Annotated in this window: 110 protein-coding genes and 2 tRNA genes (1 of these 112 running past the window's edge); 55 read left to right on the forward strand and 57 right to left on the reverse strand. The window is 38.3% G+C overall.

Features of this window, described 5'->3' with window-relative positions; genetic code table 11:
• Nucleotides 1-840 precede the first annotated feature (840 nt).
• The 3 genes from DHU68_RS08515 to DHU68_RS08525 all read left to right on the forward strand — a co-directional run bounded on the left by DHU68_RS08515 (nucleotide 841) and on the right by DHU68_RS08525 (nucleotide 6,675).
• Nucleotides 841-3,834, forward strand: coding sequence for a SusC/RagA family TonB-linked outer membrane protein (locus tag DHU68_RS08515; protein WP_221405557.1), 2,994 nt, complete (start codon nucleotides 841-843; stop codon nucleotides 3,832-3,834).
• Between the two features lie 11 nt (nucleotides 3,835-3,845).
• The gene (locus DHU68_RS08520) at nucleotides 3,846-5,456 is read left to right on the forward strand and encodes a RagB/SusD family nutrient uptake outer membrane protein (RefSeq protein WP_108822565.1); all 1,611 of its coding nucleotides are present in this window, start codon (nucleotides 3,846-3,848) and stop codon (nucleotides 5,454-5,456) included.
• Nucleotides 5,457-5,907: 451 nt separating this feature from the next.
• The gene (locus DHU68_RS08525) at nucleotides 5,908-6,675 is read left to right on the forward strand and encodes a dienelactone hydrolase family protein (RefSeq protein ID WP_108822566.1); all 768 of its coding nucleotides are present in this window, start codon (nucleotides 5,908-5,910) and stop codon (nucleotides 6,673-6,675) included.
• A 223-nt stretch (nucleotides 6,676-6,898) separates the two neighbouring features.
• On the opposite strand, the gene DHU68_RS08530 is transcribed toward DHU68_RS08525, so the two are convergent.
• Complete coding sequence (locus DHU68_RS08530; RefSeq protein WP_108822567.1) at nucleotides 6,899-7,276, reverse strand: group III truncated hemoglobin; 378 nt, start codon at nucleotides 7,274-7,276, stop codon at nucleotides 6,899-6,901.
• A gap of 227 nt (nucleotides 7,277-7,503) precedes the next feature.
• Between DHU68_RS08530 and DHU68_RS08535 the strand changes: the two genes are divergently transcribed.
• On the forward strand, nucleotides 7,504-8,037 hold the full coding sequence (locus DHU68_RS08535) for a hypothetical protein (RefSeq protein ID WP_160111109.1): 534 nt from the start codon (nucleotides 7,504-7,506) through the stop codon (nucleotides 8,035-8,037).
• Nucleotides 8,038-8,056: 19 nt separating this feature from the next.
• Here the strand turns inward: DHU68_RS08535 and DHU68_RS08540 are convergent, their stop codons facing one another.
• The 4 genes from DHU68_RS08540 to DHU68_RS08560 form a co-directional block, all read right to left on the reverse strand.
• The gene (locus DHU68_RS08540; protein ID WP_108822569.1) at nucleotides 8,057-9,211 is read right to left on the reverse strand and encodes a TlpA disulfide reductase family protein; all 1,155 of its coding nucleotides are present in this window, start codon (nucleotides 9,209-9,211) and stop codon (nucleotides 8,057-8,059) included.
• Nucleotides 9,212-9,428: 217 nt separating this feature from the next.
• A complete protein-coding gene (locus DHU68_RS08545; RefSeq protein ID WP_108822570.1) occupies nucleotides 9,429-9,983 on the reverse strand; it encodes a hypothetical protein in 555 nt (184 codons plus the stop codon).
• 720 nt (nucleotides 9,984-10,703) lie between these two features.
• The gene (locus DHU68_RS08555) at nucleotides 10,704-11,909 is read right to left on the reverse strand and encodes a hypothetical protein (protein WP_160111110.1); all 1,206 of its coding nucleotides are present in this window, start codon (nucleotides 11,907-11,909) and stop codon (nucleotides 10,704-10,706) included.
• 164 nt (nucleotides 11,910-12,073) lie between these two features.
• Nucleotides 12,074-14,413, reverse strand: a complete 2,340-nt coding sequence (locus tag DHU68_RS08560; RefSeq protein ID WP_108822573.1) for a GH92 family glycosyl hydrolase — start codon at nucleotides 14,411-14,413, stop codon at nucleotides 12,074-12,076.
• A 246-nt stretch (nucleotides 14,414-14,659) separates the two neighbouring features.
• On the opposite strand from DHU68_RS08560, the gene DHU68_RS08565 reads away from it, so the two are divergent.
• Together DHU68_RS08565 and DHU68_RS08570 are read left to right on the forward strand one after the other, a co-directional pair.
• Nucleotides 14,660-14,854, forward strand: a complete 195-nt coding sequence (locus tag DHU68_RS08565) for a hypothetical protein (RefSeq protein ID WP_108822574.1) — start codon at nucleotides 14,660-14,662, stop codon at nucleotides 14,852-14,854.
• A gap of 111 nt (nucleotides 14,855-14,965) precedes the next feature.
• Complete coding sequence (locus DHU68_RS08570; protein WP_108822575.1) at nucleotides 14,966-15,958, forward strand: metallophosphoesterase; 993 nt, start codon at nucleotides 14,966-14,968, stop codon at nucleotides 15,956-15,958.
• Between the two features lie 62 nt (nucleotides 15,959-16,020).
• Here DHU68_RS08570 and DHU68_RS08575 read toward each other — a convergent pair whose 3' ends face one another.
• The 6 genes from DHU68_RS08575 to ppk1 form a co-directional block, all read right to left on the reverse strand.
• Nucleotides 16,021-18,006, reverse strand: coding sequence for a hypothetical protein (locus DHU68_RS08575; protein WP_108822576.1), 1,986 nt, complete (start codon nucleotides 18,004-18,006; stop codon nucleotides 16,021-16,023).
• 171 nt (nucleotides 18,007-18,177) lie between these two features.
• Nucleotides 18,178-18,669, reverse strand: coding sequence for a TlpA family protein disulfide reductase (locus DHU68_RS08580; protein ID WP_108822577.1), 492 nt, complete (start codon nucleotides 18,667-18,669; stop codon nucleotides 18,178-18,180).
• 167 nt (nucleotides 18,670-18,836) lie between these two features.
• Nucleotides 18,837-19,448: a hypothetical protein gene (locus tag DHU68_RS08585; protein WP_160111111.1), complete on the reverse strand. Its 612-nt coding sequence runs from the start codon at nucleotides 19,446-19,448 to the stop codon at nucleotides 18,837-18,839.
• A 366-nt stretch (nucleotides 19,449-19,814) separates the two neighbouring features.
• Nucleotides 19,815-20,084, reverse strand: a complete 270-nt coding sequence (locus DHU68_RS08590) for a hypothetical protein (protein WP_108822579.1) — start codon at nucleotides 20,082-20,084, stop codon at nucleotides 19,815-19,817.
• Between the two features lie 8 nt (nucleotides 20,085-20,092).
• Nucleotides 20,093-20,986: a hypothetical protein gene (locus DHU68_RS08595; protein ID WP_108822580.1), complete on the reverse strand. Its 894-nt coding sequence runs from the start codon at nucleotides 20,984-20,986 to the stop codon at nucleotides 20,093-20,095.
• A gap of 21 nt (nucleotides 20,987-21,007) precedes the next feature.
• Entirely contained in the window at nucleotides 21,008-23,038 is a 2,031-nt protein-coding gene (ppk1, locus tag DHU68_RS08600) for a polyphosphate kinase 1 (protein WP_108822581.1), read from the reverse strand.
• 290 nt (nucleotides 23,039-23,328) lie between these two features.
• Here ppk1 and DHU68_RS14255 point away from each other — a divergent pair, with 290 nt between their 5' ends.
• The gene (locus DHU68_RS14255; protein WP_185117501.1) at nucleotides 23,329-24,000 is read left to right on the forward strand and encodes a hypothetical protein; all 672 of its coding nucleotides are present in this window, start codon (nucleotides 23,329-23,331) and stop codon (nucleotides 23,998-24,000) included.
• Nucleotides 24,001-24,037: 37 nt separating this feature from the next.
• Here DHU68_RS14255 and DHU68_RS08610 read toward each other — a convergent pair whose 3' ends face one another.
• Nucleotides 24,038-25,240 carry a DUF418 domain-containing protein gene (locus DHU68_RS08610; protein WP_108822582.1) on the reverse strand — a complete coding sequence of 401 codons (1,203 nt, stop codon included), beginning with the start codon at nucleotides 25,238-25,240 and terminating at the stop codon, nucleotides 24,038-24,040.
• A 271-nt stretch (nucleotides 25,241-25,511) separates the two neighbouring features.
• Between DHU68_RS08610 and DHU68_RS08615 the strand changes: the two genes are divergently transcribed.
• Both DHU68_RS08615 and DHU68_RS08620 read left to right on the forward strand, forming a co-directional pair.
• A complete protein-coding gene (locus DHU68_RS08615) occupies nucleotides 25,512-26,378 on the forward strand; it encodes a hypothetical protein (RefSeq protein ID WP_108822583.1) in 867 nt (288 codons plus the stop codon).
• Nucleotides 26,379-26,793: 415 nt separating this feature from the next.
• Nucleotides 26,794-28,755 carry a hypothetical protein gene (locus DHU68_RS08620; protein WP_108822584.1) on the forward strand — a complete coding sequence of 654 codons (1,962 nt, stop codon included), beginning with the start codon at nucleotides 26,794-26,796 and terminating at the stop codon, nucleotides 28,753-28,755.
• 94 nt (nucleotides 28,756-28,849) lie between these two features.
• Here the strand turns inward: DHU68_RS08620 and DHU68_RS08625 are convergent, their stop codons facing one another.
• Nucleotides 28,850-29,266: a hypothetical protein gene (locus DHU68_RS08625; protein WP_108822585.1), complete on the reverse strand. Its 417-nt coding sequence runs from the start codon at nucleotides 29,264-29,266 to the stop codon at nucleotides 28,850-28,852.
• Nucleotides 29,267-29,888: 622 nt separating this feature from the next.
• Between DHU68_RS08625 and DHU68_RS08630 the strand changes: the two genes are divergently transcribed.
• On the forward strand, nucleotides 29,889-31,337 hold the full coding sequence (locus DHU68_RS08630) for a hypothetical protein (RefSeq protein ID WP_108822586.1): 1,449 nt from the start codon (nucleotides 29,889-29,891) through the stop codon (nucleotides 31,335-31,337).
• A 16-nt stretch (nucleotides 31,338-31,353) separates the two neighbouring features.
• Here the strand turns inward: DHU68_RS08630 and DHU68_RS08635 are convergent, their stop codons facing one another.
• The 11 genes from DHU68_RS08635 to DHU68_RS08685 all read right to left on the reverse strand — a co-directional run bounded on the left by DHU68_RS08635 (nucleotide 31,354) and on the right by DHU68_RS08685 (nucleotide 41,778).
• Nucleotides 31,354-31,743, reverse strand: coding sequence for a hypothetical protein (locus tag DHU68_RS08635; RefSeq protein ID WP_108822587.1), 390 nt, complete (start codon nucleotides 31,741-31,743; stop codon nucleotides 31,354-31,356).
• An 8-nt stretch (nucleotides 31,744-31,751) separates the two neighbouring features.
• Nucleotides 31,752-32,342, reverse strand: a complete 591-nt coding sequence (locus DHU68_RS08640; RefSeq protein ID WP_160111112.1) for a hypothetical protein — start codon at nucleotides 32,340-32,342, stop codon at nucleotides 31,752-31,754.
• Between the two features lie 35 nt (nucleotides 32,343-32,377).
• Complete coding sequence (locus DHU68_RS08645) at nucleotides 32,378-33,457, reverse strand: hypothetical protein (protein WP_108822589.1); 1,080 nt, start codon at nucleotides 33,455-33,457, stop codon at nucleotides 32,378-32,380.
• Nucleotides 33,458-33,485: 28 nt separating this feature from the next.
• Nucleotides 33,486-34,430, reverse strand: coding sequence for a hypothetical protein (locus tag DHU68_RS08650; protein ID WP_108822590.1), 945 nt, complete (start codon nucleotides 34,428-34,430; stop codon nucleotides 33,486-33,488).
• 27 nt (nucleotides 34,431-34,457) lie between these two features.
• Nucleotides 34,458-35,354 (reverse strand): hypothetical protein, encoded by an 897-nt coding sequence (locus tag DHU68_RS08655; protein ID WP_160111113.1) that lies wholly within the window; start codon nucleotides 35,352-35,354, stop codon nucleotides 34,458-34,460.
• Between the two features lie 131 nt (nucleotides 35,355-35,485).
• Nucleotides 35,486-37,120, reverse strand: coding sequence for a chaperonin GroEL (gene groL, locus DHU68_RS08660; RefSeq protein ID WP_108822592.1), 1,635 nt, complete (start codon nucleotides 37,118-37,120; stop codon nucleotides 35,486-35,488).
• A 78-nt stretch (nucleotides 37,121-37,198) separates the two neighbouring features.
• Nucleotides 37,199-37,468: a co-chaperone GroES gene (locus DHU68_RS08665; protein WP_108822593.1), complete on the reverse strand. Its 270-nt coding sequence runs from the start codon at nucleotides 37,466-37,468 to the stop codon at nucleotides 37,199-37,201.
• Nucleotides 37,469-37,660: 192 nt separating this feature from the next.
• The gene (locus DHU68_RS08670) at nucleotides 37,661-38,335 is read right to left on the reverse strand and encodes a hypothetical protein (protein ID WP_108822594.1); all 675 of its coding nucleotides are present in this window, start codon (nucleotides 38,333-38,335) and stop codon (nucleotides 37,661-37,663) included.
• A 78-nt stretch (nucleotides 38,336-38,413) separates the two neighbouring features.
• Entirely contained in the window at nucleotides 38,414-39,664 is a 1,251-nt protein-coding gene (locus DHU68_RS08675) for a S9 family peptidase (RefSeq protein ID WP_108822595.1), read from the reverse strand.
• A gap of 163 nt (nucleotides 39,665-39,827) precedes the next feature.
• On the reverse strand, nucleotides 39,828-40,715 hold the full coding sequence (locus tag DHU68_RS08680; protein ID WP_108822596.1) for an ROK family protein: 888 nt from the start codon (nucleotides 40,713-40,715) through the stop codon (nucleotides 39,828-39,830).
• A gap of 88 nt (nucleotides 40,716-40,803) precedes the next feature.
• Nucleotides 40,804-41,778: an adenosine kinase gene (locus DHU68_RS08685; protein WP_108822597.1), complete on the reverse strand. Its 975-nt coding sequence runs from the start codon at nucleotides 41,776-41,778 to the stop codon at nucleotides 40,804-40,806.
• Nucleotides 41,779-41,860: 82 nt separating this feature from the next.
• Here DHU68_RS08685 and DHU68_RS08690 point away from each other — a divergent pair.
• From DHU68_RS08690 to DHU68_RS08705, 4 genes are all read left to right on the forward strand, one after another.
• A tRNA-Asn gene (locus DHU68_RS08690) sits at nucleotides 41,861-41,934 on the forward strand.
• Between the two features lie 171 nt (nucleotides 41,935-42,105).
• A tRNA-Asn gene (locus tag DHU68_RS08695) sits at nucleotides 42,106-42,179 on the forward strand.
• Between the two features lie 78 nt (nucleotides 42,180-42,257).
• Nucleotides 42,258-42,881, forward strand: coding sequence for a pentapeptide repeat-containing protein (locus tag DHU68_RS08700; protein WP_108822598.1), 624 nt, complete (start codon nucleotides 42,258-42,260; stop codon nucleotides 42,879-42,881).
• A 78-nt stretch (nucleotides 42,882-42,959) separates the two neighbouring features.
• Nucleotides 42,960-44,816: a mechanosensitive ion channel family protein gene (locus DHU68_RS08705; RefSeq protein ID WP_108822599.1), complete on the forward strand. Its 1,857-nt coding sequence runs from the start codon at nucleotides 42,960-42,962 to the stop codon at nucleotides 44,814-44,816.
• Between the two features lie 76 nt (nucleotides 44,817-44,892).
• Here DHU68_RS08705 and DHU68_RS08710 read toward each other — a convergent pair whose 3' ends face one another.
• Entirely contained in the window at nucleotides 44,893-45,504 is a 612-nt protein-coding gene (locus DHU68_RS08710; protein ID WP_108822600.1) for a polysaccharide deacetylase family protein, read from the reverse strand.
• A gap of 60 nt (nucleotides 45,505-45,564) precedes the next feature.
• Complete coding sequence (locus DHU68_RS08715) at nucleotides 45,565-49,047, reverse strand: DUF2723 domain-containing protein (protein ID WP_108822601.1); 3,483 nt, start codon at nucleotides 49,045-49,047, stop codon at nucleotides 45,565-45,567.
• A gap of 439 nt (nucleotides 49,048-49,486) precedes the next feature.
• On the opposite strand from DHU68_RS08715, the gene DHU68_RS08720 reads away from it, so the two are divergent.
• The gene (locus tag DHU68_RS08720; RefSeq protein WP_108822602.1) at nucleotides 49,487-51,316 is read left to right on the forward strand and encodes a DUF4139 domain-containing protein; all 1,830 of its coding nucleotides are present in this window, start codon (nucleotides 49,487-49,489) and stop codon (nucleotides 51,314-51,316) included.
• A gap of 79 nt (nucleotides 51,317-51,395) precedes the next feature.
• Here the strand turns inward: DHU68_RS08720 and DHU68_RS08725 are convergent, their stop codons facing one another.
• The 4 genes from DHU68_RS08725 to DHU68_RS08740 form a co-directional block, all read right to left on the reverse strand.
• Complete coding sequence (locus DHU68_RS08725) at nucleotides 51,396-52,721, reverse strand: ABC transporter permease (RefSeq protein WP_108822603.1); 1,326 nt, start codon at nucleotides 52,719-52,721, stop codon at nucleotides 51,396-51,398.
• On the reverse strand, nucleotides 52,721-53,629 hold the full coding sequence (locus DHU68_RS08730; protein ID WP_108822604.1) for an ABC transporter ATP-binding protein: 909 nt from the start codon (nucleotides 53,627-53,629) through the stop codon (nucleotides 52,721-52,723). Before DHU68_RS08730 ends, DHU68_RS08725 begins: the two co-directional genes overlap by 1 nt.
• 125 nt (nucleotides 53,630-53,754) lie before the next feature.
• Nucleotides 53,755-54,393, reverse strand: coding sequence for a hypothetical protein (locus tag DHU68_RS08735; RefSeq protein ID WP_160111114.1), 639 nt, complete (start codon nucleotides 54,391-54,393; stop codon nucleotides 53,755-53,757).
• Nucleotides 54,394-54,609: 216 nt separating this feature from the next.
• Entirely contained in the window at nucleotides 54,610-55,479 is an 870-nt protein-coding gene (locus tag DHU68_RS08740) for an NAD kinase (protein ID WP_108822606.1), read from the reverse strand.
• A 207-nt stretch (nucleotides 55,480-55,686) separates the two neighbouring features.
• Here DHU68_RS08740 and DHU68_RS08745 point away from each other — a divergent pair, with 207 nt between their 5' ends.
• The 6 genes from DHU68_RS08745 (at nucleotide 55,687) to DHU68_RS08770 (ending at nucleotide 60,649) form a co-directional block, all read left to right on the forward strand.
• On the forward strand, nucleotides 55,687-56,421 hold the full coding sequence (locus tag DHU68_RS08745; RefSeq protein WP_108822607.1) for a pyridoxine 5'-phosphate synthase: 735 nt from the start codon (nucleotides 55,687-55,689) through the stop codon (nucleotides 56,419-56,421).
• Nucleotides 56,422-56,428: 7 nt separating this feature from the next.
• Complete coding sequence (locus tag DHU68_RS08750; RefSeq protein ID WP_108822608.1) at nucleotides 56,429-57,292, forward strand: energy transducer TonB; 864 nt, start codon at nucleotides 56,429-56,431, stop codon at nucleotides 57,290-57,292.
• 157 nt (nucleotides 57,293-57,449) lie between these two features.
• Nucleotides 57,450-57,893, forward strand: coding sequence for a hypothetical protein (locus tag DHU68_RS08755; RefSeq protein ID WP_108822609.1), 444 nt, complete (start codon nucleotides 57,450-57,452; stop codon nucleotides 57,891-57,893).
• A 40-nt stretch (nucleotides 57,894-57,933) separates the two neighbouring features.
• Nucleotides 57,934-58,476, forward strand: a complete 543-nt coding sequence (locus tag DHU68_RS08760; RefSeq protein WP_108822610.1) for a DJ-1 family glyoxalase III — start codon at nucleotides 57,934-57,936, stop codon at nucleotides 58,474-58,476.
• Nucleotides 58,477-58,549: 73 nt separating this feature from the next.
• Nucleotides 58,550-59,221: a DedA family protein gene (locus DHU68_RS08765; RefSeq protein ID WP_108822611.1), complete on the forward strand. Its 672-nt coding sequence runs from the start codon at nucleotides 58,550-58,552 to the stop codon at nucleotides 59,219-59,221.
• 120 nt (nucleotides 59,222-59,341) lie between these two features.
• Nucleotides 59,342-60,649: an NAD(P)/FAD-dependent oxidoreductase gene (locus DHU68_RS08770; protein ID WP_108822612.1), complete on the forward strand. Its 1,308-nt coding sequence runs from the start codon at nucleotides 59,342-59,344 to the stop codon at nucleotides 60,647-60,649.
• Nucleotides 60,650-60,772: 123 nt separating this feature from the next.
• On the opposite strand, the gene DHU68_RS08775 is transcribed toward DHU68_RS08770, so the two are convergent.
• From DHU68_RS08775 to DHU68_RS08800, 6 genes are all read right to left on the reverse strand, one after another.
• On the reverse strand, nucleotides 60,773-61,678 hold the full coding sequence (locus tag DHU68_RS08775) for a hypothetical protein (RefSeq protein ID WP_108822613.1): 906 nt from the start codon (nucleotides 61,676-61,678) through the stop codon (nucleotides 60,773-60,775).
• A 32-nt stretch (nucleotides 61,679-61,710) separates the two neighbouring features.
• Nucleotides 61,711-62,418 (reverse strand): DNA alkylation repair protein, encoded by a 708-nt coding sequence (locus tag DHU68_RS08780; RefSeq protein WP_108822614.1) that lies wholly within the window; start codon nucleotides 62,416-62,418, stop codon nucleotides 61,711-61,713.
• Nucleotides 62,419-62,440: 22 nt separating this feature from the next.
• The gene (locus tag DHU68_RS08785; RefSeq protein ID WP_108822615.1) at nucleotides 62,441-63,694 is read right to left on the reverse strand and encodes an ABC transporter permease; all 1,254 of its coding nucleotides are present in this window, start codon (nucleotides 63,692-63,694) and stop codon (nucleotides 62,441-62,443) included.
• A 37-nt stretch (nucleotides 63,695-63,731) separates the two neighbouring features.
• On the reverse strand, nucleotides 63,732-64,754 hold the full coding sequence (gene ruvB / locus DHU68_RS08790; protein ID WP_108822616.1) for a Holliday junction branch migration DNA helicase RuvB: 1,023 nt from the start codon (nucleotides 64,752-64,754) through the stop codon (nucleotides 63,732-63,734).
• Nucleotides 64,755-64,881: 127 nt separating this feature from the next.
• A complete protein-coding gene (locus tag DHU68_RS08795; protein ID WP_108822617.1) occupies nucleotides 64,882-65,316 on the reverse strand; it encodes a putative signal transducing protein in 435 nt (144 codons plus the stop codon).
• Nucleotides 65,317-65,383: 67 nt separating this feature from the next.
• Nucleotides 65,384-66,169, reverse strand: a complete 786-nt coding sequence (locus DHU68_RS08800; RefSeq protein WP_108822618.1) for a hypothetical protein — start codon at nucleotides 66,167-66,169, stop codon at nucleotides 65,384-65,386.
• Between the two features lie 319 nt (nucleotides 66,170-66,488).
• Between DHU68_RS08800 and DHU68_RS08805 the strand changes: the two genes are divergently transcribed.
• A complete protein-coding gene (locus tag DHU68_RS08805) occupies nucleotides 66,489-67,058 on the forward strand; it encodes a phosphatase PAP2 family protein (protein ID WP_108822619.1) in 570 nt (189 codons plus the stop codon).
• Here DHU68_RS08805 and DHU68_RS08810 read toward each other — a convergent pair.
• A complete protein-coding gene (locus DHU68_RS08810) occupies nucleotides 67,047-67,820 on the reverse strand; it encodes an SDR family oxidoreductase (RefSeq protein ID WP_108822620.1) in 774 nt (257 codons plus the stop codon). The genes DHU68_RS08805 and DHU68_RS08810 overlap by 12 nt on opposite strands.
• Nucleotides 67,821-68,113: 293 nt before the next feature.
• On the opposite strand from DHU68_RS08810, the gene DHU68_RS08815 reads away from it, so the two are divergent.
• From DHU68_RS08815 to DHU68_RS08835, 5 genes are all read left to right on the forward strand, one after another.
• Nucleotides 68,114-68,650, forward strand: coding sequence for a PepSY-like domain-containing protein (locus DHU68_RS08815; RefSeq protein ID WP_108822621.1), 537 nt, complete (start codon nucleotides 68,114-68,116; stop codon nucleotides 68,648-68,650).
• 31 nt (nucleotides 68,651-68,681) lie between these two features.
• Nucleotides 68,682-69,587, forward strand: a complete 906-nt coding sequence (locus DHU68_RS08820; RefSeq protein WP_108822622.1) for a PepSY-like domain-containing protein — start codon at nucleotides 68,682-68,684, stop codon at nucleotides 69,585-69,587.
• 37 nt (nucleotides 69,588-69,624) lie between these two features.
• Complete coding sequence (locus DHU68_RS08825; RefSeq protein ID WP_108822623.1) at nucleotides 69,625-70,401, forward strand: SDR family NAD(P)-dependent oxidoreductase; 777 nt, start codon at nucleotides 69,625-69,627, stop codon at nucleotides 70,399-70,401.
• Between the two features lie 189 nt (nucleotides 70,402-70,590).
• A complete protein-coding gene (locus DHU68_RS08830; RefSeq protein WP_108822624.1) occupies nucleotides 70,591-71,745 on the forward strand; it encodes a metallophosphoesterase in 1,155 nt (384 codons plus the stop codon).
• 42 nt (nucleotides 71,746-71,787) lie between these two features.
• Nucleotides 71,788-72,408, forward strand: coding sequence for a hypothetical protein (locus DHU68_RS08835; RefSeq protein WP_108822625.1), 621 nt, complete (start codon nucleotides 71,788-71,790; stop codon nucleotides 72,406-72,408).
• 48 nt (nucleotides 72,409-72,456) lie between these two features.
• On the opposite strand, the gene DHU68_RS08840 is transcribed toward DHU68_RS08835, so the two are convergent.
• The 7 genes from DHU68_RS08840 to proS all read right to left on the reverse strand — a co-directional run bounded on the left by DHU68_RS08840 (nucleotide 72,457) and on the right by proS (nucleotide 78,820).
• Nucleotides 72,457-73,638, reverse strand: coding sequence for a transglutaminase domain-containing protein (locus tag DHU68_RS08840; protein ID WP_108822880.1), 1,182 nt, complete (start codon nucleotides 73,636-73,638; stop codon nucleotides 72,457-72,459).
• Nucleotides 73,639-73,762: 124 nt separating this feature from the next.
• Nucleotides 73,763-74,611 carry a patatin family protein gene (locus DHU68_RS08845; RefSeq protein WP_108822626.1) on the reverse strand — a complete coding sequence of 283 codons (849 nt, stop codon included), beginning with the start codon at nucleotides 74,609-74,611 and terminating at the stop codon, nucleotides 73,763-73,765.
• Between the two features lie 52 nt (nucleotides 74,612-74,663).
• A complete protein-coding gene (locus DHU68_RS08850) occupies nucleotides 74,664-75,029 on the reverse strand; it encodes a DUF4405 domain-containing protein (RefSeq protein ID WP_108822627.1) in 366 nt (121 codons plus the stop codon).
• 10 nt (nucleotides 75,030-75,039) lie between these two features.
• Nucleotides 75,040-76,011: a hypothetical protein gene (locus DHU68_RS08855; protein ID WP_108822628.1), complete on the reverse strand. Its 972-nt coding sequence runs from the start codon at nucleotides 76,009-76,011 to the stop codon at nucleotides 75,040-75,042.
• A 179-nt stretch (nucleotides 76,012-76,190) separates the two neighbouring features.
• Nucleotides 76,191-76,646 carry a DUF3836 domain-containing protein gene (locus tag DHU68_RS08860; RefSeq protein ID WP_108822629.1) on the reverse strand — a complete coding sequence of 152 codons (456 nt, stop codon included), beginning with the start codon at nucleotides 76,644-76,646 and terminating at the stop codon, nucleotides 76,191-76,193.
• A 108-nt stretch (nucleotides 76,647-76,754) separates the two neighbouring features.
• Nucleotides 76,755-77,159: a DUF3836 domain-containing protein gene (locus DHU68_RS08865; protein ID WP_108822630.1), complete on the reverse strand. Its 405-nt coding sequence runs from the start codon at nucleotides 77,157-77,159 to the stop codon at nucleotides 76,755-76,757.
• 179 nt (nucleotides 77,160-77,338) lie between these two features.
• Nucleotides 77,339-78,820, reverse strand: coding sequence for a proline--tRNA ligase (gene proS / locus DHU68_RS08870; protein WP_108822631.1), 1,482 nt, complete (start codon nucleotides 78,818-78,820; stop codon nucleotides 77,339-77,341).
• Between the two features lie 120 nt (nucleotides 78,821-78,940).
• On the opposite strand from proS, the gene DHU68_RS08875 reads away from it, so the two are divergent.
• The gene (locus DHU68_RS08875; protein ID WP_108822632.1) at nucleotides 78,941-79,636 is read left to right on the forward strand and encodes a YjjG family noncanonical pyrimidine nucleotidase; all 696 of its coding nucleotides are present in this window, start codon (nucleotides 78,941-78,943) and stop codon (nucleotides 79,634-79,636) included.
• Between the two features lie 57 nt (nucleotides 79,637-79,693).
• Here DHU68_RS08875 and DHU68_RS08880 read toward each other — a convergent pair whose 3' ends face one another.
• Both DHU68_RS08880 and DHU68_RS08885 read right to left on the reverse strand, forming a co-directional pair.
• The gene (locus DHU68_RS08880; RefSeq protein ID WP_108822633.1) at nucleotides 79,694-80,809 is read right to left on the reverse strand and encodes a TlpA disulfide reductase family protein; all 1,116 of its coding nucleotides are present in this window, start codon (nucleotides 80,807-80,809) and stop codon (nucleotides 79,694-79,696) included.
• Nucleotides 80,810-80,895: 86 nt separating this feature from the next.
• On the reverse strand, nucleotides 80,896-82,011 hold the full coding sequence (locus tag DHU68_RS08885; RefSeq protein WP_108822634.1) for a TlpA disulfide reductase family protein: 1,116 nt from the start codon (nucleotides 82,009-82,011) through the stop codon (nucleotides 80,896-80,898).
• Between the two features lie 216 nt (nucleotides 82,012-82,227).
• Between DHU68_RS08885 and DHU68_RS08890 the strand changes: the two genes are divergently transcribed.
• The 4 genes from DHU68_RS08890 to DHU68_RS08905 all read left to right on the forward strand — a co-directional run bounded on the left by DHU68_RS08890 (nucleotide 82,228) and on the right by DHU68_RS08905 (nucleotide 84,707).
• Nucleotides 82,228-82,770: a DUF4251 domain-containing protein gene (locus DHU68_RS08890; RefSeq protein ID WP_108822635.1), complete on the forward strand. Its 543-nt coding sequence runs from the start codon at nucleotides 82,228-82,230 to the stop codon at nucleotides 82,768-82,770.
• Between the two features lie 96 nt (nucleotides 82,771-82,866).
• The gene (locus tag DHU68_RS08895) at nucleotides 82,867-83,973 is read left to right on the forward strand and encodes a DNA replication/repair protein RecF (protein ID WP_108822636.1); all 1,107 of its coding nucleotides are present in this window, start codon (nucleotides 82,867-82,869) and stop codon (nucleotides 83,971-83,973) included.
• Entirely contained in the window at nucleotides 83,970-84,263 is a 294-nt protein-coding gene (locus DHU68_RS08900) for a DUF721 domain-containing protein (RefSeq protein ID WP_108822637.1), read from the forward strand. Before DHU68_RS08895 ends, DHU68_RS08900 begins: the two co-directional genes overlap by 4 nt.
• A gap of 12 nt (nucleotides 84,264-84,275) precedes the next feature.
• Complete coding sequence (locus tag DHU68_RS08905) at nucleotides 84,276-84,707, forward strand: thioesterase family protein (protein WP_108822638.1); 432 nt, start codon at nucleotides 84,276-84,278, stop codon at nucleotides 84,705-84,707.
• A 28-nt stretch (nucleotides 84,708-84,735) separates the two neighbouring features.
• Here DHU68_RS08905 and DHU68_RS08910 read toward each other — a convergent pair whose 3' ends face one another.
• Nucleotides 84,736-85,851 (reverse strand): lipopolysaccharide assembly protein LapB, encoded by a 1,116-nt coding sequence (locus DHU68_RS08910; RefSeq protein ID WP_108822639.1) that lies wholly within the window; start codon nucleotides 85,849-85,851, stop codon nucleotides 84,736-84,738.
• A gap of 327 nt (nucleotides 85,852-86,178) precedes the next feature.
• Here DHU68_RS08910 and trpB point away from each other — a divergent pair, with 327 nt between their 5' ends.
• The 20 genes from trpB (at nucleotide 86,179) to DHU68_RS09010 (ending at nucleotide 105,776) form a co-directional block, all read left to right on the forward strand.
• A complete protein-coding gene (trpB, locus tag DHU68_RS08915) occupies nucleotides 86,179-87,366 on the forward strand; it encodes a tryptophan synthase subunit beta (RefSeq protein WP_108822640.1) in 1,188 nt (395 codons plus the stop codon).
• Nucleotides 87,367-87,379: 13 nt separating this feature from the next.
• The gene (locus DHU68_RS08920; protein WP_108822641.1) at nucleotides 87,380-88,789 is read left to right on the forward strand and encodes an anthranilate synthase component I family protein; all 1,410 of its coding nucleotides are present in this window, start codon (nucleotides 87,380-87,382) and stop codon (nucleotides 88,787-88,789) included.
• A 3-nt stretch (nucleotides 88,790-88,792) separates the two neighbouring features.
• Nucleotides 88,793-89,158, forward strand: coding sequence for a hypothetical protein (locus DHU68_RS08925; RefSeq protein ID WP_108822642.1), 366 nt, complete (start codon nucleotides 88,793-88,795; stop codon nucleotides 89,156-89,158).
• A complete protein-coding gene (locus DHU68_RS08930; RefSeq protein WP_108822643.1) occupies nucleotides 89,155-89,721 on the forward strand; it encodes an aminodeoxychorismate/anthranilate synthase component II in 567 nt (188 codons plus the stop codon). The genes DHU68_RS08925 and DHU68_RS08930 overlap by 4 nt, the downstream gene beginning before the upstream one ends.
• A gap of 19 nt (nucleotides 89,722-89,740) precedes the next feature.
• Nucleotides 89,741-91,102 (forward strand): TrpB-like pyridoxal phosphate-dependent enzyme, encoded by a 1,362-nt coding sequence (locus tag DHU68_RS08935; protein WP_185117504.1) that lies wholly within the window; start codon nucleotides 89,741-89,743, stop codon nucleotides 91,100-91,102.
• 72 nt (nucleotides 91,103-91,174) lie between these two features.
• A complete protein-coding gene (gene trpD / locus DHU68_RS08940) occupies nucleotides 91,175-92,173 on the forward strand; it encodes an anthranilate phosphoribosyltransferase (RefSeq protein WP_108822881.1) in 999 nt (332 codons plus the stop codon).
• Nucleotides 92,174-92,178: 5 nt separating this feature from the next.
• Nucleotides 92,179-93,120, forward strand: coding sequence for a hypothetical protein (locus DHU68_RS08945; RefSeq protein ID WP_108822645.1), 942 nt, complete (start codon nucleotides 92,179-92,181; stop codon nucleotides 93,118-93,120).
• 79 nt (nucleotides 93,121-93,199) lie between these two features.
• Nucleotides 93,200-94,249, forward strand: a complete 1,050-nt coding sequence (locus DHU68_RS08950) for a hypothetical protein (protein WP_108822646.1) — start codon at nucleotides 93,200-93,202, stop codon at nucleotides 94,247-94,249.
• Nucleotides 94,246-94,824: an NAD(P)H-dependent oxidoreductase gene (locus DHU68_RS08955; protein ID WP_108822647.1), complete on the forward strand. Its 579-nt coding sequence runs from the start codon at nucleotides 94,246-94,248 to the stop codon at nucleotides 94,822-94,824. The genes DHU68_RS08950 and DHU68_RS08955 overlap by 4 nt, the downstream gene beginning before the upstream one ends.
• Nucleotides 94,821-95,999, forward strand: coding sequence for an MFS transporter (locus DHU68_RS08960; RefSeq protein ID WP_108822648.1), 1,179 nt, complete (start codon nucleotides 94,821-94,823; stop codon nucleotides 95,997-95,999). Before DHU68_RS08955 ends, DHU68_RS08960 begins: the two co-directional genes overlap by 4 nt.
• Before the next feature lie 6 nt (nucleotides 96,000-96,005).
• The gene (gene trpC / locus DHU68_RS08965) at nucleotides 96,006-96,791 is read left to right on the forward strand and encodes an indole-3-glycerol phosphate synthase TrpC (RefSeq protein ID WP_108822649.1); all 786 of its coding nucleotides are present in this window, start codon (nucleotides 96,006-96,008) and stop codon (nucleotides 96,789-96,791) included.
• Nucleotides 96,788-97,447 carry a phosphoribosylanthranilate isomerase gene (locus DHU68_RS08970; protein ID WP_108822650.1) on the forward strand — a complete coding sequence of 220 codons (660 nt, stop codon included), beginning with the start codon at nucleotides 96,788-96,790 and terminating at the stop codon, nucleotides 97,445-97,447. The genes trpC and DHU68_RS08970 overlap by 4 nt, the downstream gene beginning before the upstream one ends.
• The gene (gene trpA / locus DHU68_RS08975; protein WP_108822651.1) at nucleotides 97,434-98,207 is read left to right on the forward strand and encodes a tryptophan synthase subunit alpha; all 774 of its coding nucleotides are present in this window, start codon (nucleotides 97,434-97,436) and stop codon (nucleotides 98,205-98,207) included. The genes DHU68_RS08970 and trpA overlap by 14 nt, the downstream gene beginning before the upstream one ends.
• Before the next feature lie 69 nt (nucleotides 98,208-98,276).
• Nucleotides 98,277-99,899 (forward strand): sulfatase-like hydrolase/transferase, encoded by a 1,623-nt coding sequence (locus tag DHU68_RS08980; protein ID WP_108822652.1) that lies wholly within the window; start codon nucleotides 98,277-98,279, stop codon nucleotides 99,897-99,899.
• A gap of 104 nt (nucleotides 99,900-100,003) precedes the next feature.
• Complete coding sequence (locus DHU68_RS08985; RefSeq protein ID WP_108822653.1) at nucleotides 100,004-100,675, forward strand: FkbM family methyltransferase; 672 nt, start codon at nucleotides 100,004-100,006, stop codon at nucleotides 100,673-100,675.
• A 6-nt stretch (nucleotides 100,676-100,681) separates the two neighbouring features.
• The gene (locus DHU68_RS08990) at nucleotides 100,682-102,130 is read left to right on the forward strand and encodes a lipopolysaccharide biosynthesis protein (RefSeq protein WP_108822654.1); all 1,449 of its coding nucleotides are present in this window, start codon (nucleotides 100,682-100,684) and stop codon (nucleotides 102,128-102,130) included.
• A gap of 53 nt (nucleotides 102,131-102,183) precedes the next feature.
• A complete protein-coding gene (locus DHU68_RS08995) occupies nucleotides 102,184-103,059 on the forward strand; it encodes an alpha-1,2-fucosyltransferase (protein WP_108822655.1) in 876 nt (291 codons plus the stop codon).
• A gap of 7 nt (nucleotides 103,060-103,066) precedes the next feature.
• A complete protein-coding gene (locus DHU68_RS09000) occupies nucleotides 103,067-104,071 on the forward strand; it encodes a glycosyltransferase (RefSeq protein ID WP_108822656.1) in 1,005 nt (334 codons plus the stop codon).
• Nucleotides 104,068-104,877, forward strand: coding sequence for a phosphorylcholine transferase LicD (locus DHU68_RS09005; protein ID WP_108822657.1), 810 nt, complete (start codon nucleotides 104,068-104,070; stop codon nucleotides 104,875-104,877). Before DHU68_RS09000 ends, DHU68_RS09005 begins: the two co-directional genes overlap by 4 nt.
• A gap of 98 nt (nucleotides 104,878-104,975) precedes the next feature.
• Complete coding sequence (locus tag DHU68_RS09010) at nucleotides 104,976-105,776, forward strand: hypothetical protein (RefSeq protein WP_108822658.1); 801 nt, start codon at nucleotides 104,976-104,978, stop codon at nucleotides 105,774-105,776.
• A gap of 68 nt (nucleotides 105,777-105,844) precedes the next feature.
• Here the strand turns inward: DHU68_RS09010 and DHU68_RS09015 are convergent, their stop codons facing one another.
• The 10 genes from DHU68_RS09015 to rpmB all read right to left on the reverse strand — a co-directional run bounded on the left by DHU68_RS09015 (nucleotide 105,845) and on the right by rpmB (nucleotide 112,382).
• Entirely contained in the window at nucleotides 105,845-107,221 is a 1,377-nt protein-coding gene (locus DHU68_RS09015; protein ID WP_108822659.1) for an HU family DNA-binding protein, read from the reverse strand.
• Nucleotides 107,214-107,504: an HU family DNA-binding protein gene (locus DHU68_RS09020; RefSeq protein ID WP_108822660.1), complete on the reverse strand. Its 291-nt coding sequence runs from the start codon at nucleotides 107,502-107,504 to the stop codon at nucleotides 107,214-107,216. The genes DHU68_RS09015 and DHU68_RS09020 overlap by 8 nt, the downstream gene beginning before the upstream one ends.
• Before the next feature lie 16 nt (nucleotides 107,505-107,520).
• Nucleotides 107,521-108,819 (reverse strand): 30S ribosomal protein S12 methylthiotransferase RimO, encoded by a 1,299-nt coding sequence (rimO, locus tag DHU68_RS09025; RefSeq protein WP_108822661.1) that lies wholly within the window; start codon nucleotides 108,817-108,819, stop codon nucleotides 107,521-107,523.
• A gap of 35 nt (nucleotides 108,820-108,854) precedes the next feature.
• Nucleotides 108,855-109,727 carry a ComEC/Rec2 family competence protein gene (locus tag DHU68_RS09030; protein ID WP_108822662.1) on the reverse strand — a complete coding sequence of 291 codons (873 nt, stop codon included), beginning with the start codon at nucleotides 109,725-109,727 and terminating at the stop codon, nucleotides 108,855-108,857.
• Nucleotides 109,728-109,741: 14 nt separating this feature from the next.
• Complete coding sequence (gene ftsY, locus DHU68_RS09035) at nucleotides 109,742-110,695, reverse strand: signal recognition particle-docking protein FtsY (RefSeq protein ID WP_108822663.1); 954 nt, start codon at nucleotides 110,693-110,695, stop codon at nucleotides 109,742-109,744.
• A gap of 143 nt (nucleotides 110,696-110,838) precedes the next feature.
• Nucleotides 110,839-111,216, reverse strand: coding sequence for a hypothetical protein (locus DHU68_RS09040; RefSeq protein WP_108822664.1), 378 nt, complete (start codon nucleotides 111,214-111,216; stop codon nucleotides 110,839-110,841).
• A 42-nt stretch (nucleotides 111,217-111,258) separates the two neighbouring features.
• Entirely contained in the window at nucleotides 111,259-111,636 is a 378-nt protein-coding gene (locus DHU68_RS09045; protein WP_108822665.1) for a hypothetical protein, read from the reverse strand.
• 123 nt (nucleotides 111,637-111,759) lie between these two features.
• The gene (locus DHU68_RS09050) at nucleotides 111,760-111,921 is read right to left on the reverse strand and encodes a DUF4295 domain-containing protein (RefSeq protein ID WP_108822666.1); all 162 of its coding nucleotides are present in this window, start codon (nucleotides 111,919-111,921) and stop codon (nucleotides 111,760-111,762) included.
• Nucleotides 111,922-111,934: 13 nt separating this feature from the next.
• Entirely contained in the window at nucleotides 111,935-112,123 is a 189-nt protein-coding gene (rpmG, locus tag DHU68_RS09055) for a 50S ribosomal protein L33 (protein WP_108822667.1), read from the reverse strand.
• A gap of 19 nt (nucleotides 112,124-112,142) precedes the next feature.
• Nucleotides 112,143-112,382 (reverse strand): 50S ribosomal protein L28, encoded by a 240-nt coding sequence (gene rpmB / locus DHU68_RS09060; RefSeq protein WP_108822668.1) that lies wholly within the window; start codon nucleotides 112,380-112,382, stop codon nucleotides 112,143-112,145.
• A gap of 255 nt (nucleotides 112,383-112,637) precedes the next feature.
• Between rpmB and DHU68_RS09065 the strand changes: the two genes are divergently transcribed.
• The 3 genes from DHU68_RS09065 to gap all read left to right on the forward strand — a co-directional run.
• Nucleotides 112,638-113,648 carry an NAD(P)-dependent oxidoreductase gene (locus tag DHU68_RS09065; RefSeq protein WP_108822669.1) on the forward strand — a complete coding sequence of 337 codons (1,011 nt, stop codon included), beginning with the start codon at nucleotides 112,638-112,640 and terminating at the stop codon, nucleotides 113,646-113,648.
• Nucleotides 113,649-113,710: 62 nt separating this feature from the next.
• Nucleotides 113,711-114,691 carry a 23S rRNA pseudouridine(2604) synthase RluF gene (gene rluF, locus DHU68_RS09070; protein ID WP_108822670.1) on the forward strand — a complete coding sequence of 327 codons (981 nt, stop codon included), beginning with the start codon at nucleotides 113,711-113,713 and terminating at the stop codon, nucleotides 114,689-114,691.
• 283 nt (nucleotides 114,692-114,974) lie between these two features.
• Nucleotides 114,975-115,343 carry the 5' end (the start) of a type I glyceraldehyde-3-phosphate dehydrogenase gene (gene gap, locus DHU68_RS09075; RefSeq protein WP_108822671.1) on the forward strand. 636 nt of this gene lie beyond the right edge of the window, so only the first 369 of its 1,005 coding nucleotides appear in the window; the start codon lies at nucleotides 114,975-114,977; its stop codon lies beyond the right edge, outside the window.

A 115,343-nucleotide genomic window follows, 5' to 3' on the forward strand; every position in this document is an offset into this window, starting at 1 on the left:
CATTCCTGTTTCAACAAAAGTCATGGGAGATAGCCTTCTATTCCTAAATAGAAGATAATAAAAGAGATCTATTATAACCTATCCTATTATAAGTAATAAAAAACGAAAATTTGGAAGTAAATCAAAGAATTTCCCTTGATTCTAGAATAAACAGCATCACTTACTAAGTGATGTTTAAAAAAAAGACAAGTTGAGTCTTAGTTATTTACAAAATTATAGCTTATCAAATGTTAAATTGAAGTACTGTGTTTACTATTCTTTTTTCAACTTGTTGATAATGGCATCTTTAATGGATTGGATGATGTTACAAAATCATCTTTCGTGCGAAGTATACATCTTATTGATTATGAGGTTATTGATATTGTGGTATGTGATAATAGAAAAAAAGTAAACCACTCAAATCTTAGTTTATTTGAAACTTGACCAATTATAAAGTGTTCAAAAACAATCATTAATTTTTGGTAATTTATAAAAAAAGATATTATTTTTAGCAGCAAACAACATCACTTAGTAAGTGAGCCCTAAAATCTGATCTAGTGAAATACATATAGAAAAAAATAGTGTTCTTCTATATTATTGTTGGTTAGCATTTTCTTTCACAAATGGGTGCGCTAACAGCATTTGACTAATAGTAATAATAGCCTAAGATTCTAATTTGATGAAAACGTTTTACTTCTTGCTACCGCAAATTAGCTATATGTCCTGAAGATACAATAAGGACTAAAAGAATTATTGATAGGTAGACTAACTAGAAAGAATATTCAAGTATCACTGTATTGTGAATTTGCATTATAAAAATCACCTTTCTCTTATTATGAATGAATTTTAAAAAATGAAACTATGAAAAATGACCAGATGAAGAATAAGAAGAAAAATCATCGACTTCTTAGCTTATTGTTATTTCTTGGTATTTCCTTTTTGGTAGCCGTACCAAATGTGGTGTGTGCAGGTCCTTTAGATGTCCAGCAAGAGATACGAAAGCAAATTTCAGGAACTATCAAAGACCGTCAAGGCAATCCCATTATTGGAGCATATGTACTCGTAAAAGGACAAACAGGAGGGACAACAAGTGATGAAGATGGAAAATATTCTATAGATGTTACAGGAGATGTAACCTTAGTATATAGTTATATTGGATTTCATACTATTGAAAGATCAACAAAAGGAGAAAATACAATAAATATCGTTTTAGTTGAAGATGATCAAGACTTGAATGAGGTTGTAATAACAGGTTATAACACAGTTGAAAGAAAGCACTTAGCCTCTTCTATCGAATCTGTAGATATAGACAAAGTACAGAGAAGACCAGTCTTCAAATTACAAGAGGCTTTTGCCGGATCTGTATCCGGAGTAGTATTAAATCAGGGGAGCAATGCTCCTGGCGATGCAGGAACAATTTCAATTAGAGGCGTTGGAACCCTTAAAGGATCTACTCCTTTAGTGGTTATTGATGGAATGGAACAAAGCATGAGTGATATTGATTTGAACCAAATAAAGTCAATCACTGTATTGAAAGATGCTTCTGCGGCATCAATGTATGGATCAAGGGGGGCAAATGGAGTTATCATTATTGAAACATTAAGGGGTAATACTGGTGAATTTAAAGTTAGTTTACACTCTTGGGCTGCAGTACAATCCCAAACGGATAAACCAGATTTTGTGGGAGCTGCAGACTATATGATGCTAAACAATGAGGCAAAAAGACTACAAAATCAAACATTGCTATATACTCAAGATCAGATTGATGCTGCATCAAGAGGTGAGGGTCCAAATGTAGACTGGTGGGATGCTATAATGCAACGAAGAGCAAGTGCTTATAACTTTAATGCCAATATTTCAGGTGGTGGTGGAGTTGGTACATTTAACCTGATGTTGGGTTATCTGACAGAAAATGGGTTAAATAAAAAGGATGGGACTGATAAATTTAGTGCTCGTTTTAACACCAATATCAATATTGACGAACGTTTCATTATTATGGCAGACTTCTACGCTCATCGTTTAGCTGTAAATCGCTTGATGGCGAACGAGGGAAGAACAAATTACCTCTATAATCAAGCCTATAAGATGAATCCTACCCAGGAGATTTTCTATCCGGATTCGGATTTTGGTATTGCCAAGCATTATATGTTGCACAATGGTAATATCAATCCTGTAGCCACAATGAATGAGAGTGGACAGAGAAATAATTTACATGATAGAATAACACTGAATATCAGACCTAGATATTATATTCTTCCCGAGTTTCATATTGCGGCAGACCTGTCTTATATGATGAATAAATCTTCAAGTAAATGGGAAAGACAAACATTTCGTTTTTATGATGGAAATGGAGCTCCTGTTGATATGTGGGGACACTCTGTTAGCTCTTCTCAAGGAGTTAGTGAAAGCCAAATTACCGGAAGATTTCAAGCCAACTACGAGAAAGATCTTAGAGATAAAAAAGATAAACTATATATAGTTGCAGGGTCTGAAATAATGGACTATACATTTACTGATTTTAGACAAGTATCAAAGGCTTCATTCTTCGGAAAAGTGAACTATTCTTTTGATAACCGTTATCTACTAGAAGCAACAGTAAGGTCTGATGGAAGTAGCAAATTTGCTCCAGGACATCAATGGGGCATATTTCCCTCTATGTCAGTAGGATGGAACGTGCATAATGAGAGTTTCTTTAAGAATAACATAGATGAAAATATAATAAGCAACTTGAAATTTAGGTTTAGCTACGGTAAAATAGGAAATGAAGATGTAGATCCGTATCTGTGGCAGGAAAAAGTAAATACATGGGGATGGACAATGCGAATTCCTAACCCTAACTTTACTTGGGAAAAACAAAAACAATGGAATCTCGGTTTAGATTTTGCTGCCTTAAGAAACAGACTAAATATAACAGCAGATATATATGGAAAACAATCATATGATCTGATTTATGCCAAATTCCCTGCTCCTCCATTGACTGGAGCTAATGTCCTTGAGACAGCGATGAATATAGGCGAAGTTGAGAATAAAGGATGGGAACTAAGCCTGAAGTGGACGGACAAAGTAGGAGATAATTTCAGATATCAATTAGGAGCAATGTTGTTTGATAACAAGAATGAAGTAAAAAAAGCAGGGTACACTGCTGAAGATGAGCTTGTATTTAAGGATAATCCCGATAAAATATGGTATAGAGGTGTACCGGTAGAGAATTACTATGGCTACACAACAGATGGCTATTTCCAATCTCAAGAAGAAATCAGTAATACCAAAGCAAAAATGCCAAATACACGTGTTGGGGATGTAAAATATGTAGATAGGAATGATGATGGTATTATCAATGATGATGATAAGGTAATATTAGGATCTCCTCTTCCTCGTTATAACTATGCTGTTAGCATCGACTTAGGCTATAAAGATTGGGACTTTTCTGTTTTAGGAACCGGTGTCGGTAAAAGAAATGGTAAACTTGGAGGACTGGAAGGAATGCCTGTTATTGTAGATGGAAGCACAAATGCTCTTGGCACTCCTAGAGAATACTACATGAAAAATAGATGGACGCCTGAAAACCCAAACAGTAGATTCCCCAGAGTTTGGACAGGAGCCAGTACAAATCAATACCTCAGTGATGTTTGGATTAGCGATGCTTCTTATTTTAGAATAAAGAGCTTACAGCTAGGTTACACTTTTAAGAAAGTAACAAAAGATATAAGCAATCTTAGACTATATTTTAATGCTCAAGACTTTTTGACCGTAACCAACTGGGAAGGATTAGAGCCGGAAAGATATGATGGCGGTAATGGGGTTTATCCTAAAATGGCTACATATAGTGTTGGATTACAAGTGACATTCTTTTAAAAAATAATATTATGAAAAAACATATTTTATATATCATACTGTCAATAGCATTGATTACTACCGGATGTGATGGCTTCTTGGATAAACGAGATCCGGAGGCAACTACTTTCGTAGAGTTTTTTAATACCGAAGAGGATTTACGAAGGGTAGTATATAGTAGTTACCTAGACGTATTTACACATGGAAATATTCATCAAACGCTGTTCTATATGCAAGAAGGACGTAGTGATAATGCTTACTCAAGGGTTGACGGTCATCACCAACAACGTTTGGCAAATGGCGATTACAATAGTTCCTCTAGTTTATTTTTATGGCACTGGGAAAATCATGGTAAACATACAGGTCGTCTAAATACATTTATAGCAAATATAAATGCTCCTTATGTAGAAGATGAATCTATTCGTGATAAATATAAAGGCATATTAGAAGGGTTGAGAGTGTGGCATTATTTTATGATGACTGCACAATGGGGAGATGTCCCATTTCATCTAGAGCCGGCCGATATGGTTAGTGCTCAACAACCGGTAACACCTAAAGAAGTTATACTCGATAGTCTGTTTAATATTGTAGATAGAATAACACCTAAAATGTCTCCAGATCAGTATAAGTCTGATAAATATATGTTTAATGCAAATTCATTAAAGGCTTTATCTGCACGTTATGCGTTGTTTAATAACCGTTACGAATTGGCTGCTAAATATGCTAAAGATGTTATAAACTCGGGAAAATACAGTCTACATCCCAATTACAGAGATCTATTCCAGTATGAAGCGGCTTCCAACAACAAAGAGTTTATCATGCATATGGATAAAGATTGTTCTTCGACAAGATATGCTTTTAGAGATTTAGGCCCTCATTTCAGAACTGGAGGAGGTCAATCTTATGTTGTTCCTTTAAAATCGTTGGTTGACTCCTATTGGACATTGCAAGGTAACACTATTGACAAATGCCCACAACACACCAAAGAGGAATACGAATTAAATCCTAAATTAAACAGAGATCCTCGATACGAAGCTTCTATCATGGGACATGGAGATCTGTTTTATGGAGAAAAAATAGATATATATGATCAGAATGCTCCTATGTTTCATGAGAAGGAAAGAGCGAGTAGATCAGGCTACTGGTTCAAAAAATACATGTCAGAGAATGATGCTTTTAGAGATAATGGAGAAACAACATTAGAATATTCATTGTTAAGATATGCTGAAATTTTGTTAACCTATGCAGAAGCGAAGATCATGCTGAATCAAATTGATGATGAAGTAAAAGGCTATATCAATGCGATCAGAAAAAGAGCCGGTTTAGATATGACAGAAGCTGATGTTACTCTTCCTAAATATGCAGCTTATACTCAAGAGCAATGGATTGAACTTATCCGTAACGAAAGAAGAATAGAACTTGCAGGGGAAGGAATTAGATATCTTGATATTATAAGATGGGGACTTGCCGAAAAAGTATTGAATCAACCGGCGTTAGGTCATACTATAAAAGGTGCGGATGGTAAGCTTATTTCTTTGAAAATTGAAGATAGAAGCTTTACTGCTCCAACCAATTATTTGTGGCCATTCCACGAAACAAGCTTGAGAGTTGAGCCAGGTCTTGTTCAAAACACAGGATATTAAACTATTTCGTTGTCAAATAATTTATTTATAGTTAAAATTCACAAAGGCCGCTTTCAATAGCGGCTTTTGTTATCCATAAGTACTAGATTTAACAGTTTTTGTCAAGCAAAGGATAAACAAGTAAAGCGACACTAAAGAGCTAATCTTTTTCCGTTGTACATTACTGTATTAAACATACAAATTTAATATCTTAGAAGAAGGTACTAAAATATAAATTGGTTAGTGGATCAATTTATTTTTTATATAAAAATTGCTAATCAAAGATTTCTCATTTGATATTTAATTCAAAAAAACTATCTTTGAGCATCTTTTTCGGAAGTGGAGAATTCATCAAACAGACTTACTTGAGCGAAAACACATAGGGATCAATGGTTTCTATCCCATCTTCGGCGAAACAGACGACTGATACAAACATCTAATATTAATAGGCTTAAATTAACAACATATCGACATGAAAAGGTTTTTGATCACAGCAACACTATTTATACTCTTCATCAACAGCATGATGGGACAGTTCGTATCAGCAAGTTTCCAACAGATAGGAAAAAGACTTCCCTATCAGGTTATGTTTCCCGAAAATTATGACGAAACCAAGCAATACCCTTTGCTCGTATTCTTGCATGGTGCGGGCGAACGTGGCAACGATAACGAAAAGCAACTGACACATGGCAAAGATTTTCTGATAGACAACTTCAGAGCAAATTATCCTGCCATTGTCATTGTAGCTCAATGTCCTGCCGACGACTATTGGGGCAATGTACAACGCCACGAGATAGATGGTAAGAGTGAATTTGCTTTTGGGTTGAGCGATCAGCCAACAGAGTCGATGCAACTGCTTACTTCGCTTGTAGAATGGTGGTTGACTTCGGGCAAAGTGGATACCAAGCGCGTGTATGCAGGAGGTCTGTCGATGGGCGGAATGGGTACATTCGAACTACTGTGGAGAATGCCAACCGTATTTGCTGCTGCTTTCCCTATATGCGGAGGATCGGCTCTGGATAGGATGGAGAAATATGCTCAAACAACGGCTGTCTGGATTTTTCATGGAGAGAAAGATGATGTAGTATCTCCCGAACTTTCGAGAAAAGCTTACAATAGATTGAAAGAACTTGGATGTGACGCGAAGTACACCGAATACGAAGGTGTGAATCATGGAAGCTGGGTTAATGTTTTTCAGGAAAAAGAACTTGTTCCTTGGCTTTTCCGACATAGCAAGTAATTATGGTATAAGATATATCGATATAGGCTTCTGAGGCAGTTTATAAAGATTATTTTGGTTTTTAAGGTTATCGAATGATTGAAGGGTATAAGTACAGCTTAGGTAGTTGGCCGAAAGGTTAATTTAGATTGTGGTTATTCTATGTACGTATAAACCAAATCATTCTATAGGAGTTGTAATCGTAATGGTTACAGCTCCTTTTTTTATATCATCAGCACAGACTCTACTTGCGACGAATGTAAGCTAATTTCTCTTGAAATATATCTCCTATTTTATAAGCTCTGCTCTTTGCCTCATCTGCCACCTTTCCTACAAACAGATCGTCAACCGTCTTGGTAAAGAGAGTCAACCACCGATCGAAATGCTCTTTGTGTATAGGCAATTGGGCATGCGGAGGAAAGGGAAAACCTGAGTAAGTACGCTCGCCGAGCAGTATTCCCTGCCAAAAGGAATACAATTTGGCTAAATGTTCGGGCCAGTGATTCTGTATTTTTTCATTAAATATAGGTCCTATCAAAGCGTCTTTGCGCACCCTGGCATAAAACAGATCGACCATTTTCTTTATATCGTCCAAACTCTCAATATCTTTGGTTGCTGCCATATCGTATTTCTTCAACTATTATTTTGGTAAAGATATGAAAAATGATTGTTGTATCTATCTAACAGATGCTTTACACCTAATGATAAGTGATGAAAAAAAATCTAAAAAAAACGAATAAGATTAGAGTCGGTGTTTCAAAAGCATTACATTTACTCCTATCTATTCTATAGCTTCAATTAAAATACGATAAAAATTGAATAGATAACACTAACACAAAACGCAACATTATGAAAAAAACAACATTTATTATACTTTTCATCCTTACCTCTTTGACTTCGATGGCACAATGGGGATACAAGGCCAGCATTACCTATGAAATAGCCGGGCATGGTTTTAAGCCGGGTGGCTACCTTGACGCTACCTATGATGTAAAACTTTACAAGAATCTGTATATTCAAACGGGAGCAGGCTTTTTCCTTTTGAATGGAGATCATATAGATAAAGAGTCGGGCTATTCACGATTTTTCGGACTAGAAGCGCCTTTGAACCTATCTTTGCGCCCATCCATAACCGAAAAGTATGGGGCATTTATAGACTTAGGGGTTACGGGTCGAATGAGATTATTATCAGCCCATAGCGAAAAACTGCCAGAACATACCAGACTTCTTCGGTTTGCAGTTCCGTTAAATCTAGGTGCAGGAGTGCAAATAGACAAAAGATACAGGGTTGGCTTGGAGTTTCAGGCTCAACCTTTAGAAAAATATTCGTCTAACCTCAACTGGCACTATTCTCTGGGTATTACATTCGGCTGTACATTGTAGTTATTCTTCCTTATAATTCTTATTTACTATTTGCTAATAAATGATATAATATATTTTCTAGTTGCTCTCCTCCTACAAAAAAAATAATCTTTCCTGATTTGTCCACTAAAATGGAATAGGGAATGGCCTGAAAATTATATGCTTTTTGTAAATCTTGAACTGACATATTATCGCTATCGAATAGTACATCAATCCAGGGCATATCTATTTGTTTCGATTTCTTTCTCCAAGACGACGTATCTTCATCTATAGATATAGCAATAATATCTAGCCCTTTCTTATTGTATTTTCCATAAATCCCTCTAAGTGAAGGCATTGCTGCAATACAAGGACCACACCATGATGCCCAAAAATCAAGTATAAAATATTTTGAATCACTTTTTGATACTATATTCAATAATTTATTTTTCTTCCCATTCGCAGTCAGTACATCTATATCTGCAATTTTTGTATTCAGTAGATTCTTTTTTTGAGAGTTTTGATAAATACTAATTTCTGCACTCTCCTTCCATTTTATAGCTGTAGGGTCTAATTTTATTCGATCATCGGCTAGCTTATAAATATCAATAACAGCACTATCCCCTTTATAAAGCCCTAAGGGAATACTATTAATTAGTTCTGTTTTAAACAAGTAGATACCAATGGGGTTTTGTATATTCTTTTTTATAAAGTCATAGCGAAATTTTCCCCAGTTCCTCATCAGCTTGTACTCATCAGTTCTCGAATCAAAACTAAAAACGGATTTTCCTTCTATATTTTCGGACAGAAAAGAAGCCAGCCTTTTAAAGTAATAATCCGTGGTGTCCCGGTATTGCTGATACTCGTCGTTGAGCTTTGTTCCTATTATCGTAGTCTTCTCATTATCAACGTCTACTTGAATATCTTTACCGTCTAGCCAAATAAATAATTCTTCTTTAGGGCTATCTCCTATTCTGATTTTGGCTAACGTATCGCAAGCATTGCAGTCTTCTATTTCGATAAGAAAAGTATTATTTTTCACAGTACCAATATAAGATTGAGGGAATCCCCCTTCTTTCAGCACATCAACCATAACTGTTTCTCCCTCATAATTACCTTTTACTTTTCCTTCAATTCTGAAAGCCCCAGTCTGAGCTTGTATAACTCCTGAAAGTAATATACAAAATGTAAGTAATATAAAATAAATATTTTTCATACAATATTGATTATAAGTTTATGTTACATAATATATTCTGGAATATGCTAAGCATTATAGCTCTCCATTCCTATTCTCTCTGTGCCTTTATCCAACGTTCTACCTCATTGATATTAAGCATTTTTTCCACCAAATCTATCGGTAAATAAAAATACTGATTAGACGATTCATACCCCACTTTCATATTATTTCGGGTTATGATATGTACTTTTCAATGTTAAACAAGTAGCTCTGATCTGTAACTATTCTTAGATTTATTGAGAATCTCCAAAATATAAGGTAATGGTTCTTTAAAATAAAAGCCAATACTACCTGTATGATGAAAATAGAAAAAGAAGTCATATTTTTCGTTATAAAACAAAGGACTATATGGAGCAATATGTAAAACTATACAGTCTATTACAATAGGCAAAAGCTTATCCCAATCAAGACATTTACACGAACCAGAATAGGTTGGCTCAATATTGGCTTCGATAAGCATTTGTAAGTACTTCTTCGTTAGCTCCGATTTGTCTTCTAACGCATAGTCTGCTTCTTCCGAATCGATATTAAATATATCTAAAGTAAAATCGTACCACGAGTTATTGTAAATAGAAATATTTTCCTTTTCAGAATTAAACAATTCGTAAAACATGAAAATAAGATTTGTAGTTATGTTATCCTCATCCTTCAGATAAATCTCAGTTCTATAGCCTTTACTATCAGGATAACACTCCAAATTTACCCAATCGAAAGGAAAAACATTTGTTTCTATTTTCTCTATAATTTTCATTTATTTATCCATTCTTTATTAGAGCATCAATAACTGGTCTAACCAGCGAATAATAAAGGCTAACAAAATAAAGAAACCCACAGTTAATACAGTCACCAGCCCCAATATGAGCCTTAGCCTGTATTACTCTGAGCACCAGCTTAAAAACTTTTCTCCAAATTCGTCAAACGACATATTGTGAATTAATTCATCTATATTCAAATATACGAGATATTTTCCATTCAGGGAAAGGCGCAACTGATTTAGTAATAATTAATTCTCCTTTTTCTCCTCATATAAGTTCAGCTTTATTTGTATATTTAATGAAAATTTGATGCTATGTTCCGAAAAATATTTTTTTACGTTCTTATATCTCTGGGTATATTTTTAATCATCGGTTCACTTGTTATATACTTATCCGGAGGTTCAATCAATGATACATTTATCATATTATTAGCCGGATTAATTCCTATTTTTATAGCATTTATAAACAGGGCATCTGATGATATAACCAAAAAGAGATGATGTTCATCTTCAAAATATCAGGGGCATTAGGTCTGATATTGATTATCGTATCGGGCATCATCTATAATAACAAGGGTGCTAATAACTTGGTAAAGCTCTTTCTTTTGGGAGGATAGCTTCTAAATCTCAACAACTATAAACCTCCAAATATGATAAACAACAGAAGAACCTCAATAGAGGTTCTTCTGTTGTTTATTAGTATATGTAATCCCTAGCTTAATTACTTTGCAATTCTAATACTGCTGGAATTTCATTCCTTTGTTCATTAAATCCTCTATCCTTTTTAGCGATGCCCAATGCTTCCGGATCATTCCAATAATCATACTCATCTATAAGAGGATTGCCTGTAAATAATATTAAAAATAATTTTTCTGTCTTATTAATTAATATTTCTTTCAAATTAGAAAACTGTCTGACTTCTAACGATTCCAAATTTGTACATTTTCTAAAATCTAGGTTCTCTATATTTGTATACATCCTTTTGTGAAGGTCATCATTAATATTATAACCACCATGCAAATACACTGTTCTATGTGTATCAGCAAAATATATTTCATCTAAACTATCAAGATACCAAGCAATAAGTCGTTCGCAACACTTCATTTTTCTCAAATCCAATCCACCAACTAATTTTAAACTTTGACAGCTTAACACTTCTACATCTGTCTCTGTCAAATCTAGATTCCCTATACTTAAAAGAGTTCTATTTAAATAACTAAAATTCTTTATCTCTAAATATTCAATAATGCTATTCTTTATACTTATTTCAGGTATTACTGTTTCTTCTTGCAATTTATAAGATAGATTGAGAGACTCCATTGAAATCCCCTCTAAATTAACAGAGATTGGAACCGAAATAAACAAAGAGACATTTTTATAGTTTCTAAAATCATCTATTCTAAACCTAGGATTATTTATAGGAAAACCTATAATATCACCATTAAACTGAGGATTTTCTGAAAGATCAAACCTTTCTAAAATGTTCCCCTTTGTATATATGCTAATCTTTCTAAAAAAAGATGCCCTACCAAACCTCAACGATTTTATCCTTGTAGTTGTTTCGGGCTCCGAGATATCCACTCCTTCCAAATTACCGCCTTGACTCGGACGTAAGGTAATAATATAGTCCTTATCTGTATCTGTGTATACATGGCTAATATCGCCGGAAGGAATTTCATGAAGGAATTCATCCTCTCCCCAGTTTACTAATATTCTTTTTTCACTGTCGCCTGTCAATAACATTTGCAGCTTCAACTCAGCTTGCTCTTCTGTAGGGGAAAACACAATACGTATTTCATTGTCCACCAGTTCTTCGGTCATTACAGGCAAGCGTAATCTCTCGTCATCAGAAGAGCATGAGATAAAAAACGTACCTATTAGCAATACTATCATCAGATAGCTTAAACCCAAGTTTTTTCTCATAGCAGTATCGTTTATAGGGTTAACATTTCTATGTAATCTTCTAAAATTAAGCATTTATTCTCGAATACAGGCTATAAAATCAACACTTTATGACACAAAACAAATCAGGGAGCCTCAACACGAGAAGCTCCCTGAATTGTTATATATTATAATCAAACAAAAAATTACATAGCCGCTTGTGACAACGAATAAGGTTTCTCTCCGTCTTTGAACAATCGCTTTTTGTTTGGTTTAGATGCCATTTCGAATGTCAGTTCTGCACCGTTTTTGATGTCGTCGTATGAGATATACGCTTTGTTGTACGGTTTGCCATTCAGTTTCACAGACTTCACATAGCGCATTTTGTCGCTTACCTTGTCTGCTTTTATTTCCAGGTATTTGCCTTCGCCCAATTTCACTTTCATGTAAGGAACGTAAGGAGCGCCAAGAATGTATTGGTTAGAACCCGGACAAACAGGATAGAAGCCCATTGCCGAGAAGATGTACCATGCCGACATCTGTCCGCAGTCATCATTTCCGCACAGACCATCTATCGTGTTCTTATACATACGGTTCATGATTTCGCGCACCCAATATTGCGTTTTCCAAGGTTGCGAAGTCCAAGCATAGAGGTATGGAATATGGTGGCTAGGCTCATTACCATGCACATAGTTTCCAAGGATTCCCTCGCGAGTTACGTCCTCTGTATGTTCGAAAAACTCGTCAGGAAGGTGCATAGTGAAAAGAGAGTCGAGACGGGTTACAAATTGTTTGTCCCCACCCATCTGAGCCATCAAACCTTTCACATCGTGCGGAACGTAGAACGAATAGTTCCAAGAGTTACCCTCGATGAAACCTTGTCCGTGTGTTTCCAACAAGTTAAAATTAGGTTTCCAGCTGCCATCGCTCATCTTAGCACGAACGAATTCCAATTCAGGATCGAATACGTTGTGATAACTGGCTGCACGTTTTTTGTACTGCTCTGCCACTTCTTTGTTGTTCATCTTAAGGGCAGTATTGTAAACAGTCCAGTCATCATACGAATATTCCAAGGTGATGGACGAACCGCTTCCATTTACATCGAACGGAACGTAACCCAAGCGTTTGTATTCGCCCGTACCGTCATAATAATCAACATTCGAACTGCTAATCATAGCTTCCAACGCTTTGTTGCGGTCGATATCTATTCCCTTATCCAGCGCATCAGCCAATACCGATACGGAGTGATAACCGATCATACACCAGTTTTCATTCCCCATATGCGACCATACCGGCAGTGCTTTGTGCACGCTTTGCTCGTAGTGCGCCAGCATCGAGTTTACGATGTCTTTGCTACGATCGCGGTTGATAAGGTTGAATAGCGGATGAAGCGCACGATAGGTATCCCACACCGAGAATACAGTGTAGTTGGTAAAACCTTTTGCCTGATGGATGTTATGATCCAATCCTCTGTACTGACCGTCTACGTCCATATATACCGACGGATTGATCATCGTATGGTATAGCGATGTATAAAGCATAGTCTTTTGGTCGTCGCTACCTTGCACCTCAATTACGCTTAGTTCTTTTTCCCACTTAGCCTCAGCTTCGGCTTCTATTTGGGCAAATGTTTTTCCTTTTGTTTCGGCATTCAGGTTTTTAACCGCTCCTTCGGTACTCACTGCCGACAAAGCCACTTTCACCTCAAGGGGTGTGTTATCGTTTCCAAACTCGAAGTTGCACACAATCTTGCGACCTGCTATTTCGGGGAAATTCTTATCCATTTTAAATTTCTTCCAGAAACCAACATATTTTGGTTTTTCGCGATCTACATAGCCGTAATTCTTGATCGGTTTTGACAACGAAATAGCAAAATAAGTATAATTTTCGCGAGACCATCCGTTGGTAATGCGGTAACCAGTTATCAGGGTTTCGTTTTCCACTCTCAGGCTTGCCCACAATACTTTGCCATCGTAGTTGTAAATACCATGTACAAGGTCGAGAATCAGCTTTTGCTTTTCGCTCGTTGGGTATGTATATTTGTGTACTCCTACCCTTTCGGTAGTTGTCAGTTGAGCTTTTACTCGGTAATCGTCCAACATCACTTCGTAGTAACCGGGACGAGCAATCTCTGTATCGTGACTGAAACGTGAACGATAGCCGCTATCAGGGTTGTCGGCTGTTCCGGGATTGAACTTCGTTTCGCCCGTATACGGCATGACAAGGATATCCCCTAGGTCGGAGTGTCCTGTTCCGCTAAAATGTGTATGGCTAAAGCCTACGATCGTATTATCGTCGTGCTGATAGCCTGCACAGTATTTGTAGGTGTCTTTGTTGTAAACGCCATTGATGTTTTGCGGAATGGTATCCGTATCGGGGCTTAGCTGAACAATACCATGCGGAACACATGCTCCGGGAAAGGTATGTCCCATTTTTACGGTTCCTATCATCGGATTGACGTAGGATGCTTTGTCTTGCGCCATCAAAGTTCCACCTACGGAAATAAGCAACGCAGCCAAGAGAGAGATTGTTTTGTTCGATTTCATATTTTGATGTTAAATAGTTAGCCTATCGTCAACGAAGATGCTGATCTGTTTATCTTTTGTGAAATTCTTCGTTTTTGTGCTCCCAAAGTTACAAACTAGATTTCAAATATCCATTTATATCGGATCCGACAGTCTATTTTTTAGCAAGAGTAACTCTTAACCATTTTGTAATCAAAGCTTCATTGTATATAAACGTCTTTCTGACTCATTGTTTTTAAATTTATATACAATTAAAAACCTACAACTATGATAGCAGAATTAACCCTAACGACACTGATTGTTTCAGCCTTTACAGAGTTGATGTACATCATGAGAGATAAGAAAAGGATTATCAACCGCCTCTTCGAAATAGGAGTTTATACCATCATCGCACTTCTTATTTTGCTTGGTATGCTACTGCTTGCAAAACTAAACGGGCACTTTCCGGCCTTTGCACATTGACAATAGTAGAGATTGGCAGATCGTTTTGAGATTTCTTTTCAAGTATAATTCATTATCGGGGACAGCATCTTTTGCTATCTTTGTATAAGAAACCAAAACGATCTTAATGCTATGAAAAAGATATGCTTTCTTGTACTTTTAGCTACAAGCCTTTTCACCTTTGCCAACAAACCAGTATATGATATTTATCCTAAACAAGAACCGATAAGGCGGTCTATTTCGGTGGATGGAAACAGAATTTCCATTTATTCGAAGAATGTTCAACAACTGCGACACATTGTTTTTGCTGCCGATACACATTTAGCTATATCCGACGAGCGAGAGAATGACTTTAAGCAGTACAGTGCCAGAATGGCTGATGCCTACAGGATTACGAAACACTTCCGGACAGGTAAGGAAATGACTACGCGTCAGGCTTTTTTGGAAACAATAAATCATTCTAAGAAAAGCAATGCTGATCTATTGGTGCTATGCGGTGATATTATCAACTTTCCGTCCGAAGCTGCGGTAGAGTGGTGTCGGCAAAAGCTAGACAGCGCTCAGGTCAACTACAGCTATACGGCAGGAAACCACGACTGGCACTACGAGGGAATGTCGGGAAGTTCGATCGATCTGCGCGACAAATGGATCTCGGAACGGCTGATGCCCTTGTACCCAAAGTCTGCAGATCCGTTGATGTATTATATAGATGTGAAAGATGTACGGGTGTTGATGATCGATAATTCGGTATATGAGATTCTTCCCCGACAACTTGCTTTTCTACAAGAACAAATCAAGACCGGCAAACCTCTTTTGATCTGCATGCATATCCCATTATATGCCGAAGGTCGTTCGGTGGGTTACGGATGCGGCAATCCGAACTGGAATGCGAATACCGATCCTGGTTACAAAACGGAGAGAAGGCTGCCTTGGCCTGAGAAGGGGCATAGCAAAACGACTTACAAATTCAGAGAGGAGATACTAAATGCAAAGAATGTTCTTGCTGTATTCTGCGGACATATACACGCCGAAACTGTTGATATGATTGGCAACACGCCACAGTTTGTGACCCAAATGAACGGGACGGGTGCATATTACGATATTTATATTTATCCCGAAATGTAGTTTTTCTGATATAAAAATAAAAAAAGCGTTTAATTGTCAATCAATTAAACGCTTTCTGTTTATCAGAGTAGCTTACAGATCAGTTTCAGTTTTGCAGGTTTTCGCCCTAGCGGACTGTAGCCATCTACCTCGGCAACGTAGTAGAGGTCACCATTGAAGCGGACACGGGCTCCATCTCCTATTTTGCTGTATTCGAGAGGGGTCAGATGGCTTTCTACAACCGTATAATTCGAGTTTGCATCCGTCACCAGAGAGAAATAATTGTCGAGAATAGAATTATCTTCATCCTTATACGATAAGATACTCATTCCGGGTAAGGCATTCGACACTTTTGCCAACTTCAACTCTTCCTTATCTTTACCATAATGGAACGATGCGCCCAAGTCGTTGAGCAAACCATCGAAGTACCAGAAGCGTTGAGCCAGATTCCAATATCGTTTGCCCATTGCCTCAATATAAGGCGCAGTGTCGGTCCAAGGCTCGATATCTGAAATAACAGGCAGCTGTATCGGTATTATTCTACCATCCTTTTCCTTCTTACTGATAGTCTTAAACCAGTTGTACGAAAAACTGCTTTTATGCTCTGTCGGTGTACCTTCGGGAACTCCGGTGAGGTAAGTACCGCCTCCATCATCCCTGCCTGATATCTCATAACCTTCCTCTTTATTGTTGATCGTAAAACCAAGCGAGTAGCCAAAAGGCAAGCCGAGCGATTCGTTTGCCACTTTCAGCACAGTGGCAGACTTATCAAGATCTATAACCTCGAAATGTTGTGCTTTTTTAGATTGCTTGAGGTCTAACGAGAATTCGGTTTTACCCTTTTGTGTCAAATTAAGATTAAATGCTTTGCAAAAATTATCGATAAATTCATCGGTGCGCACATCGTTTGGAAGGAATTTGACCAGGTCGATCTTATCTTTAGGGAAAGTAACCGGATCGTTCCAATTCATTACACCCGTACCCGTTCCCGATGAATCTACTTTTATCCAATCGGCATCGGTGCGGAAAGGTGTGATATCGAGTTCGAAGTCGAAGTTATGATATACCCACCCCCAGTGGCGCCCCCTTTTCACAATAGTCCCATTGTCGGAGCTAACGGCGAGCGTCACTTTTTCTCCGGCATTGAGCCAGACAATAGCATTGACCTCCCCATCACCATTCCAAAGGCTATTAGCTGTTGCACCCTTATACCACCCTCTACGGGCATAGCTATCCGGAGAATTTTCTATCTCCATTTTGAACATATTAGTACCTCTCCACCCGATCATCTCGTTTTGTTCATTAAACTTTTTATAGCGGGTAGTATTACTAATATCGTAACGAGATGCCGGATCGGAAGGGGAATCGAACATTATTTCAAGAGAGAGATATTTGTAACCGTTCATTGTTTCAAATATATATTCATCGTACTCCTTGTATTCTTCATTTATCTCGGCTTCTACAATTTGTGGACTGCCAACAGTTTCGTTATCCGAATTGTATAAACGTACGCTTCCCTTCCACCCCTTGTTTTTAGGGATAGCCAGTATGTATGTAGAATCTGCGTCAAGTACTTTTCGAGACAAGACTTTACTTTTCTGATTTGTGTCCGATAGTGGTTGCAAAATACCGTTAGCGTCAAAATATACATTGTTGCGAATATTGCCGGAGGGTAAGTCAAGGGGAGGGACATCCTTCACATTCTGTAAACTTAAGATAGCTCCATATTTCTCATAGCCTTTAGGGTTGTGAATTGCTATTTTCGAAACATTTGAATTGCCCAAACCGCTATTCCAAGAGAAGCCATTCTTTGCCACCAAAACAGTTCCGTAAGCTGTGTCGTCAGCCTTTGAACCGATCAAATAATTAAAGTCTGCCGAATCTGTATTATCACTTTCGTGATGCCATGGTGCCCCCCAAGCTAAACCTACGACATAGTTGCTGTTTTCGGAAGGATCAACAAACATGATTTCTCTTTCTTTTCCGCTTTTTGTTAAGCCTAATGTCGGGAAATAAGAATTTTGAGGAACAGGATCCTTCTCTCTTTCGTTGGGCTTCTGTTGGTTCAAATTATTCCTATAATACCTTTTGTTGGTACGAATATCGGAGAAACCAAAATCATCAGTACCCCAATCTCTCAGCAGTTTTATTTCATATCTGTTCTTATTAAAGCTATTAGCATCAGATAGTATAAACGATGAAAGTATGAATTATTATATCATGCTTCTATTTTATAGCCTTTATTCAGCCAAGCATTTATCTATTACCTCCGATAGTTTCTTTGCTCCTTCAAAACCTGTGCGGGAATAGACTTGCTCTCCTTTCTTGTCGAAAATGGCATAACTGGGTATGCCGCTCACATCAAGCTTATTTTTCAGGTAGTTCATATCCTCGTTTGTCAATCGATAATGCATGCCATCGGTAGAAGCCGACGATTTTCGCCATGCTTCTTCGGGAGATAGTTCATCAGCCAGATAGACGAAAACGACATCCTTGCCTCTATACGATTCTTTTGCATCAGAAAAATCATTCATTGCCTGACGACAAGGTCCACACCATGTACTCCAGATATCGATAAGGATAACCTTTCCTTCGTGAGGTTTCAACAACTGAATGAGCAGATCGCCTTCTTCGGAAAGTTGAGGATATTTTGCCTCTGTTGGCACATCCTGAGCAAATGCTCTCAATGACAAAAGCGTAAACAAAACACTAACAAAGACAAATCTTTTCATTCCCAACAAATTGATCGTACAACAAAAAAAAGCTGATGCTAAAGATAATGAATTAGCTTAATATCAGTAAAGGAAAGGAGGAGAAAGAAAACTCGTTATTCACAACTGATATTATATTCTACTTATTCTGCATTAAAGCTTGAAAATGAACAAGGAACCTCGTTCTTTCACTCCTCCCCTAGAAATCTTGGAGGGAAACAAATACTTCCTGTTGCTCCACTACCATACTGAAGCACAACATTATCTCGGTAATAAATGTATACGCATTTTGTATCATACAATTCCATCAAAGAATCATTCTGAGCAATTGGCTCATCAAATATAGTATAATAAAATTTACTCATCACACTTCTTTGAAAGCCTAAATTGACAGGGTAGCGGTTATCTATAGAGATACAATTTATTGCATCCAATTTCTTCTTCAATATTTCTATTTGCGTCTTATCCCAATTTAAAACAGAGAAAATTGTATCGGCTTTTGTCGAACGAATATCTATATCCCAACCGCCATAATTTATATGATCTTTCCATACGTGGAATATATCAATATTTTCAGTATCATTAATTTCAATATCGACATACATATCTTCGGGAATAATAGACTTGAAATAAACGATAAACTCTGCAATCTCTTTTTCGTGCTTATCGTAATTATCAGTTAAGTCTTTTTTGTCATAAGTCTTGAAAAATGAGTTTTGAGAACCTTTGTATAGAATAAGACAAAAGAAACCAAACATTATAAATGTTATTAGGATCGAAATAAGACAGCCTCTTTTCATAATAACAGATTTAAAGAAAATATTATAATTACTAGAAACTAAGATAAAACATTTTTTACCCTATTATTACTCTTTTACTATCAAATCTCTCAATCAATATTTAAAACCGATATAAAAGAGAAAAGGTTGTCTCACGACAACCTAATTCAATTCTCTTTTAACCTTAAAATCTGATACTATGAAAAACATAATTAGAACGGCTAGAGGAATGAAATAGTTTAACCCTTAACTCACAAAAAAAGTAAAAAACAAGTAAGATTTGTTATCTATTTACATACAGTATATCAACAATATACTACAAACCCTTTAAGGAAAAGGATTACGACGAAAAGTATTCTAAGACTGTAAATTTAAACAATCTATCTACTATAGATAAAAAAGATAAACGAAACCAAGAACCGGGAACAAAAGTGATGCAAAAAAAGCTATTTCGAGGTAGACTTTTTTCTTTTCCGTATTGTCGAACATATAGTTGATGATAACGGCATAGAAGTCGAATAAGAGCGTAAAAACCACTACAAAAATAGCGAATAAGCCATTCGTATCACTTTTGGGATCGAAGAACAGAGCCTTTACAATCAGCAAAATAGCCAGTATATTAATCAACAATACGACAAGAACCCTATGCTTTGCCATCCCGCAAACTACTGATTATATTTTTCGGCATACAACTGACGTACAATACCATCTACGACCCCTACCTTTGGCACATAAATCTCGTTTACCTTACATGTTTTGGCTATGGTAAGGAAGATTCTCAAAGCAGGAATGATAACGTCGGCACGATACGTGTTCAACTTATAATTTCGTATACGTTCTTCGTAGCTTAGATCTTTAAGCGCATCAAACAGCACTTTCATTTCGGTATAAGAATGAGGTTCGCTAGCGCGCTTGCCCAGTATTTTATGCACCTTATTGATATTACCCCCCGACCCTATGATACTCAGCGAAGAGTAGTCCTTACAAACTTGCTTAAGCCATGTCTTAAAACGCTTTACCTCATCCTCCTGAACTGCCTCTACAAGCATACGAACAGTACCCAGCTGAAAAGATTCGGAGGTCACTTTCTGCTGATTGCTAAACACAACCACTTCGGTACTTCCCCCTCCTACGTCTACATACAAGTAGTTGCGTTTCTTGTCCATCAGCGAGTTGAGGCTACCTGCCTGATAGATCACATCGGCTTCCTCCAGTCCGCTGATAATATTTATTTTGATACCGCTTTCGCGTTCTATGGTGGCTACTATATCGCTGCCGTTACTAGCATCGCGCATGGCACTGGTAGCATAAGCCCGATAACCTTCTACCTCGTAAGCCTTCATCATATGCGAAAAGCCCTGCAAGGCTTCGTTCAAACGATGACGTTTATCTTCGCTGATCACTCCTTTGATAAACACGTCCTCTCCCAAACGGATAGGCACACGGAGGAAAGCTACTTTTTTAAAATCTGGACTGGCAGGATCGCCCGACACAGCGTTGACTAACAAACGAATGGCATTGGATCCTATATCGATTCCGGCAAATATATCTGTATTCATAATTTCAATTTACGCGTATAATTACATTTTCTTATAATAATCATATAAAGCTACTTGTGAACGACACGAAGGATTATCTCCCCGTTCGACATAACGATTGCATCCGAAGACAGACAGGTCACGCGCTTTTTCATTGTCGCTCCACTGTATTTCAAACACATCCCGAAGGGTTTGTCTGATCTTTTCGTCCAAGACGGGAGCGGCAATCTCTACCCTGCGGTCGAGGTTGCGGTTCATCCAGTCGGCGCTCATGATGTACATTTTTTCTTCGCCACCGTTGCAAAAGATAGCCATACGGGCATGTTCCAAAAACTTATCAACAATGCTGATAACCCGTATATTTTCGCTCATCCCTTTTACTTGTGGTTGCAGGCAACAAGCCCCTCTGACGATGAGGCGCACTTCAATTCCAGCCTGGCTCGCCTTGTAGAGCAGCTTTATAATCCGTTCGTCGGTAAGGCTATTCAGCTTAGCGCAAATAAATGCGTCCTTACCGTTTTGTTTATTTTTTATTTCTTGTTTGATCAGTCCTTCGAAATGATCGCGCATATAATCAGGTGACACAACCAACTGTTTGAAAGCAGGTCTCTTATGAGCATTCTGCAAGTAATCGAATACGGCTTTTGCATCTTCTACAAATTCGGGATTGGAGGTAAACAACCCGTAATCGCCATAAATTTGTGCGGTAGATTCATTGAAATTTCCCGTCCCTACAAACACATAGCCTTTATCCTTTCGCTGCACAAGCACCAGCTTACTATGCACTTTTATGCCGCTGGTACCATGAATAACTTTTACGCCATGACGTTGCAGCAGCTCGGTATATTCCACATTCTGTTCCTCATCGAAGCGGGCAAAGAGTTCGAGCAATACAACCACCTTTTTACCATTTTTAGCCGCATTGAGCAGGGCATTGATCACCTTCGACCGCTCGGCTGTCCGATACAACGTAATGCTGATACTGTCCACTTTAGGATCGATAGCAGCTTCGCGTAGGAAGTCGATAAAATGATTGAACGTATGATAAGGGTAGTTGAGAAAAATATCCTTCTTGTTTATCACCTTGCAGATGCTCGAGAATGGCTTAATATCGGGATGTTTGAGCGGTACGAAAGTCGCCTCTTCCAGATTGGGACGAATTTTCGGGAACTTCATCAGGTCGCGCAACAAGTGGTAGCGTCCTCCCGCATCCAGCGTTCCTTCCTGATCAAGTTTCAGTTTGGTTGCGAGAATTCCTAACAGGTCGTCAGGCATTTCGCGATCGTAGATCAATCGCACAGGCTGTCCGTGCAGACGATTTTCGAGTCCTACTTCCATCTTTTCGAGCAGACTCTTCGTCAGATCATCGTCCAACGTCAATGATGAGTCGCGCATCAGCTTGAAGGTATATGCAGCAATGCTCTCGTAGTTGAACATAAAGAAAATATCGTCGAGGTTGAGACGAATGATATCGTCCAGAAATATAATTTCTTTTTTATCCTTAGACGACGGCAACACCACGAAACGAGGACACGAAGTATTGACCGGTATTTGCAGAATGGCATAACGTGCATTTTTGCCATCCTTGCGCGAAGTCATTTTTACGGCATGATAAATATTATTATCCTGCAAAAATGGTATTTGGGTTGTTTTGCGAAGAATAAGCGGAACGAGCTGAGGACTAACAACGGAAGAAAAATAATCGTAACAAAACTCTTTTTGCTTCTTGCTCAGTTGTTTTTCGTTGAGGACATAGATACCTTGTTCGCCCATCTGCGCCAGTATTTCTTCATAGGTATCAGTAAACTTCTGCTGACTCTCTGCTACTTTCTGATTGACCAACGGGAGCAACTCCTGAGCCGTATAGCCACCCGTAAAGCGAGAGACTTTCTTTTCTTTCAGTTGGCTGAGGCGCACAATGTTAGCTACACGCACTTTGATAAATTCGTCCTGATTGTTAGAGAATATACCTAAAAACCGCAAACGTTGCAGCAAGGGAACAGTTTCGTCCTGCGCTTCCTGCAAGACCCTTTCGTTGAAGGTCAACCAGCTTAGATCTCTATTATTTATCATACAACCTATGTTTGGGTTATTGTTCTACACCTCACTTTTTAAGAAAACAATAAATTTGCTGCGTCTGCTTTTTTTACTCATCCGTTGTTTCGATATGTAAATTTATAGAAAATATTTTGACAAAAAGACAAAACCTCTCTTTAGTGTGTTAAGATATTGTTGAACTAGAACAAAAAAACAGCCGCTGACTGCTTGTTAGCGATTGCTATACATGATACCTTTTGATTCTTTTTAGTATTTTTGAGGAATAACTATTAACTATATACAGTCTTCACAAAACAATTACAACTATGACCGCAGAAGAATTTGTAAAGAATTTTTATCTAGAAAGAAAAAACCTGATAGAAACCTCTTTTGATTTCGAATCTGATATGCAGAGAAGAAGTTATGTTTCTGCAAAACTAGAAGAAATGAATCTCGACAGAGAACAAATGGAGAAACTCAGACATATTCTTTCTTCGCTGTTAACAGATAGTTTTTATACAATCCTCCTAGGGCTTGACGGCTCTGCAAGTATAGGAGACGCACAAACGAATTATAAGATTTACGATGACAAGGATAATCTTATCTCCGACTGTGGAGAAATAGAAACTGAAGCTTATGAATATTTTCACGAAAACAAATATGAAGTCGAGAATTCTAAAGCTGACTTTATCGCTACCTTAAAATATAGGACTACTGAAGAAGGAGGGCGAAAAACACCAGCTCATTCCGGCTATAGGCCACAGATCAGATTCGACTTTGAAGAGATGCAAACTTCGGGGCAACAAATATTCATTGATAGAAACATTGTATTCCCTGGGGATACAGTAAATGCAGAAATTGAAATTATTTCTACTGAATTATTTGAAAACAGATTGAAAGAGGGTATGCCTTTCGAGTTCAGAGAAGGAGGTACTGTCATTGGAACAGGAAAAATAAAACACATTGTAAATAAAAAGTTACAACAAAACAGCCGCTGACTGCTTGTCAACGGCTGCTCGTTTATATATTTTCCCTTTACACTCTGCGCAATGGGAACCTCTTGAACCATGTCAGCGAGCGCCACAACCACTCTATAGGTCCATAGTAGTAACGTTTGATCCACCAGCTACTAAACAGCATTAATACAGCGTAAACGGCCAATCCGAGAAGCATACACTCAAAGAAGCTGAGCTTTGTAGCCAAATTAAAACCGAAGCCATAGAACAATACTACGCCTATAACACTCTGAGCCATATAGTTGGTCACACTCATGCGTCCTACCGGAGCAATGCCATCCAGTGCTTTTCTGGCTCCTTTGAAAGTATAATATAACAATGTTAAACCGCATATATACATCATCATCATACCCATATTGGCATACAGTTTAAATAACATTTCGCCACTGCGAAGCGCATAACCTTCTACTCCAAATACCGGAAGCAGTAACACGATTGCATAGAAAAACACAAACACTGCTATGCTGCAAGGAAGAGCAAGCTTACTGTATTTTATCATCTTTTCTTCGCTCTTGTGGATGCCGAAACGCCCGATAAGCATACCGGCAATGAATAGTCCCAACAACTGACTATAGCGTGCATAGTTGATCACCCAAAGTATTTTGGCAAACTGACCTTTCCACATATTGTAATTGACCACATCGGCAAACGATCCTTCGGCAAACACAGGAACCATATCTGCATACAACTCGTCCATATAGGTCATCAGATAAGATGGTTCGTTTGGTGCACTGCCACTTAGCAACGACATAAATGCAATAATATCAGGTATCTGCAAGAAGAACAGCACCATCAGCACCACCAACCATTTCGTCGGCAGCTTAAAGAGTGGTATCATAAATATTCCCAATATACCATACACTAGGAAAAACTCGCCCATGTAAATAAGCCCATTGAGGTAGCCTAATCCGAGCAGCAGCAAGAGACGCCACAAGAATCGCCAACGGAAATCGACTCCCTTCTCGGCTTGCGAATCCATTTGCATAAAGAAACTCAGACCGAAAAGCAACGAGAAAATGGCGTAGGTTTTACCTGCAAAAAGGAAAAAAACACCATCGAATACGATATTGTCTACTTGTTGCCAGAACGGCGATGCCAGCTCGGGGGTGAATGTCAGATCGAAATGCTCCATACAATGAATCAGCAAGATGCCAAATAAGGCAAATCCGCGGATAGCATCGATAGAGGTGATGCGTTTTTTGGGCGTAATAGTTGATACCATGATATAGGTTAAAAGTTAATTTTCAGTGATCGCAAAGATAGAAAAAGCTTTCTTTAAATGAGCAAAATCCGCTTCAAATTACGACAACACGAAATTAGCCTTCTATCGTTACATAAAGGGCTTTTTATTGGTCAGAAAAGGAGAAAGATTGTTCAATTAGCACCATCTAAAAATATAATCACTCAACAAAGATGAATAATAAGAGAGAATATCTTTTATTGCTCCTATTTTATTACTAAATTTATGGATGTAAACTGAGACAGACAAAACTATGAAAGCATATCATTATCCACTTTACATACTTGCAGCAATTACTTCCTTCCTTTTCTATTCGTGCGATAACGATGAGCCAGATACTCCAGAGACACAGATAGTAGACAAGCTTTCTTTACAATCGTGGAAACAAGACTTAAACGTTCTGGAGCCTACGAGCATTTGGCCCGATATGCAACATAGTATTTTTAAGCTATTCGACAGATTTGATTCTGTAAGATGGGGTGTACCCGACCTCAACGAAGAATTATATATAGCCGGACAGCAATCCCTTACAGGTAATATGGACATTTCATTCTTAAAACCGGGTATTTATAGTGCCATCATCAGTGGATATAAAGAAGGAAAGATAGCAGAAGCTGATACCTTGAAATTCAAATGTTATATCGATGGTGACTTTTTAAGCTTAAAATGGGAGAACAACGATAAGCCTGGCAATTATAGTGTAGGAGGATATAATAATGTGGTTCGTAATTTTCAATTGAGCTTAACTCACGTCAAAGGAGAAAAACCATATGCTCATCTAGAATATACGGTAGGCTCATTTCCTATATCAGACCCGAATGCAGATGAACTAAAACAACGTGCAGAATCGCGCGAGTTTTTGTCCGAATACATAACTGATTTATATGGAAATCCTGTCTACAACTACAAGAATGAAGACTTTGCTAACTCTCCTTTACTTGAAGAATACCATAAGCGGTTTGTTATCGCACTCGATGGACTTGGTTTAGGTATTACTTATATGCCTATTGCGATATGGGATACAGATAAATCTCACATTACATTATTGGGAGCAGTAGATAATGAAAAGAAAGAATCATATCATTATTATACAGTGATAGCCGAACCTCGTAAGCTTTAAGAGAATAAAACATAACAAAAAAAAGAACAGTACAAACATTTCTTCAACTCTCTACAATATCATTTATTATAAAATCCCGTATACTTGAACCTATCAATAAACGAGTCTATCTTTTTTCTTATCCATATATTGATAATATGATAGATATTAGTATATTTGCATACTAATTTTGCGTTATAAGTACTGTTTTTTGCGTCAATAAGACTATTATTTACTTCTGTAGCAGCAGGTTATAGCGTATTAATTACACATTTTACAAAAAAGATTAGATAACAAATTATATTATTCACACACAACATTTTTGTTTTTTATACAAAAGAATACATTTTGTAGCTCATTCATCACACACATTTTTTCGAAATGACCTCAATCTGATTTTGTATAAAAAATAACCTTAGACAAAATTTATAAAACAATGAAGATTAAATTAACTTTTTTCCTACTCTGTTTGTTGTTAATTACAAATGGAAGTTCGCCTATAAAGGCACAAGTAACAATTGGGAGCAATCTTATTCCCGAAAAAGCCGCTATTTTAGACATCAAAGAAATTGAGAGTAAAGAAGGAGGAGTAACAGCGACCAAAGGTGGATTAGTTCTTCCTAGAGTAAATTTAGAAAAGAAGTACCAATTATACCCTTTCATTAGAGAAGCTGGTTATAATGCTTCAAACTTTGATGATCCTGACTATGATCCGAATGCTGACGCTACATATGCTGCCGAAAAACCAGCACACAAAGGATTAATAGTATACAACCTGACAGAAAATGACGATGAGGAACTTTGTCTTGGACTGAATCAGTGGGATGGTGAAAAATGGAATTGTTTTCAAGAAAAAATGGGAAATGCCATTGCAGAACTAGGAAATTGTGATTCGTTACAATTTATAGGACAGTACCAGAATAAAGTGGCTTTAGGAGCTGGGAACTATATGACAATACCTCTGCATGTAAAAAAAGCCGAAGCATATACACTGACAGCTCGCCCTTCTCCCGATAATGGTTACTATTTTACAGCCAGTGGTGTATTCCTTACTCCGGGATATTACTTCCTTTCGGTTCCTGGTGCTGGAACACCTGTCAAATTCACACCTGAAGGAGAGCCTGGAGACTTGATAAAAATTGCATTCAACAACAAGCCGATGGACGCTTGTAATCCTAAATATATAGTAGTCGAAGATTCTTCAGTGAAACCGTTGTATACTATGCTTTGTGGTAAAACCAAAGTTCACGGAGTATACCAAATGGACAAAGAATTAACTGACGATAATTATATAACAGTTACGCTGAATGTAGATATTGAAGCTATAGGTGCTAAATACATTATAGAGACCAATACCGTAGATGGTATTTACTTTAAAGGACAAGGACTACTTACCACTGTTGGCGAACAAACAGTGGTACTTCAAGGATATGGAACTCCTACTAATTTCGATGATAAAGTAATGACTATCACATCCAATAGTGTAAAATCGAAAGAAACCTGTAAAGCTACTGTGCCAATTGCTTACTCTACAAAAACAACATATGGATGGGGATGGTACAATAATACTGCCGGATACATTATGCAAATAGTGGGCGGAAAACCTCAAGGTACCCGATTGATTGCCGATGCGGACATCAACTTCGGGACAGATGAAAACAGTGCTGTAAGAATAGTAAAACACAGTCCTACACAAACATTCAACCACCAAATATTGAGTGGTGAAGGAATGGGAGGTGCAGCCTATGAGCCTGCAAGAGTAAAAGATATGTTTGATCAAAAACCTGAAATTGTACTTGTTGGGTTCGACTTAGCTATCGTTAATGCTTCTGACAGAGCCACTATCGCTCAATATATGGTCGACTACCTAAAAGAGGGAGGAGTGATGATTCTTGCTCTAGAAAGAGATTATATGATGAAATCCTTCTGTGAAGCTCTATATCCAGGGATTTCTGTATCGACTACCTGGCGTAGCACTATGAGATATCAGATGGGATTTATGGATGACGAAATACTGAAAGGACCCTTTGGAGACATAAGAGGTAAATATTGGGGAAATGATATGGGTGGAGCTATCAGTGTGACAGGGCTACCTGAAGAAGACCTGATTGTATATAGCAGAGATGAGAACGGAAAACCAATAATGTTCAAACACAAATATTTTAATCTCTTCTGGATAGGAGAAGGTGGTGTTTTTGCTAATTACAATGGTACAGCTGGCTCTAGTGCTGGAAGTGCCGCAACCGGAGTAGCCTACCCTGTTGCCTTTGACAACGACTATAGACCAATGACACGCACTTGGACCGGAGGTGATGTAGAAAATGGGAGATTGTATGCCAATATCTTAGCTTGGGCTATCAAACAGGCTCAGTTTAACGGGATAAACACACCAAAATAATTATAGTCAGTAAATTATATTAAACAGAAAAAGGTAAGGAAACGATTTCCTTACCTTTTTCATTGTATATTATCAATAATAATTTCCAATAATCTTATTTATTTAACATATTCTCTGTTACCTTCAATCGATAAACACTGTGTTGTTTTTCTGCTATAAATTCCCAAAACTTGAATTTCCTCAGTTCCTGAGTCAGTAACTTACCTTCAAAATACACATCGAACCGAACTTCCAGAGGAACTACAATATCTTCATCTTCATACTCACATTCAGGCACATGATACTTTGCCGAAGCACTATTGCTTGTATCATGAGCTAGCATTTTTGTCTCGTTAGGCGCTATTTTGAGTATGGTATCATTGACTAAAAAGCAGTCGTCTTTATGTATAGACGTTTTAACAACAAGTGTATCTCCAAGAGTGTTTTCTATTTCGTAAGTATACTCATACTCCCAAGAGCAACTCATCAACAAAAAAGGGAATAATAATATTATAATTTTTACTTTCAACATTAACTATAAGATAAATTAATCTTACAAAAAGATATCATAGGTTTAATAAGATAGCAAGTATAAACAAAAAAGCCACAAAAATGAACTTTAGAATAAAATTTAACATCTTCACTTAGCCTAACAACTCTTTACCAATTACTTTCTTTTGACATTTCACGCCCCCTGCATTCATAGCATTTTATAAAAACTCCCATTAGAATAATCCAGTTTCGTACAAGGTCGGTCAACACAATGAAGGAGTATTAATAGTTCCTTACTTTAGAGATAACGAAGGATACTTTGGAGCTGATATAACAGTAGAGTCTACCAACACATAATGTGAGGATTAACTATTTCTTTACAATCAGGGAATCTTGCTAATGAAAAAGGAAAAGTGCTACATCTATAGAAGGACTAGACAACACAAAGAACACATTAATAAACCTTACATTTAGAGACACATATAATACAAAAAGAGACAAAATAACACACAATTCCATTTTTTAACATCCTAAACAATCTAGAATAAGAAGTTATAAATTACTTTCGCGCAAACAACATCAAATACACACACCTAATATTATAATTTACAAAAATCCGTCCCTATTTTAATTAATCACAACTACTCTTAACAAACACAAAAATGGAAAAATCTTTATTTACATTAGCTTTATTGTGCCTTCTTTTTAAGGCAGGAGCTATTCAAGCTCAAGTATCCATAGGAACAAATAATCCTCCTCAAAAATTTTCGATTCTCGAAATACATAGTGAAGCTACACATACAGGAGGACTACGTTTACCTCAATTAACAGAAGATGATAAAAACGGGATGAACACTAAACTTCTTGAATCTCTTGAAAAAAGTAAAGGCTTAACAATATTCAACATCATCACAGGACAAATAGAATTTTGGGATGGAGAAAAATGGGTCGCTGCAAAAACCATTGAACCATGGATGACATCAGGGACTAATAAGATTGCGACCTCTAACACCGATAATATTTATCAGATGGGACTGGTAACAATAGGGGATCCGAATAACATTGATCCTACTGCAATCTTTAATGTGGTTTCTAAGAATAAAGGAGTTTTACTACCTCGTATAGAGTTAAGTGGACCAACAGATATTGTTACTATTCCAAACCCTACAACAGGATTGTTAATTTATAACACAGGGGCTAACTCGGCATTTCCTGTTGAAGGCTATTTATATTGGAACGGTAAAGAATGGAGGCAATTTGTATCAGGAACTAGTAAAAACCCTCAAATATCAGGATTAGACTGTATCAATGCCAGAATGAATCCTGTTTCGTACAAAGCTGGAGAACAATACGAAGGTGTTCTTATTGTTCCTTACTTTGGCGGTAACGGAGGATATTATGGTGCAGACTTAACAATAGAGTCTACCGGAGTAACGGGACTTACAGCCACCTTACAACCGGGGAATCTTGCCTATGGCAATGGAGAGATGATATTTAATTTATCTGGAATACCAAGTGAGTCAAGTCCCGAATTAGCTACTTTTGAGATTGATTTCGCAGGCAATGTTTGCTCTGCTTCAGTAGGTGCAAATTCGTTGAAACAAGGTGAAATTGAATATTGGCACGGAACAATGCTTGCCAGCGAAAGAAATGTATTAGTCAGTGATTTTGTAGAAGATATGCCCATTATCGAAGATGCATTGAGACTAGATGCTTACTTTGACCAACATTCTAATGGAGATCATCCTATATCTTTCATTCCCAGAATATACAATGTATCGAACAAACCCGTTAAGTATTCGTGGGGAGGTGTTACTTCGGTAGAAGGACGTGGACGAGGCAATGTTATTCTTGCTCCTGGAGGTTACCAAGATCTGGATAATGGAATGTACATGGGATACGGAGAGAATATGATGATGGGCATCTCTACTCCTGATACATCCATGGGACATGGAGTCACTTCGCAGGAAACAATGACTATCGATCTATTCTATAGTGGCAGATGGTATCGAGTATTCTTTACGGGCTGGGTCGATAATAAGAATACAAAGGATAAGGATGATGCAGATAATACCCGTGAGGTTTATATTACTTATCAAAGATTATACTAGACTTTAATTTAGTTTTTTACTCCCCGACTATATTTAATCTTACAAAACTACATTTTATTGCTGCCTTCTTTACGGGAGGCAGTTTTTCTTTCTCAAGAGAAGCATATACCTCGAAGTCACCTTCCAGATCGGAGATTGTGAGCACTAGCGTATCATCCTCAATCTGAAAATCAGCAGAATAAATAGTATTATCGGATGAGATGGCTGTTATCGACCAATCGTCTGAAATAAAATAATACATCTGATACTGAGTATCCTCATTCTGAGGTTCTGTCAAATCATAAAGAATTCCATCTGATCCAAAATGTAACATATTGTTCCAGAAAGCTATTTTATCTTGAAAAGACTCTTCAAACAAGGTTATAACTTTTGCACGTTCTTCTTCCCTATCGGTATCTACATCCACATCATATACTACTTCTTTGCAAAGCCAAGTACCAATAGTAATAGGATGTTCTTGAGCTTTGTTAGTTGTCTTGCCGACTTCTTGAACCTTACCCTTGCATCGAAGGTATAATCAACTGAAGTATTATCCTCCATAGAATTGAAATCATCCGAGTCTTCGAGTATTTGCCGAGCTTCTTTTTTGTCTAATATCAGATATAAGTAATCGTCCAAAATTTCATAATTAAAAAATCCTTTCAAAACACCTTCCTTCCCCTCTATCCCCATTAATGACCCCGAGGTAAAGTAGTTGCTGAGAATAACCTCTTTTACGACAAATTCAGTCAGGTCAGTTTTTTGTTCTATTAGAATATGAGTTCCTTGCTCAGTTAATACCATATAGCTACCTCCCATTTCGCTCATAAATTTAGTTTCATTTTCACTAATAGTTTGATTTAATTGATCTTCAAAAGCTTTGTTTGCTGAGCTAACCTTAATTTTGAATCTGTCAAGATCCCAGATACCGACAATAGGATGATTCATCAAATCATCTCTTTGCTGAGCTATACTGACCAGAGAGATAGAAAGCAATGCTAAAAGAAATATGTATAGTTTTCTCACCTTCATAAAGTTATGTAGTTATTATAAGTATTCGATCAAGGTTCGTCGCTTACATTTCCTAGTTTTTTCTCTTTGGGCTGAATATCGAAGAGAGAACCATTTATAGTTGAGGGCTTCCCCTGCCAAACAGTTTTCTTACCATTGACAGTGATCGTTATCAATGCTTTTTCTTCTCCTACATCTGTCTTTTGATTCTGGATGGTATAGTTTACTGTCCCGCTATCGAAAGACAATTGAGCCGTTTTTGGACTATTGTTTACACTATAATTAAAGGTTTTCATCGCTGCCTTGTCGGGGTGATCGGGGTAGGCAAAATAGATTTTATCGTCTTCTTGCTGAAAGGCATAATAAAGATTACCTTCGTAAACGAATAACACTGCCCGTCCTTTTCCATTCTGGGTTTCGAAACTAAAAATGGGTTTATGATAATCAGTATCCAGATATTTATAGGCATATTCTTCCGATGTTCCATCTTCGTTAAAACGACTGCCTTCGACTAGGTAATAGATAGGATTCTTAAAACCATCCTCTGTAAAAGAATCAACAATTTTAAGACTTCCATCCACCCACTTATGATAGTTATAACTATGATAGGCTGCTCCCCCACTCGATCCGGACAAGAGGAGTTTTTTATCAGCCTTCGGTTCTACGAAGCCTCCTCTATAGCAGGTACAATCAGCATAAAGACTAGTTAATTCTTCATCAAATAAGAATTTATCATTTGACGACAAATAAAAGAATTGTTGCTGACTGGGATAGTAACACCCCTCGTCATATATTTCGCGGTCTAAAACACATAAGTCGGGTTTATCATCAAAATTATAATCGTCCGTAAAAAAGAATCTTTTGGGCTGGAGTACATCTTTGCTAATCTTCAGCACCGGCGCAGAGTTAACATATTCCTTCATCTCATCGTCCCCGGCTGAGAGGATTATCTCGTCCGTTGCTCTGTCATACAAACGAAAGTATGCACTTGCATCTTGTTCTACAGTGTCAGATGCCGTGAAGAACAATCCATATCGATCTGTGAAGTCGTAGATATCATAAATTTGTTGGCTTAGTAGCTGACCACAGCAACAAAGGATGAGGAAGAATATAAGTGTCAGATTTTTCATTTGCAATTTAGGATATAAATATCTTGGTTTATTTTTCTAAACGGAATATCATTTTCACAGCTGCTCCCTCGACAAAAGGTAATATTTGTTCGTCGAGCGAGGAGTTTAACTCTATCTCTTTTTCCACATCTGATATAGTTAATATTAATCTATCCCCTTCGATACTGAAATCGAAAGAATCAGCAGACCTCCAGCCGGCATATACATAAAGCATTCTTTCATTTACGATAAAATAAGGCCTCTCTTCATAAACAATAGAAGCTGTTCCATCTTCTCTAAATAAGATACTTTTATCCCAAAAAGCCATTTGTTGATCTATCAGGTCATTTAGATTAGCTTTTACTTTATTTATTATTTCTTCATCTTTAACAGATGGACTCAGCTCGTATGCAATATCCTCTAGTACCCAAGATCCTTGCGTTAGCGGGTGATTTTGTAGATCTGCCAACTGTAGGTCCGTTTTTCTCAGTTTTGCTTTTATATCTAAACTAAAAATAGATATACTATCCATTTCTACACCCTCACGTTTAGTTACCTCTTGCAATATTTGCATAACACTCACACTATCAAAAGACATGTAAAGATTATCATCTTTAATTTTATAGCTATATTTTTCGTTTAAAACTCCCTCCTTACCTTCTTTTGTTTCCGAAATAGAGTATTGACCAAAATAAAATATTTGTATAGAAGAGCTTCCCAAATCTCCTTTATCATACATACCTTGTATATATCCTCCGTTTTCTGTAAAGATCAAGAGTTCATCCCCTTTATCTTCGTAAGTTTTATTAAACCCCATTATATAGTCTTTCACCTTAGCCTCTATATCTTTATTATTAAGACTCACTTCGGCATCAAAATCTTCATGCATCCAGATACCAACTATGGGATGACCTTTCAGCTCGTCTTTTTGCTGAGCTACGCCGAGCAGGGGAAGAGACAGTAAGAATAAAATAAATATGTATAGTTTTTTCATTCGCAATTAAGATATTACATTCTTTGGTTATTTTACCAGACGGAATATCACTTTCATCGTTATTCTATCAATATGGGGCAGGTCGGTTTCTCCGATCTGTCTATATAGGTCTAGGTTTTCTTCTTCTTGAAACAAGATTAGTTCAAGCATATCTCCTTCGATACGATAATTGGCAAAATTACCATTATCACGGAAACCGACAATTCCGATAGTTTTATCATCTACCACCCAGTAATTTCCTCGTTCTTCATCGATAACAGCTACTCCATCTTCTTCAAAGCCTATAGTTTCGTACAAAGCATTTATTTGATCGGCATAAGAATCTAAGATAGCCTCTTTCAAAGAATTAGCCCAGTACTCATCTTCTATTTCTACCTTAGGCTCTAGTTCATACTTCGCATCTTCGAACTTCCATGTCCCCTGAGTAAGAGGATGATTCTTCAGGTCTGTCAATTGATCATTTGTTTTCTTTAACTTGTATTTCGTTGTGATAGGGAAATCAACAAAATCAGGTTCGTTTATAAAGTCACATTCCGGATGATTCAGTAAGCGACGACTTGCTTTTTCCACATTGACTGTCAAATATAAAATATCTTCTCCTACAAGCTTATAATCTGTCGTTTGAGGCCGCGTTCTATTTCTTCTTACTTGAGAAATCTCTGAACCTGAAACAAAGTAAGCTGCTTCGAATACTTCTTTTATAATAGGATCTGGTAAATCACTATTTAATCCTATCAGAGCCATAATTCCATATTCGGAAAATACCACGTAGGTAACACCCATCTCTTTTATTGTCTCTTCTTCTACATTTTGAAGATGCCACACACCTACTATGGGATGACCTTTGAGATCGTCCTTTTGTTGAGCATTAGTAGACAAAGAGAATGTAAACAGGAGTAATAGAACAGTGTATAGTTTTTCCATAACAGTTGTGTTTTCTGATTGAAGTTTAAATATACTCATTTATATTTATCAGCATTAGACCTGAGTACAAAAAAAGACGAGCACCTACAGATAGGTACTCGTCTTTGAGTTATTCTATTTTGGGGATGTTATTACATCATTCCACCCATTCCTCCGCCCATTGGCATTGCCGGAGCTGGAGCTGCTGGTTCTGGTTTGTCAGCAATGATACATTCTGTAGTTAAGAACATACCTGCGATAGAAGCTGCGTTTTCAAGAGCTACGCGAGTTACTTTAGCCGGGTCGATAACACCTGCAGCGTTTAAGTTTTCGTAGATCTCAAGACGAGCGTTGTATCCGAAGTCACCTTTTCCTTCACGTACTTTTTGTACTACTACAGCACCTTCTTTACCGCTGTTAGCAACGATTTGGCGAAGAGGTTCTTCGATAGCACGTTTCACGATTTCGATACCAGTTGTTTCGTCTTCGTTATCGCCTTTCATACCTTCAAGCACATCGATAGCACGGATGTAAGCTACACCACCTCCAGGAACTGTTCCTTCTTCGATAGCAGCACGAGTTGCAGAAAGAGCATCGTCTACACGGTCTTTCTTTTCTTTCATTTCTACTTCCGAAGCTGCACCTACGTAAAGAACTGCAACACCACCTGCTAATTTAGCAAGACGCTCTTGTAGTTTTTCACGATCGTAATCAGATGTAGTTTTTTCCATTTGAGTACGGATTTGACCTACACGTGCAGCGATAGCATCTTTGCTACCTGCTCCGTTTACGACAGTAGTGTTATCTTTGTTTACTGTGATTTTGTCCGCTGTTCCAAGCATTTCGATAGTAGCAGTTTCAAGAGAAAGACCTCTTTCTTCTGTGATTACTGTACCACCTGTAAGGATAGCGATATCTTCCAACATTTCTTTACGACGGTCGCCGAATCCTGGAGCTTTAACAGCACAGATTTTAAGACCTGCACGAAGACGGTTAACTACAAGTGTAGTCAATGCTTCAGAGTCGATATCTTCTGCGATGATAAGTAAAGAACGTCCCGATTTAAGGGCAGCCTCAAGAATAGGAAGGATATCTTTCAGTACTGAGATTTTTTTGTCAGTGATCAACACATAAGGGTTTTCAAGGTCAGCTTCCATTTTTTCTGTATCTGTTACAAAATATGGAGAAATATAACCTCTGTCGAATTGCATACCTTCTACTACGTCTACGTAAGTATCAGTTCCTTTTGCTTCTTCTACAGTGATAACACCTTCTTTTTTCACTTTACCCATAGCTTCTGCAATCAATTTACCGATAGCCTCGTCGTTGTTTGCAGAAATTTTAGCTACGTTTTCTATTTTGCTTAGGTCGTCACCTACTGTTACAGCTTGCTCGTTAATGCTTTCAACAACTTTAGCTACTGCCTTGTCGATACCACGTTTCAAGTCCATTGGGTTTGCACCTGCTGTAACGTTTTTAAGACCTACGCTAACGATAGATTGTGCCAATACTGTTGCAGTAGTAGTACCGTCACCCGCATCGTCATTTGTTTTAGAAGCTACTTCTTTAACAAGTTGAGCTCCCATATTTTGGAATGCGTCTTCCAATTCGATTTCTTTTGCTACTGTCACACCGTCTTTTGTGATGTGAGGAGCACCGAATTTTTTATCGATGATTACGTTACGACCTTTTGGTCCTAGTGTTACTTTTACTGCATTTGCCAACGCGTCAACACCTTTTTTTAGTTCGTCGCGAGCATCAATATTAAAAAGAATATCTTTTGCCATTTTTGTTTTAGCTTTTAGCTAATAGCATTGTAGCTATTAGTTTGTTTGTTTATTAAATTAACTTATCTCAATGAAATATTAAATAATTGCAAGAATATCAGACTGACGCATGATAAGGAAATTTCCGCCATCTAGTTCGATCTCTGTACCTGCATATTTGCCATAAAGTACATTATCGCCTACTTTAACGATCATGTCTTCGTCTTTTGTTCCGTTACCTACTGCGATTACTTCACCTTTCAATGGTTTTTCTTTTGCAGTATCAGGAATAATGATACCTCCTACGCTTTTTTCTTCAGCAGCCGCTGGCTTAATCAAAACTCTGTCTGCTAATGGTTTAATACTCATGATTCTTAAATTTAAATTGTTATTATTATATTTTATATATATTATAATTATTCTCAGTTTAGAGTATAGCTAATTGTGTGCCAAAATTTGATTCTGACAAAAAAACAGAACTCTGACACAAACAAACTGACAAGACGTCATTTTTCAGGGAAGAAGGGGGTTAACTAAATGCTGTCAAAAGCAGAAATGAGACTAACCTACAAAGGATGCAGACTGCAGGGTATTTTCGTCAATATTCAATTCCTTACTATAAACTTTAAAGAATAACTTTCTCAGTTCTTTTTTATTGACAGTTGTTTTATCTTTTCGCAATTGAATATAATTGTAAAACAGAATATCCTCAATTAATTCTCTGACTGTTTTAAATCTTAGCCTCTTTGTGAATTTACATATTAAATAAAAGCTAATTGCAGATAGCATAAACAATGTCATTCCAAGCATGACTGTATCAAAAATCATAATCAATATAGCTCCTAACATCAAGAACATTAAAACCTGAAAAGTAAATTTAGACATAGCAATAAGATATATTTCAATTCCTAACTCTTTTTCCATTTGCTTTACCAAAACTTTTCTATTTTTTCGTGGAAAAATCTCGTCTAGCCTTGTGCTTGTCGTTAATCGATGAGGATCATATACTCCCTGCTTGACCACTAGTTCTCTTAATTTATAAAATACTTGTTGAGAAGTACATGTACCACTATCCTCTTGATCAAGCTTAGATAGAATAACATCTACAAATTCCTCAAAAGTCTTTACATGAGACAATTCATTTTCTTCAAGCTTAACTTGCAGACTATCTTCGATCAGATATAAACTATCTTCTATATCCTCAATTTCTTCTGTATTAAATATATATTTCTTCATATACTTGCCAAACTATGCATAGAAAACGAAGATACTATTTTTCTAAACATATTATCGCACATACAGCGGTTGTAAAAACTAAAAATTCAGATCGCAAAAGTCTAAAAACTTTTCCCAATCGTAGTCTTTCACATCGTGACCTCCGGTTCGGATATGATAACCGACAGAAGGTGTTACTACAGGTTTATCTATAGCCGGAAGCGTATCACTTTCCAAAGTTTTCAATCCGTACAACTGATATACTGGACCGGCATGATAAGCTGACAGAAACTCTCCTTTAGGGTCTGCCCACTGATCGTCGACAGCACTGGCTACATAGACACTGCGCGGAGCAATAAGCGCTATGAGCTGATGCTGGTCGAACGGAAGTTCAGCTTCTTTGCCGGCATATCGGGAGAAGGCAGGACAAAACCAATGAGGAAAAGCCTTTGTAATTATAGCAATATTTTCGCCATATACCCTTTTGGCAAGGGCTGCACCTCCACATCCTGAATTATTGGAAATAACCACCTTGAAATGCTCATCTTGCACACCCGCCCATAACGTAGCTTTACCCTGACGGGAATGCCCCATGATAGCCATTTTCTCCGAATCGATCTTTTCCTCCGTCTCCAGATAGTCAGCGATACGGCTCAAACCCCATGCCCATGCCCCAATTGCCTGCCATTTGTCAGGCTTATCTACATTCGCTTCATAATCGGAGAACAGAGCGGCAATACTTCGCTCTTCAAACCCCGGTCTGTCCGGATAGATATCTTCGTACCACATAGTAGCCACAGCATAGCCCCGATCGATAATACGGTCGTAACTCCAACGATTAGTTTGTTCGCCCCTCGTCCATGTTGAGCGATCATTTTTCTTCAGTTCCTTATAGGCAGATGAATAAAGTATATCTTCTTCGGTGGTTGTGCTATGGTTTCCTTTAAAATTATAACCGATCACGACGGGAACTTTTCCTTGTGCAGCATTAGGAATATAAAGAAGAAGGAATGCTTCTACTGTTTTTCCATTCTCCACAAACGAGAATTTAATCTGCTTGCTGGTGGCTTTACCTTCCAAAGCTTTGGGATTCTGGGCAAGTATCTGATATTTCACATTTATATTTTCACTTGGAGTGCGACCGTATTCTTGCGAGTAGAAATACTCCATCAACTCGGGTTTTCGTTTGTTTTCCCACTGAGTTATCGTTGTCACCGCCGTACCATCGTTGCATCTGAGCAATTCGGGCAATATATAGTCTGGGACTTTGCTTTCATCGTAATTTGCAACATTCTGAGCCTGAATATTACATGTACAAAACAAGAAAAAGAAAAGGATATAACGATTCATAGTGATTAATTATCTGATGGTTATGAATTAATTAGGGCAGACACAAGGTACAACTTTTTTCTCTTTTACTGAATATATTTCACATCAATTCAAATATTGGAAATAAAAAAAAGAGGATATGCAAAACACAGACCCTCTCCTACTTTATATATTGTATAACAATTTACATCAACAAGCTAGCACAACCAAGCAGAGTTGATTCCTCTCCTAAGATGGTAGTCAGCACACGAGTCGAAGGATTTTCTTTTGCCATAGCTGCTTTTAATGGCTCGATAAACAAATGAGCCGAAAGTGCAATGCTTCCTCCGATAACCAATGTATCGGCTTGCCTTTCTTTAACAAGCGGAACCAAGAACTCGATCAGTGCTTCGCTAAATTCTGCAAATACTTGTTTCGCTGCATCATCTGTTCCGTTTACAACCCCATCGATAAGGAACTTAGCTCCACGTACCTTCTCACCAGTTAATTCTCTGTAACGGGTAATAAACCAACGTGTAGAAATAAAATCTTCGACAGTTTTTCCTCTGAATGGTGCACACCATAGATCAGCGTCGACAGACTCCCCATCTACACAGTATGCAGAGCCAAAACCAGTACCAAGGGTTACTCCTATTGCGTTTCGGCTTCCTTTGGCTGCTCCGCCAAAAACACATCCACGAAGGAAGTTTTCGGCATCGTTTTTAAATCTGATGTATTCAGGGTCGAAACCGGTACGTCTCGACAATTCTGTACGGATATTCATTCCATAAAGCGCTCTGAACTTCTTTTGCTCCTCTATCTTAGCTATACCGTTTTCGTAATCGAACGGGCCGGGCATTGCCAACCCCATACCTATAATGTATGATGTATCTATACCAGCCTCCGAATCGGCCAATTCTATTGACTGAATGATAGCCTCGGACCACGATGTCAGGATATTCTCAGCATTACCTTCAGCTTCTACTTCCATACGACAGTAGCTTCCTTGTAATATTTTAGCTTCATCCAGATCGATAACGGCAACTGTGATATGACCTCCGCCTATATCTGCACCGATAGCATACTTTTTCATATTTTGAATAATTTATTGTTATGTGAATTTTATCTGATAAAAAAGACCAACAAAGATAAGCCTTTCGATAAAATCACATTCTTATATATTAATATTTTTCAATTTCTTTTATCAAGCTAACCCACTGTTCGTCCTGAATCTTTGGACCAATAATCTGTATCACGTGCGCAGCCAATAGCGTACCTATCTCGCCACAAACCTTCAAAGATTGCTTATTGATAAGTCCATAAAGGAAACCTGCTGCATACAAATCGCCCGCACCGGTGGTATCTACACAATTTACTTTTAGCGCAGGAACAAAGACTTTCTCCTCGCCACGCTGTATCCACGAACCTGCACTCCCGGTCTTTACAATTGCAATTTCGGTCTGCTGTGCCAATACTGCAACAGCCTCTTCGGCAGACATGTCAAGCAAGCTTCTTGCTTCTTCTTCGTTAGCAAATACAATATCTACATACTGAGGAATGATTTCTTTCAGAAAGTCGCAACTGGCTTCTACTACATTGTAACTTGCCAGGTCAAGCACCACCTTAGCTCCTGCTTCTTTAGCCATTACGATTGCCTGCTTGATGAGGTCGTAACTTTGCACCAGATAGCCTTCGATATAGAAATAGTTGTAACCTTCGAAATCTTCTTTGCGTAATTCGTTTGCATTCAACAAAGCGGCAGCACCCAGATAAGTACCGAATGTGCGCTCTCCGTCTTTAGAAATAAATGTTGAGGCTACGCCCGATGCTTCGTTCACTTCTGTCAGGTGCGATTTTACTTTGTATTTTTGCAGATCTTCTTTATAGTATGTTCCGTAGAAGTCTGTACCTATACGTCCTAAGAATCCGGTTTTAACTCCTAAGTTCGCCAAACCGACAATTGTATTCGATGCAGAGCCTCCGGCTACGATGTTTTTTTCCAGTTTATTGAGTTCTCCGCTTATTATTTCCAACTTTTTTTTGTCGATTAGCTGCATACTGCCTTTGGGAAGTTCGAGCTGATGAAGTAGTCTATCGTCTTCTATTACAGCAAGAACGTCTACCAGGGCGTTGCCCATACCAAGTATCTTTGTCATTTTTTTAAATTATTTTTATGCAAAGATATTGCATAATTCAGAATTATAGCCTATTTTTGCATCACTTTTAAGGGAATAAAATTCTTCCTTAGCTCAGTCGGTTAGAGCATCTGACTGTTAATCAGAGGGTCCTTGGTTCAAGTCCAAGAGGAAGAGCAAGAGCAATCACTAATACAGTGGTTGCTTTTTTGTTTTGCACAACCAGAACACTCTATTATTGTAGGCAGAAAAATTTCTTCTACATTTTGAATTATTTTTTTGCACGATAAAAAAAGATTTATATCTTTGCACCCGAAAGTTTAAGCAATAAAGCTTTCGACACGGAATTCTTCCTTAGCTCAGTTGGTTAGAGCACCTGACTGTTAATCAGGGGGTCCTTGGTTCAAGCCCAAGAGGAAGAGCAAAAGCAATCACTAAAACAGTGGTTGCTTTTTTATTTTATATATCTTTAAAGAGATTATACACAATATCTAATTTCTATGAATACCCAGATATATACAGTCGGAATAAGAGAATACAATAACCTTCGGTTTGTAAACGAATCGCTCTCGGGAATAGAGATAATTCAAGGCTACTTCGAAGAGTGTGAGTTTGAGGGCTGCAATTTTTCAGAAAGCGTTCTTATCGACTGCACTTTCAACAACTGTGTTTTCTCCAATTGCAATTTGATGTTAACCAAGATACCAAATACCACTTTCAACAACGTAAAATTTGACGGTTGCGATATGATTGGTATAGACTGGACGGTAGCCCGATGGTTTCGCAATACTAAGAAATCGAAGCAACCCTTCCCTATCCTATTTGAATCGTGTAGATTAAACCATTCTGTATTTGTTGGAATGGATATAGCCAATGCTCTATTTACAGACTGTACAATAAAAGAGGCTTTCTTCGAAGATGCATCGATGGAGAATTGCTCTTTTAACAGATGCGATTTGGAACAATCTGTTTTCAAGAACACCAATCTGCGCGGATCTGATCTCTCTACTGCTAAGAATTACGATATAGATGTTTGTCAGAACAATGTAACAAAAGCCAAGTTTTCGCTACCCGAAGCAGTCTCTCTTATCTATTCGCTAGATATAGTGATAACAAACCAATAGTAACTTGTGCATAATTATTCTATCTTTGCAATAGGTTTTTGATTATCTCATAGACAAACAAAATATACCTCCTGCAATATGAAAAGCTATACATACATTTTTTTGTTAAGCATCATCACATTCCTATTTCCTCTATCCGTCGAAGCTCAGTTAAAAGAAAGAGCAAAAGAAGTTCTGGATGGAATAATAATAGATAAAGCACTCCTCGACACCACCGTTACAGACAGCCTGCCTGCCATCAACAAACGCTTACAGGACTCTATCAAAATGCAGGAAATGATGCTTCAGATACAAGAGATGAAGCTCAATGAAATTCTTTTACGCACGGAGCTGGATGAAGCCACATCGGGAATAACAAAAGATTCGATAAGAAAAGCCGAGCAGCGTCGCCGAATTGACTCCCTTAGAACTGTCACACACGGAATTCCGGTTATAGTAGACGCAGATACCTTATTCCTACTTTATACAAAGAAAGGTGCATTAACTCCACACCAACGTGCAGAGACTATAGAAAAAACGATTCTTGCAATAGGAAAAGATTACAGTTTCGGCATGGACACTATCTATGTTGAGGAAAGCGAGATTTTTTCCGATATCATGTATGGTGACAAAGTCATAATGAGTGTAACAGACAATGATGCCTTGTGGCAAAACACATCCCGCCAAGAGCTGGCTAAACAATACATCCCTCCCATATCGAACAAAATAACCGAACTTAAAAAAGAACACAGCATATTGCAGGTCGCAAAACGAATAGGACTTTTCCTGCTCGTACTAATTATACAATACCTGCTATGGAAAGGGACCAACTACTTATTCCGAAAACTTCGCCGCAGAATAGTATGGCTGACTGCAAACAAACTTAAACCTGTATCGATCAAAGACTATGAATTTCTCGATACACGCAAGCAAGGACGCGTATTGCTATTTTTTTCGAAAGTGTTACAATACGCTGTTATCTTGATACAACTAGCCATCACCATACCTATACTCTTCTCTATTTTTCCTCAAACGGAGTCGCTGGCGATGCAGCTATTCACCTATATATTCAATCCCGTAAAAATGATTTTCTGGAAAGTAATCAATTATTTTCCGAATATATTTATCATTATAGTTATCTATCTCTGTATCCGTTACCTTGTAAAAATGGTACAATACATAGCAGGTGAAATAGAAAGTGAAAAGTTAAAAATAACAGGTTTCTACCCCGATTGGGCACAACCGACATACAATATCGTACGTTTCTTGCTGTATGTTTTTATGATAGCAATGATATATCCTTATCTTCCCGGTGCAGACTCGGGAGCATTCCAAGGAATATCAATCTTTGTAGGACTTATCGTATCGCTGGGATCGAGCAGCGCCATCGCCAACATCATAGCCGGACTAGTCATTACTTATATGCGTCCGTTCAGGATTGGAGACAGAATCAAACTTGGAGACACCGAAGGGCACGTAGTAGAGAAAACTCCATTTGTAACCCGCATAAAGACTCCTAAAAATGAGATTATAACAATCCCCAACTCGTCCATTATGTCATCTAATACGGTTAATTATAGCGAATCGGCAAAAGCATACGGATTGATTATACACACACCCGTAACTTACGGATACGACGTTCCTTGGGAGAAAGCTCATGAAGTGCTGATTGCAGCAGCAAAAGATACGCATGGAGTTATGAAACATCCTGCTCCTTTTGTACTGGAAACGAAACTTGATGATTTTTATGTCATTTATCAAATAAATGCTTACATAAAGAATGCAGATAAACTGGCACAGTTGTATTCAGATCTGCACCAACAAATACAAATAAAATCGAACGAAGCCGGGCTGGAATTAGTATCTCCTCAATACATAGAGCAGCGGAAAGCACGAGAGAAAATAATGCCGGACAAATACTTAAACAAGGACGAAGACTCGGACAGAAAAGACTAACCATAAAATCAAAAAAGCAGGCTGTAATCTTAATATCAGCCTGCTTTTTCTTTACGCTCTCATCTATTATCTCCTATCAAACTAGTTCAAAGGTATAGCCTTGTTCCTTTAGCCATTTCAAACTTTTTGGCAGAGCATATTTCATATTCTTTTCAGCTTTTAGCGAATCGTGAAAAACGATAACCGAGCCGTCGCGCGTATATTTCTTCACATTATCCAACACCTGATCGGGTGTCAGCAGCTTACTATAGTCGCGTGTAACGACATCCCACATTACTATTTTGAAGTGCTTACGGAGCTTGAAATACTGTGGTATCCGAACATGTCCATGCGGTGGACGAAACAAGTCTGACTTAATATATTCGGACGCTAAAAAACTGTTTGCTATATAACGTTTCGACCAAGTACGTATCCCTTGCAAGTGGTTGAATGTATGATTTCCTACCTGATGACCTCGTTCGAGAACCATCTGATAAATATCGGGATGCTTGCGGACATTATCTCCAACACAGAAGAAAGTTGCCTTCACATCAAACTCATCTAAGACATCAAGTACCCAAGGTGTTATCTCGGGAATTGGTCCGTCATCAAATGTAAGATATACCGTTTTTTGATTTTTGATTGGCTTACGCCACATCGAGCCCGGAAAAAACAGGCGATATATCTTTGGTGGTTGTTCTATCAACATATCTGAGTACAGATAAATAGGATTCCTATCAACAGGAACCCTATTTACTATCTATCTATTTCATTTTGGTGCAGAAAAATATTTCTCCAATAATTCGGGACTATATTTTTGCATTAATCCTGCTACACGTTCTACTTTCTTAAATCCTGCATCCCTGGCAACACTATCTTCTTGTGCCAAGAATACTCCATTGCGGGCAATATGCATCATGTAATCAAGAGGATGAATTCTCACTCTTACTTGCTTAAACGATACTCCGCTGCTTAGGAACAATTCTGTATAAGACATTGTTTTCTCCAACAACTCTTCGTATCTCGCTTTATCGTAAACCTGATAATTATCCAATACTTGCATCATAATGCCTAATTGTTCGGCGATATCCCAAGTTGCACTTCTCATCGATCGAGGATCCATCGAAGCATACCATTTCAAGCTACCATCGGCTCTGTAAAGTATTTCGTCAGCTATTGCTTGCGCTTTTTCTGTTTGTCCCAGTTCGTAGTATGCCGATAGATAATCTACCGATTCGCCAGCACGAGGGATAGTAGTTCCAGGAAGCACCTCCACACATCTGTCAAGTGCCTGAAGCGCTCTTTCTTTATCTCCTTTTTCGAGTAAAGCAGAAATAAGCTGAGAGAATACAACACGGAACGAACGACACATTCTCAAACTATTCTCATCCAGATATACATTAGGGTCTTGGACATTACCCCATTGGTATTTATTTACCAGATTGTCGAACATTACATCCACATTAACGCCTCCGTTTTCTACAACTCCCGGCACAATGCGGTGATTAATTCCTTCCAGCATCGAATGAGCATTCAGTTTCAATGGAGGAACACCGATAGTCAATGCATAATAGATAGGACGTTTCCAGTCATCTTTATTGATATTTGCCAACATCTCCATAATCATTATTTCTTGTCGGTAAATACCTTGTGCATTGTCATCTATATTCAGCACAAACTCGCTCTTAGGTTTAGTACCCAATGCTTTCCAGTCAATCTTAGTAGTATCTATATCCATTTTCAGATTACGGCTCGGTACAACCATCTCTCCTTCCAAGAATGGGAATGGGTTACGAGGCGAATACACATCCAATGTTTTTAGTTTATCCAATACATCGTACAACGAAACGGTATCTTTGTAAGCCTCTGCATCGTAGAACTCAGAGAAGTTCATTCGTCCTACCCACTTCGACTCTTGCGTACTTTGGAAGTTTTTGAGAAGAGCGTCTTCTATTTCTTGTCGGCTCAACACATAAGCAGCCTGACCTTTCGATCCCTGATAACGATCTTCGGTCCATGTGATAGGCAGTGCCGGAGAATCATAAGCATCGCGACGCATTTGATCCACATACCAGTCTGTCTGCAAATAGCTCAGGTTACAGACACGCACATCGGTACGATAACCTTCTACCTCCTGCAAATACCACAACGGGAAGGTATCATTGTCTCCCATAGTAAACAGTATTGCATTTGGCTCGCAACTAGTCAAATAGTTTTTACCAAAGTCGCGCATTACATATCGACCCGAACGGTCATGATCGTCCCAGTTTTCGGATGCCATCTGAACAGGCACAAACAAACATGCAACTGTAGCGATGATAGCCGAAGGAAGTTCCGGTAATTTATTTTTCAACAGATTCCAGAGAAATGCCACTCCAAAGCCTATCCAGATACAGAAGGCATAGAACGATCCGGCATAAGCATAGTCACGCTCGCGAGGCTCTTCGGGCTGCTGATTCAGATACAGAATAATAGCAATACCCGTCATAAAGAATAACATAAACGTTACCAAGAACTGTTGTTCTCCCTTTTTACCTCTCATCAACTGGAAAGCAATTCCCAATATACCTAAGAGAAGTGGCAACATGAAATAAGTATTATGTCCTTTATTTTCTGCTATGCTTGGAGGCAAGTTGTCTTGTGGACCTCTGCCTAATAATTCGTCTACAAACCCGATTCCCGTAATCCAGTTACCATTGGTTATATCTCCATAGCCCTGAATATCATTCTGACGACCAGAGAAGTTCCACATGAAGTAACGGAAGTACATGAAGTTTAATTGATAATCGAAGAAGAAACGCATGTTGTCCAAGAAAGTTGGCGGCACTGCCAAATCAGTTACCCCTGCCCATAGGCGATACCCTCTCACATGTCTGTCTTCTTTCGAATACATACGAGGCAATAACATCGTATTTGTTTGTTCGTATGTAGGGACTGTGCTTACTACAACATACTCATCTTTCTGATCAGGTGATGTTTTTGCTACTTTATCATAAGTTTTCTTTTCTCCGGCAAGAACTACATCTCTTGTCATCGGATCTCTCTTCTCGGTAGAGGCATATGTTTTTCCGTAAAACAACGGACGGTCTCCATACTGCTCGCGGTTAAGATAACTTGCCAGTGTAAACACATTCTCCGGCGAGTTTTGATCCATCGGTGTATTTGCTGCCGAACGAATAGGAATCAACGCAAAAGAAGAGTAACCTATAAGGATTACCATCAAACACAAGATAACAGTATTGATAAGTCTGAAGCTGATTTTCTTATAGAAATACAAGAAACCAACAAGACCGGCAACCAACAATATCCAAAGAAAAATGCTATCACCTATAAATGTGATTCCGCTCAACAGCATACACACTGCAAATGCAATCTTAGCGCGCTTCATATTCCCCTTAGACGACAGTGTTTCGTACAATCCCCAAACAATACCTGCCACAACTAGCAAGATGTAGAAGAATACACCTGTATTGTAAGAGAAGCCAAAGCCGTTAACAAACATCAGTTCGAACCATCCGCCTACTTTTGTAAACCCTGGTATGATACCATACATCAGCACCACAATGAGCAGCAATGATCCTATCAGTGCCAATAGCGTACCTTTAAGCGTTGGATTTTCTTGTTTCTTGAAATAATAAACCAATACGATGGCAGGGATACAAAGCAAGTTCAGCAAGTGAACCCCGATGGACAATCCCATAGCATAAGCTATAAGCACCAACCATTTATCTGCTCCGGGTTGATCGGCGCGGTTTTCCCATTTCAGTATCAACCAGAATACAAGGGCTGTAAACATGGATGAATAGGCATAAACCTCTCCTTCGACAGCCGAAAACCAGAATGTATCGGTAAATGTATAAGTAAGAGCTCCAACCAATCCACTACCAATGATAGCGATTAACTGACCGGTTGTCATCTCTTGTGTATTGTCTGTATAAATCAGTTTGCGCGCGAGGTGCGTTATAGTCCAGAAAAGGAACAATATGGTAGCCGCACTAAGCAATGCCGACATGGCATTTACCATCATCGCTACTTGTGTAGGATCGGAAGCAAACAGTGAAAAGAATTTAGCCGTAAGCATAAAGAATGGCGCCCCCGGCGGGTGTCCTACTTCCAGTTTATAGGCAGATGTGATAAACTCGCCACAATCCCAGAAGCTGGCAGTTGGCTCTATAGTCATCAGATAGACTATTGCCGCAACAGCAAAGCTAAACCAACCAAAAATGTTGTTAAACAGATTGAATCTCTTCATAACAGGATGTATATGATAGTTATATGGTTAATTCTCGTATTTTTTCAAAACATTTGGGTGCAAAGATAGTTAAATAGCCCTAAGTATTGTTTTTCAGCACTGTATTTTTAATTGGGAAACTTAAAAACTTCTTAAAAAAGAGCCTATTTTTCATATTGTTAACGAACTATTTAAGCGTTTGTATCAAGACGTTAACAGATTTTATTCTTATATTTAAGATAAGCAACACCCGAGTCACTGATTCACGACAGGCAAATAAGTAAGAGGTAAGCAATTACTTTTTTTTCACCAAAGCACCTGGGATCATATTAGATTTAGGTGCTTTTTCATAAGTGCCTGAATAAAATGCTTTTTAAAAGAAGATTTTGTGTCTTTTATTCCCTTATTCTATTTCAAATCTTTACTTTTGAAGAAATGATACCCTAAAAGACCTTATATTATGCGCACAAAACTATTCATCATCACAGTTCTCCTTTTTGCCATCTGTTCATCAGGAGCCTATTCACAAGATAAAAAGACAACCAAAGCCGTTCTGAACGAAGCTACTGTATTTTTTCAAGGGGCAGAACTGATTCACTCTGCAACATACACCTTAGCTAAGGGTGAAAACGAGTTATTTATCGAAGGACTGAGTCCCAGCATCGACAAAAACAGCCTTAAGATTAAGACGACTAACAATGTCATTGTTTCTGCCTATGAGTTTTCGGTCGATTTCCTCTCTGGAAGTAAAGGAAAAAGCTCTGTAGTGAAAAAACTGCAAGATTCTATCGACTTCTACCAAAAGAGACTGAATGAGATAGAGACAGAGATAACAATAAACGAGGACATGATCGAATTCCTAGAAAAAGGGACAGATAAAAATGTATCCGGATCGGAGAAGGGACTGGGAATAGACGAGTTGGTTAAGACAATGGAATATTACAAAACCAAGGCTTTCGAATTGCAAAGCACCCTGACTGCAAGTAATAAAAAGAAAGACGAAACCGAAGAAACCATTTCTCGCCTAAGAAAACAACTCAGTACAGAATCGCTCAAAAACGACAAATCATCCGGTGTATTGAAACTAAAGTTAACTGCTCCTGCAAGTGGCAGCTGCAACTTCACTATATCTTACTACACCACCGCTGCGGGATGGATGCCTTATTACGACATCAATATTACCTCTACCGATCAACCAATAAAGATTGCCGCCAAATCGCGCGTCAAACAAACAACCGGCATGGATTGGGAAAAAGTAAAACTGACTCTATCTTCTGCTACCCCCAGCAAAGGGAAAACTGCTCCGCTATTTAGCGCATGGTTTGTAGATTATGTACAACCAAACCTCTCTGCACTCCATGGTGTAACTACTAGCGTCCCTTCACAAAACTCTTACAGCTATAATGAAAAATCTGCAGCAAAAAAGACTCCCAAGGAAGGAGAATTTTGGATACGAGGTATTTCTTCCCTCAACAGTAATACTCAACCCTTGTATGTAGTGGACGGACAGATAGTCGAAGACTTAAATTCTATTGATATTGCAATGGTAAAAGATTTTCAAGTTCTTAAAGATGCAAGCGCAACCGGTATCTATGGTGCCAGAGCCTCGAATGGCGTAGTTGTTATCTCTCTGAAAGAAAGCATGGATGATTTCGTTACCCAAGCCGAAACAGACCTAAACATTGCCTACAACATCGATCTGCCTTACACCATACCGGGTAACGGTAAAGAGCAAATAATAGACCTGCAGACTAAAGAAACTACAGCCGAATACAAATACTATTGTGCCCCGAAACTCGATACAGAAACCTATCTGCTTGCTGAAATTTCGGATTGGCAAAAACTGAATCTACTTAGTGGAAAGGCAAATATTACCTACGAAGGCACCTATGTGGGCGAATCACAAATCGAAGCTTCATCTACGCAACAGAAATTGACGCTTACCTTGGGCAGCGACAAGCGCGTGACTGTAAAACGCGAAAAGATGCAAGATTTCAGCAGTGGCGCTAAGTTCTTAGGGAATGACATCAAACAGGCATTTACTTACAAGCTAACGGTTCGCAACAATCAGAACAAGGCTATAAAAATGGTTCTCAAAGACCAGTATCCTATCTCGATGCAGAAAGAGATAGAAGTGGAATTGTTGACAAAGGAAACAACCCCTTGGACAGCCAACAAGGAAGACTTGGGTGTTATCACATGGGAAGAGGAACTGAAAGCTGGCGAAACCAAAACATACAAGATGAGTTATACGGTTAAATACCCGAAAGGGCGCAAGCTGAATTTATAATAAGCATTCTCTATAAACGAAAAGGGCGACACTACGATTTGTAGTGCCGCCCTTTCTTATATCAAAAAAAACCGATCGGTTATTTATAATTCAACCATTTGAACATTTCGGCAAACGTTACTTTCTTTCCGAACATCAATATGCCTACGCGATAGATTTTCGCTGCCAGCTTCACTGTCAATACGGCTGTAGCAAACAATATCACTACAGACAATGCCAGTTCCCACAATGGGATCTCGAACGGCGCACGCACCATCATCACCACCGGCGAGGTAAACGGAATCAACGAACACCAGAATGCCATCGCCCCTTCGGGATTTCGTGTAGCAGCAAAGCCTGCATAAAAAGCAACCATCAACAAAATAGTAACAGGCATCACCAATTGAGAAGCCTCTTGAGAGTCATTTGCACCCGAACCAAACATAGCGAAGATAGATGCATACAATACATACCCTCCTACAAAATAAAGGATCAGACAGATCGCTATTTGTGTCCAGTTGATACTGGCGATACTTGCTAGAGACTCCGAAAACAACTCTGATGAATTTACTGTATAATAAACCCCATCTCGTCGAATTTCTGATATTGAATTAACATCTATTGCTGAATCTGCAAATATGCTCAGAGCAAACATAGCCCCGCCACCTATTAAAATCCATACGGCTAACTGCAATAACCCTACCAGTCCTACTCCGATAATTTTACCCATCATAAGGTCGAAAGGACGAACCGAAGAGATAATAACTTCTATGATACGGTTTGTCTTTTCTTCTACCACGCTCTGCATCACCATAGAACCATACATCATAATGAAAAAGAACATACAGAATGTAAGCGCCATACCTGCCATCGAAGCCACTTCTCCCAGTGTTTCGCGCTCTTCTCCCGTTTCATCCCAGCGGACAGAAGATATTTCGATACGCTCTTTCGAGTTGAGGATTGTTTCCAGATTGGCTACTATCTGAGGATCTATAGCATTTTCGTGCGTATAGGCTTCCACCTTTTGCTTTCGCACAGCATCGGTCAGTTTATCATTTATATAGGCTGTCAGTTCGCGAGGTGGTTGTTGTTTCTCCGAATAGAAAGTCACTGCTTTCCCGTTCAGATTAAGGTCACCGACAATACTCAACAGTGCTGTTCCTTTTTCATCCGGTTTTTTTTCTCCATTCTTCAATAGCACAAATTCGTATTCGGCAGAAGATTCGAAAAGGTTACCATACAGGTTTGTTTCATCCTGCACATACACTTTCTTTATATTATCGTTATCGCTAAGCACCATTAGAATAGTAGGCAGTGCAATCACCCCCACAAACAAAAATGGAGTAAGCAATGTAGTCAGGATAAACGCTTTGGTGTTTACCCTCGACATAAATTCTCTTTGTATAATCAGGTTTAATGCTCTCATTATTCTTTATTTGATACTACTTGAATAAATATATCGTTCATCGAAGGCAATTCCTCCTCGAAAGACAAGACTTCGTATTGAGCTGTCACCTCTTTCAGCAACCCCGAGTTTGAAGCCTCTTCGTGACGTTGTATTCTCAACTCTACTGTATTTTTATCTGTCGATTGTTCCAACACAGTAAAGTGTTCCGATTGCAGATCGAAGCTATCGCCTACCACCACGAGTTTGAATATATGCTTACGGAAGCGGGCACGTATTTCCTTTACATTGCCTTGCAATACTACTTGCGACTTGTTGATCAACGATATTTCGTCACAAAGTTCTTCTACCGATTCCATATTGTGCGTGGAAAGAATGATCGTCTTTCCTGCTGCACGAAGCTCAAGCAATTCTCTTTTCAGCAATTCTGCATTTACGGGGTCAAATCCACTGAAAGGCTCGTCGAGAATATACAGCTCGGGTTCGTGAATCACAGTTACAATGAACTGAATCTTTTGCTGCATCCCTTTCGAGAGTTCTTCTACTTTCTTATTTTCCCACGATTTGATATCGAATTTATTAAGCCAGTATTCTGTTTTTTCTCTCGCCTCTTCGCCCGACAGACCTCTAAGCTTAGCCAGAAATAGAATATGCTCCCCTACTTTCATTTTTTTGTACAAGCCACGTTCTTCGGGCATGTATCCAATATTGAAAATATCGTCGGCAACAGACTCACGTCCATTAATAAAGACCTTTCCTTCATCCGGTGCTGTGATGCGATTGATGATACGAATGAGCGAAGATTTCCCTGCCCCATTCGGTCCCAATAGTCCGTAAATGCAACCCTTTGGCACTTGCACACTCACCCCATTGAGGGCTCTGTGGCTGCCATATTGCTTTACGACATCTTGTGTTTCTAAGTAAAACATAATCTGTTTGTATTGTTATTTTTTTAGATTCCTTTTTTCAATTAGTCGACGAATGTAATTAAAAATCACAGAATAATAAGTATTTGTGAGAAAATAGGCTCTTGGTTTTCCCCAATAGATATAATTTATTCACCTTTTTTCTTAAATAATTCATCTATATCGAATTCAGAAAAACTTTGTTCCAATGAAGTGGGATGATCTTGTATCTTAACATTCAATACCGAATCTTGGCAAGCAGCCAATCCTCCAGCATCACAATATTCGAATTTAAGAGTAGGTAGTATCTGCATGATAGGCAATGTACGATCATCCATTTCTGAAAAAGCTATTTCTAACAAAGATCCTTGGCGGGCAATATAAGCAGATGAAAACAACTTGATAGTTTGATTGGGTTCTAAGACTATAACTTCATTAAATGAGTTTATTTTATTTTTATTCAAATAAAAGGACACTTCTTCTTTATACAGTTTGTCATCCATCCTAAAAGAGAGATACATTTTTGAAAGATGTTTATATGGCTGTAAAGTAATTGCAGAGTCTGAAGCATTTTTAATTTCCAAGTCTACTTCTAAAAAAGGAATATTACGATCATGTTCCCTACAAGCAACTAAAACAACTGTATCCTTTCCTTGTATATATTCTTTTTTACTAAAGACCTCTTTCTTCAGATTAGAAACTGTCATATTTAAAACATCCATCTTCAATTGAGCATGAGAACATAGAATGTTGCAAATAAAAAATATTATAAAAGCAATCTTTTTCATATCATCGAGCAATAGGTTTACTTTATAGAGCCTTGCTTCTATGTTATTTCATAAAAGCCTCCATATAATTATTTGTTATACGAAGGCTTTTCATCTCTTTATGCACAAAAACAATTAAGGAACCGAGTCTACAAGCTATTTTTAGTCTATTTCCAACACTCCTTTATATTTTCCTGTACCATATCGGGGAGAAATACATAGTATATAATACACGATCTAGCTTTGTCGGGGATCGACTCCCCACATCAGCTTATTTCGCAATGTATTGTAGAAAGTATTCTCTTTTCGTTTGAGAACTTTGAGCGAAAAATCAGCTTTTTTGATGATCAGCTGTGTTCCTGTTGTGAACACATTAGAACGTCCATCCAATGATATGAGAAAGCTTTCGTTACGGCTTTCCACTTCAAGCCGTATTACAGAATCGTCTGTCACTACCAATGGGCGTGTAGTCAGACTGTGAGGTGCTACGGCAGCAATAATGAAATTAGAAGCAGTAGGTGCCATTACCGGACCGCCTACACTCATAGCATAAGCCGTTGACCCAGTAGGTGTAGCTATTATCAATCCATCACCCTCGTACGAGGTTAGGTATTCGTCGTTTATATAGGCATGTACAGTAATCATCGAAGCTGTATCTTGCTTCAAGATGGCAACTTCGTTTAGCGCATAGTTGAAGCCTTGATAATCTTTATGTTCTGTAGATAACTGTAACTGACTGCGATGCTCTATCCTATAGTTTCGGGCAAAAATATCGGCAAATGTACTCTCAAGGTCTTGCTCACCTACATCGGCCAAAAAGCCTAACCGACCCGCATTGATACCAAGAATAGGAATGTCTTTTTTCCCAATGGCTGAGGTTGTACGCAGAAAGGTTCCGTCACCACCGATACTGACAACCAGATCGACATCAAATTCGTTGTCTGTAATAATTCCGGCAACAGCATATTCCAGATGAAGGGCATGCTTCAGGTATAAATAAAACTTCTCTTGCAAATAGATTTCAGCATCATTATTCTGCAATATTTTAAAAAGTTTTTCTACCTGATCTTTCTTTTGATGTTTACTCCCAAAGATTGCTACCTTCATAACGACTATTTTTCATGCGATTGTTATCTGTTTTTTAGAACAAATAACTTCTCAGGCTGTTAATAAATCGGAACTCATACTCGCTATTTCGCCAAATCGTATTACATTTGTAGCGTGTATCGTACTGCAAAGTTGCTAAAAAGTTTTAATTAAACGACGATACTCTTAAGCAATTCGTTGCAGAATGCACATTTTTAAAGGTTTTGAATGACAAAGTTAAGTGTTAATATCAACAAGGTTGCAACCATACGTAATGCCCGAGGCGGAAACGTTCCGGATGTGGTACAGGTAGCCCTTGATTGTGAAAAATTTGGGGCAAATGGAATTACAGTACACCCTCGCCCCGACGAAAGGCATATACGTTATAAGGATGTATATGATGTAAAGGCTAAGATCAGGACAGAATTTAATATCGAAGGTTATCCGACACAAAAATTCATCGACCTGATAAAGACAATCAGACCAACACAAGTAACGCTTGTGCCTGACAAACCGGATGCAATCACCTCCAATGAGGGATGGGATACGGTAACGAACAAAGAATTTCTATCAGATCTGATAGACCAATTTCACGAACATGGTGTACGCACCTCTATCTTCGTTGGCACAGATCCTCAGATGATAGAATATGCTGCCAAAACGGGTACTGACCGTATTGAACTATACACAGAACCATATGCCAGCGGGTATGCAAAAAACAAAGAGGCGGCAATCGCTCCCTTTGTAGAGGCGGCAAGAATGGCTAAAAAACTAGGTCTGGGTGTAAATGCAGGGCATGACCTCAGCTTAGAGAATTTGCATTATTTATATACAAATATCCCTTGGTTGGATGAGGTATCAATCGGACATGCGCTGATAAGCGATGCGCTCTACCTGGGACTAGAAAAAACAATTAAAGCATATAAAAGCTGTTTGACAGACAGCCCCGAAATAATAGACTGATTAGATTATGGAGGAACAAAAAGACAAAATGATTGGTATGGCTGGAACGGCAGGTTTTCACTTGCTGATTATAGGTCTTTTGTTAATTTTCTATTTAGCCCCTACTCCCGAAGTTCGCCAACCCGAAGAGCTGGGCGGTGTTCCCGTTATGTTTGGCAATGTTGCCGATGCTTTCGGAGACAACGAACCCTTTGGAAGAGGTAAGGGGGATGTAGGAGCTAAGGAAACAACTGCTCCTAATGTGGTTGAAGATCCAACTCCACTGGTAGAAAATACAAGCAAACAATCTAAGCCTGCTGTTTCGAATACGGAAACGACTCCTGCCACTCAGGACTTTGAAGAAACGGTAGCTATTAAAGAAGCAAAGAAAAAAGCTGACGAGCAAAAACAACGTGAAGCCGAAGAACAACGCAAGAAAGCTGAGGCAGACCGAATTGCTGCTCAACAAGCAGAAAAGAAAGGTCAGATAAGTAACCAAATGGCAGGACTGTTTGGCAACGGAGATGGCGATGGTAGCCGTGGCGAGACCACCGGCACAGGTACTCAAGGTGTACCAACAGGAAATGCGAGCCACGGGAAAACTTCCGGTATCGGGGGATGGGGTTCGTACGATCTTGGAGGACGCAGCCTTGGCAGAGGAGGTTTGATAAAACCTAGCTATACTGTAAACGACTATGGAACTGTTGTTGTAGACATTCTGGTAAATGCAAAAGGTGATGTAGTGGAAGCTACTATCGGCAAAGGAACGAATACAGCAAATGCAACTTTACGAAGCGAAGCTCTCAGAGCCGCTAAACGGACTAAGTTTAATGAGGTTAGTGCAGTGACGAACCAAAAAGGGACAATCACTTATAAATTTAACCTGAATTAAAGAACCTTTACTCAGCATTTAGTGTTACACTGATTTAGACAATATTACTTATAATAAAAGTATATATGTCTAAATATATACTTTTATCAATAATCTTTTTTTATAAAAAAAGTAGTTCCTCTATCAGGATTTTAAGCACAAAGATTCTATTATTTAAATGAAAAAGATCAGCCGCATATACATTTTCTTCATATTTGCCCTATCATTCACCGCATGTAATAGCGAAAAGAATACAATTGAAGGAAATATAGGCTACCCTAGCGATTATGTACCCGAGGTTGTTGTATACTTGGAAGATGTAGAAAGTGGAGACTTTTTCAAACAAACGATAGATTTCTCGCTAGACGGAGAATCGAAGTATATATTCCAAGATATTCCTAATGGGAAATATATAATTTATGCCATCCCAACCGAACAAGATACGGAGATGCTGATCGGAGGCTATACCCATGCAGTCCCTTGCGGATTGACTGCAGAGTGCATTAATCATGACTACCTGCACTTGGAAGTAAAGAATGGAACACACCTCCAGAATATCAATATATATGATTGGTTTGCCGGAGGAGTCGCTATTGACAGAATGTTGAAAGAGCATTCATAGACAATGATATAATACGTTAAATCTCAAAATAAATATAAACATGAAAACTGTATTTGTATTTCTTACAACCGGATTTGAAGAGATTGAAGCCCTTGGAACGATCGATGTACTTCGTCGTGCCGAGCTAGAAGTAAAATCGGTATCGCTAACCGATAGCAAACAAGTAATAGCTAGCCATTTAGTTCCTGTTACTGCCGACTTAATGTTCGATCAGGTAGATTTCAACCAAGCTCAGATGCTAGTTATCCCTGGAGGAACTACGAAGTTTAACGATCACGAAAACATGAAAAAAGAAGTTCTTGCCTTTGCCAACAAGGGAGAGAAAGTTGCAGCTATCTGTGCTTCTCCGATGGTATTAGGAGGTCTGGGACTACTTAAAGGAAAGAGAGCAACTTGCTATCCGGGATTTGAAAAATACCTGGAAGGCGCAATTCTGGAGACAGACAAAGCAGTAGTTATAGACGGAAACATTACTACAGGACGTGGTCCCGGACTTACTATCGACTTTGCCCTTAGCCTAGTAGAACAACTAGCCGGCAAAGAAAAACGCGATGCCGTTGCCGCCGGATTATTAGTAAAATAAAAGTGAATGATGAGGTTACGACCTCATCATTTCTACTATAAACATAAAATCAATTATTAATTTAAACTATAAAATGGAGTTTTTACAAGAAGTTTGGACGTTCCTCATTCAGTTATTGACTGAAACAGAAACTACATTAGACACACTCGTTACAGACTATGGTCTTTGGATTTATGCCATCCTATTTCTTATTATCTTTTGCGAAACTGGATTGGTTGTCACCCCTTTTCTTCCGGGCGATTCGCTTTTGTTTTTAGCCGGAACCATTGCACATCGAGCAACAAATGATATGAATATCGTTGTCTTGATGCTGATTCTTATTGTTGCTGCCGTATTGGGCGATGCAGTAAACTATACTATCGGACGGTTCTTTGGAGAAAAATTATTCAGTAACCCCAACTCTAAGATATTCAAACAAAGCTATCTGGAGAAGACAAATCAGTTTTACGACAAACATGGAGGCAAAACAATTATCCTTGCGCGCTTCGTACCAATAGTGCGTACATTTGCTCCGTTTGTAGCCGGAATGGGTAAAATGTGTTACAAACGTTTTGCTTCTTTCAACATCATCGGAGGCATTGCCTGGATATGCATTTTCTGTATGTTAGGATATTTTGTAGGAGGATTATCAATTATCCAAAACAATCTTAAGCTTGTAGTTGTTCTTATAGTAATTATTTCGGTAATGCCTGGTGTATACGAAGTAATGAAAGCTAAATTGCAAGCAAAAAAAGCTTCTAACTAAAAGAAATCTAAATAAAAGGTATTTCATTATACCTAAAAATCTATTACCACTGACACTAATTCGGCTAGCCGAAGGTGAAGGTGGTTTTTTATTTAACAAAAATATAAATTACTGTTTCACATGAGTTACATTGCAAATATTCCTGATGCAGGCGACAAAAAACGATTGGTAATCATAGGTGGCGGGTTTGCCGGACTGGAACTGGCTAAGAAAATAAATAAAAAACATTATCAGGTAGTACTTATCGATAAGAACAACTACTATCAGTTCCAACCCTTATTTTATCAGGTGGCTACCGGAGGATTAGAGCCTAGCTCTATCTCCTATCCTCACCGCAAGGGGTTTCAGAAAGAGAAAAATGTGCACTTCAGAATGTGCATTGCCGAAAATGTTGATGCAGCAAACAAGACAGTAAAAACAGATATTGGCGAAATTAAGTACGATTATCTTGCCATCTCTACAGGATGTGGAACTAACTACTTCGGAAACGATAAGCAACTGAAAGAGACTACTTATGCCTTGAAGTCTGTTTCTGAATCGCTACTCATGAGAAACAGAATCCTGCTAAGCTTTGAGCAAGCACTGAGTGCTGAAACCGAAGAGGAATTGAAAGAAATACTGACTTTCGTCATTGTAGGTGGAGGTGCTACGGGTGTTGAGTTAGCAGGAGCTTTGGCCGATATGCGAAAATCAATTCTTCCAAAAGATTATCCGGAGATAGACTTCTCTAAGATGGAGATTCACTTGGTAGACGCTTCGCCTCGTTTGCTATTTGCCATGTCGGAAGATGCTTCGGCAGGAGCTGCCGAAACGCTGACCAAGCGTGGTGTAATTATTCATCAGGAAGTATTCGTAAAATCGTACGAGAAACCCTATGTGGAAGTAAGTTCGGGCGACCAGCTTCGTTCCCGCAACGTATTTTGGGTAGCCGGAGTAAAACCGAACAGTCTTGCCGGATTGGACGAATCGGCTTACAATCGTGGACGCTTGGTTGTAAATGAATACAATCAGGTAGAAGGGTACAAAGATATATTCTCTATAGGCGATACAGCGTTGCTTATTTCCGAATCGAGTCCGAAAGGTCACCCGCAAGTAGCGCAAGTAGCTTTGCAAATGGCTAAACGATTGGCTAAAAACCTAAACAACGAAGCCGAAAATAAAGAGTGGGAGAAGTTTGTTTACAGCGACAGAGGTTCTCTCGCCACAATAGGACGCAATGCTGCCGTTGCCGACCTTGGTAAGTTCCGCTTTGGAGGATGGTTTGCATGGTGGTTGTGGCTATGGGTACACATTTTATCCATCGTGGGTATGCGAAACAGAGTTTCGGTATTTATAGACTGGGTATGGAATTATCTAAACTACGACGTATCGCTCCGACTATTTATTCGTCCTAAATACAATAAAATGTATCGTGAGAGCGAAACTTGATAATATAGAATATCTAAAAACAAAGATCCCCTCGATAGACTGACTATTGAGGGGATTTGTTTTATGTTAGGCTTGCTCTTCTACTCTTTCTGTAGAATATTGTTCGTCTAACCTATTCATATATTACTTGTGTAAAATCAGACTTAGAACAAATAGTCCTACTATTATTAACGTTGTTACAATAATAACATAAAACCAATTTCTTTTACGAGAAGTAACCTCTCTGGAGTTACTTTTTTCTATCTGATAATATCTAATAAAAGAGATAATGAATATTGCCAATATAGTGTAACTACCTAAATAACTCAAAGCTGTATAGATGTCCATATATTCTACCAATGTGTAAGAGTAAGTAGAGGCAGGAGAAAGCAACCAACCCTCTAGAAGAACTGCCAAAGGAATTACAAACAGATACAGCCCTCTTATCAGAGGTTTTTTCCGTATTATAAGGAAGAATAAATAAATATACAGGGCAAATAACAAGACTGCCAACAAACAGATAGAATAAACGGGCAAAGGCACAGACTTACACAAGAATAATATACATATACTTATAATATCTAAAACGGCTGAAATCAGAGGAATTAATGCCATCCCGTAATAAATATACTGCGGATTGAGTTCTTCATCCACACCTCTCATATTTCGACCTTGTTTATTGAGCTTATAGGCAAAATAAGCAAAACAGAAACTATAAACAACTGAGATTGTTTCACTATATTCCGAAGCAAATGACAGAAAATGTTCCTCTTCCGGCACGAAAATAGCCAAGAGAATAGGAAGGTATTGTACTATCATCAATACAGCGAAAAACCATAATTTAATATCCGGGTACGATTTTATGCGCCAAAATACAACATAGAGAGTTAGAACATAGATAACCAGAGAAGTTATAGATACAAAAATCGGGTATTGAGGTAAAACTGCAAGAGAGACAAAATAGGTTGATAAAGAAACTAATAGCTGAGAAATAATGCTTATACAATAAGCTAAAGCTACACCATGATAAATATCTTTTTCTTTTTCCATATCCAATATATCCTGATTATTCTTTTATTCTTTTATTTTTTCATTGCTTCTACTCTCAACTCCTTAGGCATCTTTTCGATTGCATAGCGAAGCGAAGTACGTGGCATAACGTCTTTTTTAGATAGTACATAATCGAAAACCTCTTTTTGGCAATACTCGCTGGCAGCTTTCAGCATCCATCCGTAACCTTTCTGAACCATATCATCACCGTCCAGCAGCAAAGTATCTGCAATTTCGAATATATCTTTCAAGAACAATCCTCTGCGTGCGGGGATGATCAATGTAACGGCAGCAGCACGTTTCACCCAGCGATTGTCCGAAGTCGCCCACTCTTTAAGTCTGGAGATATGCTCCGGATACATTTCTACAAGTGTTCCTATGGTGTGATTGCAAAGCGTATCGCACGATGCCCAATTAGACACATATTGTTTAACCCAATGGTCGAACGTTTCAATATCATCGGAAGTATATTTAGACCGGAGCGAATAAGACCATTCGCACGCAACGCCTATTTCTTCATTGTAGCCTGACTTCCAAAACTCTTCGCAAAGCTGGAATATCTCCGCTTTTGACAGGTGTTTTATTTCTTTATAATAAGTTTTGCTGATTTTGCGTACATCGCCACTTTTTACTCCATGAAGTTTTATTTCTTCCTTGAAGAAACGCTGTCCCGAAAGTCGTGTCTTTTCATCGGCAATATCTATCAGAGCCTGACGAACCCTAAGTGTTACATCATTCATACGTATTTATTTAAGAGTTTACTTACTCGAAACGGAATGCTTTCACCGGCGAAATCTTTGCTATCAGATAAGATGGGCCTACCATTGCTAACACCGACAATATCAATGTAGCAAGGTTTATCAGCAAAATGTAAAACAAGTTTATATCTACCGGCATTTCGGATACATAATAGGTATTGGGATCAAGTTTTATGAGTCCAAACTTATCTTGTATCAACATTATGCCGAAAGCGATAATATTGCCCCACAGCATTCCTTTGACGATAAGGAAAGAGGCTACATACAGGAACACCTTACGGATATTATAATCGCGGGCGCCCAATGTTTTCAGCATACCAATCATATTGGTACGTTCGAGAATAATAATCAACAGTCCCGATATCATCGTAAAGACAGATATAGCAAATATCAGCACCATGATAACAACCACGTTCATATCCAACAATTCGAGCCAGTTGAATATCATTGGATTTAATTCTTTGATAGAGCGTGTCAAAAATGTATTCTCTTTTCTATCGCGATATACGATCATCTCGGGAAATACCTTTTCAACCATCTGATCGAGTTGGTCGTAATTATCAACAAGCAATTCGATTCCGCTCACCTCATCTTCGTCCCACTGATTCAATCTGCGCACATGACGTACATCGGCAAGTATAAACAGTTTGTCGTAGTCTTCGAAGTTGGTATTATAAATACCCGTTATTTTCAGCTTGCGGACAGGAATACGATTAGCATCTTCGACAAAGTAGACCAGTATATCGTCATGCAATTTCAGGTTCAGTTTATCGGCAATATATTTAGAGATAACAGTCTCATTGACTGTTGACGTATCGCTCAGATTGAGAACAGAGCCTTCGATCAGGTTGTGTTTAAAGAAGTCCCAGTCGTAATCCGTACCAACGCCTTTCATCACAATTCCCTGAAAAGCTTCGTCGGTCTTTATTATCCCCGGTTTAGTCGAAAAAGTCTGAACATGCTTTACACCTTCAAGACCTTGCAAGCCTTCTTTCAGTTCTTCATCTACGCATACAGGAATTGTTTCGTAAGAGTTGTTGTTTGCCAGATTGGTTATCTGAATATGCGAACCAAAGCCAATAACCTTGTTGCGTACCTCTGTCTTGAAACCCACTACGATAGAAAGCGCCAATATCATGGCAGCCACACCGATAGCAATACCTGCTATGGCAATCTTAATGGCCGGAGTAGAAGCACGCTTCTCCCCTTTGTTCTGACTAGAGTGAATGCGTTTGGCTATAAATAGTTCTAAATTCATATGTAGCGTTTAGTTGTTAACCCTTGGCTATCGGTTCTCAAAACAAAAAGCCTTGTTCGCTCTGACGTTTTCTGCCCAGATGCTTATAAGCCAACTCTGTAACCTCACGTCCACGAGGTGTGCGTTTCATAAAGCCTTCTTTGATAAGGAATGGCTCGTATACTTCTTCGATAGTGCCGCCATCTTCGCCGAGGGCTGTAGCAATGGTGGAGATACCTACCGGACCACCTTGAAATTTATCGATTATGGTCAGCAGTATTTTATTATCTATTTCGTCTAATCCATACTTATCAATATTCAGCGCTTCGAGGGCATAGGCAGCAATGGCTTTGTCAATCTTACCCGTACCTTTTACTTGTGCAAAGTCGCGCACACGACGCAACAAGGCATTGGTAATACGAGGTGTACCACGACTACGGGAAGCTATTTCGAGAGCAGCTTCGTTTGAGGTTGGGACATCCAGTATATTTGCCGAACGGAGAACGATATTTGTCAACGTTTCTATATCGTAATACTCCAAGTGCATATTAATACCAAAGCGTGCACGCAAAGGGCTTGTCAACAGACCGCTTCGGGTAGTGGCTCCAATAAGGGTAAAGGGATTCAGATCGATCTGTATAGAACGGGCACTAGGTCCTTTATCGATCATTATATCGATACGATAGTCCTCCATCGCACTATATAGGTATTCTTCCACAACAGGCGACAGACGGTGTATTTCGTCGATGAATAACACATCGTTTGGTTCGAGCGAAGTAAGTAGTCCTGCCAAGTCTCCGGGTTTATCCAACACTGGTCCCGATGTTATTTTAAACCCCACTCCCAATTCGTTGGCTATGATGTTCGACAAGGTTGTTTTCCCCAATCCGGGAGGACCATGCAGAAGCGTATGGTCTAACGACTCGCTACGCATTTTAGCAGCAGCGACAAAGACTTGCAGATTCTCCACCACCTTGTTCTGACCGCTAAAGCTACCAAAGGTGAGAGGACGCAAGGCATTCTCAAATTCCCGCTCCTTGTCGTTGAGGTCTCCTCTATGTATATTGAATGTTTCTTCCATAATGCTATGGATGCAAATTTACATCAATATATTTAATTTACGCAAGGTCAGTCTTAAATCTCTGATTTGAAAAAAGAAATGTTCAAGTTTTAGATATAAATGGAGGGCGATGAAATATCAATATTAGCTACTGCTTTATCTTCCACTCCTTACGGCAATCGTAACAATGATACACCTTTTTCAAGAAAGGAAAAGGAAACCCTAAGCATATAATACTCAATACAAAAGCATATCCAACTACACTTTTCTTTTGAACATTTTCACTTCCACAGTAAGGACAAAGGGTTTCATATTCGCTCTCGAATTCTTCTATTTTCGCTTCATCCTTTGTATGACTACTCTCAATATATCCGCCTTTTTTTAATAAAAGTAGAGCCTCATCCTTTTTGCTATTTTCTATGAAAAGTTTTACACCTCCAATGGCATTGGATAAAAAGTTATGAACTTGAACTGTAAGCTCATCTTTCATAATGACCTCTATATCGGAAGACTCCAGAAACATTTTTGCCAAATGAGCTTCGTGAGGATATGTAAATGATATAATTTCTACCCAACCATCCATATCTATTTAGTTTGAATATTTTATAAAACAAATCAAAAGATTAACATGCACAGATATTAAAGAATACTCAAGAGAGACGTTCTCCATAAAATGTATTAAACTCATTATCTACTTTCTCCATAGTAAATTCACCTTTATTCGGGAATAAGAATATATCTCCAGGTTTCCACGAATTGATATTATATTCTATTTTGCGAAGAAAATCAACATCAGTAGTACTTGTATTATTCAGCTTACTTCTCATCTTATCCTTACGGACAAAGTTCATATGATACATAGCTACCTCATCAACAGAAAAGTGGTAATGACTCTCTTCCAAAGGTAAAACTTTGCGTGTTGGGTCTATATTTATAACTGGATATATATTACCTCCAATCTTAGTACGCCAAGAGATTGCAGTGATAAAAGAACAGTTTGTTGAGTCTAGAGCTCTCCATTCCACTGACCTCAAATGAAAGAATGTAGAAACACTAGATGAAGCTATTTTGTTCTTTATGATATACTGTTTGGCATATTCAAGTTCTTCTTTACGATAGAATTCGTCAGCATCCATAGTAAAAAAATGAGTACATCTTTTCAGAATAGCTAACCATAAACCTATTTTACGTTTTTTCAATTCGTTCTGAGCACGTGTTTTTTTAAAGTTCGGTTTATAGTTATATAGTTTATCTACTAATTTTAATTCTTTGAGCCGCTTTAATACATTCAATGCTTCCTTCGAAATAGGTTCGCCCGAATTAGATTTTTCTTGGTAAACAACGGTTATATAGTCTACAGATTCGCGAATACTACGAACACTAGCTTCAAGGTGTTCTTCTCCATTAAAGAAATTATAACTAACTGATAGCTTCATATAAGTAAGAATAGAATTTATTTTACAGTTAAGATTTATTTCAAAAATAACATTTATTTCAATAGTGAAAAACTGAAGAGAAAATATAATTAAGTTGCTCTGGTTTTCAAATTACCTATACATCTATTAGATTCATTTACAATCAATACAGAAAGACTTATAAATAACATCTTACATCGTGACATTCTTTTCAAGTACTTCGACTCATCCATCACCCTGATAAGCAACATAATAGAGATATTAAAATAATTTCACCTCTCTCTAATCACTTTTTTAATTCTTAATTCGTTTCTTTGCTTTCTATAAACAAACAACAACTATGCTAGAGAAGCTTATAGAGTGGGATAAGGAATTGTTTCTATTCCTGAATAGTAAGAACATAGAGTGGCTCGACCCTGTGATGCTCTTCTTGAGTTCATACCTTTGTTGGACGATTGTATTCTTTCTTTTGGCCGGATTAATCTATTGGTACTCAAAAACGTGGAAGAAAACATCTACCATCTTCTTTATGCTGACGGTAGGGATGAGCGCCCTACTTACGAATATTATCAAACTTTTCTTCGAGCGTCCACGCCCTATACACAATCAAGACTGGGTGGGAACCATACATGCTATAGAAGACTACAGCAGCAGTTTTAGCTTCTTCTCGTCACACTCGGCTACCACTTTCTCCATGTCGGTCTTTTTCTTCCTGTGCTTCAAACAAAGTAGAGCCTGTGGAGTAGCAGCCATCGTTTGGTCTGCACTAGTTGCTTATAGCCGTATCTATGTTGCCAAACATTATCCGTTCGATGTTATTGTAGGCATATTATTCGGAACAGTAATCGGTATATTCGGCTATATGTTGCTCGAACAGTACAAGAAAGGAAAGGGTAAACTAAAGGTCTAGCCACTTCCCTACTTTTTTCTTTTCCAACAAAGAATATACTTTCAGAAAACAAGGGAAAGACCTCCCAATAGGATAAAACAGCCGAAACAATAACGACGGGTATATCGTCTTTTTCCCTTTCTCTATTCCCTTTACTATTTTGCGAGCCACAAGATCTGCATCTTGAGCTGGAAAAGGTAAGGGTGTATTATCTTCGCCGGTCGCCTTGTCAAAGAAATAGGTACGCGTAGCTACTGGATAAATAGCTGTCAGTTGTAACCTATCGGGTTGTTCGTAGCGATACGTTTGCACAAAATGATGCAAAGCTGCTTTAGTAGAGCAGTAGAGTGAATAAGCGGGTAATGAGACCAACCCTGCCCCCGAGATAGTGCAAGTAAAAGCAATCTTTCGGTCTCCACTTTCTGCTACCAGTTTTTGCAACGAATAGATGGGTGAAAAGACATTCAGATTGTAGATATATTCTGTGTGATCCCAATCAGGATTTCCTAGCTTTTCCAAGTATGCCATACCTGCATTAGCAATAAAGACATCAATCTCCCCCATTACCTGAGCGGCATATTCAAAAACACGATCTATTCCATCCGAAGTACTCACATCTGCAGCAAAAGGATACACGACTCCTTCAATATTCGGAATAGTTCCTACGTGCCGGGCAACAGCTACAATCTTCACTCCATCGTAAGAAGACATCAATTTCAGCAGCTCTAAACCGATACCCGACGATGCACCCGTAAGTACAATCTTTCTATTTTCTAAATTCATCTGTCTTAATTATAACCTAAGTAAAGATAAGACATTGAAGCCGTAATAAGATCTATAGAAATAAAATTTATCAAACTATCAATCCCAAATGATTGTTAATATTATATATTCTTATAAAACTAGAGATAACAATTCGTTAAAAACGCTTTAAAAACAAGTTGCCATGAGATTACAATCGGCAAAAAAGATGTAACTTAGTCTTTAGTATTGCTTAGTTATCAAGCTAGAGTACAAAATATTCCAAATCATCCTGCCAAAAGGATGCTAAGTTAAACAAACACAAATTTTCATTTATGAACACATTAAAAAAAACAATTCTGGTATTTTTCATTATTATGTTGGCTATCAGTGGAAGCATTAAAGCTCAAGTAAACCCTAGTATCAACGCAGAATACACCGTAGAGCAAATAGATGAAATGTATCTGAAACACCGCATGTCTCACCAAAGAGATATTCGCCCTACTAAAGAATTAAGCGCTCAACTTCAGAAAGATTTCCCTAATGCCAGAGATATTGACTGGGAAAAATCGAATGTGTTTTACAGAGCAGATTTCGAAATAGGAAGAATCAACAGCAAAGATTACAAAGCATACTACGATATGGCTGGTAAACTTATTATGTACAAAGAAGAAATATCGACAAGAGCTCTTCCTGCGGATGTAAAAAACACTCTGGACAAAGACTATTCCGGATATAGAATAGAGGATGCTAAAAAAACAGTAAAAGGGAAACAAACTTTCTACAAAGTGGAATTAGAAAAAGGAGATACTGAAATAGAACTAATTCTTTCTTCTAACGGAAAGGTTATCCGTGAAGAGGTTGATTATTAACACAAGCGTAAAAAAACAACAATATTAAATTATGAAAAAATTACTATTTACATTATCGGTTATAATTTTATCATTCTCGCTAATCTCGTGCGACGACGATAACGATGACAAAAAAAGAATTAATTTCTCGGAAGTTCCTGAAGTTGCTAAAACTTTTATGACCAAACATTTTACCGACTTCAGTGAAAATGATGTCTTATATGTAGAAATAGACGTGGAAGATTATGATACTTATGAAGTAACATTCAAGAACGGGATAGAAATAGACTTTTATCCTAATGGAGTATGGAAAAGCATCGACCTCAATGGTAATCTATTACCAAACTCTATTGCTCAGCTACTTCCTGAGAATTCTCTAACGTACATCAGCTCAAACTATCCGAATGCTGTTATCGAGGAAATAGAAAAAACATCAAGAACCTTTGAAGAATCTTCCGGCTTTAAAATAGAGCTGAAGGGTGACAGAGATATCTATTTTGATTCGCTGGGTAATGTTATCAGAGACAAAGGGCAAGAAAGCCAAGGTAAAGAAACGGCAAACATAAGTGACTATCCTGCTATTCAATCTTTTTTGAATACATACTTTAAAGGATTAACTCCTATTAAAACCGAAAAAGAATGGGGAAAAATAGAGATAGAATACAGTAATGATGTTGAAGTAGAATTCTTAGTTAAAGACAAAGATGCTACTTTCAAAAGCATAGAAGCAGAGAATAACCCTGAGCTTATGCGTAATGTAATCAAAGGTATGATTGGGTCAACAGCTATTCTGGATTATCTGGACAAGAACCACAAAGGACAAACTATTGAAGAATTCAGTATCGCTGCTGCAGGTATCACTATCGCAGAGGGTTATGTTGTAGAACTAGATGGCACACAAGACTATAAAGTTTATTTCGATAAGGCAGGAACTCATTTAGCGACAGTTATTGACTAAATCGAGTTTGTATACGACATCGTTAAAATTATCCAACATGAAAAATCTATTCGATCTGACAGGAAAAATAGCCGTAGTAACGGGAGCTTCAAGTGGCTTAGGTATGTCGGCCGCCCTTGCATATGCCGAGTATGGTGCAGACGTAGCATTGCTTGCTCGTAGAAAAGAGAAGTTGGAACAGGTAGCAGACAAAATAAGAGAAATGGGGCGCAAAGCTCTAACAGTCGTTTGCGATGTATCCGACCCCGAAAGTGTAAAATCGGCTACAGAAAGAGTACTGGAATACTACGGACATGTAGATATTTTACTCAACAATGCAGGCATAGCTACAAGAGGTAGCGTAGAAGACCTTTCGATCGAAGATTGGGATAAAGCGATGAATACAAACGTAAGAGGGATGTATCTCCTTTGCAAATACTTTGTGCCCGGTATGCGGGAGCAGAAGTACGGAAAAATCATAAATATAGCTTCTGTAAATGCTATTATTGCTGATAAGTCCCCTCTCCTAGCCCGACATGTTTACAACTCATCCAAGGCTGCCATAAATGGACTCACACTCGGTATGGCTGCCAGCTATATGCAGGATGGAATTACGGTAAATTCTATAGGTCCGGGATTATTCGAAAGTGAAATGACACAAGATACACTCTTCAAGAACGAAAGCTTCCTCAACATATACAATGCTACTACTCCAGCAGGTCGACCGGGAAGAGAGGGAGAGCTCAACGGAACTATACTTTACTTTTCGTCCGATGCATCATCGTACGTTACAGGGCAGTATATCGTTGTAGACGGAGGAGCTTCTATCGTTTAGATTTACAACTATTACTAGCAAATACAGAGGATGTCTTACCCATAAAGGCATCCTCTATTTATTGAACACATTAAGGCAGACACACAACTCACATCTATAAAAACATTTAAAAATCAATCTTATACACGCCTTATTTCTGCTATCTTATACACAAGTCGTTAACTTCGTCGCAAAGTTTAAAAGTAATCTATGATTCAAAAAATATATCTGGGTATATTACCTTTTCTGATCGCTTCGGACATATACATATACCGACAGTTTATCAGAAAATTCAGTAAGAAAACGTTTACAGCCATTGCATGGTTTCTACCCTCTATTCTTATTTTACTTATTGGATTTCTTTACTTTTTTGCCGAAACACTAAACGAGTATCGGGGCGAATTTACAATTCTGTTTCTTGCATTTACCCTTGCAAAAGTCATTTTCTTCGGATTTTCGCTCATCGATCTTCCTTTATGTTACTTCCTTAAAAAGAAAACGTATTTGTTCACTGCACTTGGTGTAGCTGCGGGAATAAGCACAATAGGAATATTCGCATACGGACACATCTATGGAAAAGAGCAGTTTACAGTAAACAACATAGAATTTTCGTCTCCTAATCTACCGAATAGTTTCGACGAATATCGGATTGTTCAAATTTCGGACATACATATCGGCAACTGGCGATATAATCCCGATGCGATAAAGACCGTCGTAAATATGGTAAACGAGCAAAACCCCGATGCTGTTATGATTACGGGAGACTTGATACACAACAGAGCCGACGAGCTTGACGGGTTTGAGGATATACTTTCTGGTATTGCAGCCAAAGACGGAGTATTTTCTGTTCTGGGGAATCACGATTACGGCTTATACCGAAGATGGCCTAACAAGGATGAAAAAGAAGCCAACTTTAAAGATCTGATCAGACGACAAGGAGCTATGGGCTGGCAATTGCTAATCAACGAAAACACCTTCATCCACAAAGGGAATGACAGCATTGCTCTTATCGGTGTAGAGAATGACGGTCAGCCTCCCTTTCCTAGTTACGGAGACTTACCTTTAGCGATGAAAGGTACCGAAAATACTCCTTTCAAAATATTATTAAGCCACGATCCCAGTCATTGGCGACGCGAGGTGCTGGATACCGACATCGACTTAATGCTGGCGGGACATACTCACGGCACCCAGTTGGCTATTGGTCCTCTGTCGCCGGCTGCAGCTCTCTACAAGGAATGGGGAGGAATGTATAGTGAGGGTAAGCAGGCTTTGTATGTAAATGTAGGAATAGCTCATGTATTGTTTCCTTTCCGATTTGGGGCTTGGCCGGAAATTACTGTTATCACACTGAAAAAGGAGAAATAAAAAGATTGTTGTAATTTTGTGACCAAACTAGTTGGATAAGAAATGACAGAAAAAGTAAAAGAGCTACGAAAGATTGTACCTATCCCGATGGGTGAAGCCTTACAGTTGCTAAAAGAAAACGATGGTGATATAGAGATATGTGTTTACCTCTTCAAGGCACTCTGTGTTAAACAGATAATGGAGCAGACTGGCTGCGACGAGCAAATGGCTGCTGAGCATTACGAGGCTGAAAAGCTGGACTTAAACAAAGCTATATCGAGTGTGCGCGAAACACTCTTCGACCAAAATTATACTCCTATAGAGAATGTTACGATCGAAAATATAAAAAAGATACATCGCTGGCTTGATGTGGTAGAAGATAAAGACTTTATCACTTCACTCGATTACAAGTTTCTACCCGATGTGATTCAGACATTTGCAAGCCTCAGCAGCATGAAGGATGTGTCTGACATGATAGCAAAAGCTAAAACGATAAAAGACAAGCATTTTGAAGGTTATTCTGATGCCGATAGTATGGAAGAATTTATCCGCCGCAATAAACTTCTGGACGAGAATGAAGAAATCTTTAAGATCAACGATGCTATTCTTCTAAAGATTACACTGATAGACAAAGAACTATCGAGACATTTGAGGAACTTATATAAAAAAGAAATAGAGGGCTAAAACTAAAGAGGTCGGGAAAAATCCCGACCTCTTATCATCTAAAAATCATTATTCCTCCCAAAAGAGTTTATCGTTAGTTGTTAAATACTCACTGCTCTTGTACGAAGTAGAAAAACCACTAGGAAATAAGTCTACATATCCGCCTGCTGTTCGGGTTGTTTCTACATTGTATCCACTATGCATCGCAGCTGTTAGCCAATACAGATTTTTAGCCATATAAGAGTCCAGATAATATTCTTTTGTTTGCTTTTGCTCGTTGTTCCAATTAGCATCTTCGTTTAATACCAAAGGCTTGTCGGCTCTGAGCCGTTCTCTAACTTCGGCTATACTCAATAGATTTCCTTTTTCATCACTTACATACGCATCGAATGTAGGATCCATCCATAGCCATTTGCCTAAAGTATCGGAATAAACTGCATTTATTACATGACAGTCGTTTATATATTCTTTAGGCATACACGTAATAAATCGCGATTTGAAGCCCATAGCCAGATAACATTCGTTGAGGACTGTAGCCAGCATACGGCAATTGACTCCTCTATTTTCAGTATCGCATACGTTTATTATATCAATCGCATTTTTTGAAGCAGGATTAGAAGAATTTCCATCGTGCCGCACGCGGTTATGCACCCATGTCATTAGATTTTTGATCTGCGATACTTCATCTCCCTTTCCGGCTATACTATCGAGATTGAAATGCCGACGAATACGCACTAAGTTAGAATCGGATGCCTCCAGATATGTAAACTTAAATTCCTTCTGAGGTAAATCACTATTATATTCGGGTGACTTTTTCAATATATAGAGAAAATCTCCTATTTTCCTCAATTCCGTCATCAGTCCATCAAACCGTTCTTCATTTCGGATATTGTCCAAATCACTATCTTGTAGCGCATGCCCATAATCATTCCATTTAAGACGGATTGCCTCCTCAAAATAATCGAGTGCCTCTTGTTTATTATTTAGCATACTCTCGAAACATGCTTTATTGTAATACATTGAGGCTAGAGACGAGATATGCATCTCTCTCTCCTCCTTTGGCAAACTATTGTAACTTTCTATCAACGAATCGAGTAAAACTGAAGCTCCTTGATAATCTTTTTCCTTCACTGCTTTGTTTGAGGCTTCAAACATTCTTTGCATATCTTCCATGATCGCCTCGCTAGAACGTTGAGGAAAAACAGATAAGCTAAAGAGCAAAACAACAATCAGAGAAATTACTTTTTTCATATTACTATTATTTGGGTTATATATAGTATTACGAGTCTTATTCAAAAATGTAACATTTCTAGATAAGAAAAGTGCCCAGAATATTCTCCTGAGCACTTTTTTATGAAATCTGTCCATTCATTTTTTATTCCGAAAAGCTCATCTTTAGGATTTTCTTTCCGCTCTCATACCCTTCTTCATACAGTGCAGTCAGTTTGTCTGTATCTTTTTCTATGCGATCTACCGTTATAGGATTTTCGGGACGAATAACAAACAGATTTCCGGCTTCTTCTTGCTGCTCTACATATTCCAATTGTTTATTATATAGACTATTCCTATTGCTCAATGCCTGTCGCATCGCGGGATATTTACGATAGATAAAAGACGGAACTTTTACATCTTTACTTTCTTTACGGTAACCTTTATTCCGAGTAAGCACAACAACATTTTTCTTATAACCTTGTCCCATCGAACGTTCTACCGGAATAGAGTCGCAGATGCCTCCATCCAGCATTGGCACATTATCTACATAGGTTATCGGGCAGAGAATAGGCAAGCTACTCGAAGCCTTGACAATGTCAATAACACGCTTAGGATCTTGTTTTTCTTCAAAATATTCGGCTTGTCCTGTTAGACAGTTAGATGTCACCATCTCGAAACGATAAGGCGAAGCAAAGTAAGCCTCGTAGTCGTAAGGAATAATATTGTCGGGGAACTCATGAAACAAGAGGTCAAAATCCATTATATTTCTCTTTTTGATATAATGTTTCAGCCCAATGTATTTATACTTGGCGAGCAAGTCTATATTGCTAAACTTTGCTCTTCCCCGTTGGCGAGACATATACGAAAGTCCGTTGCAAGCACCTGCCGACACGCCTATGGTATATGGGTAGTTAATATTATTGTCCATAAAATAGTCGAGTACGCCACATGTAAACACGCCACGCATACCACCTCCTTCGAGGACTAGTCCTATATTGTTTGTATCAATCATTATCTGCAAAAATGAGGCTCTAAGTTACAAAAGATTTATCTTATTTTCTATTCTATAGCATAAAGACAAAAGGTAAGGCGAGGAATAAGAAGACAAGAGCTAATATAACTACACAAACTGTATAGCAAAGAACCTTATTAGGAATCATTCGGTTAATAACATTCACTATCATCTTCCAATGGAGTATTATATGTACCAAAACTAAAAATAATAGCAGCAAACTCAATATCCAATGAATATATCCCCATTCGTGTCTGTTCATACCCAATACATCCGAAGCATAGGAGGTAGCACCCTCGTGTCTTACGCTATAGTTTGACGGCATTATATACTTCATAAGTATACCTATACCGCTAACTGCGGCTAACAAAAGCAGTAATAGAATATCAATAATGAGATTCAGATAACTTCGTTTCATTCCTCTTCTTTTACTTTATGTCAACATTCTCAATCATTCTGATCTGGAGCGTTTTTTCTTGCTGAATATCACCTATATTTATGGTATTCTGACTGTATATATCCAACGGCCATCCCGAATTATCGATTATGGAGTAAATGATATTTGAATACTGAATATCTTTAGTAAATATTTTTTCAATTTCTTCTTTACCCTTTATGCCATCTTTATTTAGCTTCAGAGAAAAGACATCTATAAATTGAAGCATAAGAGCTTTTACTTCTTCTTGATCTATCTCTTGCTTGATACATATATTATAGATGTCGTTTTCTACATCTATTTCATCCAGCCACAACCTTACATGAGCAGTCATATCAGGCAAACCTTCTATAGGTATTGGAACTTCTATTTCTGATTCTATTTCTTCTCCCAGCTTATAACTCACCCCATAAAAACAATGAAAAACACTAGCAGCCTCTACTACTTTCTGTTCGACATATTCTTTTGTCATCAGTGCTTCCCAGACAGTACTTACTTCACGTACCAAAGACTCTCTTTCGTCCTCTGCCTTTGACGAATTTGCAATCCTCAGACTTTCTTTTGTTGTTGCTAACAGATTATCTCTTACTTCTTCCCAGTTGAGAAGCTCTTCAAACTCACCCATCTCATTTGTGCGATACACATATTTTTTCTCATTCAGCAGATCTCTCAACGTTGGGATAGAATCAATATTTGGTACTTCATGTTTCAAAAAACGCCACTCTATCACATAAGAGGTTGCAGTGGAGTCGATAACTGAAATTTGAACAATCGAACGTATGGGGTCTTTTTCAGAATTATCTCCTTCCACCTTTTTTTCTTTTGATTGAAGAATTTCATAAGTATAGCTTTCGTTCAGTCCCCAATAAGTTATTGCCTGAACTGTAGAGTCTGCAGCATTAATCTGAGCCTTGATTCCGATTGAAACAAATAGAGCTAGTAGTAGAAAAAGTTGTGCCTTCATTGTTTTATTTTTTGTTGACAGTCAAAGGAAAACAATTATTTCCATTTTTCATAAAATCTGTTCAACTTACTTTTCATATACAGGAATAATGGAATAAATAAAAAGCAAATCCGGCCGTTCATCACTGATCAGCCGGACTCTTTCGTATCATTAATTAAAAAGTAGTGTGTACCATTTCATTATAAACTTGCGATCAATGTCTCTGTCGCTTTATCTACATGTATTTGCTTTACAGCATACAGGTTGCCGTCGGCACTATAGATATGTAAAAACTGTTCTGATTGTGTAGACCAGGCATTTAACAGCTTGTCCCATTTTGTATAAATCATAGTTTTCACATTCTTCTCCTGCTTTTGTTCGCAGTCGTACTCGTATTCATACTTGTGAGTACTTAGCCATCCCTTCTTATTCCACTGATAACAGATTTTCTTTTGGAGCTTACCGCATTTTCCGTACATATAAACGGTTTTCTGCAATGGGTCTAAAGTTTCGTCATTTACTTCTACGAATTCTCTTATCAGTCCTGATGGAGTTTTTGCTTCATTAACATACACCTTGGCTGGAAGGTTACCTGCGAAGACACCTGTTGCTGTAAAGCAAAACAGCAGTATTGTTGCTAGTATTCTTGTTCTCATCTCAATTCCCCTTTCCTTTATTTCAACTTCCTTGATTCAGTCTATATTCCCTCAAAAGATCTTTTCAGTCATACTACTATACCAAAAACAACAAGCAACTTTTAGAACCTATTTTACAGCTACAAGCTCACCTTCTTCGGTATAGATGTAAGCCATCATTTCGGCATCATTATCAGCCCATTCCTTTTTCTTGATATTCCATTGAGTATGAGCTACTGTAGCGGTCTTACCTTCGTAATTATATGTGTATTCATACTTTTGGATAGGTCTCCAACCCTCTCTGCTTATCCAACTATAGTTTACTTTCATCAATAACTGGTCTTGACTATTGTAATGGTAAACAGTTCTTTTTTCAGCTTCACTCGTTTCCTTATTTAGAAATATCATTTCTTTTATGTCGCCATCTTCAGTAGTTTCAATGTTTGTCAATACCAAACTATTTGTATCTTGTCCAAAAGCCGTTGCTATAGAAAGCATTGCTGTAAATAATGTTGTAAGAATTAATGTTTTCATGGCTATATATTTTAGATTATTACTCTCTACTTTATTAGTCGTGTACCTTCATTATATATGACGAACTATAAAAAAAAATGTTACACTTTCTTTGTATAATAAATATGAAGTGACACATAAAAAAAGCAGCATCTGATGATCAGATGCTGCTTTAGACAGTTTATTAATTTTATTTTTTCTTAGTAAGCTCGCGCAAAAACTACTCGCTGAGCCGATGGTTTTCCAGTTACCATACATTTGCCGGAAGTTTTATCCCCTTCGAGAGGGATGCAACGGATAGTTGCTTTGGTTTCTGCTTTGATTTTCTCTTCCGTTTCCGGAGTACCATCCCAGTGAGCCATAATGAAGCCACCATTTTCGATTTTCTCCTTAAATTCTTCGTAAGTATCTACTTCTACTGTTGTCTTTGTTCTGAAATCAGCAGCCTTCTGATAGATATTAGCCTGAATTTCGTCCAACAAGTTTTTGATATAAAGATCAAGTCCATCGCAAGAAACAGTTTCTTTTGTCAAGGTATCGCGACGTGCAACCTCAACTGTATTGTTTTCCATATCGCGCGCACCCATTGCTAAACGAACGGGAACTCCCTTCAATTCGTATTCTGAGAATTTCCAACCTGGTTTTTTATTATCTGCATTATCGTATTTCACCGAAATGCCCAATGCTTTCAACGATTTAACGATACCATCTACTTTCTCATTGATTGCAGCCAATTGTTCTTCTCCTTTATAGATAGGAACGATCACTACTTGGAATGGAGCCAATTTTGGAGGAAGTACCAATCCGTTATCGTCAGAGTGAGCCATGATTAGCGCACCGATAAGACGAGTAGAAACTCCCCACGATGTAGCCCATACATAGTCCATTTTACCATCTTTGTCGGCAAATTTCACGTCGAAAGCCTTAGCGAAGTTTTGTCCTAGGAAGTGAGAAGTTCCCGACTGCAATGCTTTTCCATCTTGCATAAGTGCCTCGATAGTATAAGTATCTACTGCTCCGGCAAAACGTTCGGATGCAGATTTCACACCTTTCACTACCGGCATTGCCATGTATTCTTCGGCAAAGGTTGCATATACTTCCAGCATTTTACGAGCTTCTGCTTCTGCTTCGTCTCTTGTAGCATGAGCGGTATGTCCTTCTTGCCACAAGAATTCGGCAGTACGAAGGAACAGACGTGTACGCATTTCCCAACGAACAACGTTAGCCCATTGGTTGCACAGAATAGGCAAATCGCGGTACGATTGAATCCAGTTGCGGTAAGTATTCCAGATAATAGTCTCGGAAGTAGGACGCACGATCAACTCTTCTTCCAGTTTAGCTTCGGGGTCTACAACAACACCTTTACCATTCGGATCGTTCTTTAGACGATAGTGAGTTACCACAGCACATTCTTTTGCGAATCCTTCTACGTGGTCAGCTTCTTTGCTTAGGAAAGATTTAGGAATAAAAAGCGGGAAGTAAGCATTCACATGTCCTGTTTCCTTAAACATATCGTCGAGTTGACGCTGCATTTTCTCCCATATAGCATATCCATATGGTTTGATGACCATACAACCACGCACAGCAGAGTTTTCTGCCATATCTGCTTTAATTACCAAATCTTGATACCATTGACTATAGTCCTTACTTCTGGAAGTCAATTCTTTTAACTCTTTTGCCATTGTAATATATTCGTTTCTTATATTGTCTGAAAAAAATTGCTACAAAGTTAGCAAAAGCGGTTAATTAAATCACATTTAAAATGTATTTTGTAATTTTGTATCTGATCGAAAACAGTTAAAATGAAATATACCGATATACTTATTGATTTAGACGACACTTTGATAGATACTGCAGCAAACACCAAAGCTACTGTACAAGAAGTGTACAAAGACTACCATCTGGGAGAATATTTCGAATCGTTTGATGATTTCTTTGCCTTCTATCACAAAAATGTGAGCAAGTTGTGGGATATGTATAATAAAGGGCAGGTATCGAAAGAAGAGCTTCAGACAACCCGCTTTACGACATCATTGTCGCACCTAGAAGGTTTTACTGACGCTAAAATAAAAACGATAAACGAGGATTATATAGAACGTGTAATGCAAAAGGACACCCTTGTTGAGGGTGCTATCGAATTGCTCGACTATTTGAAATCGAAATACAAGATGCACATCCTCTCGAATGGCTTTACCGAAATGCAGTACAAGAAAATGAGGAGTGCGAAGATTTCGGAAAACTATTTTGATAATATAATCTTGTCGGATGCCGTAGGAATCAACAAGCCTCATCCCGACATTTTCAGATTTGCATTGAAGCAAGCAAGTTGTTCGGCTGAAAGGACAATTATGATTGGGGATAATCTGCAAACGGATATTGTCGGAGCCCGTGACTGTGGTATCGATCAGCTTTGGTTCAATCCTGAGAGTAAGGCTACCGAAACTATTCAGCCTACCTTTACTGTACGAAAGCTAAACGAAATTAAAGATATATTATAAACACACAAAAGCTCAAAACCAAAGTCTTGAGCTTTTGTGCATTATATATAAAAGAGATTAGTCTAGCAATTTAGCTAAAGTCTCACTGATCTTCTCTCCTCTAAGATTTTTCTCTAATATCTTACCGTCTTTGTCAAGAAGGATTGTATGAGGAATACCCGACACACCGTAAAGTTTAGCCGCTTCGCTGTCCCAAGCTTTAAGGTCTGACATTTGAGGCCAAGTAATACCAAGGTCTTTGATACTTTGTTTCCAAGCGTCAGCTTCTCCATCCAAAGAAATAGCTACTATCTCGAAACCTTTATCTTTATATTGTGCATATGCTTTTTTCACGTTAGGCATTTCTTGAATACAAGGTCCGCACCATGAAGCCCAGAAGTCGATCAATACATATTTTCCTTTACCTGCATAGTCTGACAATGCAATTTCTTTTCCTTCCGGAGTTAACGATTTCACATCAGTAAACTGTTTACCTACAGCAGTTGCATTCATTCTTTCCAGACGTTCTGCCAGTTTAGTAAATCTCTCCATCGACTTGTATTCCGGTTTCAACTCAGCCATAAGACCATTCAGTTGATCTAATTCAAGATTGTAAGAACTCATAGACAAAAAGAAAGCTCCTACTTGATTTCCCATATTTCCTTTAATGAAATCATACAATGCAGTATTCAATTCTTTTTGTCCAGCTTCTACTTTTGTTTCAAATTCTTTCTTCAACTCAGTATTAGCTGTATCAGCCATTACTTGTTCATACATTGCATTCATTTCTTTGTAGAATGCCTGAGGCTTAGCCATGTATACTTGGTAAGCATTATTTATAGCAGTACCTTTTACAGTAGCCATTGTATCTAAAGAAATTTCGATTGTACCCGGCTCAACAACAAGCAAAGTTGGTCTTTGCAAGAAGTCAGGAGCCTGATCTAAAGCAATAAAATGAATAGAAGGGCCTTGAAGAGCTAAGCCTTTGAAAATGAATTTACCATCACGCACTTCTGCTGTATCAATAGTTACAAGAGTTCTTGTATTCCATGTAGAGTCCATTGTTTGTAGAAAGACTAGCTGTCCGTCATACTGACCATTAGGCAGTGTTCCGTTTATCGTAAAAGCATCTTTCTGTCCACAAGAAGTGGCTAAGATTGCAATTACAGATAAGAATAATATAAGTTTCTTCATAAGTAATTATAGTTTGTTGTTATAAATAATATCCATTGTTCTTTATAAAACAGATAAACATCTGATTCTGTTTTATCTAAACCTGATTATTTAAGTATCTCTGCTATTTTCTTCTCTAGTTCATCACCTCTCAGACCTGTAGCTAGTACAACTCCATTCTGATCGACAAGAAGTGTATAAGGGATAGAAGAAACTGCATATTTTTCAGATCCTTCTTGCTTGTCATCTGCTAATTGAATCCAATTCATGCCATGTTTTTTTACGGCATTCAACCATGCTGTTTTATCTTCATCTACCGAAATACCTACAATTTCCAATCCTTTGCCTTTGTACTTCGCATATATGCTTTTCAAAGCCGGCATTTCTTGGATACATGGTGCGCACCATGAAGCCCAGAAATCGATCAGGACACATTTGTTCTTACCCACAAAAGTAGAAAGAGCCACACGTTGTCCTTCGGCATTCACTAAATCTACATCAGCATATGGTTGTCCTTCGGCTGGAATTACACGACTAAGATCTTCTATCAAAGCTTCTATTTCTGGCAATTTCTTAAACGTTTCGTCTGATGCTTCTACCAATTCTGCTAATTCTTCGCGAGTAAACGATTGAGCAGAAGAGAAGAATGCAAATTGTCCGGCTTTGTTTGTCATATTTGCCTTAGCAAAGCCAAACACAGCTTTCTTCATGCTGTCTTGCAAGTTCATCAATCTTGTTTGTGCATCATTTCCTGCCGAATCAACAGGTACACCTTGTACACCACCTGCGTCTGATACTTCTTTATACAAAGCAGCAACATCGTTCATAATCAGCAATATTTTATTGTACTCATCATTTCCCTGAGTACCACCAATTGCAACATCTCCATTAGAGGCAAATGATATATTTATTGTTCCCGGTTCTAGGATTATCGTACCTACCGGTGAGTTTGGTTGTAGCATATCCAATCTCCCTACCGACAGAAAAGCCATAGATTTACCTTCTGTTACTGTTCCTTTGAACTCAAATTTATTATCTTTTATTACCACAGAGTCCATGATAGTAGGAGACTGTGCTGTCATGCTATCTATTTTTTGTAGATATACTGTTTTTCCGTTAAATGTGTCTTCTGTAAAAGAGCCTTTGATTGTATATCCATCTTTATTTTGGCACGAGGCTAAAACCAAGACGATAAGGCTTAGAAGAAATGTGATTTTTTTCATTAAAGAGTAGTGTTTATTTTTTTTTACAAATTAAAATTTCCCGTAAAGATAGAGTAATTTGTTTGAACATCAGTTGTATTTGGCATTTATATTCCTAAAGTTATTTTATATAAAGCATCGTTAAGAAGCACTAAAAAATGAAAACTAAATAGACTCCTTTTGTGTTCTACAGTAAAAATGACAAGAAGAATAATAAACTTTAAAAAGTAGAAAATTATGAAACAATTTGTATTCGCTTCTGCTTTATTCTCACTTATACTTCTTTCGGGATGCCAAGCACAGAAAGATCCAGCCAGAATATTAGCAGAGCAAGAAGAAATGAGGTTATTGTACGAAACAACAGTTGAGGCAATAAAAGACAGAGAATTTGTATTAGAAGCAGATCGTCTTGTATTTAAATACGGACATACTGCCCATGTTAGTTCCAGCACCAATTTCATCGCTGTTTCGGGCGAAGAGGCTACAATACAAATAACATCGAACTTTTCACCCTATGCCGGACCTAATGGAATTGGAGGAGTTACCGTTACAGGCAGAATATCTAACATTAAAGAAAGTGTAGACAAAAACGGCACATTATCATTCAGAATGAATGTCGTAGGTATAGGCGTATCTGCTACTGTATCTTTCAATTTACCTAAAGGGACTAACCAATGCACTGTCATTGTGTCGCCAAATCTGAACTCAAATGTCATTACATTTATCGGCAGCATCTACCCTACAGAGTTTTCTGAAATATACAAGGGAAGAGCATTGTAAGGCTAAGCAGTTGTTTATTTATGTTTTTAAATAATTCGATATTAGCCAAGGCATAATAAAAAGTTGTATTTTTGCAAAGCATTTAATTTTGTGAGCATGATATTAGAACGACTTTCCATACTGAACTATAAGAACATTGAACAAGCCGACTTGAGTTTATCGCCTAAGATCAATTGTTTTTTGGGGAGCAATGGTATGGGAAAGACCAATTTGCTGGATGCTATTTACTACTTGTCGTTCTGTAAGAGCCACAGCAATCCGATCGACTCGCAAAACATTCAGCATGATGCAGACTTTGCCGTTATTCAGGGCTGGTACGAGCTTGACGGTAAACCCGAAGAGTTCTTTTGCAGTCTGCGTAGAAAGCAAAAAAAGCAATTCAAGAAGAACAAGAAAGAATACGAACGCTTTTCCGATCATATAGGACTGCTTCCGCTTATTATTGTTTCTCCTTCCGATACTGAACTAATCAACGGCGGGAGCGATGAGCGACGCAAATTCATAGATCAGTTCTTATCTCAGTTCGATAAAGAATATTTACATTCTTTGATCCGCTACAACAAAGCACTGCAACAACGCAATGCTTTGTTAAAAACGGATGGTTATATAGACCCTACCCTCTTCGACTTGTGGGACGAACAATTGACCGAGGAAGGACAAATTATATATACAAAGAGAAAAGACTTCGTTGAACGCTTTATTCCTACATTCCAAAAATTCTATGACTTCATCTGCCTTTCTAACGAAAAGGTTGCTTTGTCGTACGAGTCACATTTCGACAATGGAGACTTCATTACGCAACTGCGACAAAGACGCGATAAGGACAGAGCGCTGGGATATACCGGCATTGGCATACACAAGGATGATTTGGATATGAAAATGGACGATTATTCGATCAAACGTGTAGGGTCGCAAGGACAAAACAAAACCTATGTTGTGGCACTGAAACTGGCTCAGTTCGACTTCTTGCGTCAGGCAACATCGACAACTCCTATCCTTTTACTTGACGATATTTTCGACAAACTGGACTCGAACCGCGTAGAACAAATCGTCAAGTTGGTTTTGGAGAAAGATTTCGGGCAGATATTTGTTACCGATACCAACCGCGAACATTTGGACGAAATACTTTCACATACCAATAGTAATTATCATCTTTATGTTGTAGATAAAGGCGAAGTAATACAAAAGAATACATCCCTATGAGAAAACGAAATACAGAAAGCATAGGCGAGGTACTAAAACAATACTTCGAGGAGAACCCATTCTTCAGAAGGAAACTTGCCGAGAGTAGAGCCGTCACCGGCTGGGCTAAACTGTTAGGTCCGATGGCTACCTCGTACACAAGTAATATATACTATAGGAACGGAACACTGTATGTATCACTAACTTCATCGGTGTTACGCTCCGAACTTTTAATGGCTAAAGAAAGACTTATCACAAAACTTAATGAACACGCCGGGATGCACGTCATCAACGATATCGTATTCCGATAAAAAATTAAACGTATGGAAATCAAACCCGAAACTTTCAAATCGACTCTTCCTATACAGATTCGCTTTGGTGATATAGATGCCATGGGGCATATCAATAACAATATTTACTTCAGTTATTTCGACCTTGGCAAAACGGCCTATCTAGAGGCCATAAAACCTACTGCTATGTATTGGGTAGACAAACTGATGGTTGTGGCACATATCGATATAGACTTCTTTTCTCCTATCTATTACAAGGAAAAAGTATCTGTGGACACAAAGGTTACCAAGCTGGGCAACAAAAGCGGGGTATTTCTCCAACAGTTGCGCAATGTAGACAATGGAGAAATAAAATGCCGTTGCTCTACAGTTTTTGTGACTTACAATCCTGATATGCAAACATCGGCTCCAATCCCTGAAATATGGAAAGAAACAATATCTAAGTACGAAGGTCTGGAGTTGTAGAAAACAACTCCCCTTCTTTTTCTTAACACTACTCCTCTTTTTCTAGTATTTTGATGACAGCGTCCTTTATACTTCCATAACTGGAATCTTCGTTGAAAATCAATCCATAGTTTAAGTGTGAATCTTTTTTCCAAGCACACAGCATGTAAGTACCACTACCCATGCTTACCGCAGCTGGTGAATATTCGGTCTGAATTCTGTATTCTATTTCACCATTTTCATCAATAATATAGAATCTTAATTTATCATAAATGTTAGCGCTTTTGCCACTCTGGTATCTCTCGAATACCTGAATCAATTTGTCATTAAACTTAAATTGATCGATGCAAAACATATCTGACATTTGTTCACTCAACAATTTTCTAGAATGAGCATCGTATAGCTTCTCTTTCAAAGGCTTTGCCTTGTCATAGTCTTTATTGTGATAATGAATTTGAATCAATTTAGCATAAGCATGGTAATCATTCGGATCTAAAACCAAAAGTTCTTCATATATTTTTTTAGCGACATCATTATTTCCTTTCAACTGTTCCAGCAAAGCAATATTGAACAATAAAGAAGAATATCCTTCTTCATCTTGCGATACCTTTGATTTTCCTTCATACAAAATGGCTAAAGCTTTATCATTTTCATTCTTATCCATATAAATATTAGTCAACATGGAATAAGCCGTTAACGAAGCTTCATCGTATTCTACCGACTTTTTAAAAGCCACTTCTGATGCATCCAGATCTTTCATATAATAATAAGCTGCGCCTAATCCATTATATGACTTTGCTAATTTTTCGGATACAGTATCCATATCTATACATTTTTCGTAGAGAGGCACAGCCTCGCTGTATTTACCCAAAAACAGCAAGCTTGTAGCTTTTGTATAGTAAGGTCCTATCAGGGTCGGATCTTTTTCGATCGCCAAATCCATGTACTTTATACAGTTCTCGTCGTCTTCTATCCCCATATAAGACAAACCTATATAATACAACATATCTGCTGAATATTCTAACTCAGAAGACGCATATTTCGATATTAGTTCTTCATACTTTCCAGCATCATACATTTTGGATATTTCATCTGCTTTATACTCCTGCCCCCAAAGCGAAAGCATGGAAATAAGGAATATTGCTAAAAGAATTGTTTTTTTCATAGTTTCATATATTTGCAGGTTATAGTCTTAAAGATAATAATTTTATCATATCATTCTTATATATCACAACAGACTTTCAGCTAATTATTAAACAAAAACTTTCCTAAGTTCTTGCATAATTCATTTTTTTTATATCTTTGCAAAAACAAAGAAGATACATATGACTATTCTATTAACAAATAAAGCATGGTGGTGGCGCTCTCAACTCTCAAAGTCGTGAGCCAAACTGGTGTGTATTTACTTGAATAGAATAAATTTAAAATACAGAAGCCTGTCGTAACTCACGACAGGCTTTTTTTGTAAGAAAAAAATAAAACACAATATAAAATGGAAAAATTTGCAGTTGACAAAAATGGTTTTTATGGAGAATTTGGAGGAGCATACATCCCCGAAATCCTTTACGATAATGTAGAAGCACTAAAAAACTCTTATCTGGAAGTGATCAAAGATCCAACATTTCAAGAAGAATATAACAGCCTGCTTAGAGACTATGTTGGTCGTCCGTCACCACTGTATTTAGCAAAACGGATGTCCGAAAAATACGGATGCAAACTATACCTAAAACGCGAAGACCTAAACCATACCGGTTCGCACAAGATAAACAATGCTATCGGTCAGATTCTTCTGGCTCGCCGCATGGGTAAAACCCGCATCATTGCCGAAACGGGAGCCGGACAGCATGGGGTAGCTACAGCCACAGTTTGTGCGTTGATGAACATGCAGTGCATTGTTTACATGGGGAAAACTGATGTGGAGCGTCAAAAACTGAATGTACAGAAAATGGAAATGCTGGGAGCAACAGTTGTTCCCGTTACCAGTGGCAACATGACGCTGAAAGACGCAACAAACGAAGCAATACGCGACTGGTGCAGCAATCCTTCCGATACATATTATGTAATTGGTTCTACCGTAGGGCCTCATCCCTACCCCGACATGGTAGCGCATCTTCAGTCTGTAATCAGTGAGGAGATTCGCAAGCAGTTATTGGAAAAAGAAGGGCGCGAGACTCCCGACTATGTAATGGCTTGCGTAGGAGGAGGAAGCAACGCAGCGGGAACAATCTTCCACTTCATCGACGAACCCGATGTAAAAATCGTATTATCCGAAGCTGCGGGTAAAGGATTAGATTCAGGACTATCTGCTGCAACCATCCATCTTGGTAAGCTGGGTATCATTCATGGCAGCAAAACTTTGATCATGCAATCCGAAGACGGACAAATAGAAGAACCTTATTCTATCTCTGCCGGATTGGACTATCCGGGCATCGGACCAATGCATGCTCATTTGGCTAAAACAGGACGCTCGCAGGTGCTTGCCGTAACGGACGATGAAGCTATGGCTGCTGCCTTCGAAATAACAAAGTTGGAAGGTATAATCCCTGCCATCGAGTCGGCACACGCGTTAGGCGCTTTGGCTAAAATGAAATTCAAGAAAGACGATGTAGTCGTTCTTTGTCTGTCTGGTCGTGGCGACAAAGATATGGAAACCTACATAGCTGCTTTTGAAAACAATTAATCGAAAAATTGTCATGAAACGATATAAAATTCAGGTAAAAACCAAAGACCTTCTTGCCGACCTTCAAACTCCCGTAGGCATCTACCTAAAAGTAAGAGATGTATATCCCGAATCGGCACTGCTCGAAAGTTCCGACTATCATGGAGGCGAGAACAGTTATTCGTTTATAGGAATCAGCCCTATCGCCCGCTTCAAGGTGGAGAATGACGAGATTACATGCACTTATCCCGACAATACAGTGAAGCTAGAAACACTGGGGGGAAACGAGAAACTGACAGATAAGTTTAACGACTTTGTCAATCAGTTTGAAGTCCAGGGCGAAAACAAGACAAATATCAACGGCTTCTTTGGTTATACTTCTTACGATGCTATCCGTTATTTCGAAGATGTAGACCCAGTCAACACTCGGCTGAACAATGCCGACATACCTGAGTTTTATTATATTCTATATCGTTTTATACTTGTTATCAATCACTTGAAAAACGAACTAACGATAGTAGAAAACATTGCAGAAGGAGCAAATGATAAGATGCACGAGCTGGAAGCTATCCTTGCCAACAACAATATCGCATCTTACAATTTCGACACCATTGGCACAGAACAATCGATGATTACCGACGAACAGCATCGCCAAATGATACACAAAGGAATTGCCCATTGCGAGCGCGGCGATGTATTTCAGATTGTTCTTTCCAGATGCTTTACACAGAAGTTTGCAGGAGACGACTTCAAAGTGTATCGTTCACTACGTTCTATCAACCCTTCGCCTTATCTTTTTTATTTCGACTTTGGGTCATATCGTATATTCGGTTCTTCTCCCGAAACGCATTGCAAAGTCTCTAAAGGGAAAGCCTATATAGACCCTATTGCGGGTACTTATTTCCGTACCGGAGACGACGAAAAAGACCGTATCCTTTCCGAAAATTTACTGAAAGACGAGAAAGAAAATGCCGAACATGTAATGTTGGTAGACCTTGCTCGCAACGATCTCAGCCGTAACTGTCACGACGTAAAGGTGGACTTCTATAAGAATGTGCAATTCTATTCGCATGTTATACATCTGGTTTCGCGTGTGAGTGGAGTGATAGACCAAGACAAGAACAGTATGAAAGTGTTTGCCGATACATTTCCTGCCGGGACATTATCGGGAGCGCCAAAGGTAAGAGCGATGCAATTGATACGCGACATCGAACAACAAATGCGCGGTGTATATGGAGGTTGCATCGGCTATATCGGATTCAATGGCGACCTCAATCAAGCGATCACCATACGCACATTCCTCAGCCGTAACAATACGCTTTACTATCAGGCAGGAGGTGGTATTGTTTCCAAATCGAACCCCGAGACTGAAATCATGGAGGTAAAGAATAAATTGGGTGCATTGACCAAAGCAGTTAAGTTTGCAGAGAATTTAAGGAATTAAAAAATGAAGATTTTAGGGATTATACTCGGTGTCATAGGCTTGCTAATTCTTTTCTGTTGCATCGGATTCTATATCTATTGCAACTATGGAATTCTGGAAAAAGACATCCGAAAAGGGAGGTATCTGGATACAGCGATAGAAAAACCAACAGATGAATTTCTTCCCAAAATAGAAGAAGCATATCGGTTACAACCCTATTCAAAACTTCCTCCTAATCCTAAAATTCTGTATGAGACAGAAGATAAAATATACTGGGGGTATGTACAATATGAAATATTCAGAACACCTGTAAAAGATTTATATTTTACCTATAAAGACGAGAATTGGACTCAATTTAAAATTGAACTAGAAAAAGATTCAATACAATGAAAATATTAATATTCGATAACTACGATTCATTCACATACAATTTGGTACATCTTGTAAAAGAATTAGGCTTTACCGATGTGGATGTGAAAAGAAACGACAAGATAACATTGGACGAGGTTGATAAATACGATAAAATCATCCTCTCACCAGGTCCCGGTATACCTTCCGAAGCAGGACTTTTATTGCCACTGATCAAGGAATTTGCAGGTAAAAATCCTATCTTAGGCGTCTGTTTGGGACATCAGGCGATTGGTGAATCGTTCGGTGCCAAGCTGACCAATCTGGAGGACGTCTATCACGGTGTAGCTACGCAGATAAAGATCACGAAAGAGGACTATATCTTCGACGGATTGGGCACAGAATTGGAAGTTGGTCGTTACCATTCGTGGATTGTAAACAATCTGGATCTGCCGGAGTGCATAGAGGTGACAGCCGTTGACAGTAAAGGTCAGATAATGGCTCTGCGTCATAAAGAATACGATATTCATGGTGTGCAGTTCCATCCCGAATCGGTGCTGACTCCTGCAGGAGAAGTAATCATCAGAAATTTTTTAAATAACTAAAATAAAACAACTAATTACGATTATGAGCAAGAAGATCATTTTAAGCGAGAATGACATTCCTAGAAGCTGGTATAACATTGTAGCGGACATGAAAAACAAACCGCTACCTCCATTAAATCCAAAAACAAAAGAAGTTTTAAACCCATCTGACTTAGAACCAATCTTTGCCAAAGAGCTTATCAAACAAGAATTGACCGAAGAGCGTTGGGTAGAAATTCCTGACGAGGTAAGAGATCTTTACAAAATATGGAGACCTACTCCACTGGTAAGAGCTACCGGACTGGAAAAAGCATTGGACACTCCAGCTCATATCTATTTCAAAAATGAAGGAGTAAGCCCTATCGGCTCTCACAAGCTAAACTCTGCTCTGCCTCAAGCATACTACAACAAGATGCAAGGGATCAAGCACCTAACGACTGAAACAGGAGCCGGACAATGGGGAGCAGCACTTAGCTTCGCATCCAGCATATTTGGTTTAGACCTGCAAGTTTACATGGTAAAAGTAAGCTACAACCAAAAACCTTACCGCCGTATGATGATGCAGACATGGGGTGCAAACGTTATCCCTTCCCCAAGCGACTTAACCGAAGCGGGTAGAGCAATCCTTGCCAAAAACCCTAACAATTCGGGGAGTTTAGGCATAGCGATTTCTGAAGCCGTTGAAGCTGCCCTAAAGGGAGAAGATACTCGCTACACTTTGGGTAGTGTATTGAATCACGTTATCTTGCACCAAACAATCATTGGTCTAGAAAGTGAGAAACAAATGGAAATCGCAGGCGAATACCCTGACATCGTTATCGGATGTTTTGGAGGAGGTTCCAACTTCTCGGGTATCAGCTTCCCATTCCTGCGTCATAAATTGACAGATGGTAAAGAAGTTCGCATTATTGCATCTGAACCTGCAAGCACCCCTAAACTATCGAGAGGTAAATTCGAATACGACTATGGTGACACTGCTGGATTGACTCCGCTATTGCCGATGTACACATTAGGACACGACTTCCAACCGGCAGACATTCATGCAGGAGGACTACGTTACCATGGTGCTGGTACTATCGTTAGCCAATTGCACCGTGACGGATACATCGAAGTTCAGGATATCCCTCAACTAGAGACTTTCGAAGCCGGTAAATTATTTGCCAATACCGAAGGTATCATCCCTGCACCGGAATCTACTCACGCTATTGCTTCTGCCATCCGCGAAGCGAAGAAAGCGAAAGAGGAAGGTGTACAAAAAACAATTCTCTTCAATCTTTCGGGCCACGGACTAATAGACATGACTTCTTACGATCAATATCTGAGCGGAAACATGCAAAATTACAACCTGACTGATGAGGAAATTGCTAAAACAACAGATACGTTAGAGAAACTAGTAAAATAAAAAGCTTTTAGCCAATAGCCGTTAGTACAGAAAAAGCTAACGGCTGGCAGCTAACAGCTAATGGCTACCTATATGAAGCAAATTTTAAACAGACTATTCGAGCATCAATACCTCAACCGGACAGAAGCAAAAGAAATTCTGACAAACATGGCCGACGGAAAGTACAACGATTCTGAGATTGCCGCATTTATCAGTGTTTTCTTGATGCGTAGTATCAGCGTTGACGAATTTCTGGGATTCTCAGATGCTTTACTCGACCTCAGAACAAACGTAGATGCCTTGGCTGCTTACAATCCTATTGACATTGTTGGTACGGGAGGCGATAATAAAAATACATTCAACATATCCACGCTTGCCTGCTTTGTTGTTGCAGCATCAGGATACAAGGTAGCTAAGCATGGCAACTACGGAGCAACATCGGTGAGTGGTGCGTCGAATGTGATGGAGCAACACGGAGTAAAATTCACTTCAGATGTCAGCAAACTGGAAGAATCGCTTGATAAGACAAACATTGCTTACATGCATGCTCCGCTGTTCAACAATGCCTTGAAACGGGTTGCACCGGTACGAAAAGCTCTAGGCGTACGCACCTTTTTCAATATGCTGGGACCGGTAGTTAATCCCATCAGACCAAAGCGAACTGTACTTGGTGTTTTCAATCTGAAACTGGCTCGCCTCTACTTCTACATGTATCAGCAGACAGATGTAGATTATTCCATTGTTCACAGCCTTGACGGGTACGACGAAATATCGTTGACCAACGACTTCAAGATTATCAACAAGTTTGAAGAAAGAATCTACAAACCCGAACAAGTTGGCTTCGAACGTTGTACAGAGCTAGATCTGGACGGAGGAACAACCCCTGAAGATGCTGCCAGAATATTTGACAATGTAATCAACAATACAGCTACCTCTGCACAAAAGAATGCCGTAATAGCCAATGCTGCTACTGCAATTCAGACCATCAAACCTCTCCTATCTTTCGGCGATGCAATAGCTCAGGCACGAGAAACAATAGAAAGTGGACGTCTGAAAGAAACATTCAGTAAATTTCTGACATTAAATTCATAATCAACATGGAGCGTTTAGACTCGGACATACAGAAGAATAAGAACAATTCGACAGCACGATATACGAAACTGGCGATTGGCTTTATTGTGCTTTTTGTTCTCGCCTTTTTTGCGCTCTTCATTTCTATATTCAAACCCGAAATAAAAGAGAACTTCAAGTTAAGCTTGGAGAAAATTCCGGAAGATTTTCAGAATTATAAGTATTTAGAAGATTTTGAAGACAACAAATATTTTGAAAGTGTTCCTACCAATTCTTTTTTCCAAAATAATGCTCCATACTATTTTTTGCCAGATAGTACGTTGATATTAAATAAAAGAAAAGCGAAGAAAAACTTCTTATTCAAAATAAATAAAGAAGGCTATATAACAGACAGCTGCAAATACGAAGATAATCTGCAATTTTATTATAAAACATTGATTAACTTCGACGAAGAGCTTTATAGCAAATGGCCTCTGGATGGTAAAACGATAGAGTATGAGATAGAATCTATAGACAATAGTCCTGAAGATTATCTGCTTGATATATACAAAAAAGCTGAAATTATTGTCCTTAAAGAACGTGTTTTTCTGTTTGCAGACGGTAAGTGGTATTCTTCCGACAAGCAATTTTGGGATGGGTTGAATGAAGACTTTTTAAAAAGAGATTCCTTCAATTCTTACCGATACAGAGAGATAAATCATATTCCAGAGATGAAAGTCTGTTATACAAAACGAATAAAGTATAATCCTTCTCGGATAAGTGGTTATTTGCAGGGCGGTAGCGGAAAGCCTGCAAGCTGGGATTGTGACTTATATATCGACCTTAAGTTAGGAGATACAATTTTCCCTTTCAAGCATAAAATATATTGGGTTAAAGACTATAAAGATGCTGCTGCCGATAAATCTATCTCTTATATCCGAACAAGTAACTACTGCATAATAGAGAACTTCATAATCAGAATAAAATAAAAAAGAGAATAGCTTCTAACAAATATTTAAAAGAAACATTTAGTAAATTTCTGACATTGAATTCATAAAGTTAAGCATTATGCAAAACAACACTTCATCTGTAAACCCAAATCCTAAAGCCGGATGTTTGAAGAAATTTCTGATTATATTCGGTGTTACAGCTGTACTCTTTATTGCAGCAGTCGCATATATTTTCGATCAGGTAAGTGGAAATGCTGAAAAAAGATTTGAAGAAAAAGAGAATGCTAGGCTTGCAAAAGAAATACTACCCGAAGAATATAAATCATATCCCGACCTATACGAATTAAGTAGCACTGATGATTACGAAGTAATTCCTTTGGTCGCAGATTTTTCTTTATACTACATTTTGCCAGACAATACGCTTATCCTTGCCGAAAAATTTGGCGCCAATTTCTTAAGGATTAATACTGATGGAGAAATCATCGGGCATTATTATAATCCCGATCTCAAATTTTATGGCACATCACTGATGCAGTACACTGTTTTCACTCCTCCCCTGATAACATCAGATGATACGACCGAAGAACAGGATATAAAAATTGAGACTGTCCCTGAACCTATAATCAGTGGAGTGTACAGCAACTGGCCCATCAATGGAGATACAACTCTATTTCAGATACAACCAATAGAAAAAATAGCATCTACAAAAAATCAGAAGATTGCCGCATACGACAAAGCTGATGTAGTAACATATGAATATATAGGCGGAGATAAGGTGAATGAATTTGCCTTCTTACACATAGGAGATACTTGGTATATGTCCGACTACAGATATAAAGAACAACCTGTAAAGCACTTGTATAAGGAAAGAGAATCCCTGAACAGATTCTTAAATAATTATAGCAACATAACTATCAAGTATAAAAAACGAAACAGATACAACCGTGCACGGTCTGCTGGTTATTTGAGTGGGGGTATGTTGAATTATTCCGAATGGGAAGGCGATCTATACCTTGATATGAAAGTAGGGAAAACCAGTGTGCTTTTCAAAGAACGCTTCAAAGAAAACAAAAATTCTTATGGGCTTATTCAGGTATATTTTGATGTCATCAATATGGGAAACTACGTTATAATTAATAACCACTTGATAAGACAAAGAAAGGAATGAAAAAGGTACTCATCATCAATGGACACCCCGACAAAGAAAGCTTTTGTTTTGGCTTACACCAAAGCTATAAGAAAGGTTCGCTGGAAGCAGGAAATGAGATAAAAGAAATTATTCTGCCCGATATGGAGTTCAATCCTATTCTACAACATGGCTACCGAAAACGAACAGAACTGGAACCTGATTTGTTAGATGCTTGGCAAAAATTGCAATGGGCCGAACATATAGTCTGGATATACCCTACATGGTGGGCTGCTCCTCCAGCCTTGATGAAAGGTTTTATCGAGCGTTTATTCCTACCGGGATTTACTTTCGAATATCAGGAGACATCTCCTTTCCCTAAAAAACTATTGAAAGGAAAAACATCCGAAATCATCAGCACTATGGATTCGCCCGTATGGTATTACAAATGGATAGTGAAAGATGTAGGCGGAAAAATGATCCGTAAAAATATTGGAGCATTCTGTGGAATAAAAAATATACGAACGACCTATCTCGCTGTCATAAAACAATCGACACCCGAAAAGAGAAAACAATGGTTAGATAAAGTAGAAGATATCGCTAAAAAAACAAAATGAATTTGAATACAAACAGTGTATCGAGAGAACGTATCAGACTGGCTATTTTCAGTCTTTACTGTTGCACAGGAATATGTTTTTCCAGCTGGGCAAGCCGTATCCCGGATATAAAGACTTCGCTAGGGCTGGGTGATGCTGCATGGGGAACAATCCTTTTGATGATTCCCATAGGGCAGATATGCGGTATGACGATCTCGGGACTGGTAATATCCAAGATAGGAAGTAATAGAATCTTCCCTGTTGCACTTGTTGCCTATGTGCTGGCTCTTCTATTAGTCGGCGTTTCGGCAAGCGAATATGCTTTGATAATGAGTCTTATTGTGTTCGGATTCTTTAGCAACTTTTGCAATATTTCCATCAATACGCAATCGGTAACGGTAGAAAACATGTACGACAAACCTATCATGGCATCGTTTCACGGAGGGTGGAGCCTTGCCGGATTAATAGGGGCAGCTATAGGTCTACTGATGTCAACACTACATATTAATCCGCTTCTGCATTTCAGTGTTGTGGGAGTATTAGTGCTGATCACCCTTATTATAAACAAGCCTTACCTGCAACCCGACCCTAAAAAAGTAAAGGATCCTGCCGATATTGCCTCCAAAAAGAGAAACAAACCCGAAACATTCTTGTTTCTGCTGGGTATCGTAGCCTTTTGTGGAATGGCAGCCGAGGGAGCAATGGCAGACTGGAGCGGATTGTATTTGATAGATGTTGTAGGAGCAGCCAACAATATCGCACCTTTAGGCTTAGCCGCTTACATGGTGACAATGGCTTCGGGACGATTCCTGATAGACAAGGCAACTCAGAAATGGGGACGTCAACGCGTATTACAAGCAGGAGGTACGCTTATCACAGTGGGACTATTCATGGCAGTGGCCTTACCTTATCTTATTACTACAATCATCGCCTTTATGATCATAGGATTTGGTACGGCAGGCATTGTTCCTACCATATATAGTGTTGCCGGACAACGCACTAAGATTCCAATCAGTATTGCTTTGACTATCGTATCGAGTGTCAGTTTCCTTGGGTTCTTATTAGGACCTCCTATTATTGGTTATATTTCCAGTGTTACAAACCTCAGATATTCGTATGCACTGATTGGCTTGTTTGGAATCTGTATCGTTGCACTTGCGTCCATTATTAAAATATTCAGAATAGATAAAAGATAAATAGCTATGGCTAACATTTTAGATAAAATTATTGCAAATAAAAAAATTGAGGTAGAGCAACAAAAGAAGCAATACAGCATCGATGATATGATGCGTTTTATTGCCGATTCGAGCGTTCAGCCTAAATCATTCAAAGAGGCATTAGCCAATTCTTCTACAGGGATTATTGCTGAGTTCAAAAGGCGTTCTCCTTCTCGCGACTGGATATTTAAGGACGCGAAGATAGAAGACGTTGTACCTCTTTATTCGCAGAATGGAGCAAGTGCCATCTCTGTACTTACCGATATGGATTTCTTTGGAGGTAATCTGGAAGACCTTAAAAATGCCCGTAGTTTGACCAATACACCTCTACTTAGAAAAGATTTTGTGGTAGATGAATTTCAACTTTATCAGGCTGCATGGTATGGGGCAAGTGCTATATTGCTTATTGCTTCGGCTCTTACTGTTGAAGAAACCAAAGCATTGGCACAAAAGGCAAAACAACTGCAATTGGATGTATTGCTAGAGATACATAACGAGCCAGAATTGGATCACATCAACCAATATGTCGATGTAGTAGGTGTGAACAACCGCAATCTGGGAACATTCGTTACCGATATACAGGTTTCGTTCGACTTGGCTGATAAGATTCCTTCCGAGTTTGTAAAGATTTCGGAAAGTGGAATTTCTCAACCTCAAACCGTTATCGACCTGCAACAAGTTGGCTACAGAGGTTTCCTTATGGGAGAAAACTTTATGAAAACAAGCAATCCGGGGCAAGCATTAGAGGACTTTATAAATCAATTGCGATGAAAATCAAAGTTTGCGGGATGAAATTTCCCGATAATATAAATGAATTGAAAAAATTACCGATAGATTATATGGGACTGATATTATACCCTAAATCTGTTCGATATTTTTTCGGGGAAGACAAGGATATTAGCGTTGAGGCAAAGAAAGAAGCTTTGTTCGAAATTCCTTCTCACATCAAGAAAGTAGGAGTATTTGTAAATGATGATCCTATGCACATTTCTTTCTGTATCAAGCACATGAAACTTGACGCCATACAGCTGCATGGAAGCGAAAGCGAGCTTGACTGCGACCTCATGAGAGATTTACACCCCAACACAGAGCTGATAAAAGCTTTTAACGTATCTGTTGCAAGCGACTTTGATCAGGCAAAAGACTATGAAGGTCTTGTTGATTTTTTTCTTTTTGATACCAAAACACCGCAACATGGAGGTTCGGGGCAAAAATTTGATTGGAGTATTCTGGATGCTTACAAAGGCAATACACCCTTTTTCTTGAGTGGTGGTATTTCGGCAGATGATGCTGAAGCCATTAAAAGAATAAAACATCCTCTATTTTACGGGATTGATCTCAACAGCAAGTTTGAGACAGCTCCGGGATTAAAAAACATACAACTATTACAACAATTTATAAAAACACTGAAAGATGAACAGAATTAAGCAACTATTCGAAAAGAAGCAAAAAGATATTCTTTCTATATATTTCACCGCCGGTTTTCCAAACCTGAATGATACCTGCAATGTAATTCGCGAACTGGAAGCCAACGGAATAGACCTAATAGAGATTGGCATTCCTTTTTCCGACCCTATGGCCGACGGACCTACAATCCAAGACAGTGGTACTATTGCCCTCAACAATGGAATGACGCTCAAACTACTTTTTGAACAATTGAAAGATATTCGTCAAGATGTAAGCATACCTCTTATCATGATGGGTTACCTCAACCCTATTATGCAATATGGCTTCGACAACTTCTGCAAAAGTTGCAAGGAAGTAGGTGTTGATGGTGCTATCATTCCCGATCTGCCGTTCAATGACTATATCAACGAATACAAACCCATTGCCGACAAGTACGACATCAAAGTGGTGATGCTGATTACCCCCGAAACTTCGGACGAACGCATCAGATTGATAGACGAACATACCGATGGTTTTATTTATATGGTCTCCTCTGCTTCTACCACCGGAGCGCAAAAAAGTTTCGATGAGAAGAAACAAGAATATTTCCGCCGCATCAACGGTATGAACCTGCGCAATCCTCGCCTTATAGGTTTCGGGATATCGAATAAAGCCACCTTAGAAGCTGCTCAGGCAAATGCAAACGGAGCCATCATAGGAAGTAAATTCATTACTTTACTAAAAGAAAGTGCAGGAATCGGAAATGCAGTAAAAGCTCTGAAAGAAAGCTTAAGTAACTAAAAGGAGCGTACATTTTTACGATTTTAGTAGTATCTTCGCAGCGGTATAACACAACTCTCGAAAGACTGGATGGCAAAAATAACGGAACTTATCAAGCGATTGGGCAAATTGGTATGGAAGTATAAATTCACTATACTCTGTCTTGCTTACTTTTGTACAATCTCTATTCTAGCTTTGTACATAGTCAGTAAGCCTGCCCTTATCAACGCTTTGTCATTCATACTTATTCTGAATATTTTAGCCAAAACGAAATATTCGGCATGGCTGTCCGTTATTCTGGCTGTGTTTATTTCATTCGATGCCTACTTTGCTTTTGTCTATTCCAATCAGGCATCTATTGGGACAATGGCTTCTATATTGGAAACGAACGGCACCGAGGCTTTCGGTGTTCTATCCGAAACCATACTAACTATTATAGGCATTCTGGCAATCAGCCTATTCCTTATACTAATGTCGCAACGAGAGTTGAAAGAAGGCTTTCTGTCAAGGAGAGTATCACTTATACTGCTTGTTGGTTATTGGGTAGTAGCAATGCCTGCTATATCGTATTGGAAAATTAAAGCACTCGGGTACGAGGATTTTGTAGCCAATTATCCAGTTATCGGTGTTCATTCGGTAGTGGCATCTAATTTTCCGCTCGTTTATGGTGATATATCTACATTTGTAGCCTATCAGCACGAAATGCACGAAATGAGAAAATTCCTTCAACTGGAGAAAAGCTTACCCGAAGGTATTAGCTTCGACCCCGAAAAAGAAAGCCCTCAAAAGCTATTCTTCGTTATTGGCGAAAGTGCCGGACGACACAGAATGTCTCTCTACGGATATGAAAAAAAGACTACTCCTTTTTTCGACAGTCTGGCTGTTGTAGAACCTACCCCACTCCGTATTTATGATGCGTATGCTCCTGCATCGATCACCCGCGATGCCATGCGTATTATCTTATCCTTTGCCACTCCTTTGGAAGCCAAACCTTTTTTCGAGAATTACAACATCGTCGATCTGGCTAATATGGCGGGTTACGAAACAGTATGGATATCGAATCAAGACCGTGTGGGCGAAAGCGACAGCTATATTGGTTTTGTTTCGGCAAAAGCAAAGGAATCGTACTACGAAAAAGATTTTGTAAAGGAAGACTTTAAGCTCTTATCGTATGTAAAAGAGGCTTACAAGCCAAATAAAAAACAATTTTTTATCATTCATCTTCTGGGAAGCCATGTCCCTTACAACGAGAGATATGACGAGGTAGATGCAAAGGCCTTACCTGCTCTACCGGGAGAAAAACATATCACGACAGAATATGACCGAACCATCCATCATACAGACAGACTGATGAGAGATTTGTATCAGATCGTAAAACAAGATTCTTCGTCTGTTCTTTATTACTTCTCCGATCATGCTGAGTTGGTCGAAAACGGCGGACATGGTGTCATGGTTTTTGAACGAGGATTATTCGATATTCCAATGGTTACAATCAATAATAGTCCTCTAAAGACTGATTCTATATTCCAACATTATATGGTTCCCGAAACAACTTTGATAAATAGTTCCAGCTCTATATATATTCTCTCCGAGATGATGGGATATTCTATAACAGATCAAGCAATTCGAAAACCGTTGGAGGATAGCAGATACATATTTCATGTAGATAAGAACCCTTATCTTTACGAAGACTTCCAATTTTCGGGACAATAGACGCCTCTTAGTTTATTGATTATTTTGCTTTTGTTAAACAACCTTGGCAAACATTTTATACTTTTGTAGTTAACAAAAAAGTTTTTGATCAAACCCTAAGTATAGTGAAAAAAATTGCCGCACTCCTTAAGAAAACAACTATCTATATAAGACAACATTATTTCCCTACCGAGCAGGATAAGGCCATCAAAAAATGGCGTGCCGATAATGGAGATCAACGCCTGATCCCGGTACACGATCTCAACGAAGATTCGTTTGTTATGGATGTAGGCGGGTTTCATGGAGACTTTGCAGCGGAGATCTATGCACGATACAGCTGTCTGATCAATATATTTGAGCCGGTTCCTCATTTTGTAGATTTGATGAAAGAGCGCTTCGAGAAAAACCCTAAGATCAAAATATTTGATATTGGCTTGGGAGGACATACGAGCACCGAAACAATATCAGTAAATCAGTTTTCGAGTTCTATATACCGCAAGGTTAGTAAAGATGCTGTCGAAATCAAGATTGTAAATATAGTCGATTGGCTCGATGAGAATAAAATTGAAAAAATAGATCTGATAAAAATAAATATAGAAGGTAGTGAATACGAGTTGCTAGATAAGTTTATAGAAAGCCCTTATATAAACCGTACCAAAGAGATCATGATTCAGTTTCACAACTTCTTCCCCGATGCTGTGGCAAGAATGGAGAAAATTCAGAAGAAACTGGCGGAGACACATGAACTCAGCTTCCAGTATCCTTTTATATGGGAAAACTGGAAAATGAAACAATAAGAAAGAATGGATAAGTCGCTGAAAGAAAAGACGGTATCGTCTCTTATCTGGAGCTTTATTGACAAAGGCGGACAGCAGGTGTTGCAGTTTGTCTTTCTTTTCATTCTGGCTATATTCTTATCCAAAGACGAAGTAGGGCTGGTGGCTGTCCTCGCCATCTTTATGGCAATAGCCAATATATTGCAAGAGAGCGGCTTCTCGTCAGCGCTAATCCGAAAAAAAGATGCCGATGAGGCTGATTTCTCTACCATCTTTTATTTCAATATAAGTATCAGTATAGCCTGCTATCTTATACTGTTTTTTGCGGCTCCATGGATTGCTAAGTTTTACAACAACGAGTCAATCCTCACCGATCTATCCCGTTTTCTATTCTTGGCATTTGTATTCAATGCGTTTGGCATCATTCAGAATGTGCATCTCATCAAGAAGATGGACTTTAAGACAAATGCGCGTATATCACTGGCTGCATCCTTTGTTTCGGGATCTGTGGCAACAGTTATGGCATACCTTGGTTATGGAGTTTGGAGTTTGGCTGTACAGCAAGTGTTGCAAGCTTTCCTCCGTTCTTCGCTATTATGGATATTCGTCAAATGGCGTCCTAAAACAGCTTTTATGATGGATAGGCTCAAAGCTATGTATGGGTATAGTGTAAAACTTTTATTTAACTCCATTTTCGGGCAAATATCTAAAAACCTTACTTCTGTTATAATGGGGAAAAGATTCCTCTTTGGTGATGCGGGAAACTATTCTTATGCTAACAAATTTGGAGAAATTCCTCAATCGGTAATAGCAAGCAGTTTATCAAGTGTCATATTGCCTCTGTTGAGTAATCTGGAAGACGAAACCGAAAAAAGGCTCAAAGTCTTTCGAAAGATTGTAAGGGTGATAAGTTTCGTCTGCTTCCCTCTGGCAGTATTTACTTTTATTGCTGCAGACTCGATTGTACTTGCCTTGCTGCAAGAAAAATGGGCAGGAGTGATTCCTATGCTACGCATAGTTGCAGTGGGCACATCTGTGCTTCCGCTACTTTATGCACTGACGTCACTACTGCAAGCTATCGGCAAATCAGGCTTGCTGTTGAGCATGGAATTTACACGTAACCTGATAACTATTCTTGTCCTTATCGTCACCAGCCAGTTTGGTATAGGATATATGCTTTGGGGAGTAAGCATTATGGCTATCCTTACTTTTGTGGGGGAATATTATATTGTCGGGCGAATGGTGAACTATCGCATCTTCGATGTACTAAAAGATGTATTTCCTTATATATTCCTTGCTTGCGTTTCTTTTCTCCCATTTTATTTCCTCTCAGTAGAGCTTATCGAGAATCACTTTGTCCGTCTTATCTTGCAAGCCTTACCGGGATCTGTCATTTATTTCGTTCTTGCAAAGGCATTAGGTTCGAAGGTATTAGATGATTTATTGACAATTATGAGAGGCAAAAAACTGGATTAATGCTGACCTTTTCTCATTATTTGATAACTTTGTTTTTATTCTAAAAAGCGTATATGGTTACAATCGCATTATCAGGAGGTTTAGGCAACCAAATGTTTCAGTATGCAGCAGCGAAAGCTCTTGCTACCCGACTAAACACACCCCTGATTGCAGACCTATATACTTTCAACAAAAAGACTAAGGCAACCCCTCGCTCTTTCGAATTGGATGTATTCACTTTGGAAATAGAAAAAAGGAATACCCTTAGCGGAAAATTGATTAACAAGCTTCATCCCTATATCCAGAGGCACAGGGCATTTTTCTCCCTGATTGGTTTCTTTACCGATACTTATGCCATGCTATATCAGCCTTCATTCGAAAAACTGAAGGGAAATATTACCATGCAGGGAAACTTTCAGAACGAGAAATATTTCATAAACATAGCGAATGAGCTTCGTAAAGACTTTGCTTTTCGCTCTCCACTGAATGGCAAGAATAAAGACTTAGCTGAAAAAATTAACCAAACGAATGCTGTCGCTATCCATATACGCAGAGGTGATTATCTGACAAACCAAGGAGCTGCGACAAACTTTGTTACTTGCGACAAGGAGTATTACGAGTCAGCGATAAATTATATCTCAGGAAAAGTCGCTCAACCCGAATTTTATATATTCTCAGAAGACTTTGAATGGATTAAAGAAAATCTTAACTTCGGTAATTCTACGGTGACATACATCGATTGGAACAAAGGAAAAGACAGCTATATAGATATGCAACTAATGAGCCTGTGCAAGCACAACATCATTGCAAACAGTAGTTTTAGCTGGTGGGCTGCATGGCTCAACAAGGATGAAAACAAAATCGTAATTGCCCCGTCAAAGTGGTTTCAAAGTGAAGAAAAGAATCAATTATTAGACGATTTCTATCCAAAAGGATGGATTAAAATATAAACAGATTATGCCTAAGGTTTCAGTATTAATGCCGGTTTACAATGCTACCCAATACCTTGCGGAAGCTCTGGAAAGCATTTTGCTGCAAACTTTCCAAGACTGGGAACTAATCCTCGTGGATGATGGCTCTACCGACGACATCATGTCGATGCTGAGCCGATACCAAGACGAACGCATTTATTATATAAAGAACGATGTTAATCTGGGGCTTATCAAGACGCTGAACAGAGGAATTGATTACTGTGGCGGAAAATATATTGCACGCATGGATGCTGATGATATAGCACACCCTCGCAGGCTTCAGTTTCAGGTTGACTTTATGGAACAGCACCCCGAATACCTAATGTGCGGAACCGATGCATTGGTAATTGACAATGATGGAAACAGAACGGGTAAGATATGCAATCTGACATCCAACAATTTGTTACAAATCAACTTGTTGTTTTCTCCTCCATTTATCCATCCAAGCACCATAATACGCAAAGAGGTACTTGAAAGGAATAGATACGATGAAGATTACAAGCATGTAGAAGATTACGAATTGTGGTGCAGAATAGCCCATCAAGGGAAATTTGCCAATATCGGCAAATTTCTTCTTCTCTATCGCTGGCACGACAGCAATGTGTCTGTACTGAACAGTAAGACGCAAGATGCATTGAAAGATACAATTATAGAACAGGAATTAGCCAGACTGGATATTACACCCAGCACGGAAGAACTTTATTGGCACAAGCTTACGTTCAATCTCTATCACCTAGGGAACAAACTGGATATTAATACCGATTCATTTACAGAAGTCTCTGCTTGGTTCTTGAAGCTATCGGAGCAGAACAAAATAAAAAGTATTTACAATCAGTCCGATTTTATTGCATTCCTTTGGGCTCGTTGGATTGTCCTTTGCCTGTCGCAAAAAAAATATGGAAAAATACTTACCCCTTCTTTCAGATCATTCAAGCCGTCGATACTTATCAAGCTGTTTAAATTAATTCTGTTTTTAAGAAAAAAACGATGACTGAGAGAGAAAATTTACGCGAGATATACAATCCTGACGGATCGGAACTGCGAACTCTTCAACTAAAAATGTTGGATATACTGACCATTGTTACCAGTATATGCGACAAACATAATTTACAATACTGGATAAGTGGCGGCACATTGTTAGGCGCTGTACGGCATGGAGGCTTTATCCCTTGGGACGATGATATTGATATCGAATTGTTACGCCCGGACTATCAGAAATTACTTAAAATATTACCAAAAGAGTTGCCGTCAAATCTTTATCTGCAAATACCTAAAGAAAAAAGCTATCGCCTGTTATTCTCTAAGGTGAGAGACCGAAATTCCATCATCCATTCCGAAGAGGAAGATATGGCAAGTTACAGAGAGAAGGGTATTTTTATTGATATTTTCTCGGAAGAAAGAAGCTATCGTGGATTGAAGAATTGTGTCGACTTCTTCTACGGGAGAGCATTCAGAAGGCTGAAGAGAGGCAGACCATTTCATTCGTTACGCTATTTCTACGAATACAGTATTTCGCTCCTACTCTATCCTATAGGCATATTGCTGATGTGGATAGCCAGAGCTATTTGTGCAATAACTAAGCCTGATAATATTCTGCATAGTTACGGAATAGGTAATTCTACCAATCACAATGCATCGTATATGTTTCCCGTAAGTAAAATCACATTCGAAGGAAAAGAATTCTCCGCGCCAAAGGATGTCGATACTTACCTGACAAAACAATATGGAGACTATATGACTATTCCGCCAAAAGAAAAGCGTGCTACCCACTTTATGAAAGTGGAATATTTAGATTAGCTTCTCGAAGATTTTTCTAGTCAATGCAACTTTCACTTCTTTATTTTCATCATATTATATATAATCCCTATATATAATATTTACCTAAAACTAATAACATGAAAAAGCTTCACTTTTATTTTTTATTTATGGCAGCTTTAAGTTTAGCCTTTGTATCGTGTGATAATGATGAGGAAGATGGAAAACTCAAAATAACTAGAAATGGCGAAGAAATGACCTCTGTATCCATAGCCTCCTTTGAAACAACTACTATTTTAGCCCAAGCCAATGTCGATGGTGAGTATTTTGCAAAATCGGATAATGAAGATATAGCTACAGTTAAAGCTTATCGCGATTGCATTGTTGAAGGTTTCGAAAATAATGATATTCTTTTTGAAATAACAGGTCATCAAAAAGGGAGTACAATTATCACCTTAACGGACAGCAAAAACAGAACAGCCAGATTTGAAGTAATTGTCAACAACAAAGAAGTAACCTTTACTGTTGCTGAACATTTTACCCTTATAGAAACCGAGGAAGAAGCGGAAGAAAACCAGACAGCAATAGATAAAATAAAAAAAGAAATTGTAGACAAATTAGTACCGATAAAAAGTAGCTTTGCAATGACTTATACATCTGAAGATAAAGGAAATCTGATTTATTATCCTGATTTTGAGAATGTAGAAGAAAATTCTGAGGGGAATTTCGAAATAATAGCGGAGAAAAGTGGCAGATACTTTATCTTCAATTACAACGAACAAGAATATAAATACAGATTAGAGTTTGGTGCAAACAGACAAAAAACATCAGTAGCTCCAAACTATGTCTACTTAGTTCTCGATTTTACTGATGACTATAAGGATATACTACAACCTAAAATAACCAAGGCTGAGGGTGTTCTAACAGTAATGATTAATTGACCAACTAAATACGCACAAACAAAAAATGCTAGTATTTGAGAATACTAGCATTTTTATATATTAGAGTATTATAGATTAAACTCTCTGATCAATTTGCTTTCCATCTCCTTAGCCTTTTTTATAGACTCTTGATCTTTGGCGTCAATTCCATACTTCTCTACCGAAGGAATAATAAGCTCTGTACCCAAAGGCACATTATTTGGGTTCTTTATTATATCCTTATTTTCTTCGTAGATGTATGGCCAGAATGATTTATGACCAAAATGTTTCAAAGACATCATTCGAAGTGTGCTACCCGATTTTATCGTATCTTTTATAATTACAGCAGGTTTCACCTCTACTTCTTCCTGCTTTTCTGGGATTGCAGCAGCCGTTGAGTCCATCTTATTAGTAGCGATAGCAGTTGTATCTGGGACTGCTACTTTCGGTGTTTTTTCTACCTTTTCTTGCTTTATAGTCGCTGTAGTTTTATCAATTCTATCTCTCTGCATATTATCAGAGAAGCAATTCATTATTTCCTGAAAATACAGTCCACCTAAAGCAAATGCACCAACAATAAGAAGAAGAATGAAAGCTAGAGAAATAAACCGTCTGCGGATTGTTTTTCTCTTATGGCTCTCGAACATTTTTTCCGATTCTGTTTCGGTAGTTTCAGAAGGTGTATATTTCTCGTTTTGCGTACTTGTTTCATCAACAACTACCGTCTCTTCTGATTCGATAACCTCTTCTTGGTTTTTCTCTTCTTCTCGAATAAGGTTATTTTCAAGCTCTTCTACGACACCCTCTGTAACTGACGATTGTTCTATTACTTCAGGTTGAGGTGATTCTATAATATTAGTCGCTTCATCACTCTGAACCGTAGACGAAACAATATCTTCAGGGCTTACTACATCTTCTGCTATCACATCTGATTCGTCATCAACAGGGCTTATCTCTTCAACTATCTTTAGTTCTTTTTTCGCATCTATAGTAGCAGAGTAAGAGTCCTCCAGAGTTGTTTCAATTTCTGTTTTTACAGCTATTGACTCAGAAATAATTTCATCCTCTTTGTAGTCATCTGCTTCTTCAACCTCTTCTCCTTCATCATTGGTTTCCACAGTCTCCACATTCTCGAAAGAGAGACCTTCCTCCAGCACAACACTCTCGAAGTGTGCAAATGGATGGTTAACTGCTTCTTTCAATGATTTATCTGGAACAAAACTGAGCTTATAATGGGCTGGAATTTCGATTGCTTCGCCGGTATTTACATCCACACTCTTGCGGGCATTTACTTTTACAAGTTTGAAGGTTCCAAAGTCTTTTATCTTGACCGGATCGTTCTGCTCGATAGTCTCTGATATAACGGCAATCAGCTCCCGTAAAAAGACCTCGGCATCCTTTTTGGTCATATCCTGTTTTTGTGCCAGTATATCAACCAAGTCTTGCAGCGTTAGTCTCTCATTCATTTACTTCCAGTTTTTTAAGGTTATCTTTAATAGTCTGTCCCGGACGGAATGTCAATGTAATCTTTGGTGGTATAAGAAAGCGTTGTTTAGATACCGGATTGACCGATATACGTTCATTTTTCTTTTTTGTTTCGAACAAACCAAACCCTTGTATATTAATAGAATTATGATCCTCCAGATTGCTATTGATGATAGAAACTGTTGTTTCCAATACTTCGGCAGTCTGTTTTTGAGTCCATTCTAAGCGTTTTGCCAACGCGGCTATTAATTCCTGATTTGTCATTACGATACAATTAAGATTAATAAACTACTTTTCCATACAGATCGAAAGGCATAGCGCCTGTAATTTCTACATTGTAGAATTCACCAATAGTAAGTCCCTTTTCTTTTCTGATCAGGACTTCCGGGTCAACTTCCGGAGAATCGTACTCGGTACGTCCGATATAATAATCTCCATCTTCACGATCTATAATAATCCTCAGCGTTTTGCCTATTTTATCCTCATTGCTTTCCAATGCTATACGTTCCTGCAAGGCCATCAACAGATCCATGCGCTCTTGTTTTACATCATCTGCAATTTCATCTTTATAGTGAGCGTAAGCATAAGTTCCATCTTCGTGAGAATAAGGGAAAGCTCCCATTCGTTCGAAACGAACTTCTTTTACAAAATCAATCAGTTCTTCAAAGTCTTTATGCGTTTCGCCAGGATGTCCTACCATTAATGTTGTTCTGAGATGAATACCGGGCACTTCTTCTCTGATCTTTCTCATCAGGTCGTACGTTTCCTCTTTTGTTATATTGCGGCGCATCTTTTTCAGCATATTATCGCTGATATGTTGTAATGCAATATCCAGGTATTTACATACATTATCGTTCTCACGCATTACCCGCAACAGATCGTACGGGAAGTTAGCCGGATAAGCATAATGCAAACGTATCCACTCCACTCCTTCTATCTTGGCTATACGCTCTATCAGTTCAGGAAGCTTGGCTTGTTTATAACGATCTAATCCATAGAAAGACAAGTCTTGTGCAATTACCTGAAATTCTTTCACTCCGGTTGCTACAAGACCTCTCACTTCTTCCTCAATCTCCTCGATAGGGCGTGACTGATGCTTTCCTGTCATAATAGGGATAGAACAGTATGAACAAGTACGGTTACACCCTTCCGAAATTTTCAGATAAGCATAATGCTGTGGAGTGGTAATAGATCGCTCTAATGCTAAATCTTGATTATAAGATTTGCCCAGATCAGCAATCAATGCTTTCCATCCAAATTTCCCATAAAATTTATCTACTTCGGGTATTTCTTGTTTCAACTCTTCCATATACCTTTCGGTAAGGCATCCCATTACAAAGAGTTTATTTATTTTGCGTTCTTTCTTAGCTTCGGCAAATTCCAGAATCATGTTGATAGATTCTTCCTTAGCATCGCCAATAAATCCGCATGTATTAATTACTACGATTTCACCTTCCGATATATCGGGATCGTGTTTTACTGTATAGCCATTCGCCAAGAGCTGTTTCATCAACAGTTCCGAATCTACTAAGTTCTTTGAACATCCGAGCGTAATGACATCTATTCTGTTTTTTCGCATACTGCGCTTAAATATTTTTTCTAAATGTTTGTATATTAATCGAGTTTAAACAGGCCTTCCAAACATGATACATGATGCTCTTTTATACCTATTTCGTCCATCCAGCGACGAGTCTCGAATGTCTCCAAATTCCCTGTATTTGTACCTTTTCCCTGGTCGTTATTCCAAACCCATGTCGGAGTTGGCCACAAGCAAGCCTTAAATTTTATTGTTTTATAAAACCTTTCACTGCATCCTCTTTGTCCATGATGCGAAACTTGTAGGTAATCGCAATCTAAATCCTTTCTATACGGACCATTCAATACTTTGTCACCACATTCGATTCCGGCATCACCGAGGAATACAATTGATTTTTTATTGTCCCAAACACGAATAACCATACTAGAGTTATTGTATGGGTTGGTTCTTATTTCTTCGTTTGTTACTCCTAGCATTTTGAAGTTTAAGCCGTCAATTTTCTCAGTCAATCCGGGCTCTGTTAAGTTCACTACCTCGATACCAGAAGCGTCCAAAGCTTCATAGAATTCAAAGGCATCTTTATCTGAGGTTTCTTCGCATCGAAGCAAATCTTCAGAAAAACGAGAGTGATATATTTTATTTATTTTCAATTCTTTAGGCTCTTTCAATATTTGCGTCAAAGCACCGATATGATCTCCATGCGGATGTGATACAATCCATGCTTCTACTTCGTTTCCTAAAGCAGCAAGAAATCCTCTCAGAAAAAGAGTTTCTTCTTTCACTCCTCCATCCATCACAACAACACGTCCCTTGTCAGTCTGAAACACATACGAGTTACCAATTGTATTAACTTGCGATGGCACTTGCCATAGTGTAAACCCTGATTGAGCAACAAGCAGATTTGGCAGACAAGCCAAAACAAAAACAAGAAGTAAGCTAATTTTTTTCATAGTTATGGTAATTACTATTTTCCGAATAAACTATCAACGAATTCCTTACGTCTAAAGACTTGTAGGTCGTCAATTCCTTCTCCTAAACCGATATATTTTACAGGAATTTTAAACTGATCGGAAATTCCTATTACAACTCCACCTTTTGCAGTTCCATCCAGTTTGGTAATAGCCAGTGCAGTAACGTCTGTAGCAGCTGTAAACTGAGTAGCTTGCTCAAATGCATTCTGTCCGGTAGACCCATCTAAAACCAACAGTACTTCGTGCGGTGCATTCGGAACAATTTTATCCATTACTTTCTTAATCTTCGAAAGCTCGTTCATCAATCCAATCTTATTGTGCAAACGACCCGCTGTATCAATAATTACAACATCTGCATTATTTGCTTTAGCTGAACTTAAGGTATCAAAAGCCACTGATGCAGGATCCGAGCCCATCGCTTGCTTAATAACAGGAACGCCCACTCGTTCGCCCCAAATCACTAACTGCTCTACAGCTGCAGCACGGAAAGTATCGGCTGCACCCAAGTAAACTGATTTCCCTGCTTTTTTGAATTGATTTGCTAATTTACCTATTGTCGTTGTTTTTCCTACCCCATTCACTCCAACAACCATTATTACATAAGGCTTATAATCTTCGGGTAGTGAGAAATCTTCAGCATCTACTGTATTGTTTTCTGTCAACAGACTGGCTATCTCATCGCGAAGAATTGAATTCAGTTCATCCGCATTGATGTATTTATCTTTAGCCACACGTTTTTCGATACGTTGAATGATCTTAAGAGTAGTATTCACCCCAACATCCGATGTTATCAAAACTTCTTCTAAATCATCCAGTACATCATCATCTACTTTCGATTTTCCGGCTACAACACGTGACAACTTAGAAAACATTGATTCTTTGGTCTTTTCCAACCCTTTATCAAGTGTTTCTTTTTTCTGTTTCGAAAAGAAATCAAACAATCCCATAAGTACTTATATATTTGGAATCTACTTTACACAGTGATTCGAATTTACAATATTCAAAGATAGTGAATTTCAACCTATACACATCCAAAAAAGCACAAAAAAACGCCCTGCAAAGCAAGACGTTTCCTCTTTAAATATCTTTATCACAGATAATCTTCGGAAGTCAACTTCACCTCCCAGATCTTACTTCCGTCTTTTTTCGAATAAACGAAATAAAAATCCAACTTATCATCTCTGAAAACTTTGAACGAATCATCTCTTTTCACTGTTTCTACCAGCACCATTTTCGCCCCGCTCATTTCCTCCTCGGTTGGTGGTTGTGACATATCGACCAGTATCGTATAATAACACTTAAAAGCATTGTCTTCTACCGACATTTTATCAAGACGGATATTACCATTACCTTTCGGCAACTCTTTATTCAATTCCTCAACTCGCTCTTTATATTTACTTCCGCCAGAACAACCCGGAGCCGTAAAAGCTACAACTAAAGCAACAAGACAGAAAAGTATTTTCTTCATTCTTTTTTTTTACATTTGGGATTAATAATACTTCGTTACAATTTATCCGTAATCTTCAGGGGTAACTTTTATTTCAGCAAAAACACTTCCATCTTTATTCTGAAAAACGAAAGCGATCGTCATTCCATCATCTCTAAAGATCCTCAGATCAGATTGATTCACCACCATCGAAACAACATTATCCCTAAAATTAGACACGAATTCTTCGGAAGACACCTCCATATCTGACGACAAGGAGTAGTAATACTTGAACACATCACCATCCAACTCCGCTTTTTCGATGCGCACCCCACCCGGATAATCTGCCGGAAGCTGCTCATTAAGCTCATCTATTACAATTTGATATTTACTGCTCTTCGAACAATTAGAGAGAGAAAAAATCAACACAAGGCCCATTAGCGCCAACAGCAGTTTTTTCATCTGTGATTCTGTGTTAAGTTATTGTTTTCTATAAATTTCAGTAAATATAAATAAACAAAACCAAATAAAAAAGCCTCCTTCGAATTTCTACGAAGGAGGCTTTTATATCTTATATCTTATAGATTATTTTTTGAAATAATCTTTTACAGATTCATTAGGAACCATTTCTTCCTTAAATGTATAAGCACCTGTTTTAGGTGACTTCTCCACTTTTATAACTTTTGCATAGTTACGACCATCTTTTGATGATGCATCGCGATAACCTGCTACTGCTTTCTTTGCCATGGTTTATCTCGTTTTACTTAATTTCTTTGTGTACAGTCATTTTTCTAAGAACTGGGTTGTATTTTTTCAACTCAAGTCTTTCTGTCGTATTCTTTCTATTCTTCGTTGTGATATAGCGAGACGTTCCTGGCATACCACTTTCTTTGTGCTCTGTGCACTCCAAGATCACTTGGACTCTGTTTCCTTTTGCTTTCTTAGCCATTTTCTGGTCCTCCTATTTTTTAAGCGTTCAAATAACCTGCTTCAGCAGCTTTTTTCAAAGCAGCATCCAACCCTATTTTATTGATTGTACGAAGCCCGGCAGCTGAAATATTTAGGCTAATCCAACAATCTTCTTCTACCCAGTAGAATTTTTTTCTGAAAAGATTGACATTGAATGTTCTCTTAGTTTTTCTGTTAGAGTGAGAAACATTATTGCCAACCATAGCTTTTTTTCCTGTAATTTGACAAATCTTGGACATTGCTATCGTATTTTATTATGTTTATTTTTCTATTTTAGCGTGCAAAATCGGGTTGCAAATTTAGTTATATTTTTTAAACCTACAAATATTTACAAAGTTAAAGTTTTTATTTTTCTCTTTATCAAGTTAAAAGATTAGCTCCACGACAAACAAAACATAGGGCATTTTAATTCAATTTATATTTATTAAAATTTATTTATACAACTAACGTTGTGCTGCGATTATCGGCAGACAAATTATTCTTATCTTTGCGCTATGAATAAGAAGATCCTCATCACGGGAGCAAGTGGATTTATAGGCAGTTTCCTTGTCGAAAAGGCATTAGAGAAAGGATATGAAGTCTGGGCCGGCATTCGCAAAAGCAGTAGTCGCGAATACCTGCAGGATAGTCGTATCCGATTTATCGACCTTCAATTTGGCAATAAAGAGCAACTAACTGTACAGCTCAACGAATTCAGCTCTCAGCATGGGAAATTCAATTATATTATTCATAATGCAGGGGTAACAAAATGTCTTGACCCGAAAGATTTTGACAAGGTTAATTTTGAATATACTGCAAACTTCATAGATGCTCTGACTGAGGCGGGGTCTATTCCGGAAAAATTTGTATTAATGAGTAGCCTTAGTGCTTTCGGTACAGGAGATGAAAAAAATTATACTCCGATAAAGTTAACAGACACACCAAATCCCAATACGGCTTACGGCATCAGCAAACTAAAAGCCGAGCAATACCTGCAAGGAAAGCCTAATTTCCCTTATATAATACTACGCCCGACAGGAGTATATGGTCCTCGCGAGAAAGATTATTTCCTTATGGTGAAAACGGTGAAATCGGGACTTGATGTAGGAGCTGGATTTAAACCGCAACACCTGACTTTTATATATGTAAAAGATCTGGTAGATGCAGCCTTCCTCGGATTGGAAAGTGAAATAAAAAATCGCGCATACTTTGTAGCCGATGGAGATGTGTATACTGACAAAGAGTACACCCAACTCGTAAAAGAAGCGATTGGCAAGAAGCGAGTCATCAGCCTTAAAGTTCCACTTTGGATACTCAAAATTGTTTCTATTATAGCAGAAGACATTTCTAAACTTACCAAAAAGCCTTCTACTCTGAACAGAGACAAATATAAAATAATGAAACAGCGCAATTGGGAATGCGACATCACTCCCCTTATCAACGACTTAGGTTTTTCTGCTAAATACAATTTACAAAAAGGACTTAAGGAGTCGATAGAATGGTATTATAAAAACGGGTGGTTATAACCACCCCCTTCTTCAGAGAATATTCATCCAATACAATTACATATATACTAGTATTAAGCAAAATGCGTATCAATAAATATATTAGCGACAGTGGTTACTGTTCACGTCGCGAGGCCGACAGACTAATAGAACAAGGTGCTGTAACAATCGGCGGAAAAAGAGCGAAAATAGGCAGCACTGTTTCGGAAGGGCAAGAAGTGCGAATTCACGGCGAAGTAATAGTCAACAATAACAAACCTATTTTCATCGCTTACAACAAGCCTTTTGGAATAGTTACAACTACGGACATCAATGATTCTGATAATATAATAAGTGCTATTGGGTTCGAAGAGCGAATATTCCCGATTGGGCGACTAGACAAAGACTCCGAAGGGCTTATAATCCTTACCAACGAGGGAGATATGGTCAACAAAATGCTGCGTGTGAACAATAACCACGACAAAGAATACTCGGTAACTGTTGACAGAATGATTACCGAAGACTTCATCAAAAAAATGGAAAGTGGAGTCTCTATTCTCGGTATAGTTACCCGTAAATGTGAGATTACAAAAACAGCTACTCATACATTTAGCATAACATTGCGACAAGGTCTGAACAGGCAAATCAGACGAATGTGCGAATCGCTTGGATACAAAGTGATAAGGCTGGAACGCATACGCATAATGCATATTCATCTGGGAAATTTGAAACCTGGAAAATGGCGTCACCTCAGAGAAGATGAAGTAAACCTACTTCGCAAAAGCACAGCACAATCTGTAAAGACAGAGGAGGCATCTAGAAGAAAAAAGAAACCTCAGCCGTCAGGAACTTTCTCATACAAAAAAACTCCATTCGGCGAAACAAAAGGAACTTCGGAAAGAGTAGGTAAATCCCGACCAACAAGCAATACTTCTTCCAAAAGAACCACGTTTAATGAAGCGGAAAAAGAAGGTCGCCCTGCAAATAACAAAGCTGTAGGTAACAGAAACAATTCTAACAAGACCAGTAACAGCAAATCATCTCAACCTCGCAGAGGAAGTAGAGGAACCAGCAGACGGGGCTAAGAGATATACGAATGACTATAATCACCAACAAGAGATTTAAATTTTAACTAAAATCCCTAAAAAGCCAACTCGAGGTTACAAAACAACCAAAAAGGTGATTATCAAGCTAGAAATAGCTTTTATCGATCTTAAAATAAGTCAATAGATGGACTTTTTATAAAATATTTTTATTATTTTTGTACTGCTTTTCAGAGGCAATGTTTTACAACATATTTTATACCTTTGCACTGCAAACAAAAACAACTGAAATACTCGATTTTTTAACTATAAAAATTAAAACAAAATGATTAAAGTAGGTATTAACGGATTTGGACGTATTGGTCGTCTTGTTTTCCGTGCTGCACAAGGCAGAAATGACATTCAAGTTGTAGGTATCAACGACCTTATCGACGTTGAATACATGGCTTATATGCTTAAATACGATACTATCCACGGAAGATTCGACGGAACAGTAGAAGTTAAAGACGGCAAGCTAGTTGTTAACGGAAACGCTATCCGTGTTACTGCTGAAAGAAACCCAGCTGACCTTAAATGGGATGCAGTAGGTGCTGAGTATGTAGTAGAATCTACTGGTCTTTTCTTAGATAAAGAAAAAGCTGGTGCTCACATCACAGCTGGTGCTAAATATGTAGTAATGTCAGCTCCTTCAAAA

This window comes from Dysgonomonas sp. Marseille-P4361 (assembly GCF_900343125.1).
Classification (GTDB): Bacteria; Bacteroidota; Bacteroidia; order Bacteroidales; family Dysgonomonadaceae; genus Dysgonomonas.

Excerpts from the sequence above, each read along its gene's own strand:
- DHU68_RS08730 (WP_108822604.1), bottom strand. The coding sequence starts at position 53,629 with ATGTTTTACTTAGAAACACAAGATGTCGTAAAGCAATATGGCAGCCAC.
- DHU68_RS08780 (WP_108822614.1), bottom strand. The coding sequence starts at position 62,418 with ATGAATGATGTAACACTTAGGGTTCGTCAGGCTCTGATAGATATTGCC.
- trpC (WP_108822649.1), top strand. The coding sequence starts at position 96,006 with ATGGCTAACATTTTAGATAAAATTATTGCAAATAAAAAAATTGAGGTA.
- DHU68_RS09015 (WP_108822659.1), bottom strand. The coding sequence starts at position 107,221 with ATGAATGAGAGACTAACGCTGCAAGACTTGGTTGATATACTGGCACAA.
- DHU68_RS08880 (WP_108822633.1), bottom strand. The coding sequence starts at position 80,809 with ATGAAGAAACTTATATTATTCTTATCTGTAATTGCAATCTTAGCCACT.
- DHU68_RS08920 (WP_108822641.1), top strand. The coding sequence starts at position 87,380 with ATGAAACGATATAAAATTCAGGTAAAAACCAAAGACCTTCTTGCCGAC.
- DHU68_RS08710 (WP_108822600.1), bottom strand. The coding sequence starts at position 45,504 with ATGTTGATAGAACAACCACCAAAGATATATCGCCTGTTTTTTCCGGGC.
- DHU68_RS08765 (WP_108822611.1), top strand. The coding sequence starts at position 58,550 with ATGGAGTTTTTACAAGAAGTTTGGACGTTCCTCATTCAGTTATTGACT.
- DHU68_RS08800 (WP_108822618.1), bottom strand. The coding sequence starts at position 66,169 with ATGAAGCTATCAGTTAGTTATAATTTCTTTAATGGAGAAGAACACCTT.
- DHU68_RS09030 (WP_108822662.1), bottom strand. The coding sequence starts at position 109,727 with ATGAAAAAAATTAGCTTACTTCTTGTTTTTGTTTTGGCTTGTCTGCCA.
- DHU68_RS08525 (WP_108822566.1), top strand. The coding sequence starts at position 5,908 with ATGAAAAGGTTTTTGATCACAGCAACACTATTTATACTCTTCATCAAC.
- DHU68_RS08645 (WP_108822589.1), bottom strand. The coding sequence starts at position 33,457 with ATGAAAAATCTGACACTTATATTCTTCCTCATCCTTTGTTGCTGTGGT.
- DHU68_RS08610 (WP_108822582.1), bottom strand. The coding sequence starts at position 25,240 with ATGGTATCAACTATTACGCCCAAAAAACGCATCACCTCTATCGATGCT.
- DHU68_RS08890 (WP_108822635.1), top strand. The coding sequence starts at position 82,228 with ATGAAACAATTTGTATTCGCTTCTGCTTTATTCTCACTTATACTTCTT.
- DHU68_RS08530 (WP_108822567.1), bottom strand. The coding sequence starts at position 7,276 with ATGGCAGCAACCAAAGATATTGAGAGTTTGGACGATATAAAGAAAATG.
- DHU68_RS08810 (WP_108822620.1), bottom strand. The coding sequence starts at position 67,820 with ATGAATTTAGAAAATAGAAAGATTGTACTTACGGGTGCATCGTCGGGT.
- DHU68_RS08555 (WP_160111110.1), bottom strand. The coding sequence starts at position 11,909 with ATGAGAAAAAACTTGGGTTTAAGCTATCTGATGATAGTATTGCTAATA.
- DHU68_RS09020 (WP_108822660.1), bottom strand. The coding sequence starts at position 107,504 with ATGACAAATCAGGAATTAATAGCCGCGTTGGCAAAACGCTTAGAATGG.
- DHU68_RS08830 (WP_108822624.1), top strand. The coding sequence starts at position 70,591 with ATGATTCAAAAAATATATCTGGGTATATTACCTTTTCTGATCGCTTCG.
- DHU68_RS08970 (WP_108822650.1), top strand. The coding sequence starts at position 96,788 with ATGAAAATCAAAGTTTGCGGGATGAAATTTCCCGATAATATAAATGAA.
- DHU68_RS08615 (WP_108822583.1), top strand. The coding sequence starts at position 25,512 with ATGAAAGCATATCATTATCCACTTTACATACTTGCAGCAATTACTTCC.
- proS (WP_108822631.1), bottom strand. The coding sequence starts at position 78,820 with ATGGCAAAAGAGTTAAAAGAATTGACTTCCAGAAGTAAGGACTATAGT.
- DHU68_RS08560 (WP_108822573.1), bottom strand. The coding sequence starts at position 14,413 with ATGAAATCGAACAAAACAATCTCTCTCTTGGCTGCGTTGCTTATTTCC.
- DHU68_RS08875 (WP_108822632.1), top strand. The coding sequence starts at position 78,941 with ATGAAATATACCGATATACTTATTGATTTAGACGACACTTTGATAGAT.
- DHU68_RS08960 (WP_108822648.1), top strand. The coding sequence starts at position 94,821 with ATGAATTTGAATACAAACAGTGTATCGAGAGAACGTATCAGACTGGCT.
- DHU68_RS08570 (WP_108822575.1), top strand. The coding sequence starts at position 14,966 with ATGAAAAAGATATGCTTTCTTGTACTTTTAGCTACAAGCCTTTTCACC.
- DHU68_RS08760 (WP_108822610.1), top strand. The coding sequence starts at position 57,934 with ATGAAAACTGTATTTGTATTTCTTACAACCGGATTTGAAGAGATTGAA.
- DHU68_RS08785 (WP_108822615.1), bottom strand. The coding sequence starts at position 63,694 with ATGAATTTAGAACTATTTATAGCCAAACGCATTCACTCTAGTCAGAAC.
- groL (WP_108822592.1), bottom strand. The coding sequence starts at position 37,120 with ATGGCAAAAGATATTCTTTTTAATATTGATGCTCGCGACGAACTAAAA.
- DHU68_RS08665 (WP_108822593.1), bottom strand. The coding sequence starts at position 37,468 with ATGAGTATTAAACCATTAGCAGACAGAGTTTTGATTAAGCCAGCGGCT.
- DHU68_RS08990 (WP_108822654.1), top strand. The coding sequence starts at position 100,682 with ATGGATAAGTCGCTGAAAGAAAAGACGGTATCGTCTCTTATCTGGAGC.
- trpB (WP_108822640.1), top strand. The coding sequence starts at position 86,179 with ATGGAAAAATTTGCAGTTGACAAAAATGGTTTTTATGGAGAATTTGGA.
- DHU68_RS14255 (WP_185117501.1), top strand. The coding sequence starts at position 23,329 with ATGACCGCAGAAGAATTTGTAAAGAATTTTTATCTAGAAAGAAAAAAC.
- DHU68_RS08545 (WP_108822570.1), bottom strand. The coding sequence starts at position 9,983 with ATGAAAATTATAGAGAAAATAGAAACAAATGTTTTTCCTTTCGATTGG.
- DHU68_RS08700 (WP_108822598.1), top strand. The coding sequence starts at position 42,258 with ATGAATACCCAGATATATACAGTCGGAATAAGAGAATACAATAACCTT.
- DHU68_RS08950 (WP_108822646.1), top strand. The coding sequence starts at position 93,200 with ATGCAAAACAACACTTCATCTGTAAACCCAAATCCTAAAGCCGGATGT.
- DHU68_RS09050 (WP_108822666.1), bottom strand. The coding sequence starts at position 111,921 with ATGGCAAAGAAAGCAGTAGCAGGTTATCGCGATGCATCATCAAAAGAT.
- DHU68_RS08905 (WP_108822638.1), top strand. The coding sequence starts at position 84,276 with ATGGAAATCAAACCCGAAACTTTCAAATCGACTCTTCCTATACAGATT.
- rimO (WP_108822661.1), bottom strand. The coding sequence starts at position 108,819 with ATGCGAAAAAACAGAATAGATGTCATTACGCTCGGATGTTCAAAGAAC.
- DHU68_RS08725 (WP_108822603.1), bottom strand. The coding sequence starts at position 52,721 with ATGAGAGCATTAAACCTGATTATACAAAGAGAATTTATGTCGAGGGTA.
- DHU68_RS08775 (WP_108822613.1), bottom strand. The coding sequence starts at position 61,678 with ATGGAAAAAGAAAAAGATATTTATCATGGTGTAGCTTTAGCTTATTGT.
- DHU68_RS08845 (WP_108822626.1), bottom strand. The coding sequence starts at position 74,611 with ATGATTGATACAAACAATATAGGACTAGTCCTCGAAGGAGGTGGTATG.
- DHU68_RS08625 (WP_108822585.1), bottom strand. The coding sequence starts at position 29,266 with ATGTTGAAAGTAAAAATTATAATATTATTATTCCCTTTTTTGTTGATG.
- DHU68_RS09045 (WP_108822665.1), bottom strand. The coding sequence starts at position 111,636 with ATGAAAAAACTGCTGTTGGCGCTAATGGGCCTTGTGTTGATTTTTTCT.
- DHU68_RS08705 (WP_108822599.1), top strand. The coding sequence starts at position 42,960 with ATGAAAAGCTATACATACATTTTTTTGTTAAGCATCATCACATTCCTA.
- DHU68_RS08855 (WP_108822628.1), bottom strand. The coding sequence starts at position 76,011 with ATGAAGGCACAACTTTTTCTACTACTAGCTCTATTTGTTTCAATCGGA.
- DHU68_RS08535 (WP_160111109.1), top strand. The coding sequence starts at position 7,504 with ATGAAAAAAACAACATTTATTATACTTTTCATCCTTACCTCTTTGACT.
- DHU68_RS08850 (WP_108822627.1), bottom strand. The coding sequence starts at position 75,029 with ATGAAACGAAGTTATCTGAATCTCATTATTGATATTCTATTACTGCTT.
- DHU68_RS08865 (WP_108822630.1), bottom strand. The coding sequence starts at position 77,159 with ATGAAAACATTAATTCTTACAACATTATTTACAGCAATGCTTTCTATA.
- DHU68_RS08565 (WP_108822574.1), top strand. The coding sequence starts at position 14,660 with ATGATAGCAGAATTAACCCTAACGACACTGATTGTTTCAGCCTTTACA.
- DHU68_RS08515 (WP_221405557.1), top strand. The coding sequence starts at position 841 with ATGAAAAATGACCAGATGAAGAATAAGAAGAAAAATCATCGACTTCTT.
- DHU68_RS08735 (WP_160111114.1), bottom strand. The coding sequence starts at position 54,393 with ATGAAAAAGATTGCTTTTATAATATTTTTTATTTGCAACATTCTATGT.
- ppk1 (WP_108822581.1), bottom strand. The coding sequence starts at position 23,038 with ATGATAAATAATAGAGATCTAAGCTGGTTGACCTTCAACGAAAGGGTC.
- DHU68_RS08820 (WP_108822622.1), top strand. The coding sequence starts at position 68,682 with ATGAAAAAATTACTATTTACATTATCGGTTATAATTTTATCATTCTCG.
- DHU68_RS08980 (WP_108822652.1), top strand. The coding sequence starts at position 98,277 with ATGGCAAAAATAACGGAACTTATCAAGCGATTGGGCAAATTGGTATGG.
- DHU68_RS08860 (WP_108822629.1), bottom strand. The coding sequence starts at position 76,646 with ATGAGAACAAGAATACTAGCAACAATACTGCTGTTTTGCTTTACAGCA.
- DHU68_RS08745 (WP_108822607.1), top strand. The coding sequence starts at position 55,687 with ATGACAAAGTTAAGTGTTAATATCAACAAGGTTGCAACCATACGTAAT.
- DHU68_RS08755 (WP_108822609.1), top strand. The coding sequence starts at position 57,450 with ATGAAAAAGATCAGCCGCATATACATTTTCTTCATATTTGCCCTATCA.
- DHU68_RS08815 (WP_108822621.1), top strand. The coding sequence starts at position 68,114 with ATGAACACATTAAAAAAAACAATTCTGGTATTTTTCATTATTATGTTG.
- trpA (WP_108822651.1), top strand. The coding sequence starts at position 97,434 with ATGAACAGAATTAAGCAACTATTCGAAAAGAAGCAAAAAGATATTCTT.
- DHU68_RS08655 (WP_160111113.1), bottom strand. The coding sequence starts at position 35,354 with ATGGAAAAACTATACACTGTTCTATTACTCCTGTTTACATTCTCTTTG.
- DHU68_RS08595 (WP_108822580.1), bottom strand. The coding sequence starts at position 20,986 with ATGAATACAGATATATTTGCCGGAATCGATATAGGATCCAATGCCATT.
- rluF (WP_108822670.1), top strand. The coding sequence starts at position 113,711 with ATGCGTATCAATAAATATATTAGCGACAGTGGTTACTGTTCACGTCGC.
- DHU68_RS08835 (WP_108822625.1), top strand. The coding sequence starts at position 71,788 with ATGACAGAAAAAGTAAAAGAGCTACGAAAGATTGTACCTATCCCGATG.
- DHU68_RS08620 (WP_108822584.1), top strand. The coding sequence starts at position 26,794 with ATGAAGATTAAATTAACTTTTTTCCTACTCTGTTTGTTGTTAATTACA.
- DHU68_RS08795 (WP_108822617.1), bottom strand. The coding sequence starts at position 65,316 with ATGGATGGTTGGGTAGAAATTATATCATTTACATATCCTCACGAAGCT.
- DHU68_RS08995 (WP_108822655.1), top strand. The coding sequence starts at position 102,184 with ATGGTTACAATCGCATTATCAGGAGGTTTAGGCAACCAAATGTTTCAG.
- DHU68_RS08895 (WP_108822636.1), top strand. The coding sequence starts at position 82,867 with ATGATATTAGAACGACTTTCCATACTGAACTATAAGAACATTGAACAA.
- DHU68_RS08540 (WP_108822569.1), bottom strand. The coding sequence starts at position 9,211 with ATGAAAAATATTTATTTTATATTACTTACATTTTGTATATTACTTTCA.
- DHU68_RS08580 (WP_108822577.1), bottom strand. The coding sequence starts at position 18,669 with ATGAAAAGATTTGTCTTTGTTAGTGTTTTGTTTACGCTTTTGTCATTG.
- DHU68_RS09005 (WP_108822657.1), top strand. The coding sequence starts at position 104,068 with ATGACTGAGAGAGAAAATTTACGCGAGATATACAATCCTGACGGATCG.
- DHU68_RS08885 (WP_108822634.1), bottom strand. The coding sequence starts at position 82,011 with ATGAAAAAAATCACATTTCTTCTAAGCCTTATCGTCTTGGTTTTAGCC.
- DHU68_RS08770 (WP_108822612.1), top strand. The coding sequence starts at position 59,342 with ATGAGTTACATTGCAAATATTCCTGATGCAGGCGACAAAAAACGATTG.
- DHU68_RS09040 (WP_108822664.1), bottom strand. The coding sequence starts at position 111,216 with ATGAAGAAAATACTTTTCTGTCTTGTTGCTTTAGTTGTAGCTTTTACG.
- DHU68_RS08630 (WP_108822586.1), top strand. The coding sequence starts at position 29,889 with ATGGAAAAATCTTTATTTACATTAGCTTTATTGTGCCTTCTTTTTAAG.
- DHU68_RS08945 (WP_108822645.1), top strand. The coding sequence starts at position 92,179 with ATGGAGCGTTTAGACTCGGACATACAGAAGAATAAGAACAATTCGACA.
- DHU68_RS08650 (WP_108822590.1), bottom strand. The coding sequence starts at position 34,430 with ATGAAAAAACTATACATATTTATTTTATTCTTACTGTCTCTTCCCCTG.
- DHU68_RS08840 (WP_108822880.1), bottom strand. The coding sequence starts at position 73,638 with ATGAAAAAAGTAATTTCTCTGATTGTTGTTTTGCTCTTTAGCTTATCT.
- DHU68_RS08925 (WP_108822642.1), top strand. The coding sequence starts at position 88,793 with ATGAAGATTTTAGGGATTATACTCGGTGTCATAGGCTTGCTAATTCTT.
- DHU68_RS08750 (WP_108822608.1), top strand. The coding sequence starts at position 56,429 with ATGGAGGAACAAAAAGACAAAATGATTGGTATGGCTGGAACGGCAGGT.
- DHU68_RS08740 (WP_108822606.1), bottom strand. The coding sequence starts at position 55,479 with ATGAAGGTAGCAATCTTTGGGAGTAAACATCAAAAGAAAGATCAGGTA.
- DHU68_RS08900 (WP_108822637.1), top strand. The coding sequence starts at position 83,970 with ATGAGAAAACGAAATACAGAAAGCATAGGCGAGGTACTAAAACAATAC.
- rpmB (WP_108822668.1), bottom strand. The coding sequence starts at position 112,382 with ATGTCCAAGATTTGTCAAATTACAGGAAAAAAAGCTATGGTTGGCAAT.
- DHU68_RS08590 (WP_108822579.1), bottom strand. The coding sequence starts at position 20,084 with ATGGCAAAGCATAGGGTTCTTGTCGTATTGTTGATTAATATACTGGCT.
- DHU68_RS09065 (WP_108822669.1), top strand. The coding sequence starts at position 112,638 with ATGAATAAGAAGATCCTCATCACGGGAGCAAGTGGATTTATAGGCAGT.
- trpD (WP_108822881.1), top strand. The coding sequence starts at position 91,175 with ATGAAGCAAATTTTAAACAGACTATTCGAGCATCAATACCTCAACCGG.
- DHU68_RS08805 (WP_108822619.1), top strand. The coding sequence starts at position 66,489 with ATGCTAGAGAAGCTTATAGAGTGGGATAAGGAATTGTTTCTATTCCTG.
- ruvB (WP_108822616.1), bottom strand. The coding sequence starts at position 64,754 with ATGGAAGAAACATTCAATATACATAGAGGAGACCTCAACGACAAGGAG.
- DHU68_RS08585 (WP_160111111.1), bottom strand. The coding sequence starts at position 19,448 with ATGAAAAGAGGCTGTCTTATTTCGATCCTAATAACATTTATAATGTTT.
- DHU68_RS08955 (WP_108822647.1), top strand. The coding sequence starts at position 94,246 with ATGAAAAAGGTACTCATCATCAATGGACACCCCGACAAAGAAAGCTTT.
- DHU68_RS08685 (WP_108822597.1), bottom strand. The coding sequence starts at position 41,778 with ATGACAAAGATACTTGGTATGGGCAACGCCCTGGTAGACGTTCTTGCT.
- DHU68_RS08715 (WP_108822601.1), bottom strand. The coding sequence starts at position 49,047 with ATGAAGAGATTCAATCTGTTTAACAACATTTTTGGTTGGTTTAGCTTT.
- DHU68_RS09000 (WP_108822656.1), top strand. The coding sequence starts at position 103,067 with ATGCCTAAGGTTTCAGTATTAATGCCGGTTTACAATGCTACCCAATAC.
- DHU68_RS08680 (WP_108822596.1), bottom strand. The coding sequence starts at position 40,715 with ATGAAAAAGTATGCTATCGGTGCAGATATAGGCGGAGGTCATATCACA.
- DHU68_RS08825 (WP_108822623.1), top strand. The coding sequence starts at position 69,625 with ATGAAAAATCTATTCGATCTGACAGGAAAAATAGCCGTAGTAACGGGA.
- rpmG (WP_108822667.1), bottom strand. The coding sequence starts at position 112,123 with ATGGCTAAGAAAGCAAAAGGAAACAGAGTCCAAGTGATCTTGGAGTGC.
- DHU68_RS08720 (WP_108822602.1), top strand. The coding sequence starts at position 49,487 with ATGCGCACAAAACTATTCATCATCACAGTTCTCCTTTTTGCCATCTGT.
- DHU68_RS08670 (WP_108822594.1), bottom strand. The coding sequence starts at position 38,335 with ATGAAGAAATATATATTTAATACAGAAGAAATTGAGGATATAGAAGAT.
- ftsY (WP_108822663.1), bottom strand. The coding sequence starts at position 110,695 with ATGGGATTGTTTGATTTCTTTTCGAAACAGAAAAAAGAAACACTTGAT.
- DHU68_RS08675 (WP_108822595.1), bottom strand. The coding sequence starts at position 39,664 with ATGAATCGTTATATCCTTTTCTTTTTCTTGTTTTGTACATGTAATATT.
- DHU68_RS08910 (WP_108822639.1), bottom strand. The coding sequence starts at position 85,851 with ATGAAAAAAACAATTCTTTTAGCAATATTCCTTATTTCCATGCTTTCG.
- DHU68_RS08520 (WP_108822565.1), top strand. The coding sequence starts at position 3,846 with ATGAAAAAACATATTTTATATATCATACTGTCAATAGCATTGATTACT.
- DHU68_RS09010 (WP_108822658.1), top strand. The coding sequence starts at position 104,976 with ATGAAAAAGCTTCACTTTTATTTTTTATTTATGGCAGCTTTAAGTTTA.
- DHU68_RS08930 (WP_108822643.1), top strand. The coding sequence starts at position 89,155 with ATGAAAATATTAATATTCGATAACTACGATTCATTCACATACAATTTG.